The organism is Proteiniclasticum sp. C24MP, assembly GCF_043951855.1.
GTDB lineage: Bacteria > Bacillota > Clostridia > Clostridiales > Clostridiaceae > Proteiniclasticum.
This window is the reverse complement of the sequence record NZ_JBINJW010000004.1, coordinates 1-115,343: the sequence shown is the minus strand read 5'-3', so window position 1 is coordinate 115,343 and position 115,343 is coordinate 1. Positions and strand designations below refer to the sequence as shown.

Sequence of the window (115,343 nt, the reverse complement as noted above, 5' to 3'; positions counted from 1 at the left end):
TCTTATGGCCTGCATTCTTCAAGCTGATGGTTTGTGCACGCACTTTCCAGACATCTGAACTTTACAGGCCTAAAACATTGCATCTCGCATCCGTTTTAGGTCATGCTTCCTCAGTTCATCAGAAGGTTCGGAAGCGTCATGACCACACTTGGGAAATAGGTGATGACCATAAGCGTAGCCACCATGACGATGTACATGGGAATCATGCTCTTGGCCAGGGTTTCGATCTTCAGACCCGATATGGCTGAGCCGATGAAGAGGGTATTGCCCACCGGAGGCGTCAGTACACCGATTCCCAGGTTCAGTACCATCATGGCACCATAATGCACCGGATCCATGCCCACCTGCATGGCGATGGGAAGAAGAATCGGAGTCGTGATGGTGATGATGGCAGCCATGTCCATGAACATACCGAACACGAAAAGAATGGCGTTGATGATGAGCAGCACCAGAATCTTGTTTGTCGTCAGAGTCAGGATTCCTCCTGCAACCATTTCCGGCACCTTCAGGAAAGCCAGAAGCCATCCGAAGGCTGCTGATGTTCCGATGATGATCATGACCATGGAAATGGTTCGTAAGGAGGATCCCAGGATATCCCAGAATCTGCTCAGCGGAATTTCCTTATAGATGAAGAAGGTCACAATGAACGCCCATACAACGGAAAGTCCAGCCGCTTCCGTGGCTGTGAAGAATCCGCCGATGACACCCACAACAACGATCAGCACAGTGATGAGGCCGAAGATGGAATCCTTCAGCGCCACCAGCACATTCTTGAAGTTGAAGGGATCGCCCTTGGGATAGTTCTTCTTCTTGGACATATAGAGACTGTAGATCAGAAGAAATATTCCAAGAAGAAGCCCAGGCACAAGACCAGCAAGGAACAGTGCTCCTACGGATACAGACCCTGCCACCATGGCGTAGATGACCATGTTGTGGCTGGGTGGAATCAGCATGCCCTGCACGGAACTGGCACAGGTGATGCCTGTGGAGAACTCGTTGTCGTACCCTTGCTTGTTCATCATAGGAATCAGGATGGGTCCAAGAGATGCAGTATCTGCAGCAGAGGATCCGGAGATACCGCCGAAGAACATGGAAGCCACGATGTTCACCACCGCAAGACCCCCACGCATCCAGCCCACCATGGCGTTGGCCAGATTCACGAGACGGTTGGCGATGCCTCCCTGACTCATGAGCTCACCGGAGATGATGAAGAACGGTACTGCCATAAGAGAGAATGCGTTGATTCCTCTTACGGTATTCTGCGCGACCATTTCCACGGGCATCTTGAGATACATGACTGTGACCACAGAGGCGATTCCCAGTGAATAGGCAATGGGGAAACGCAGCGCAATGAAAAGTATGAAACTACCGATCAGGATGATGGTAGCAATGGTTAAATTCGGCATGAATGATTTCCTCCTTAATAATTTTCTCAGCTGCCGTTTTTACAGCTTATAGTCTTTTCCCTTCAGGAGAAGATAGATCTTCTCGGAAAGAATCACCAGCATGGCCACCGCCATGACAGGCATTGCGCCGTAGAGCCAGCTGGACTTGATCTTAAGGGCAGGCATCATGTTAAGCCCTGTAAGTTCCACAAGCTTGATTCCGTAGATGACCATGATCACCGCATAGAATCCGAGGAACAGATAGGACAGAAGATCAAGGGCTTTGATCGCCTTGTCCGGCAGATAACGGTCCAGTGCCGTCACGGCAATATGACCGTCATTCTTAAGAAGTACTGTGGCGCCTAAAAGAGATGCCCAAACCATTGAAAACAAGGTCAGTTCCTCTCCCCAGACCGGTGTTCTTCCAAACACCTGCCTTCCGATCACGACGATGGTTACAGAAATGATTTGGACGATTAAAAGAATCTTGCAGAGACTTTCAATATAATGAAAGGTACGGTCGATAATCTTCTTCATTTAATTCATTCTCCCTTCTAAGCTTTATAGAAGTCCGAGTGTCATCGGGTAGGATGTCATCGGACTTCTAAATGTTTCATTCTATTTCATTACATACCATGATGGGGACAAAATATGTATCGTTATGGATTTATTACTTTACAGCCTTCACTGCTTCGATGAGTTCCAGGAAGTTCGCTCCGTGAGTCTCGTATACGGAATCCATGGCAGCAGACCATTTTTCAGGATCTTCCAGTGTTGTGATTTCAACGCCTGCAGCTTCCAGATCTTCATAAGCCTTCTGGTCAGCAGCTTCGATGGCATCCTTGTTGTAGGCTTCTGTAAGCTTTCCAGCTTCAGTGATGGCCTTCTGATGCTCTGGGCTCAGTCTGTTCCATGTGATTTCACTGGCAAGTACTACAGATGGTGCATAGGTGTGTCCATCCAGCACATAGTAAGGTGCAACTTCATAGAACTTATTGGAGTAGTAACTTGCTGGTGGGTTCTCTGCGCCATCTACAACTCCTGTCTGAAGAGATGTGTAAAGCTCAGCATAGTCGATAGGTGTTGGGTTTGCGCCCAGTGCGGAGATGGTATCCAGCATCAGTGCGGAGTTCTGAACTCTGATCTTCAGGTTCTTCAGGTCATCGATCTTTGTTACAGGTGCTTCTGTGGTGAAGAAGTTTCTTGCCCCTTCATCCATATAGAAAAGCCCCTTCATTCTTGAACCGGTTGCCTGAATGTTGTCCAGAATGCTCTGTCCAAGATCGCCGCTTGCTACAGCCCAGAAATGTTCTCTGTCTCTGAAGATGTAAGGTAGTGCTAAAGCCGTCACTTCCATGCTTCCGAAATCTGTAAGAGATGCGGAGTTTCCTCTGTAAAGGTCCACAGCTCCCATCTGAAGCGCCTGATACACTTCATTGTCGTCTCCCAGCTGACCGGAAGGATAGATTTCAATCCTCACTTCACCATTGGTGAGTTCAGCCACTTTTTCTGCGAAGAATTCAGCTGAATCAAGCAGCACGTGTCCGTTTGGATTTACGTCACCATATCGTAAAACCACTTCTGCTTCCCCGGCAGGTTCTTCTGTTTCTTCTTCCTCTTCTCCTTCTGCTGGTGTTTCAGCTGGCGTCTCAGCAGGTGTTTCTGCTGGTGTTTCTGATCCTGCGCATCCTGCAAGGATACCTAAAGCCAGAACGGAACTAAGGGCTAATGCCATAATTTTTCTTCTTTTCATTTTTTTCCTCCCGAATTTTCGTTTTTATAACGATTACTGTCCTTATTATAGGGTGCAGGTTCCAGTAAAAGAATGGAATATACTATCAATACTAGTAAAAATTAGTCATGAAATCTTCTTCTCTGTCATAAAACAGGCAAAGTCCTGACAGTTTTTTCAGTTTCGAGGCTGAGGTAATCTCATCCTCTCCACCTCTCCATCTGTTATGGAGCATTGAAGGATTGATCTCTTCCCTATCCTTCCTGAGTACTTGAGCTGTCTCCTTCTTCTTCATGGAGAATACTTTTATCTCCAGCTGAAAAAGAAAAAGACAAGGAAGCTTATCAAAACAGTCTCCTTGTCTTTTCAGTATTTCCGATTTTCTCATCGCATGGTTTTTCTCATTCACGCCAGTTTTCCTGTGCCGCTGAAATGGACTAGACATCTCCAGTGATGGTCATAGTCACATACTCCTTGGGCGAGAGCCCCGTCTGCTTCTTGAAGCACTTGCTGAAATAGTTGGGATCTCCGATGCCTACTTCATAGGCGATCTCGCTGATGGGCAGGTTCTCTTCTCTCATAAGTCTTTTGGCTTCCTCGATCCTCACTTCCATGAGATAGCTGTTGAAGGAATTCCCCTCCACCTGCTTGAAGCACTTGGAAAGATGACCATAGCTTATGCCCACGGCTTCCGCCACGTCGGACAGCGTGAGCTTTTCTCTGAAGTGCCCATGGATATAGCTTTTGGCATCCTTCACCAGCGTGACGTTGTTGTAGACGGAAAGGCCGCCTAAGGTATCGATGAGTTCCGTCATGAGAGCTTTCACCTCTTCTGTCTTCTCCTGGAGATTTCCATCTTGAATCTCTTTCTTCTCCAGAAAAGCCAGAAACTTCTCTCTTCCTTCCTCTTCCCTGCCCAGCACATCATAGACGCTTCTGATGAGGCCATAGGAAAGGTAGAGGAGTCTTCTTTCCCTGTAGACTTCCGGTCTTCTGGAAAGAACTTCCTCCAGAAGAAAATCAAGACCTTCCAGCGCATCTTCTTCACTCTTGTTGAGCACATGAAGCTTGATGCTGCTCTCGGAGTTTGTCAGAGCCAGGTCGTATTTCCTGTTCTCTTCATAGGAAGTCTTCACCGTGGACGTACCAAACTCCGTGATGAAGGAAACCGCATCATTATAGGCACGGGTCAGGTCTCCCAGCTCCTCATGGAAACCGGAAACACCCACATAGACTTCTTCCCCGAATCCGTCCTTGAAGAATTTCCTGGTTCTTCTGATGCTATTTTCCAGTTCATTGAAGTCCAGGGTCTTTTCCCCGAAGAGAAAAAGCACCTTCTCCTTTCCTTCCAGATCCGCCAGGATCGTGAGATTCTTCTTCTGGAAGAAACCTCTCACCACATCCATGGTCTCCACTTCCTCTGTGGTGAGGTTCTCCTCATAGAGCACCACGCATTTATAGCGCAGCTCGTGGGAGAAAAGACCCATGAGATGCTTCTCGAAGAATCTGGAATCCACGTTCTTCAGAAGGATCTTGCTGATGATGGACTTTTCCTGGAAATCACCCACATTATAGTTTCTCCGTCCTCTACCCTCTTTCAGGACTTCCTTTCTTCCCGTATCAAGAGACAGCATCACCTGATTAAGAACCTCCTTCAGCTCATGGTCCGTATAGGGCTTCAGGAGATAATCCGATACACCAAGCTTGATGGCCTCCTTCGCATAGGAGAACTCCGCAAAGGCTGTGATCAGCACCACCTTCACATGGGGATGGGTACGGCTCACCTGAGCCGCCACTTCCAGCCCGTCGATTTTAGGCATCTGGATATCCAGAAGCAGAAGATCCGGCTCTTCTTCCTTCATGAGGGAAAGCACTTCTTCGCCATCATGAGCAACCTTCATGATCGTAAGATCCCATTTGTAGTTTTCTTCTATAAAGGTTCTTAAATACTCTCTTTCCTGCATTTTGTCATCTGCAATGATGATCTTATACATCCTTTTGCCTCCTCTTGTAGAGATAGAGCTTCACATGGGTTCCCTTTCCTTCTTCGCTTCTCAGTTCAAAGACGTCTTCTCTCTCATAAAGAAGCTGCAGTCTTCTGATGACGTTGAGAAGACCGATATGCCCCTCGTAGGTTCCGCTCTTCACCTTCTCAATGATCTCCTGCGGAATGCCTTTTCCGTTGTCTTCCACTTCCACCTCAACCCGGTCCGCTCTCTCCATGATCCGGATGTCGATGCTTCCACCGGACGTCACGGCGCTCATGCCGTGCATCACCGCATTCTCTACCAGAGGCTGGATCACAAGGGGCGGCACTTCCAGAACCTCATTGCCATAAGCCTTGCGCACATCCAGACTGATTTCCACCCGGTCTTTCAGGTGCAGCTGCTGGATAAAGATATAGGAATTCAGAAGATCGATCTCATCATCCAGGGGAATCATCCCCTTCTTCTTGCCAAGGCTGCTTCTCAGAATCTTCGAAGTCTCCTTGATGAGCTGAATGGACGTGTCATATTCCTTGAACTGGATGTGCCGGATGACGATACTTAAGGTGTTGAAGAGAAAATGAGGATTGATCTGAAGCTGCAGCTCCTTCATTCTGCTCTCTGCAAGCATTCTCTTCTGCTGTTCATACTGGATCTGGCTTCTGGCATAAGCTTCGGTCTGAGCGATGAGCGCCAGAATCTCCTCCTTCATATCATTCATGGTATCGATGTAGACATTGACATCCTTATAGTGCGTCCGTTCCAGGTTCTTCACCTGAAAGTTTCTGTTTCCGATTTCGGAAACCACCTGTGCCGCTTCCAGAAGCTTCTTCTTCATGGCTCTTCCAATGAATAGCGTCAGAACGATGAGCGAAAGAAGGATGAGAAAGGTTAAGGCGTTGGACAGGTTCTGCCTGTTCTGGTACCAGATGAGATTCTTCTCGTTCATGTCGTTCATCTGATTCAGGTAAGACGATGCGAGGCTGTTCAGCTGCGTGGAGACACGCTCACTCAGAATAATGATGTACTCCAGATCTTTAGATAGCGTCCTGTCCTGAATCTCCAGATTCTCGTAGGCCCGGATCATCTCACTGCGATGCTCCAGCATCTGAGAGACGATCCGATAGTTCATACTGGACCTTTCATCCTCTCTGAATACGGAAGAAAGCTCCTCCAGAGATGCGGTGACCTTATCCGTCGCCCTCTGATATTCCGCGAAGTCATTGGCATTTCTGTCCCTGTTATAGAGACGGAAATAAAGCCTGGACTGGTCATAGTCCATGACGGTTTCATTGATTTCTTCATAATCCTCAAGCATCTTCCGGTTCCGGTCGAAAATCTCCATATCGAGCCTGATGTCCACGATGGCGGAAAACAGAAAAACCAGTATGACGGCCACGATGATGGCGATGATGTCCTTCTTGAAATATCTCATTCACTTCTCCTATATATGCAAGCATGTTCTTCTTCAGAACAGTGTTTGCTCTTTCTTCTCTTTCACTACCTTTCATTTTACCATAGTTCCAATGCCTGTCGAATTCATAATCTTATCTGCAGACTCCGCCACTACTAGTAGCGTCCTCTCATGAACCTTGAAATATCTTTTCTCCTTCATTTCCGTCATGATTCTCTCTCTTCTTTCATCACAGCAAAGAGAAGGATGTGTTTTCTGTTCGAATACTGGATATGACTTTTTATCACGATAAAAGGAAAAGCACTCCGGGAGGCGAACGCCTCTTGAAGTGCTTTTAAGAAGAAATAAGAATGTATCAGGAATGACTTGTTCCATCATGGATCTGTTAGGTGAATAGCTTACGGACCAGTTCCTTGTTGCAGTTGGAAATGGCAGTAGAGCACAGCACATCTCCCATGGGCACAAATTTCTCATGAACGGCTGAAATGGCTCTTTTCACCGCTGTGATCTCCCCTGTGAAAATGGTGAACCCTTTCCCACCGAGGCCTCTTGCGATTCTCACTTCAATAAGGCGTACATTGGCTGCCTTCCTTGCGATATCCGCTGTTATGATGGAGTTTAAGGCCGACATGGTCTCAATGACACCGACGCTTGTGATGCCCTCGATTTCCGCCGTTCCCGATAGGGCAGGAAGAATCTCAGGATGGACATTGGCGATCATTTCCGCCTCGATCTTGAAGATGCCACCCAGGGTCTTACCGAGCTCTATGGCATTTTTCACCTGAGCCAGTTCTCCTGTGATGATGGTGACATATTTCCCCGGACAGATGGCATTGGACATGACAAGCTCAACATTGAAGGACTTCATGACTTCATCTGTGACCTCGATTCCTTTGGCGATGCTCTTAAATTCTAAAAGTCCGATTGAATTCTTCATGGTCTAGCTCTCCTCCTTCTTGCTTGTGATGACGATTCTGTTTCCGTTTATTCTGACCACTCCGTCCATGGTGGCATGCATGTTCACCGCCATGGTGTTTCCATCCTGACCGTAGATGAGGTCTCCTTTCCGGACATAGTCACCATCAGAAACTACAGCTTTTGCCGGCGCTCCGATGTTCTGTCTGCAGAGAATACTGACCTCCTCCGGTCTGTAGTCCACATCTATATAAGGCGATTCCACATCGTATTTATAGAGGTCCAGCCGATACACCAGTTTCTTCACCGGAAAGCCTCTTACATCCAGATACGGATTCGCTGTCAGATCGGTTCTGTGATTGGAGTTTCCTATGCCTTTCTCCTTCAGCTTCTGCTTCAGCCAGATGTTCACTTTCCAGGGCTGAAGATTCATGATGCAGGCCGATTCGCAGAGTCCGCATTCACAGCAGAGATAGGCTTCATCCAGTGTGGCACTGGAATCCCCCATGGAACCGTAGCTTGCCATCCTCATGATCTTGCTGGGATGCAGCTTATGTCCCAGAAGATATCTGGGGCATACATCTGTACAGAGATCACAGTGGCAGCATGCGGTCTTGGTTTCCTTCAGCTCCGTTGTGATATCCTTTTCCTTGCTTGTTATGAGTCCATGGTCCTTGGGCAGTACGATATATCCCTTGGAGGTCTTCTTCACCGGCGTATCTATGCTGTTTAGAATCTTTCCCATCATAGGCCCTCCATCGATGACCTTGAACTCCTTAAGGTCTGTTCCTCCGGCAAGGTCTATGGCTTCACGGACACTGATGCCCAGAGGCACTTTCACCGTCATGGGACGCCTCACTTCTCCGGTGATGGTCATATACTTCTCCGTGAGCGGAATGCCGTGGACCGCATTGTAGATATTGAGAAGCGTTTCCACATTGACCACCACACATCCCACATTCAGCGGAATGCCACCTTCAGGAACGATTCTTCCAGTGACATCATGAACGATGTAATGCTCGTCTCCCGCAGGATAGATGTTCTTCAGAAGGTGGATTCTGAGATTGTCATATTTTCCTGTCTTTTCACGCAGCCTCTTTATGGCTTCCTTATACTTTTCCTTCAGTGCCAGGACTCCTTCTCTGGCACCCACCTCTTTCACCGTGAGGGAAAGCGCTTCCAGGATCTTATCCGTCTCTTCTGCGAGGAGAATCTGATCCACTCTCAGAAGAGGCTCACATTCCGCTCCATTGACCAGAACATATTCCGCTTTGGCATTGAGCTTCACATGGGTGGGGAATCCGGCGCCCCCGGCACCGACGATTCCCGCTTCCTCAATCTGTTTCAGAAATTCACTCAAAATGTTCCACCTCCATACACAATTTTCTCTCCATTATCTGATGGTAAATCCGCCGATGAGCGCACATCTTCTCTTTCTTGTGAAAGTGGAAGCGGATGTGAGTCCCTCTCCTGTTGGTCCTGCGATGGTGAAGGTGGTATAGCCTTCTCCACCTACGCCGATACCTGCATAGGAAGGACCGTTCTTCACGAAGATGGTGGTCTGAATGCGATGCCCCATTTCCGTCAGCACATCAATGTCCTTGCTGTGGCAGATGGCAGTATGTCTGAAACCATGCTCCACCTTCACCGCCAGCTCGATGCCTTCTTTCACATCCTTCACCCGCACCATGGGAAGTACAGGCATCATGAGTTCTTCTATGACGAAAGGATGATCCTTTTCCACTTCCATGATGATGAGCTTAATATGATCTTCCGCATCAATGCCGATGGCCTTCAGAATTTCTCGGGCGTCTTTTCCGATGAACTTCTTGTTGGGCTTCCATTTTTCAGGAACCAGAAGCGCAACCAGCTTGTCGATGGTTTCGCGGTCCTTGATTTCGTAGGCGCCATGACTCTTCATGTTGAACACCAGATAATCAAATACGCTGTCCACCACAATGGCTTCCTTCTCCGCAATGCAAGGAAGATTGTTGTCAAAGCTCGCTCCATCCACGATATCCTTGGCCGCTTTCTCGATGTTGGCTGTGGCATCCACCAGCACCGGAGGATTCCCTGCTCCTGCACCGATGGCCTTCTTGCCGGAAGACAGCACCGCTTTCACAAGGGCTGGTCCTCCTGTGGCACAGAGAAGATTGATCTTCTTGTGCTTCATGACCACTTCGGATTTGGCAAGACTCGGATTGTCCACGGTGACCACAAGATTCTTGGGCCCCTTAGCCATGCTGATGGCTTCATTGATGAGCTCCACGCATCGATTGGTGGCCTTGTAGGCACCAGGATGGGGAGAAAACACTACGGAATTACCCGCTGCCACCATGCCTATGGTGTTGCAGATGACGGTCTCCGTGGGATTGGTCGATGGCGTGATGGCCCCGATGACCCCGAAAGGGGACAGTTCCAGAAGCGTCAGTCCGTCATCACCTGTAAATACGCCCGCCCGAAGATCTTCCGTGGAAGGGGTCTTCTCGATGGCCAGTGTGTTCTTTATAATCTTGTCCTTCACATTGCCCATACCCGTTTCCTGCACCACCATCTCGGAAAGTTCCCGAACATACTTCAGAAGATGGGTCTTGATGGAATCCGTGATCCTCTTCCTGTCGGAAAGAGTCATTTCAAAAAGCTCTTTCTGTGCCAGATAAGCTTTTTCGATGGCCTCCTCCGGATCCTCATAGATGCCCTTGCTCTTTGATTCCAGCTGCTCTTCATTGGATGAAGAAGCGGCGAGTGGTTTCAGTTTTTCCATGACTTCCAGTACAATTTGATCGATATTTAAGTTTTCCATGCTCATGCTTCACCTCTATCTTCTAATACTTCGATGCCGGCAAGGCATACTGCCTTGTCTTCCTCTATGCTTCCGCCGCTTATGCCCAGGCCTCCGACGATCTGACCGTCTATGACTATAGGAATGCCTCCAGGGAAGGTCACCACCTGCCCTCTGTTGGAGATTTCAATGCCATAGAGATCCTTCCCCGGTCCGCTGAGCTTTCCAAGCTCCTCTGTGGCCGTATGGAAAAACGCGGCTGTATAAGCTTTGTTCCTGGAAAGATCTATGCTGCCTTTCAGGGCTCCATCCATGCGCATCATGGACTTCAGGTTGCCGCCGTCATCCACAATGCTGACCACCATGGGCTTGCCGATTTCATAGGCTTTTGTGATGCAGGCTTTCATGATGGCATGGGCTACCTGTTCTGTGAGCTTTCCTTCCTTCAGCATTTCCCCGGCATTATAGTTCACTTTCCTTTCCTCTCCCAGCACTTCATCCTCATACCTGCCCATGGCATAAAGCGTATCGCTCAATCTGTTGATGTATCTCAGGATATCTTCACTGACTTCTTCCTCTTCCAGAAGAGAGATGATTTCCCTTTCCGCAAATCTCACCTGCGTTCTTGCTACATGAAGAAAGGCTCCTCCTTTTGTCTTTCCTGGAATCACGAAGTAGTTTTTGTCATTGAGGGATTTTGTGATCTCATCGATGACCTTTTCCAGAAATTCGATATCTTTCTTTCCAACTCTTATTTTCAGTTTTTCGATGCCTTTCTGATCGGATGCCAGTTCGCCTCCCACCACAAAAAGCTTATCCTGTACTACGCGCAGTACATCCATGAGGGATTTTTCCCTCATGAAATTCACCGCAGCGCCTATGGCTGCGTTGGACTGGTCCACTGCACCATAGGCATGGACTCTCCTGGAGGACTTCTTGATCCTGGAACCTCCATAAAGTCCAGTTTCACCCTTGTCTCCGGTTTTCGTATAAATTTTGCTCATAATGTGTACCTCTAATACATTTCAAGAGAATCGATGATGGCCACGATGGCCGCATCCACAGGGGTATTCTCACTGATTGCGACTCTTGCGGAACCCCCGCTTGCCACAATGACCCTGTCTCTGAATCCTGCACCCACGGTATCCACTGCAATGACAGGATTCCCGTAGGGCTCAAAGCCTGGACTCATGGGCTGAACGATGAGAAGCTTTGAGCCGATCAGCCTCTTATCCTTTGTTGTTGCCACAACGTTTCCTTTGACTTCCGCTAAATACATATCTTCACCCTGCTCTCTTTCATTTATTTCAGTCTGCTTATCTCAGTCTGATTTTCTTCGCCTTCTGATGCTGATTCCGTGTCTTCTTACATAATCTGACGCTTCCATGGTAAGCTTCGCCTGCTCCGAGACGAGAATCTCCTTCTCTCCGATGGTGTTCACATCGGAAAGAGTGATGAATCTGTGCGGCAGGAGAATCCCCTTGCCTGAGCACTGCCCTTCATCCGTATCCCCTCTGTCTTTTTCACCCATCTCGGGTTTTTCCTTCAGTGAACCTTTCCCTGCACTGTCTGAGATCCACCCTTCGGTGAGAAGATGAATTCTCATTTCCCTTAGTTCTTCCTTCATGGGTTCCATTCTGCTTCTCAGATACTCATTCTTCACGCCTGTCATCTCTCTTGAAAAAGCATAGACCGGCTTGTTCTCTTTCACTGTCTCGAACACGATTTTCCCCAGCGCGTCTCTGAATCTCATGTTCAGAAGTTCTCTGCATTCCTCAAAATGAAGATCGGAGATCACCACGCCGTGAAATCTTTTCAGAAAATCCTCATAACGCATTTCTCTGAAGATGCCTGTCCGAATGTTCTCCCTGTTTCCAAAAACAGGATCCTCCAGGACTTTCACATCCTTCACAAGAAGAGAACAGACCACCATGGTGTATCCGACATTTTCAAGAAGTTCCGTCATCTGTTTCACTTTTCCGAAATCCGAATCATCCCTCAGAATGAGAAGCACCCTCTTTTCTGCCCTATACCGCTTCAGACGTCTTAAGACTTCCTCCACGATCTCATCCAGTCTTTCCATCATGGCATCCTCTCCTTCAGTGCACACAGTGCGATGCCCATGGGCGTCACCAGCATGGGGTTGTAGGGCTTCAGGGTCCTCACCCCAAGGCTGGATTCAAAATGACTCTCGAAACCTTTCAGCGCCGATCCGCCTCCCACGAGATAGACCTTGCCCACTTCCTGTCCGTCGATGAACTGCTTCACAATGTGCGCCATCTTGTCGATGACCGGAAGAACCACTCTATAGATCTCCTCTTCCTTCTCCTTCATGCGCTTCATTTCTTCCGCATCCTCATAGCTCACGCGATAGCTTCCGGCAATGACGAGATTCATATGATGGCCGCCGGTGGCTTCGTCATAGGTGGAAATCACTTCCCCCTCTTTCAGGATGGAAATGCCGGTGGTGCCCCCACCGATGTCCACCACAGCGCCTTCCGTGACCTGAAGCACCTCTGCCGCTGCCGTGGGTTCATCCACGATGGCAGTGACTGTGAATCCTGCTGCTTCCAGCACATTTCTCACAATCTTTGCGGATCCGTCTGTGACCCCAGGAGGGATGGCCCCTGAAGCTTTCTCAAGAGACACTCCGAGGATTCCTTCCACCTGTTTCTTCAGTCTTCTGACGATTTCACAGGCTCCGACAAAATCCACCACGATTCCGTCACGGACCACACCGCAACGCTCAAATGCGCCGCTTACTAGATTTCCCTTCTCATCCACCACGCAGAGCACGATGGATGCTGTACCCAGGTCCACCCCTGTATAAAGTTCTCCCTCATAGGTCCTCTTCTCTTTTTTCAGGATGATTTCCTCGAAGGCTCTGATCTTATCATTGACTTTCCCCATGTCCATAGTACTCTCCTCATGTTCCGACGATTTTCAGAAGGTCTCCTGATCTGATGTTCCCCGCATTGGCCTCGTCCACATCAATGTGCATCTCGAGGGCATATTTCGGAGAGACTCTCAGCATCACATCGTGAAAGATCAGGCCTCTTTTTCCTTCCTTCTCCACAGAAACGATGTCTCCGTTTCTCAGTCCGTATTTCTCTGCCATGTCCGGTGGCATATGAATATGTCTGTAGGCGGCGATGACGCCTTCCGTAAGCTTCACTTCTCCTTTCGGACCCACAAGGGTCACGCCTTCAGAGCCTTTGATGCTTCCGGATTCTCTTATGGGAATCGCAAGACCCAGCATATAGCTGTCTGATAAAGACAGCTCCACCTGCGTTGCCCCTCGAACAGGTCCAAGGATTCTCACCTTCTTAAAGACCCCTTTTTCAGTCTTCACTTCCAGTGTCTCATTGGCTGCATATTCCCCTGGCTGTTTCAGATCTTTCAGTTTCGTAAGCGCATATCCTTCTCCATAAAGAATATCCAGGTCTTCTCTCCTGACGTGGATGTGTCGGTTTGACACACCCACGGGTACATAGAGAGAATCTGTGTATTTCAGGATGGTATCATGAATGAGCTTCTTCAGTTCCTCTCTTTCCATGATCTTAATCTAGCTTTGGCAGAAATACTTCCACGTCCTGATGTGGTCTTGGGATCACATGGGTGGATACAACTTCGCCCACAGCTCTTGCAGCTGCAACACCCGCATCAACTGCCGCCTTCACAGCACCTACATCTCCTCTCACCATGACGGTGATCAGACCCGAACCGATCTTCTCATATCCGATGAGCTCCACATTTGCCGACTTTGTCATGGCATCCGCTGCCTCGATGGCACCTACCAGTCCTTTTGTTTCAATTAATCCTAAAGCGTTGTTCATATACTTCTACTCCTTTTCTTTGTAATGTATGCATTTCACTCTGGGTTCACCTTTGACTCTAAGACATTCCGGGTCCCCGCAGAGATTGCATGTCACGACGTTCTTTCTTTTCTTTTTCATTCCATCCTGCTCCGGAGCTTTCGTCTCCCCTTCTTCCATGGGTGCCTGAACAGAATCAGCAGCACCGGGTCCGGGCATAATCGGCGCAGATTCTTCCTCTTCCGATTGTTCTTCCTGCTCCGCTTTCTGCTCAATAGAAGACTCCGCTTCGGAAGTGTCTTCCTCTTCGGAATCCTCCTTCCCTGATGCACCCTCTGATGTCTCTCTGGAAGGTTCTTCCCTCTCAGGTTGCGGGGATTGCTCCGCGGTTTCTTTATTTGTGTTCTCTTTTCTCTTCAGGTCGTCCATCCCGTGGATCATCAGCTCCAGGCCATCAGAAGGCCTGGCGATGACTGTGTGGGAATAGACTTTGCCTTGAAGCTCGCTGCTGCCGAGAATGGAACTGACTGCCGCATGCACTGCACCGACTTCACCGTTGATTTTCAGTGTATGCATCCCCTGCCCCTTTGCAGGTTCCAGTCCTTCGATTTCCACATTGGCGGCTTTTAAAGCAGTATCCACTGCAACCACCGCGCTAGCCAGCCCCTTCATTTCAATAAATCCATATGCTTTTTTCATCCTATGCTCCTCCCATATTGAAGGGGATTCCCTTAACCAGCCTTGCTGCATTGATCCCTAGATTTCTGCACTTCATGGTTTCTTTCAGAAGATTCCCCCGAAAAAGAAGGTAATCCTCTGGAAGCTTGTCATAATAGATGGCTCCCGAGAGCGATTCATCCACACCGATGCCTACATCCAGCTGAGAATCCATACTTGCGATTCTTGCCAGCTCTTCCAGTCTTTTTTCCTCACTGATTCTTATGATGTAAGGAATGCCTTCTTCCTCGATGCCATAGGTGATTTCTCTGATTTCCGCTCGGCCCTTCACGTCCTCATTGACGCAGAGCACCACGCAGATATTTCCGGTTTCATCCATAATCAGTACCTCCTATAACACAAGTCCGGTAGCCACGGCATTTCTTGGTCCCATACATCCTCGTATGTTCCCTCTTCCTGCCACAACTCCATACTGAGAAAGCGCATCGGTGACCATCTGAGGAATTTCAAAATCCAGTGCTGAGCCGCCTACCAGAACCACGTGTTCGATTCCTCTGATGTCTCCGGTGAGGCTTACCTGGGACAAAGCCCGCAGCGCATTTGTCACAAACACCTTTTCCTTGGCTTTTCGCCTTACGAATTTCACTTTCTCCATTGAAAGGTCCGCATGCAGTGGAACCATACCCTCTTCTTTGAGGATGATGATTCTTGCGAAAAGCTTCGGATCCAGCGGTTTGTCAAAGAACTCCACAGAACCGTCTTCATGTCTGATATGAAACAGCGATTCTGCCTTGGCAAGAGAATACTTCTTGATGTCCTCTGCCAGTTCCAGACTGTCCAGCCCAAGTTCCGTTTTGATGAGCAGCGTCACCATGTTCCCGGCACCTGCCAGATGCACCAGATGGACATTTCCATCCCTTGTCATCAGCGAGGAGTCCGTGGACCCTGCCCCCATATCAAGAATGGCCACGGGGATATCCGTTCCAGGTGTGGTCAGTGCTCCTTTTATGGCCATCTGGGCTTCCACACCGCCCACTTCCACTGGGACGCCCAGTTTCTGCTGCATTTCCTTCGCAATGACTTCCATCTGGAGCCTGTCGGCTTTCACCATGGCAGCCACGCCTACGGCGCTTTCCATGGAGAATTCTCCAGCAAGGCCTCCCGTCACTTTCTGCGGAGAAATGGTATCCACCGCCAGAAGGTCCTGAATCTTGATGTCTCCATGATGCTGACCGGTGAGCTCTGCCATGACGTGCCGGATCTTTTCCAGCATGCCACCTGCATTGGTCCCCGCCTCACCGACGATATCAGTAACAGGATGACACTTGTTCATGGCATTCATGAGCACTTTGGCCCCATCATCCACATTGACCTTCAGCCTGTTCTTCTCTCCGATGATATGGATTTCTCCGGCAGGAATGCTCCTTAGTTTCACATCCCCCTTGGGGGTCTTGATGACCACCGCGGAGCGGTTTCCGATGAGGGCTCTTGCAATGGGCACCACAAACTTCGTTTCCTCGCTTGTGAGCGAAAAGAGTGTGGCAATGCCATAGGGATTGGACAGTGTCTCCACCACAGAGCCCACATGGGCAACTTCTATGGCTGTGAGCATACCCACAGGTATTTTTTCAAACAGCGTCACTTCATCCACGATGGGAATGTTCGCCTTCAGTCTGTTGACGATGAGTACGCCGTCATCATTGGCAGCAATGGCTCCTTTGATGGAAACTCCGTCTGCAAGCGCTCTGTTGATTCTTTCCGAAGATTCATTGAATCCCATGTCTTGAGGGATGAGCACGATGACATCCTGCCCTTTTTCCACTTCATGAAGAGCTTCGATCCTTGTGCCGATACCGACACCGATGCCGATGCCACCAGGTGTCCTGGGGTTGTGACCAATCATGGTGGATTCCGTGATGATGGTCTCCGTGATGGTTTCCATGGCCACATCCCCGATCACAGGTGCCGCTTCGTTGATTCTTATGAGCGTCAGGTCTTTGAAATCAAGATCCGCCTTTTCCATGGCCTTGTTCAGGGAATGGAAGATGCCTGGGATGTTGTCCCTGGTCCCTTTGATTCCCGTGGTGGAGACGATGGCGTCCGATATGAAATCAATCCTCCCGTTTTCCATCACTCTGCCGATCGCCGTTTCGGTGGTGGCGTTACCAATATCTATACCTGCTACGATTTTCATTTAGAAGCCTCCAGTCTACTCTTTAAGCCTTCCTCTCTTCTCATATAGGGCTGCCGCTTCACGGACCAGTTTACCGTTGATTACGGCAGAATATCTGTTTTCCAGCTCTTCCGCAATTTCGATGAGTTCAGCTTTCGTGGAGCGATAAGGTCTCAGAGCATTGTATATTTCAAGAATTCTTTCATCCGGCACTGCAATGAGTTCGGATGCCCTTCTCAGGTTCTTTGCAAAAGCATCTCTTCCTACGGATTCCGCAACCTGTGCCTGCATCTCCAGGGTTTCAGGTGCAATCTTCACGTCATTGGCTGTGATGCTGCCGTTCATGACGCCACCGATGGTGATTTCTTCCAGCGTCTTTCCTGTAGGTGCTTTGATGACGTCTGCCATCTTTTCACTCAGGGGATAATCCGCCTCTGTGACTCTCCTGCCGCCACCTGTCTTCTTGGGTTCTGTATAGCTTGTGTCTTTCATTCCGGCCATGACCTCTTTGATCATCTGCTCAAGTACACTGTTATCAATCATTTTATTCCCTCCTTAGAATGTGATTTCAAGTTCATCAGACAGCTTCTTTGGCACAACATGCTCGGTTTCCTTGATATGCAGAAGTGCTGAAATCGCCTGATACTTGGGTCTGGCCATCTGATCATTCATTGTAGGTACCGGATTGGGAGATTCTCCCTTGGCGTATTTGGCTGCGTTTCTTCCGATGGCTCTGTATACCTTAAGATCCAGAAGCGGTGCCTGAGGGAAGAGTTCCAGGTTGGAAAGAGGGGCCAGGTCCTTGGAATGAATGACGGTTGTGCCCTTGCTCTGAATGCCGATACCGATACCGGAACCGGAATGCTTTGCCGCATGATGGGCAATAAAGGCCACATCCGAAGTATGGTACACCTTGATCACACGAGCCGTGACGCCTTCTTCTTCAATTCCGGCCATGACTTCTCTGATCACATCCTCATGGGGAACTTTTGTGATGGTCCTGGTCTGATACACACCAAACGCAGGACCTACACCGATGACCACTTCATCTTTTCTTCTGCCCTTTTCCACTGTGCCTTTCACCTTCATGTTAAGCGGTCCTTCTGGAACGGACTTTTTAGGCTTGTCTGCATTCTGGAGATTCTGCAGTACTTCTTCTATGATGCTTTTTAGTACTTTTTCGTTGATATCCATTAATTCATCCTCCTATTCAAAGTCTTCAGCAGACAGAGCACTTTCGATGTCCTTGACTTCCTGCCATCTTTCTTCGCTCATGGAATACCCTGTGCAAGGTCCCATGTAGTCGTTCTTGTCATTGACCGCACTTCTGACCTTGAAGTTGTTGTCCACATAAGCTGATGTATGAAGATGGTCGCCAGAGACTCTCAGTTTCATCATGCCAAGAAGCGTATCTGCCACATCATCATATCCTGCCTTCTTAAGGGCTTTGATGATTTCCACTCCTGTGGTCTTGGTTTTCAGAAGCTCTTCACAGGCTTTGATGTCTTCCACCATATTTCTGTCCGGCATATCCTTGGATCCGTGAGCATAAGTTGCAGCTTCCACTTCTTCATCGGTGATGAGCGGGAAGTTCATTTCTTTGAATAAAGCCTGCAGTACCTTGGCTGCCTTGTTTCTTGTCTTGATGACTTCTTCTTCCTTCACCGGTCTCAGACCGCCGTCCACCTTAAGGTCTCTCTGAAGGACGTTATAGTCGTCATAATCTTCCGCATCGAAGTTTGAACCGGCAAACATATTATCGTAGTTTGGTGTTGCGGAATATCCGGAGAAGATAAAGTCTGTTCCAGGGATCATCTGCATCAGCGTTCTTGCCGTTCTTCTGATGTCGGAATGGGAGAAGGTCTGGTCATTACCAGAAGCCACTTCCAGATCCATCATGCAGGTGAGGACATTCTCAGCCAGCACGGCACGGATTCCGGATGGAACTGCACCTGGAACACCGATACAGGAAATGGATCCGTTCTGAAGACCCTGTACACCTGCACCCTTGGTGATGAATACGCATCTGGCTTCCAGATACAGCATGGATTTCTTTTCCGCATTCCCCATGAGCACTTCTGAACCTGTACCGGAGGTGAATCTCATTTTGAGTCCTCTGGATGCATAGGCAGATGCCAGGAAAGCCTTGGACCATGGTGTATCATCACCGTCGATGAATACCTGCTCTGTTCCATATACCGATACGGTTTCTGCGTAGGCAGTGAATCCCTTCATGCCAAGATTCAGCTCCGTTGCTTCTTCCACCGCACACTGGGTAAGGATTCCGGGTCTTCCCACATTGGCTCCCACAAGAAGGGAGATGGCGTTGAAGGGTGCATATCTCACAACGGCAACGGTGGTTTCCTGCTCATCGAATCCTCGAAGAGCCGCCTCTGCAGCTTCCGCTGCGATGAGAACCGGATTGTCCTTGACGTTTGTCACGTGACACTGGTTGGAAGGCGTCTTTCTTGCTCTCATCTTGGTCAGTGCCATCATCAGTTCCAGAACATTCATCTTGTTAAGCACTTCAACCGCTTTCGCAGGTGTCATGGATTTTGTGATTTCGATGAGCTTGCTTCTTGGAACATTGATGTCCACCAGCATATGTGCGATTTCTCTGGAGTCCATGTTCACGACCTTCTCCGCATTGGTCAGGTCAATGGTGTGGTCTGCGATGAACGTATCGATGAGATCGAAATCTTCTCTTTTCTTTCCATCCAGTTCCACTACTTTTCCGTTTTCAATCTTGATGCCGGGTTTGGGGTCCAGCGGAGAATTCATTGCAATGAGCCCTACTTCAGGCCATTCTTTCAAGAATCCATCCTGGTTGACTGGACGTGCTCTGAGAACTTCAAATCGTTTGGATTTCATATTATTTCCCCCCTGTCTAAATGTATGGTGTGGTGCTGGATGGAGCAGGTTCCTGTCCCAGTGCTTCCAGAAGTTTTATGCCCAGCTCCCTTGCTGCCACCACAGCCTGTCTTACAGCTCCTGAATCACCACTTATGAATAAAATGGATTCATTTGTGAAAGAGGTTGTTGATGGGGAGGCATACAGCACGATATCCACATTGGCTGCCTTCACCGCTGTATCTGCAATGACAACACCGATGGCTGCTGGTGCTCCGACGATGAGCCCGAAGGCTTTCCCGATGGGTGCGCCCCATGCCTTGTTGCATGCATAGCTTGCTCTGGCAGTGTACTGAAGTTCAATATGTCCTGCGTTGTTTCCATAAACATCTCCGAAGGTTCTGTCCAGTTCTTTCAGCGTTACTTCCACTGCACGACGTGCATCAGAAACATCTTCTGCTCCGAAAAGAATCAGACATCCATGTCCTGCACCGCCCTTGGTGTCTCTTGGCAGTTCGATGGAGATGATTTCCGTATTGGTGGCCTTCACGGCTTCGTCAGCTGCCATGATATGAGGGCCAGCTCCTGTTCTTGCACCGATGATTCCGATGGACTTGTATTTCGGATCGATCTTCATGAAGTTATGAAGATTGTGGTCCACATTGGCAATGACAAGTCCTATGGTATCCCCGATGGCCGTTCCGACGAATTCAGTGATACCAGGATTGAAGCTGTTTTTAGGTGCTTCTTTTTTGGCTTCCTTGGTATCACCCATTTTCTTCATGACCTCTTCCATTACTTTTTCCATTAAGTTATCATCCATTTTCTAATCCTCCTCGCTTATTCTTCAATGGCTTTTGGCAGAATTTTTTCAACATCTGTGTGTGGTCTTGGAATCACGTGTACGGATACGACTTCTCCCACCTTGCCTGCTGCTGCTGAGCCTGCATCCGTGGCAGCCTTCACTGCACCCACATCTCCTCTGACCATTACTGTCACAAGACCTGAACCGATTTTGGTGTAGCCGATGAGTTCCACATTAGCGGATTTCACCATGGAATCCGCAGCTTCGATGGCACCAACCAGACCTTTCGTTTCGATCATTCCCAGTGCTTCTTTTTGCATGATTACTCCTCCTTAAGGATAATTTTGGCTTTTGGATACGTTTACTTACCACCTACATCATAAAAAATAATGGCATGGAAGCCATTACAATAATCATTGATATTGGGGTAATTTTTTATGAAGCTCTTCGGTTAATGAGACTTTTTTGTGATGATATGATAAAAATCCATGGTGGGTCTTTCGATGCATCACAATGAAAAAGAAGCGGTAAAATGGTTTCATCCATCTTACCGCTTCTGTTCCACTGCTTCTGTTTTCTTCATTTCTTCGAACCAGTCTATATGATCCATTTGCCATTTACGGCATAATTGCCTTTTCTGAAGAGATTCTTTTCTTCAGCGGCCTTTTCTTCCACTTCTTTACGATACTGACTTGGCGTCACGCCTGTCTTCTTCTTGAAGACCTTGCTGAAATAGTTGGCTTCATTGAATCCCAGTTCGAAGGCCAGAACATTTAAAGGCAGGTCTGTATCCATGATCAGCTCCTTTGCTCTCTCCACCTTCTTCGCCGTCACATAGTCGATGAAATTCTCTCCCACTTCACTCTTGAATAGTTTGGAAAAATAATGGGTGGAGATATTCATATAACTTGCTGCAGACTCCAGGGTAAGGCTGTTCGTCAGATGCTTCTCTATAAAGTGCAGCGCATAGGTCATTTCTTCCTTGTGCACCACTCTCTTTTCACTGATGATTACATCAAAAAGTTCTTCGAAAATGAGCTCCAGAATCTGAAAGTACTGCTCTCTCGTCTTACTGGTCGTAAGCTTTTCCTTGACCTTGATCTGCAGGTTCTTCTCCACATCGATGCCGAAGTATTCCGCAGCGGTCAGAAGACTTTCCAGAAGAATTCTGGTGACTTCCTTTTCCTTTTCATAGCTGTCAAGCTGCAGATTTTTCATCTTTCTCAGATACTTTTTTGCACGGATGTAGTCTCCGTTCCTGCAGAACGTGAGAAATACAGTTTTTATGTCGTCCTTATGGTTTTTTGCAGGCTCATTATACTGATGCATTTTCCGCACTGTTCTTTCCAGCGCTTCAAATATGTGTTCCGGTCTCGAGGGCTTCAGAAGATAATCATCCAGGCTGTATTGAATCGCATGCTGTGCAAACTCAAAATCATTGTAAGCGCTCACGATGATGATGCCCATCCTCGGATTGTATTCTCTAATAAGTCTTGATGCTTCAAGTCCCGTCATTTTAGGCATCTTGATGTCCATGATTACGATATCCACATCATGTTCCTTCACAAACTTCACGGCTTCCAGCCCATTTTCCGCTTCCCCGACCACTTGAAACTGATTGCTTCTGCTGCCAAGGATCATTCTCAGAACATCTCTTTCGAGGTATTCGTCATCTACAAGTAGTATCTTTTTCACTCTTTACACCTGCCTTGGAATCTTAATGCTGATTCTGGTTCCCTCATTGACTTTAGATTCTATTTTCAGTCTGTACCCACTGCCAAACTGGTGAATGAGCCTCTTATCGGAATTCAGAAGTCCGATTCCATTGGAACTGGGTTTCCCTGTGGAGTCGTACTTACCACTGAGAATCTCTTCGACTCTGGATTCCTCCATACCGACTCCGTTGTCTTCAATGGTCAGCATGATGTCCTTCCCTAGATCCTCAGAATAAATCCGGATCAGTCCATTGTCCACAGAATAGATCCCATGATCAATGGAATTGTTCACAATAGGCTGCAGAATCATGAAAGGCATCCGGATCTGTAGAAACGCAGGATCCACATCGATGGCAAAATCCAGTTTATGCCCCATTCTGATCTGCTGGATTCTCAGGTATTTTTTCACATAGTCCAGTTCCTGCTCGATGGTCACCAGATTCTCTATTTCATTTTTAATGGTATATCTCAGCATATCGGAAAGGAAATAGATCACTTCCGTGGTTTTATCCGCCTTTTCGATGATGGAAAGATTACTGATGGTATTGAGCGCATTGAAGAGAAAATGCGGGTTCACCTGGGATTTCAGCACTTTCAGCTCTGCATCGCTCAAACTCTTTTCCAGAGACATGCGTACCTTCATCTCATTGATGAGTTTCTGATTCTTCTCGTTGAGCTCATTCTGAATGTATTCGGCAAAGCCGTTCTTCACCACATAATTGCCCATGATGGACAGAAGATTGGCTGAGTTTATCATATGTTCATCCGTGGTGATGTGGATCTCCTCAAGAAGATTCTTTGCTTCCTCAGTGGCCAGGAATGCTTCCGCTTCCTTACTGAGCGTGCTGTCATTTCCTGGATAGTTTACACTATCCTCCTCCATATGGACCTGTCCGGCCAGAATGGAGCCTAGAAACTGACCTTCAAAAATGATAGGAACCGCCATATCATATAGACCTGCATGACATCTGTATATAGCGGGCTTTCCGCTTCTCGCCGCTTTGATCCCACCGAAGGCATCCGACTGGTAACAGTGTTCCTTACATGCGCCGACTTCCCGGAATCGCGTACAGAAGTTCGTGAAGTTGCTGTATTTTGTGATAGGCTCTCCTTTGAAATCAACAGTCACCGCTGCAAGTTTCGTAACAGCCGAAAAGTTGTCCTGTATTTTCTGCAGTGTTTCAACATCAATGATATCTTTCAGACTGATTCCTTTCATTTCTTTCCCTCCAAAATATCACCCTCGGGATGAATACATTTTCATTGTACAATATTTTCTCATCCATACTATATTTCCACTAAAATTTTACCATTTATTATCGGATGATGACAAAATATTGCCATGTTCATAAAATGCTATTGGAAAGAAGTTACTGGCATTCTATAATGTTTTGGTATTCCATTTCTTTTTCCATCAGGAATCCTATAATGATAGTATTAGTATTGTCTCACTGTTGATATGAGGAAGTGCAGAATGAAAGATTTCAATGTAAAACCGGTCATTGTCTACGGAGAAAACGCTCTGGACAGACTTGATGAATATAGATACCGAAAAGCCTGCATCGTCACGGATGGACAGATCATAAAGCTTGGTCTGCTGAAACTTCTGACGGATAAACTGGAACGGAATCAGATTGCCTACGAAGTATTTGATGAGGTCGTCCCGGATACCACATCAAATGTGGTGGAAAAGGGTCTCATGCACATCATACGGTCTAAACCTGATGTGGTCTTCGCCATGGGAGGCGGATCCAGTATCGATACAGCGAAAGCTGTTATATTCTATTTTCAGAAATTAAAGGAGACCTTTATGAGTGATGATGTGATTGTTAAGCCCATTCTGATAGCCATTCCCACCACAGCAGGAACAGGCTCTGAAGTTACGGAGTATGCTGTAGTGACCGATTCGGTTTCTGGAGCAAAAATTCCGATCACCAGTAAAGTCATGCTTCCGGATTTTGCGATACTTGATCCGCGCATCACGAAAACCGCACCTGACTTCATCACCGCAGATACAGGTATCGATACGCTGACCCATGCCATTGAAGCTTACGTGTCAAAAGGCGCCAACGAGTTTTCAGATTCCTATGCCCTGCAGGCCATCAATCTGATTTTCGATCATCTTATTCCGGCTTACCAGGACGGAAACAATCTCATGCGTCGAGAAAAGCTCCAGATTGCTTCCAGCATGGCAGGCATCGCCTTCAACAACGCTTCCCTTGGAATCAACCATAGCATTGCCCATGCCCTGGGCGCAAAATTTCACCTTTCCCACGGAAAATGCAATGGTATCCTGCTGCCTTATGTCATCGAATATAATGCGAAGAATCCCGATGCCATGAAGCGTTATGCGGAAATCGCAAAGAACATGGGATTCAGCTTCACAGAGGATCAGATATCGGCTTTTGCTCTCATTGAGAGCGTGGTGCTGCTCAAAAAGGCATTGAACATTCCCGAAAATCTCATCGAAGCCGGCATCGACCGCAATGATGTGATCAATGCCCTTGATGAACTTACCGCCATGGCACTGAAAGACATGTGCACCAGCGGTAATCCCATAGTGCCCACGGAGCAGGACCTAAGAGGAATACTCCTGAAAATGATCTGAAAAAATAGTTTCTTCGCCCAAGGCTGAGCAACTTCATTGTGCAGTGCCTTGGGTCGTTTCATGTTATGGCCTGGAATGCAGGGATGAAAAAGGGAAGTGTCCAGCAGACTCGGTGAAATCTCATCCCTTTATGGTAAAATGGAGGAAAGAAGCATTTTATCACTAGCACTGTTTCAAGGAGGAATTGCAATATGGAGATCATTATTTCACGGGAGAAGAACATCGATTCTGATAAGCTCATGAAGCTCTATCAGAATGTAGGATGGTCCGCTTACACAGAAGATCTGGATCTTCTCAAGGGAGCCATCATGAAATCCCTTGATGTGATCACAGCCTGGGAAGGCGAAGAACTTGTCGGCCTCATCAGAACCATTGGCGATGGGCTTACCATTCTCTACATACAGGATATCCTGGTACAGACGGACTATCAGAACAAAGGCATAGGCTCCCGGCTTCTGCAGGAAATCCTCGACAAATACAGCCTGGTCCGCCAGAAAGTTCTCCTCACGGAGGAGGCCAAAGACGTGAGGGCCTTCTATGAGAAGAACGGTTTTCACTCCTGTGACCGCGGAACTCTAGTAGCCTTCGCGAAATTTCAGTAGCCTTTGAAAAGCACCTGGAGAGTAAGATGAATTCTTACGTCCAGGTGCTTCATTTTCGCTTTTTCACTTCTTCCATCTTCTCTGCTTACTGCTCTTTTTCAGGTACCAGCACGTCAAGATGGGATTTCAGCACTTCCACCGTTACCGGCAGCTCCGGTCCTTCTTCCCCATCCACATCACTGACATAGGTTTTACCGTCAAGCGCCTCCAGTGTCACTTGATCCGTAGTGATGTAGGTCATGTTCTCGGACTCGGTGATTCTTCTGCTGAGGATCTCCGGAAGCATTTTTGTGGTCTCCGCCAGGTCCAGTTCATGGACCAGCAGAATGTGGATTTTCCCGTCCTGAAGCTTTGCCTCAGGAAAGACATCCTTGATGCCTCCCAGCTGACCTGTGAGACTCATGACGACAGCAGAGAGTTCTCCCTCAAATTCTTTTTCTCTGGATGTGACTTTCACGCCGATCTTCTCATTCTCGAAAAGCTTCTTCGCTCCAGCCCAGAGGTAAGCCAGCGGTCCCAGTTTCGATTTCTCCTCTGCAGACACTTCATGAATGCTTTCCGGAATCCTGCCCACAGCCATGGCATTGGTGAAATACCGGTCATTGGCTCTGGCCAGGTCTATGGTTTCCAGATGCTCCTCACTGAGCATCTCCACAGCCTCTTTCGCATCCAGAGGAATCTGAAGCACTCTGGCAAGATCGTTGACGGTACCCATGGGTACGATGGCAAACTTCGGCCGCTTCTCATGGGGTGCGATTCCATTGACCGCCTCATTGACTGTACCATCTCCACCCACTGCCACAATAAGCTCCACACCTTCTCTGGTGCCTTCATCCGCAAAGCGTCTGGCATCTCCTGCGCCCTGCGTCTTCTTCACTTCCACGCGCTCATATCGTCTCTTAAGAATCTCCTTGATCTGGTCTGTATACTCCTCCGCTTTCTCTTTTCCAGAGGAAGGATTGATAATGACTAAAGCTTTATTCATCCGCTTTGGCGCCTCCTTACATCTCTTCACCTGATGTCCGATTCAGTATTGCCCTGATTCTTCTGGTTCATCAGATTTCTCTTCCCATCCTGTTACTGATTATTATACTGGGTTCTTATTAATGCGCCGTGAATAATTTTGAAATTTTACCTTCAGAAGGACTGCCAGGATCTGGTGCTACCATGGTTTCAGCGAAACATGAAAAGCCTGATTCTTTCGAATCAGGCTCCTGTTTCATTGGTTGACAGTTCTACTGAATATACTTCTGCTTTCTCTTGGAAAGGAGAACTGCTCCACCTGCCAGCATCAGAATACCCATGACCATTGGTGCCATAGGATCCGCTTCGCCTGTTGCAGGATATTTACCTTCTTTGCTTGCCAGAACGAATACGGAGAAATCCTTAGTCTGGGTTTCCACATACTTTCCGGACAGCTTGTAGCTGAGCTTTTCAAGTCTCTTGTCTTCTTTTTCATGGAACAGTAGAAGTCCCTTGGTAGGAAGCTTGCCCACTGGAAGATGAAGCGTTACGGCTACCTTCGGCAGCACTTCGATTCCATCCACAGTAAAGTGCACTTCATACGCATTGGTGGTGTAGCCAGACAGTTTATAGTCCACTGGTTTCACAACGAGAACAGTTTTTTCGTCAAATGCTCCCACAGGAACTGTGACCATGACACCGGTCTTATTGTCTTTCAGCACATAGGCTGTCTCGCCTGTACCAGGTTCTTCCGCAGGTTCCAGAGCTTCTATGGCTGCAAGCAGCATTTCAGAAGCTTCGTCCACTTCTTCCTGGGTCGCAAATTCATCTTCTAGAACCGCCTTTGCAGCTGCAATGGCGTCCTTTAGTGCTTCTGCGCTCTCTTCTGTCATGTTTTCCACTGAAATCACTTCAGCCGCATCCAGAATTTCTTCCAGTTCAGCCTTGTCAGCAGCTTTCGCTGCCAGTGTGACTTCACTTCTGTCTCTGACACGGATTCTTGGTCCGAGAGGATCTATGGAAGAAAGTCCTATGGCATTGACGATGTCGCCTACTTCTATGTCAGGCATGACAACGTCTGTGCCGATATAACCGTCTATGAACACTCTTACCGGAACACCGCTTTCGTCCTCCACGTAAATGGCTTCAATGACACCTTCCACCATTTCTATGTCTCTTACAATACCTTCCACCTGAACCAGAAGTCCCAGGTTGTAGGATACTTCAGCGGTCTGCATCATCTTCGGCTGAACCTTTAGAACAGGTTCATCAATGACTTTCATGCTGCTGATGTTCAGCTGGTGTTCTCCCTGATAGGAAGAAGTGATGCCAGTGATTTCCAGCATGGTTCCCGCTTCGTAGTTTCCATCAATCGGGAAGATGTTGATTCCGCCAGTTTCGTCCTGAATATAAGCACTGTCAAAGAATGCCGTGCTCTTGTCAAAACCGCTGACGTTGCTTGTGAGTCTGCCTCTTATGGTGAACTGCAGGCCTTCTTCGGCTTCCTGCACTTCAGCGATCGGCGTGATCACAGGTTCAGGTTTGATCTCATCGATGACATTGTTGAGAATCATGAAGTTCGCGTTTCTCACGGATTCTTCGATGAGCATTTCCACTGTCACTTCAAAGTTGGAGAAGAATGTCACACCAGCTGTTACAAGAAAGCCTCCTCCTGGAAGCATTTCTTCTGCAACGAGTGTCACATCGCCTTTTTCCACTACTACTAGATCTTCGTCATAGTTCGGCACATAGGCTGAACCCGTGAAGTTCTCTGTATAGTTTGCGCCCCAGGTGGTCTCATAACCAGAGACGATCGGTGTTGCACCATTTAGAATCACCGGTGCGGAGTTGTATGCGTTGAAAGTCTTTGTGGTCTGTGTCAGGATTCCCTTACCGAACATGCTGTCTTCATTGAAGTTCGCATCTTCAGTGAACTGGATCCTATAGGCTTCGTTGGACTTTCTTTCGTTATCCACTACAATACCATCTGCAATTCTGGCTTTCGCGCCGATTGCTTCCAGGATACTGTTGGAGATCACTGCCGCATCGAATTCGCCGCCTGGATTCCCTCTGTCTGACTTGGAAGTCAGAATGATGTTTCCGCCGTTTTCCGCATAGTTTCTGATTGCCGTGATTTCAGCATCTGTATAGCTCTTTGGAATCTGTCCGAATCCCTTGTATGGAACGGTGAGCATAAGAAGCTCGATCCCTTCCAGAGATTCTTCCGTGATGACATCATTGACACGTTTCACTCTTGCACCCTTCTGTCCGGCTACAGCGGTAAAGTACGTATCGTTGTCCGCATAGTCTCCGGAGATATAGAAGTTGTCATGAGCCGCATCTACAAGGATGTCCACGACGCTGTCGTTGTTATAGACATTCAGACTGATGGACTTGGTGAATGCCATGGAAATTCCATTAAGGTTTCCTTCCACATTGACCGTGATGGTCTGTTTGCCCACTTTTTCCGGTACATAATCAAATGTGAGATCCGCTTCTGTTCCCTTCAGGATAACCGGAAGGTTCTCTGTAACGGATGCAAGAAGTTCTCCATCAAGAAGATATTCCACGCTTGTAATGGTGAAATCTTCTGCTTCTCCATTATACATATGAGTCGTGATCTTTGTGGTTTCACCCATGACGTCCATGGATGTGTCTTTAGTCATGTCGTTGATGCCCACCTGAGTGACTTCACCTGTCCACACTGGTGCAGTGACGGCGATGTCTCCATCCGCCTGCTCTGCCATGATGTAGTAGTAGGAATAGTCATTGGGAAGTGAGACTTCAAGTTTTCCTGAGTTGGAGTTGATCTGCTCTGAATGCGCCACAATACCACCATTTACGATGACACTTACTTTTCCGATGACGTCCAGGGCATCCGGATCATTGAAATCCACCAGAATGTCCAGTCTGTCAGGAGAATCTGTAAGCACTGTACCCATTGGCTGATTGTTTGCTGTATAGAAGACTTCAAAGTTGTTGTCTTCTGTGGAGTATACTGTCATGTCGCTGATGGCGCCATAAATGGAGGATTTGTCAAGACGGTCTGCAACGACAACTGTTCTAGCTGTGTTGGAGTCCCCCCATTTACCTTTATGATTGTCCTGACCATTACTAGGTGCAAGATGCCATCCCTTATCCAGTGCCTGAGTGTAATACTGGTAACTTGGCCAGTATCCGGAACCGCCCACAGGGCCTTCACCGTTTCCGACTTCAATCAGATTGATCTTTTCGTCTATGAGTTTATCATAGCGTCCGAAGTCTTCGAAAGTACCGAAAGTGGACCCTGGATGATTGAACTGGGAGAAGGTCCCTTCCTGCTCTTTCAGCAGATCATAGTAAGCCTGAAGCCCTGATCCGCCTTTGGCGTTGAGAACAGGATCGTTTCTGGAAACAAATCCGTTGGAGTTGAATGTATTGATATGTCCGTAGGATCCGCTCCATGTCATTTCGAATCCGTAGACAGCCAGGAAGTCTTCCGTGGTGTAACGATCGAAATAGGATTTGTAGTATGCCCATTTGCTCATGGCTGCATTTTCACTGGAAACAAGTCCTGAGTTTTCATTATCGAATGTTCCAAGATTTGCAGTGGAATCAAAATAGTTGCTGTGGTCCGTCAGTGCAAGGAAATCGATCTGCTCTGCATTACTTGCGTAAGTCAGCGCCTGATCCGGTGTACCGGAACCATCAGAATAATTGGTATGGGAATGAAGCTGTCCGAAATAGAAATTGTACAGTGGTTCTCCTATGTAGAAGCTCCATTCATACGCATCGGAAGTCACTTCGTCTGCTCTTGTAATGAGGACGCTGGCATTGACTTTTCCATCTTCCATGGCTTCTGCCATGGTGTAGGTTGCCGTGCTGCCTTCAACGGTCATTTCCACCGGTTCATCCTCATTGAGTGTCAGCATCACTACGGGGTCTGTTCCCGCATTTTCAAATTCCACTGTGATTACCGGTTTCTTGTCTTCTCCAGTAGCCGCATTGGCCGATGGAGTAACGGAGAGAATCTGTGGTTTGTCTTCCACTGCGATCTCTGCTGTTTCGACTGTCTTGTTCTCGTTGACATCCACAGCTGTAAAGGTCACCTTCACTAGAGCTGTGTCTATCAGATCTGTTCCAGGAATCACCGCCTGGTATTTTCCTGTTGTGTCGTTCTTAACCATTGTGATTGGATCTGATGATGTCCCGTTGATTTCATAAACCATTTCCACGGTTTTTACGCCTACGTTGTCTATGACATCAATGGCTACGTTGTAGTCTTTCAGCGCCTTGGCTGGAAGGAACGAAGGAAGGGAGATCACAGGTCCGTCTGTATCGTTGGAAACCACGTAGTCAGCGCTTGCGCCTACACGTAGCTGTCTGGTGGTAGTGTATTTGGATGCGGCTGCGTATACATGAACGGTATCGCCTTCCACCACACCCACTGGGAATGCTGCACCACGGTAAATACCGATGGTTCCAGTGGCATCTGTAATCATTGTAGAGCCACTTTCACTGTAAGCACCTAGAACCGCATCTCTGACAACGACGAATTCAGATAGATACTGATCGCCTCCGTCCAGAATATCCTTTGCTGTCAGTTCCTGTGCTTTGAAAGGTTCTTCTGCGCCCAGTACTACGATATCTTCCGCAGCAATGGATCCAAGCTGCATGACACCGCCGTAAAGACTGGTCTTACCGGTGACTTTCACGATATCACCGATGACATATTTATCTACGTTGGGATAATCATAAATCTGAAGTCCTACGATTTCTCCATCGATGACATCCTGAAGGAGGATACTGTTTCCACCGTAGATATAGGCTACCTGACCTACAGTTGTGACAACATCTCCTGCTGTGGCTGCATAGACTTCCTTCAGTGAAGTAAGTCCTGTAAGCATCTCGTCTGTCACTGGATCCAGTACTTCTTCATGAAGAACCACATGGTCTGCAGCTGCGACGCGTAGCTGATAGGTTGTTTTGTACTGTGCCATGATGGCAGTCACATCCACCACATCTCCTGTTGACACTTCTGTCAGAGCAGGCATTCTGTATACGTTGATGGAAAGTCCGTCTTTGGATAATGGTGTGTTGTCACCAGATACAGGATCCAGTGTCACCCCTTTGACCAGCAGTCTCAGGGATTCCAGTGCTTCAGCCTGTAATGGGTCTGTAAGCTCTTCCATGGTGACTACTTTTGGTGCCGGCATTGCTTTTACAGCACCTTTTTCATATGCGGTAACTGAAATCTGTTCCCAGTTGTTATAGCTTCCACGGTTACCCGTCACGGTCAGTTCCATACCCAGTACGATTTCCGCATCGGATGCTGGAAGGTAGTTGTTGATACCACCGGTAGCGTCCTGGATGGTGACATTTCTGCCATCAATGAAGGTGACGATACCTCTGGTTGTCACTTCTCCCGTTGCGGCTCTTGCTTCTGCCACGGTGATTCTGTCGATGCCACTGGAAAGAGTGACATCAGAAGCTTCCGCAACGCGAAGCTGATAAGCGTTATACTGACTTAAGACTGCGACTACATCCACCACATCTCCAGCTGCGATGCCGGTGAGGGTTGGTAATCTGTAGATATTGAAAGACAGTTCGTCTTTACTGATCTGCGTATTTGAACCGATTGCACCAAGCGTCACTTCTTCAATGAGGATTCTCTGGGATTCCAGAGCTTCGGCTTTCGCTGAATCATTAAGATCCGCCATGGTAACCAGCTTTGGTGCAGGAAGTGTCTTGATTTCACCCTTGATGACATCTTCTGCAGAACTTACATTGATCTGTTCCAGGCCATTGTAGGCTCCTCTGGTACCCGTGACCGTAAGTTCCATGCCCAGACTGATTTCCGCATCTGCCACGGAAAGATAATTATGAATGGCAGCAGTTGCATCCTGAATCACTACATTTCTGCCATCTATGAATGTTACAATTCCTTTTGTCTTCACAACACCAGTTGCAGCTCTTGCTGCTTCAATGGTGACAAGTGTTGGTTCAGGATCTGTTGTCCCTCCATCTCCTGGATCTGTTGTTCCATCTAGATAGGTAAGATCCGGTGTATGAACTTCAAAATCCGCACTGTTGTCACCCGTATATGGATTTGCGATATCCTTTCTGATGACAGAAGTGGAATTTGAGCTTTCTGGAGCTGTTCCAACTCCGAGATACGCTGTAGCAGTCCCTACTCCAAGATAGTCTACAATATTCGGATAGTTGCTGAAAGTTGTCTCATTCAGACTTGAATCCGCTATTGGTGTAGTATCGCTAGTCAGGGCAAGTTTGAATGACTTTGCACCCATAGCGATTCCGGTTGTCATATCTGGAGTCGGCACTGCGGGAAGTTCCTGATTTGTGCCAGTTCCGGCTTCAATTACAAAATAGCTTTCTGGTGCAAGTGTACCCTCAAGATCCAGTTTGCTGTTGAAAGTACCTGTTGCGGATGCATATTGGATGGCCCATCCAGCAAGGTCCACATCCTGATCTGATATGTTCTTCAAAACAATGAAATCGGATTTGTAGACAGCACCGCTGTTTCCTCCACCACCATAAGCCTCGTAGATGACTACGGGACCCGTACCTACGGGTTCTGGCGCTGCCATGATCTTCTGACCTGGTATCAGTGTCAGAACGAACATCCATGCCAGAAGCCAGACTGCGATTTTTCTGGTTCGAATTTTTTTCATTTTTCGCCTCCTGAAAATAATTAGATGCGTTTTCAGAAAATCAGTGCATAATTTTTAGGGTGAAAAAAACTTCAACCGGACGAATCAAGTTGAAGTCCTCAAGTATTCTTCTGTAAACGTTATCCATTTCTATCTTACTATCTACCTTTCACAATATCAATCAATTTCGATAATTAATAAACAGAATATTCAATAAGATATTTTGATTACCAAAGCATATGAGCCTCAATGTTTAATATAATTTACAGAATTATTTCATTTTTCATTATATCCTCATTCAACTCGCATAAATGATATCACCTGACCGTATATTTTCTGAATCGGACACGAATTAGAATAAACTTATTTTATATAAAAAAATTCACTTTTCAATCCGATGTTTTTCAGAAAAAAAGGTGAGACTTTACTCACCCTTTTATATATTCTATTCTACTTCACACTATGATTTACACCCTGAACATAAATATCCTTTAGGGTAAAATTCTCTTCCACTACAAGAATGTTGGCATATAGATACTTCTATCATCAATCCACTCATTTGTGAAGGTAACTCTATCTATCATTTCTCATCCTTTCATCATCGCCAGCAGCGATACCTACTGTTTCTTGAATATATTCTCTTATTTTGTTTTTTATACCTCTATTCCGTGCATATCTGTATAATGTAGAATAGTTTATCTCATATTCGGCAAGTGCTCGTGTAAAAATATTCTTCATTTCATTACCTCTATAAGATACCAGTAATAGTTTATCGAAATATAAATCTACCAGTATTTTCTCTAATTTCGACACATGAATACCAGATCTCTCCACCAACGGAGCTTCCTTAATGATTGGTCTTACAATAATGGCATCTTCCCCGAGTATATAGTTTTCAACCTCTTTCTCATTGGGATTCATAAAGACATTCTCTTTCTTGTCCTTAAGCATATTAAATACAGGACTTACTACTTCTTTATCAACCTCTACGATCACATACGTGGTGTAAATTTGATGATTCATCAAACTGTTTAACCAGTATGTATCCCAAATACTGATAGTCGCATATGGAAAAGCGCGCGCAATCATATTATAAGTAATCTTTACACTACGAGACACTTTCGGTTCAAATTTCTTCTTGTCATCAATAATATATACCCCTCTTTTTACAGTAGTGATCACTCCCTCTTTTTTCAGCTCGTATACTCTCCATCTAAAGGTGCCTTCCTTCAAATCATTTTCCTTTATCTTGTAGAATTTATACAGATCTTCTTATGAAAAAGCATTGCCATAGCCGAATCTTCTTATGATCTCTTCTTTTGTTGTTTTATTTCTCATAATCATCCTCCAATTCCAAACAAAGCGGAAAATATTAAATAATTTCCGCTTTGTTTGTTTTCATTAAACATATCATAATCCTTGATTAACAACAATAATTATAAATTATCAAATCAAATTAATAACTATTAGTATCTTTTAACTAGAATCAAACATTCCGGAAATATATGTTTTTTCCGATTTGCTGATAATGGTTTTTCCTTATCTATCCTACTCAAACTCATAAACCTTTAATCTATCATAATATAACTGAAGTGGAACAATAGAACAGCAATGGTAACTATAAAATAACACCAAATCGATACGCACCTCATATCTCGGCTCAAAAAGAACCGCAGCAGAACTGATGATTCTAGTTCTGCTGCGGTTTCGTTTATCTTATTCTCTTAATTCACTTCCACTTTATTGATCTTATCCCCCAGCACAAGAACCATGATGCTCTTTCCTCTTGTGGCACGGTTCTGAAGCTTGATGTCTTCGATCTTCATGGTCTCATCTTCATTGGCTTTGGAGCCTACCATAAGCTCCTTCTCCTCTGTGATGACCTTGGCGAAGAAGACCCGGTCTTCATCCTTCAGGTTCATGCCCACAACACCGGACGCGTTTCTTGAAAGAAGCGAGATGCTTGAGGTTTCAAACCGGATGGCCATGCCCTTCTCGGAAATCAGAAGAATATCCTCATCCAGATCCCCACTGAAGGCTTCCGCATAGACCAGTCTGTCCGTGGCCTTCTTGAACTTGATCACATGAGAAGTGGTCACTTCTCCTCTGAAGTCTTCCACGGAGGTTCTCTTGACGATCCCCTCTTCTGTGACGAAGTATACTTCCTGGTTGTCGTTCGCATCCTCTTCCAGAGTGAATACACCCACAACCCGTTCGTTCTTATCGATGTCATCGTAGAGATCCGATAAAATGACACTGCCTTCCAGATTCTCAAACATGTACATGGGCAGCTTGTAGTATGCACCAAGACTTGTGACGATCACAAGGCTCAGATAGGATTCCCCGCTGACTTTATAGAGGTTCTTGGCTCTGCTGGCTCTCTGCACCACCTTGATCTCTCCCCGGTCGGAAATGGTGAGATTGAATGCCTTGGCCTCATAATCCATCTCATAATGGACTCTGTAGACCTCATCCTTATCCGGCAGACTCAGGAAGCTGTCCGGAATGGACATTCTTTCCTTCACTTCCACATCAGCTTCCGGCACAGTGAAGTCCAGTCCGTTCTTTGTAAGGATTCTTACAAAGAGCGGCACCTGAGGCAGTTCCACCATGTGCAGCTGATCTCTGTTCTCATAGATGTAGTCCTTGTATACTCTTGGGAGCAGTTCTCCTAGGGTGTTTTCATACAGTACTCTGTACTTGTCCAGAATCACTGAAACAAGCTTCTCATCCTTTCTCAGTTTCAGGGCGATGATCTTGGAGTAATTGGTCTTGAAGCTCTCCAGGTCCGTTCTCTTCAGAGATCCTCTGGAAGTGATGAACTTGAAGCTTCCTTCCTCGTCCTGTCCGTTCATGGAGAAGGCCGCTATGATGGACTCTTCGTTGAAGTCGATGCCCTTGATGTAGTTGTCCATGCGGACGCCCTTATCCTTCCATTTGTGCTCCGGCACATCCATGGTCTTCAGCTGATAGAGCATGCCCGAATCCGAGAAGATGTAGAGCACATCCTTGGTGTTGCTCTCCAGAAGCACCGCCAGCTCATCCCCTTCACGATACTCGATGGAGGACTCGTCCGTTGTGACTCTCTGATAGTTTTTCAGCGGCATGCGCTTGATGAAGCCTTCTCTTGAGATGGTCACCACCACATCTTCCTGAACGATGATGTCCATGGCGTCGATGACCGCTTCCTCCTCGTCCTTGATGATCAGCGTTCTTCTGTCGTCGCCGAAGTCTTCCGCCACTTCCAGAAGCTCCTTCTTCACCAGCTTATCCAGCGCCTCACGGCTGTTTATGATCTTTTCAAGAGACTTGATGAGCCTTGACAGCTCGTTGTGTTCCTTGACATAGGCTTTCAGCTCAAGCCCCGTAAGTCTGTAGAGCATGAGCTCCAGAATCGCAGTGGCCTGCTCCTCGCTGAAGCCGTACTCCTTCACCAGGTTCTCTCTTGCGTTGGCTTTGGAACTGGATTCTCTGATGGTCCTGATGACCTGATCCATGATGTCGATGGCCTTCATGAAGCCTTCCACGATATGGAATCTTTTCAGTGCGCTGTCCAGCTCCTTCTTGGTTCTTCGCAGGACCACTTCTCTCTGGTGTTCCACATAATAGCGGATGATGTCTTTCAGACCCATGGTCTCGGGTTTCCCCTTATAAAGCGCCACCATATTGAAGTTGATGTTGATCTGAAGATCGCATCTCTTGTAGAGGTAGAGAAGAATCTTCTCCGCCGTTTCCAGATCGATCTGCTTCTTGAACTCGATGACCGCCCGGACACCGTCTCTGTCGGACTCATCTCTGATGTCCATGATGCCATCCAGGGCCTTCTGATGCTTCTTGTCTGCCGTCATGGCAGAGATCTGCTGCAGAAGCTTTGCCTTGTTCTTTCGGTACGGGAACTCCGTCACCACGATGGCGTATCTTCCCGTGGTGAGCTTCTCCACCTTGGCATTGGCACGAAGGACCACTTTTCCTTCACCCTTTTCATAGGCTTCCTTCAGGGAGTCTCCTCCGATAAGTACACCTCCTGTGGGAAAGTCCGGTCCCTTCACATGCTCCATGAGACCCGAAACGTCCATATCCGGATCGTCGATGTAGGCGCAGACCGCACTGATGCTTTCTCTCATGTTGTGGGGAGGGATGTTGGTGGCAAGACCTACGGCAATACCGAAGGCGCCGTTGACCAGAAGGTTCGGATAGCGGGACGGCAGCACCTTGGGCTCCAGCTCCGTATCCGAATAGTTGTAGACGAACTCCACTGTATCTTTGTCGATGTCACGAAGCATCTCTTCCGCCCCGCGGGAGAGCCTTGCTTCTGTGTATCTCATGGCCGCCGCACTGTCTCCATCGATGGACCCCCAGTTTCCGTGGCCGTCGATGAGGGGCATTCTGGTGCTGAAGTCCTGGGCCAGAATCACCATGGCATCGTAGACCGATGAATCTCCGTGAGGATGGTACTTACCCAGAATGTCTCCGACGATTCTCGCGGATTTATAGTAGGGCTTATCGTGAAAGGCCTTCAGCTGATAAGCGCCGTATAGAATTCTTCTATGAACGGGTTTCAGTCCGTCTCTGACATCCGGAAGGGCTCTGTCCTTGGCCACTTCCACCGCATAGGGCAGAAAGTTGTCCGGCATGGCCTCTTCCAGAGGGACATTCAGGATGTTGTTGTCTGTTGGAATCTGATTTTTACTCGCCAAAATGCCACCTCCTAAAATTCTGCATGCTTATAGATGTATTTTTTTCTGGGTTCCACCACGTCGCCCATGAGCAGCGATACCATTCTTTCGGCTCTGGCCGCATCGTCGATGGTGACACGTAGAAGGGTTCTGGTCTCAGGGTTTAAGGTTGTTTCCCACAGCTGGTCCGGATTCATTTCTCCAAGACCTTTGAATCTCTGGATATTGAATCCGGAGCCGATCTCCTTCTTGGCCGCATCCAGTTCCTCATCGGAATAGGCATATTTCTGCACAGTGCCCTTCTTACCGGTCTTGTAGACCTTGTAAAGCGGGGGCTGGGCAAGATAGAGCATGCCGTTTGTGATGAGGGGTCTCATGTATCTGTAGATGTAGGTGAGCCACAGGGTTCTGATATGGTAGCCATCCACGTCCGCATCGGACATGATGATGATCTTTCCGTATTTCACATCTTCCAGCTTGAAGCTTGTCAAGGTTCCTGTTCCGATGGCGGTGTTGAAGAGTCTCAGCTCTTCTGAGCCCAGAACGTTCTCCAGCTTCTGCTTTTCCGTGTTCATGATCTTTCCCTTGGAAGGCATGATGGCCTGGAACCTTCTGTCTCTTGCCTGCTTGGCGGAGCCTCCGGCGGAGTCTCCCTCCACCACGATGAATTCCAGGACATCCTTGTCTCTGGAAGTGGCCACCGCCACCTTACCTGCCAGTGGAGACGTTCCTTTTCCGACCTTCTTGCGCTCGGCGTCACTGATCTTCTTGATCTTTTCTCTGCGCTTCGCCGCTTCCAGGGCATTGTTGATGAGATTGGTGGCGATATCCTTATGGTCTTCGATCCACTCGTAGAACTTGGTGTAGCTGAGGTCATTCATCAGCGTATAGGCTTCCGAGTTTCCAAGCTTGTTCTTGGTCTGACCTTCGAAGATCGGATTGGTGAGCCGGATCTTCACAATGGCGGTCATGCCTTCACGTAGATCGTCTCCTTCAAAGTTCTTGTCCTTTGCCAGGTTCAGCTTCTTCGCCCATTCCTTGAAGGCTCTGGTCATACCGGTCTTGAAGCCCGTCTCATGGGTGCCCGCCTCACTGGTGGGAATGTTGTTGACGTAGCTTGCGATGTTTTCCAGAGAAGAGTCTGTGAACTGCACGCAGACTTCCCCTTCCAGGGAAATATTGCCGATGCTTCGCTCTCCTTCAAAAAGGATCGGTTCCTGATGGATGACGGTCTTGCTTTCATTCAGGTATTCGATGAAGTCCAGAAGTCCTCTTTCACTGTGATAGGTCTTCTCTACTTCCTCTTCTCCTCTTCTGTCTCTCAGAATCAGCGTGATGCCCTTGTTCTGGAAGGAAAGCTCCATCATTCTCATGTCGATGATCTCAAAACGGAAATCGATGGTGCTGAACACTTCCGGGTCCAGCATGAAGGTGACCTTGGTGCCCTGTCTGTTGGTTTTGGCCAGGGTCTCCAGCTTCGTCACCGGCGTACCCGGCATGATTCTTCCGTATTTCTCGTCATAGGCGTGTTCGAATCTCTGTCTGTAGATTCTTCCGTCCTTATGCACTTCCACCTCCAGCCATTTGCTCAAGGCATTGACCACGGACGCCCCTACACCGTGGAGCCCTCCTGAAGTCTTGTAGTTTTCATGATTGAATTTACCGCCTGTGTGCAGCTCCGTATAGACCATCTCCACACCGGAGATCTTCTTGGTGGGATGGATACCCACCGGAATGCCTCTTCCGTTGTCGATGACCGTGACGCTTTTGTCCTTGTTGAGGATCACATAAGCCGTATCTCCATATCCGTTGGTGATTTCATCTATGGCATTGTCCAGAATCTCCCACACGCAGTGGTGCACTCCCTTCGGTCCTGTACTCCCTATGTACATACCGGGACGAACCCGTACGGGTTCCAGTTTCTCAAGGGATGTTAAATCCGTGACACTGTAATTCCCTTTCTTCTCTTCCATACTACCCTCCAAGTATTTGTTTCCGCCTAGAATCCGAAGGTGAAAAGCTCAGCTTCAATGGTGATATCCGTGAGCTTCGCTCCGGGATCCAGAATCTCCCTGTCCCATAACATCGGTGTCATGAGCAGAAGATCATCCGCATAGGCTTCCACATTTTCTATAGCCCTTATCTTTCTCTCTTTCAGGACCCTGGCATTTTCTCTGAGATGCGATACGATCTCCTGGTTCTTGTATTCCGGCAGCCCGTAAAGCTTTCTAAGCTCCTTGAGATACCCGGAATCCGGAATGACCTTGTAGCAGAGTCCGTCTTCTTTCAGTACTCTTCTGAAATCCTTATAGTTCACCGGGGACAGGATGTTCACAATGACATCGAAGGAGTTCTCCTTGAACGGCAGATGAGAAAGATCCGCCACAAAGTAGAGCACCTCATTGTCCTTTCTGCCTGCAATGCTGATGCCGTCCTTACTGATATCCACACCGATGAGCTCTGTATCGATTCCCTTTTCGGTGAAGTATCTTCCGATCATGTCGATATGGCTGCCATCCCCGCATCCTGCATCCAGGATCCTTATGGGCTCCTCTTCTCTGCCAGAGGCCAGAAAGTACGCGTAGATCTCTTCGCAGACGCTTCTGACGATTTCATTGAAGAATCCCTGTTCTATGACTCTTTCTCTGGCTTCCAGCATGGACATGTTGTAGTTTTCTTCTCCATACCCCAGTACAAAGTTGACCGTTCCTTTTTTCGAGATGTCGTAGGTATGACCGGAAGGGCACTTCAGGCTCTTTCCTTCCACTGTGAATGCACTGCCGCATTTGGGACAGCTGAGCAGATCATACTTCTTCATCTGGATGATTTTCTTGTCGATTTTTTTCACGTTGCTCTCTCCTATCGTAAGGTGAAACAGATTCTTCCCCTTATATCTTGAGCATATTTCTTTTTTTCATTCTCTTTCTGGAACAGAATCCCTGTCTCTTCTCAATGCCTGAATTGAAGGCATCACAAAGGACGAGGAATCTGACTCCAACATTAAAATTATAGCAGAAAAACGTCCATTCTAAAAATGTTCTCTCATATTCTCCATATAAGATGAAATCGGAAGTCGCCATTCGCCTTCTGGTTCTTCGAAAATGGAAAGGAAGAAGCACATCATATGGAAACATGATGTACTCCTTCCTGCCAGGGTTTATGAATTATGATTTCCGTTTACCGAGTCTGCCTTTCAAGCTCTTCTCCATGCTGGTTGAATACCTTTATGGCGTTTACTGCCACATCCTTGTTGATCATCTGCAGAAACAGATCATAGGGAATGGTTGCGGTATGAGCACCGGCAGTGAGCGCGCCGACGATCTGATTGGTGTTCTTGAAGCTGGCCGCCACAATGGTGCAGGCGAGGCCACGATCATCAAAGAACATTCTCATCTTCTGGATGGCTTCAAAAGGGTTGACCCCGTTGTTCTCCATGCGGTTCACATAGGGTGCCACACTGTCGCATCCGGCCAGGGCGCCTAGAATCGCCTGATCCGCCGAATAGATTGCAGTACCCAGGATCTCCGCATCCGGGTCTTCTTCCTTGATTCTCTTCACCGCTTCCAGGCCATGGACATCCATGGACACCTTATAGGCGATTCTTCCTTCCTCATTGAGGGACCTGACACGTCTGTAATCCTCTATCAGCGCCTCCGCGGAGTCTCCCAGAACCTGCACATAGAGTCTGGAGATGCCCAGAGCAAGGATGTCTCGGATCTGCTTCATCCGGTCCGTCTTTTCCTTCAGAAGGATGGTCGGATTGGTGGTGACCCCCTGAAACACTCCGGTCTTAAACGCTTCGCTGATTTCCGCAAGGTTTGCTGTATCTAAATACATGTTTCTATCCACTTCCTTCTTATTTCTTCTTGATGATGATCTGTGTACCTACAGAAACCTCCACAGGCTCCTTCTTCTCCAGGTACAGGGTTCCGGCCATGGCAGGATCCGTTTCGCCTTTGAAGTTCAAAGTCACATGTCCAAGATCCTTGAGATTCTTTATGGCCTGTTCTCCAATGGCTGTGATCTCATAGGAGGTTTCCCCGAGATACACCTGATCGCCCACTTCCATTTCACCTGTCAGTGCGTTCTGATCGATGAGGAAGCAGTAGGGTCTCAGTTCCGCTGGAGCATCTTCCCCAAACGTCACCATCATTTCTTCTTCCAGAAAGTCCTTCGCATTTGGACCGATTTCTTTGACAACTGTAGCATATATTATCATCATTTTCTCCTTTGTTTTACGTTAGTAGCCCTATTTATAGAGCCCGAAGCTTGCAATCCAAGCTACAAATACACGAGGTACACCATTCAGGAATCTTGAGTAGAGAACCGATGGCACACCGACTTCAACTGTTTCAGGTTCCGCTTCTTCCAGCCCCAGTCCTACCGGAATGAAGTCTGCCGCGTTCTGTGTGTTGATGGCAAACAGTGCTGGCAGCGCCAGAGAAGGCTCAATGTTTCCTTTACCGATTTCCACACCGATGAGTGTTCCGATGACCTGCGCGATGACCGCTCCAGGTCCCAGAAGTGGTGAAAGAAACGGCAGAGAACAGATGAATCCGATGAGCATAAGGCCCCATACGTTTCCGGCCAGCGGTGCCATGACATTGGCGAACACATTACCGATACCGCTTCCCTGAATGATTCCGATGAGCATGGCAACAAAGGCCATGAAGGGAAGGATGGTATTGATGACCGTCTGAACCGCTTCTCTGGAAGACTGCAGCATGACCGCAATGGCCTTACCGGCACCCATGCCGAATCTTGCGACGATGCTTCCTCTTTCCGCATTCTGCTGGGTCAGCTTCTTGTCTGTGGAATATGCGGCTGCCTTCTCTTCCTTCTTCGGCTGCTGCGCTTCTATGCTTGCTTCCAGATCCTCTGAAGCCAGTGAGATCTGTTTCTCGCCCACGTTGGATACATAGATGTCCTCATGGATGTACTTTGCCAGAGGGCCGGATTTTCCGGTCGGAATGATGTTCACGGTGGGAATGTTCTTCTGAGGATAGATTCCGCAGCGAAGCGTTCCACCGCAGTCGATGATGGCCAGGGCAATCTCGCTGTCTGGAATGGAGGTCTTGAATCCGTTCACGGGTTCCATACCTGTAAGCTCTGCTATTTTATCCACGATGGCAGGTTTTTCTCCGCCACCTACTACATAGATGAATTTATGTTTTTCTTCGGTTGGTGTGATGACCAGTGGTCCACCCCATCCTCCTTGGCCTTTATCGATCTTGATGCTTCTATATTTTGACATTAATTATATCCCCCTTCTTACATCGTCGCAACTTTTGAAAGCTCTACACCGGTCTTCTTGGATACATAGGCTGTGGTGAAATCTGTGACATAAGCACCTACTGCGTTCATCACGAGACCTACCAGCAGGTATCTGATAGCCAGCGGTGTCATGGACAGTCCCAGTGTATCTACACCGGAAGCGATGCCCAGCCATACGAAAAGCTCTCCTGGATTGATGTGCGGGAAGATTCCGTTACTGGTGTGACAGTACTGGGCAGTTGCCGCATAGTAGCTTGGCTTGTAGAATTCCGGAAGGAATTTACCCATGGTGAAGGATGCGGGATTTCCCAGCATGAAGGTGGCTAGAAATGGAAGAACCATGTTTCTCATGATGGCATACTTGGATGCCCACTGGGCAAATCTGTTCACCTTGTCCTGTCCGATGAGGTTGATCAAGGTGTTCATGAAGACCAGAAGGATCAGAACCAGAGGCACGATGCCCACGATCCAGCTCATGAATACATCTGCACCGGTTCTGAAAAGGCCGATGAAGCCTTCCGCTATATTAATTAAAAAATCCATAAATACACACTCCTTGTATGTTCATTTTTATTATCCGTTCTGTTGTCTGTTTCTCTTTTTTTCCGCGTCTTACGCGAACTTTTCCGTGGTGAAGGCCTTCCATGGAATATCCACACGCTGCCCCTCATTGATGATTTCATCCACATGCATGAGCAGCGGGAAATCCGCAAGGTCCGCTTTTCCGGCTTCGGCCAGTCTTCTTACCGCTCTGGCCGTTCTTGTGGCGATGACGATGGATTCCAGGGTGACCCCTTCCAGCTTCGCCATGGCATCCTTGAAGGAATAGCCCTGGCCCAGCAGGGTCCCGATTCTTCTGGTTCTGCCGCCGAAAATGGTGACATAGAGGTCTCCTGCACCGTAGATGAGGTTTTCTTCTCCTCCACCGACCAGCTCCAGAAGCTTCTTCATTTCCTTCACGCTCTGTCCGAAGAGCGCCGCCTGGGAATTGTACTTCAGTCTTCCTTCTCCGTCTTCTCCCATGGCCAGTCCCACCGCCAGGGATACACCCAGTGCATAGGCGTTTTTCAGTGCCACTGCGCACTCCACACCGATGACGTCTGTGGAAAGACTGATGTGATAATAAGGCGCTTCGAAGATCTCCTTGAAGAATTTCAGGGTCTTTTCCTCTTCTCCGCAGAAAGCCACTGAGGAGTGGTCTCCGTCCGCCAGCTCGTAGCTGGTGCAGGGGCCTCCTATCGCATTGATCGCGAGGCTTCTTTCCTTGGGCATCTTCATCTTCCAGTAGTCCGGATAGGGAATCAGGCTTCCGTCTTCCATGTCCACCATGCCCTTTGTCACGGACAGTACAGGCATGTGGTCCGGAATATGTGGAATCACCTGTTCCAGGAACCAGTCCACACCGAAGCTGGATACGCCGCACAGCACCGCATCTGCACCTTTCAGTGCTTCCTTCAGATCTTCAATATGGTAATACTCCATGTTGTTTTCAGGAAGATCCCGCTTCAGTGTAGGATGATAGCCCTTTTCCTTCAGGCTCTCGATGATGTCTCTGTCAAGATGTGTCCCAACCAGTCTAACAGTATGTCCATTCTCGGTTACAGGAAAGCTCAAGGCTGACGCCATCTGTCCTGCACCTACATATGCAATTACACTCATTTCTTTCTCCTTTTCTTGTGCTTGTCAAGTTACGCCTTCGCCTTGCTGAATGCTCCTGTGATGGTGCCAAAAGGAGTCTTCTTGTCCGGAATGACTTTTCCGGCTTTCACCATCAGGTAATTGTCCACCGCGTTCAGCACAGCAAGTCTTGTGATCCGGATCTCCTTCTTCATTTCAGGGTCTGTCTTTCTGATTTGCGCAATCATCTTCCCGTCAAAGGTGTTGAAGTCTCTGAACTTCGCAAAGACTGTGGATCCCTGAAGCTTTCTGCCGTATCTGATCCGGTCTTCCTGATCCAGTGAAAAGAGCACTAAAGTACCGGAGGTCACCTTGCCGGGTCTTCGTCCGATGGCCACTTTCCCTTCTTTTCTGATTCTCGAGTACTCCTCCCCGAAATGGGTGATCTGTTTAAACCCGAGATAGTATTGAAGGCCGAAGGCCGCCATGACGAATACGCCGATGATGATCATATATTTCAGTTCCATACCTTGTCTCCTTTCATTCTGATTTCAGTCAGATCCATGGCACTTTCTATTTCCTGCAGATTCCTGACCAGTGCCTTGTCCGTGATGATTCTGAAGATCTGGTCATAGATCTTCATGAGGGTTTCTTCTTCCTTCTCACTCATGGTTTCCGGAATGAGCAGGAAAAAGATGATCTTCAGTCTGTCGCTGGTGGGATTGACCACTCCGAGGGTCAGACTGATCTTCTTTGCGTCGGGGTCTGTCAGGTGAGGAAAAGCCACTCCATTTTCGTAGATCATGGAACTGGTCGTCTCCTTGTTAAGGAATCTGTCATAGACATCTGACGATGCCTGATGGTTTTTTCTAAGATCTTCTGTGATAAGCTCCACATTCTTCTCATAGGTCAGCCTTTCACTCAGAACCTTCACGGATATATCCGTCATCTGACTGAGCTCCTCCAGCGGACCGAGTCTTCTTGTACCCAGCTCGCTGATCTTTCTGGAGAGGGAATCCTGATCCAGGATTCCTTCGATGAGAATCACCGGCAGTCCGCTTTCCGCCTTGATGTTTTCCGTACTGAAGAGAATCTGGTAACCTGAAAGATCCTTGTGGATCATTTCGCCCACCGTCAGCATATCGATTTTCGCCTGGTCTCCCAGGATTTCCATGAGCTGACGCCGGATCAGTTCAAAGGTCCCTCTGCCCCGGTTTGTGATGACCGCAATGCGTCTTCTCTCATGCTCTTCCCTCAGAATTTTTCTTTCATCCAGAATCAGCGCATAATACACGGCCAGATAGCTGGTATCCACCTTGCTGCCCATGAGGCTGTGCTTTTCCATCAGCACCTTCATGGAGGTCTTTGCCAGTTCGAAGGCCAGAGGGAATCTGATTTTGATCTGATCCGAGAAGATGTCTCTTACAGGGATTCTGAAAAGGAGTCTGTTCACAAGAAACAGCAGGTGAAGCCTCACCTTGCTGTAGAAATCTTCCTCATCAATATGGATTCTGTATCTTGTCTCCACCTTATTGATCATTTCATGGACGATTTCCTTCAGAAGCCTCTCGTTTTCCTCATTGTTCATCTGATCTGTATAGGCTGAGTTCCTGGTGTTGATGGGAAAGGAGATGAAGTCGATCTCTTCGTCTTCCAGAGAAATCTGGTAGATTTTCTCCAGCTCCTCCTTGAACCATCTGAGCTCCGCACTGTCTTTTTCAAAGTTCTTGTACATGGGAAGCGCTCTTTCGATGAGCTGCTTCTGCCCGATTCTGTAGATGCTGATCATGACGGTCTTGAAAAGGAGGATCTTGTTTGAAAAACTCAGTCCGTATTTCAGAGAAAGATCCTGTATGATCTCCACCACTTTCTTGTCCATGGTGGAACCCATGGGGAAGTAATCAAACACCTCATAGATGAGGACCATCCTTCTGCTGAACTCATCTCCCAGGAAGCGGATTCCCTTATTGGGTATCCCTTTGATCCTGGCATTGTATTTCAGAAGCAGTTCCTTGGCTTTTCTGAGATCGTTGTTCACTGTACTTCTTGATACCATCATCACTTCCGCCAGGTCGTCGATGTTGAGGTACGTATCTTTTGTGATCAGTTCATCCAGGAGGTATGCGATCCGGCATCTCATGTCATTGAAGTCATAAGATTTGTCATGCTGAAGCTGCTGATAGAGCGCCTTTTCATCCAGCATCTTCATGCTGATGTCTTCCACTTCACCGGTGATCTCAAGAACCACGGTATCGCTGTAGTCTCTTCGGATCATATCGATGGCTTCCATCACATATTCCCTGGTGCCGAAATCTGCGATCATTTCCTGCATGGGTACGCTGTGACTTAAAAGCAGTGATGTAAGCAGTCTGTTTCTGTATGCTGCAGTCGACATTTCGCTCTTCCCTCCTTCCTTGATAAACTTCATGTTCCTATCCTCTGGATTTTCCGCCAGAGATATTGATGGTTGTTCCTGAAATATAGGCAGATTTCTCTGAAGCCAGAAAAGCCACCAGATAAGCGATTTCATCCAGCTTTCCTACTCTGCCCAGTGGAATGCTCTTTTCATACCCTGTGTCCAGCTGGTCCACACTGATGTTTCTTGTGTATGCCAGCGCCGCATTGTATTCAGGAGTCGTCAGGCCTGTCTTTTCATTGATGCCAGGCGCCACGCCCACCACTTTGATGCCGAGCTTTCCAAGCTCCTTGGCCCAGGATCTTGTGTAGGAATTGGTCGCTCCCTTGGTTGCAGAGTACAGACTCTGACCCACGGAACCTTCCATGCCGGATTCGGATGAGATGTTGATGATGACACCTTCTGTCTTGTTCTTCACCATGTCTCTTACCACTGCCTGTGTCGTAAAGACGATGCCTTTCTGATTTACGGCAGTCATCTTGTCAAAGGCCGCTTCATCCACTTCATACTGTCTTTCGTCACTGTAGACATCCACCAGCAGTCTTGGGATATTGATGCCTGCGTTGTTCACCAGCACATCCACTTTACCGAACTTCTTCACGGCTTCTTCCACCATGTCGTTGATGCTCTTCACACTGGTCACGTCGGTCCTGATGTTATAGACCCCGTCTCCTTCTCCCGTTTCCACACTGAGATCCGCTACCACAACATTCGCTCCGTTTTCTGAGAGTTCCTGCGAAATGTGTTTTCCGATGCCAGAGTTTCCACCGGTGACAATAATCGTCCTGCCGGTCAAATTCAGCCAATTTTCATTCATAGGGTTGCCTCCTTCTCTTGATTTCCTGTTCATTGTATCCTTAGGCAACCGAATAATTAATACAGGAATTCGATTACAGAATTCCGTTCTTCGTTGCACTAATTATACATGATTTCATTTCATCCTTGAATTCCGGAATAGGAAAAGAGGCGTAAAATAAGACGCTCAACCATTCTTAAGCGTTATTGCGCCTAGATGGTTGAGCGTATTTTTATGGAGCTTCCTCACTGGAATAGTAAGCTTTCAGCACGATTTTTCCTTCAGGGATGCCCAGTGCCTCTTCAATGAGCGTTCTATGGATGTTCGGGTCCGTGATCCCTTCCATATACAGGTCCGCGATGCCGGAAATAAGAATCTTCAGCATGTATCCCGGATACTTGTTCTCGATGAAGCCTTCCCTCTTTCCTTCTTCTATGAGGGCACTGGCATGGGTGATGGCGATCTCTGAAAGCCTGGTCTTGATGTATTCGAACATCCCGGGATTTCCCGGCGTGATGTTCATGAGGGTCGGATGCTCCCTGATGGAGGAGAAGAAAAGATTCAGTATGGCTCCAAGCTTTCCGTAGAAGTCCAGCGCATCGTTTTTCATGATCTTTCTGATTTCCTCATCCACCACCGTGGAGAAGGACTCAATGACAAAGGCGATGAGTTCATCCTTTGACCTGAAATAGTAGTAGATGAGCCCCTTGGCCACATCGAGCTTTTTCGCGATGTCGCTCATGGAGGTCTTCTGTATCCCTCTCTCCTCGAAAAGAACCATGGCTGCTTTTATGATCTCCTGTTTTCTTTCTTCCGGATCCTTTGATATTCTCATCTTGTCCTCCTATTCCACAGATTTCAGTGAAGATGCCATATCCACATTCTGAAGTTTCCTGAACATGAACAGATTCACAAATACGGCAAAGAGCATGGTGAGCAGCATGGAGACCACATAGGAAAACACCTTGATGATTCTTCCGAACATCATGTTGTCCAGCTCCATGGTGTCGATGACGAACCTGTGCAGCACGAATCCCAGTAGTAGTCCCATAAGTGTACCGATGATGGTCAGAAAGATGTTTTCACGATACACATAGGCCGATACTTCCTTGTCCCGGAATCCCAGCACTTTGATGGTGGCGATCTCCCGGATTCTTTCCGTGATGTTGATGTTGGTCAGGTTATACAGCACCACAAACGCCAGTGCTCCAGCAGCCAGAATCAGAATCAGCACCACGAAATCCAGCATCTCCAGGGTCTTCCCGAATTCATCCCGGATGCTTCTCACCAGCATGGACCCTAGAACCCCTTCATTGTCCATGAGCTTCTCGCTGAAGGCGGATTCCTCGATGCCTTCCGCTTCTTCCAGGTTGAAAAGACCTGCATTGATCTCAGGCTCTCTTATGGTGATCTGACTGAAATAGTCCTTATGCATATAGACGTAGTGCGACAGATAATTCTCCGCTATGCCGGAAACGGTGAACTCATAGGTTCTCGTATCCGTGTCTCTGTAGATCAGCGTGTCTCCCACGGAAACATCCAGAAGCTTCGCGATCTTTTCCGTGATCACCGCACCGTCTTCAGAAAGCTCCAGCGGTTCCTGTCCCACGCGCTGTCTGAGATCGATGAAGTCCCCAAGTCCTCTTGTCTCCTCGGGCACCATGAGGTTCACTTCATACTCTCTGCTGGAACCGTTCCTGTAGAGCGAAACACTTTCGTTATGGACGGCAAGATAGCTTTCCACATCCTCGTTCTCCCCCAGGATCACATCCAGGTCCCGTAAGGATTCCTCCTTGTCGGTGTTCAGGAAGACCATCCCGTCATAGAGAGAGATGTCATCAAACTGACTGCCCATGATGGCATTGACGGAATCTCTGATTCCGAATCCCGTGACCAGAAGGGCTGTACACCCGGAGATGCCCAAAACCGTCATGAGGAATCTCTTCTTGTAGCGGAAGATGTTTCTGAAGGTGACCTTGTAGGAGAAGCTCATCCTCTTCCAGAGAGGCGTGAACCGCTCCAGAAGGATTCTCTTGCCTGGCTTGGGCGCCTTGGGCTGCATGAGGATCGCCGGGGTCTCCTTCAGTTCACTGAGCGTGGCAAAGAGGCTGGCAGATACGGTGGTGACCACCGAAATGGCCGTGGACAGAAGTGCCAGGTCCCAGTGAAACGGTGAAAGAATGTAAGGTGTGGAATACATGTTTCCATAGATCCCGATGACCACTCTTGGAAACAGCTGGAATCCCACAAGGAAACCGATGATGCTTCCGATGAGGCTTGCCAGAAGCGCATAGATGATGTACTTCATGGCGATGGTAGGCGTCTTGTATCCTAAAGCCTTCAGCGTACCGATCTGGATTCTTTCCTCTTCCACCATTCTCGTCATGGTGGTCAGGCACACCAGTGCCGCCACCAGGAAGAAGAACAGCGGGAAGATGGTGGCAAGGGATCCTAATCTGCGGGCGTCATCTCCGAGATTGGCATAGCCCGGGAACCCGTCCCGGTCATAGACAAACCATTCATCCGGAATCTCGACAATCTTTCTTTCCGCATCTCTGATTTCCTCTTCGGCTTCCGCAATCTTCTCCAGCGCGTCGGCCTTCTCCGTTTCAAAGGTTCTTTTTCCCTCCGCGAGCTCAACCCTCGCGTCCTTCAGTTCTCTTCGCCCGTCGATGAGAGACTGCTCAAATTCCGCCTCTGCTTCATCCAGCTGTCTTTCCCCGTCGTCGAGCTTCTCTTCGTTCTCATCCAGCGCAGCTTTGGCAGCGTCCAGTTCTCTTTTCCCTGCATCGATCTCTTCCTTGGCTGCCCTTATTTCCGCTGCACCTTCTTCATAGGCGGCAAGGCCCTCTTCGTACTGCGCTCTGCTTTCGGCAATCTGCACAAGACCTTCTTCATAATCGATGACGCCCTGTTCATACTGATCCTTGCTTGAGGTCAGCGTTTCTTCCAGCTGCACCAGGGTGGAATCCAGTGCATTTCTCAGGGAGTTCAGAAGGTTCGGATCGTTGTAGGGCACATTCTGCACGAGAAATTCGGCCAGATCCGGTGCATAGATTCTGATGTCGTCTATTAGCGCCGTATATTCTTCTTCGGTCAGGTCAGATCCTTCCGGCAGATTCGCTCGGATCTCCCTTAGGCCTGCAAGCGTTTCTTCCAGCAGAGCGATCTGCTCCTTTGCACTGTCCAGCTGGGTCTTGGCGGAGACCAGCTCTCTTTCTCCCTGCTCGATCTGATTTCTCGCATCATCCAGCGTCGCCTTGGAGGAAGCAAGCTCTGCGGCTCCGTCCTGGTAGTCGTTGTATCCTTCCAGCCAGGCGGTATATCCTGCAAAGTATTCTTCTCTTCCTTCTTCCAGAGCTTCCCTGCCCGCTTCTATTTCCTTTCGACGGTCCATGAACTCCTGCGTGTACTTCTCTTCGTTGTCCTTCAGTTCCTGTTCTCCGTCGATGATCTTCTCTTCCGCTTCCTGCAGCTCTTTTTCAGCCTCCGCGATCTTTTCTTCCGCTTCCGCTTTTTCTCTCTGAAGGGTTGCCTTTCCTTCATTGAGCTCATCCCGAAGCTCTTTCGTATCTCTTTCCATGGCATACATGCCATAGGTTTCAATCTCTTCCTTCATGGGTGCATGGTAGTTTTTATACTCCTCCGAGTACGCCATGAAGCTGTGAGACTCTTTCGTTTCTATGAACAGGTCAGTGACCTTATCCAGTTTGAAGTCCGTGTCGCTGACATATCCGTAGAAGTCGATGGACCCGTCTCCGATGTTGGTCTGTCCTCTCTCGATGCTGATGTAGAGAGGAGAAATGACGAAACCCACGACCTTAAAAGACCCTCTTTTCAGCGTGTCTCTGATTTCACTGTCTTCCGGAAGAGAAAGGGTCACTTCATCCCCTATGGCTACCCCCAGGGTGTCCTTTGCTCTTTCCTCCAGTATGATCTCCGCCTGATTTTCCGGCAGTCTGCCTTCCTTGACCATAGGCCTGTTCAGGGGTTTTTCTTCTCCCAGAGGATAACTGTACACCTTGATGATGGAAGTCTGATCATTGGATGTGATGAAGGCATCCATGCTGTAGCTTTCCTTGACGATGTAGGCTTCTTCCAGAGCATTCACCTTTTCCAGGTCTTCTTCGGTGAAACCCAGAGGAGACATGATCCGGAAATCCGCCAGGTCATAATCCTTGTAGTAGGTATCTGCAGAGAGGATCATATCCGGCTCCGCGGCCTTGATGCCTGCAAAGAATCCTACCCCCAGGATGATCATGGCCATGATGGAGAGGAATCTTGATTTGCTGTTGTATATGGCTCGTTTGAGGTCCTTGAAAAATGATTTCTGCTTCATTACCACTCAATCCTTTCCACTGGAACAGGATTTTCGTTGATGTAGAGCTCACGGACCTTTCCGTTCTTCATGCGGATCACCTTATCCGCCATGGCAGTGAGGGCCGCATTATGGGTGATGACCACAACGGTGACGCCTCGCTGGCGGGATGTGTCATGAAGAAGCTTCAGGATATTCTTTCCTGTCTGGTAATCCAGTGCTCCTGTGGGTTCGTCACAGAGAAGCAGCTTCGGATTCTTCGCGATGGCTCTGGCGATGGCCACCCTCTGCTGCTCTCCACCGGAGAGCTGGGATGGAAAATTGTTGGCGCGCTCTGACAGCCCCACCATTTCCAGGACCTCATAGGCATCCAGCGGATTCCTTGAGATCTGGGAAGCCAGCTCCACGTTTTCCACAGCGGTGAGATTCTGCACCAGGTTGTAGAACTGGAACACGAATCCGATGTCGAATCTTCTGTATTCCGTGAGCATCTTCCGGTTGTACTTGCTGATGTCTTTTCCGTCCACCATGATGTGGCCCCCATCGGAGGAGTCCATTCCTCCGAGAAGATTCAGCACCGTGGTCTTTCCTGCACCGGAGGCACCGACCACCACGGCGAAATCCCCCTGCTCTATACTGAAATCCACGCCGTCCACGGCGGTGATGGTCACTTCTCCCATCTGATATCTTTTCTGCACATTTTTAAGTTCTATAAATGACATTCTACTCACCTGCACCTTATAAACTGATTTTCATAGTCCTGACTGACTGACCGTAAGTCAGTTGATTCTTTGACCCTACTATACGCCCCTGACCTTAAAAAAACAATATGGATAGGAAAATTTTCACAGATATTTTCCTCCACTGACACAAGTGGTGGAAGGTCCTTGATGTTCACCTACTCTGTATTGTAAAGTGCTGATTTTACAGTTATAATTTAGATATATATTGAAATATCAGAATTCTTTACTGAAATTTGAAGATGCAGTAGAAATGCATGCCTTATCGCAAGGAGGATGTCAATTATGGATGGAAAAGTGAAACTCGGTCTCATCGGACTCGGATCGATCGCAAGAAAAGCCTATATGCCTGTTCTCGCCAGAGAACGTGACTGGGAACTGGCCGGATGCTACAGCAGAACACCGGAGAAAAGAAAGGCTTTTGCTGAGGAATACCGCATAAAGGAATATGAAAGTCTGGAAGCACTGTCTGAAAATGTGGATGCGGTGATCATCAACTCCTCCACGGAAAGCCACTTCGAACTGGCGAAGTTCTTCCTGGAAAAAGGGATTCATGTGCTTATAGACAAACCACTGGCTTCCAGTGTGGATGAATGCGAGAAACTCGTATTCGCTTCCGTGCACAACAAAGCGAAACTCATGGTGACCTTCAATAGGAGGTTTGCACCACTCTATAAGATGCTGAAGGACAACATCACTTCCACCTCTCTCATCAGAATCGTGAAGAACCGTTCCAATCGCATCGGACCTCAGTCTTCCGAATTCACCATCAATGACGACTATATCCACCTGGTGGACACCGCAAGATGGTTCTTCGACGGAAAGCTCATCATGGTGGACGGCACTGTTGCAGTGAACTCGGATGATCATCTCATCTATGCCAACCACTACTACAGCAGTCCGGAAGGATGCAAGATCGAGACGCTTCTGCATAGAGATGCCGGAAAGACTGTGGAAATCATCGAGGTCATCACAGAAGGTAAGACCCTTCGCGTCACGGACCTGGCTACTCTGGAAATCGAAGAGAACAACGAAAAGACCATCATTTCGCCTTCCCAGTGGGATACGGTGGAAAAAACCAAAGGATTCGAAGACGCCATCCTGCACTTTGTCTCCTCCGTCATCACGGACCAGGAACCGGAATCCTCAGGCATGGACGCCCTGGCCACCCAGAGAGTCATCGAGTCCATCGTCAGAAGCAATTAGGATGAATCAAATCTGAAATGAAATATGCCGGCCGCATGTCTACAAAAGACCTGCTGCCGGCATTTTCCTCTTGTCTCATTCTATTTTCATTTCGTGTATTATTGATCGTTCCAGCTTACTCATAAACCTTTTTGCCGGTCTAGTTGTCATAGAAGATCTGGAATCCGTTTCCGCCGACCCCTTCCAGTGCAGAGCCATCCTTACTGACGCTATAGATTTCATCGGAGATCATGGTGATGCCGTAATTCTTCAGGACGGCCTTCACATGGAAATAGTCCATGTCATATAGCTCCTCCGGAAGTATCACTTCAAAAGCACTGTACTTGTATCCGAAATCCTCTTCTCTCAGTGAATTGTTGGGGTCGATTTCTTCTAGAGGGATTTCCATGATTTCCTTGCCGATACGGTCATAAACTCTGACCTTTGCCTCATCCAGCGATTCCAGAAAGGGGCTGGACTCTTCCATGGCTGCAGACAGCTCCAGCTGAAGTGTTCTGTCCTCATGGATGCTGGTGCTCCAAAGATCCACGCTGAGAAACTGTTCCAGATAGACTTCAGGCAGTTTTTCCTGTAGGGTGCCTTCCTGGGTTTCAGTGACAACGTAGAGCTCCATGGGATTTTTCGTGTTCATGGCCAGATTTGCCAAAAAAGTGACTTCATCGATCTTTCTGGCTTCCACTTTCTCATATCCGGACACCACATAGAAGGTGTCCCCTTCATTTAGCACCTTAGGCACCAGAGAAACCTTCACCTGCAGCTCGTTGTTTCGAAATGCCAGAGCCGTTTCACTGGATTCCAGAATACTGGCTTCCTTTCTGATCTCCTCCATGATTCTTTGCTCCATCCCATAGGTGTCATTGCCGAAGGAGATGCCTGAAATGCTGCTCCTGACATGAAAAAGTTCATTCTCCAGATGGTCCATCTTGCTCCAGAGAATGACCGTATTCCCCAGAAGTAGAAGGATGATGCCTATGGCGATGAGCACTGAGGGTTTCTTTCCATTTTCCACGATACTATTCCTCCCGATCTATCTATTCTTTCTATATAATACATTCATGATACCATAGTATCACTTCTTTCCGGGCGTCAAATGACAAATTTGTATCAGAATGAGTGAAGCTCTATGGAAAAGACATGAGAACGTCCAAGCAATGCTTCTGTTCTCATGTCTTTCATTCTTCTTATGCTGCTTTATCTGATCGGTTCCAGCTTCGCTGTGAAGTGTCTCAGAATCTTCGGTTCCCAGGTGATTCTGTATCCCTTCAGTGTATCCTTGCGCTTCTTGATCTCCTTCAGTGCCTCCACAATCACATCCAGATGGGACTGGGTATAGACTCTTCTTGGTACAGCCAGTCTTGTGAATTCAAACTCGGACTGGAGCTGCTCTCCTGTATCCGGATCGTTTCCGAGCATATAGGAACCGATGTCGCAGCTTCTGATGCCCGCTTCGATATACAGCTCTATGGCCAGCGCCTGAGCCGGGAATTCATTGTAAGGAATATGCGGCAGAAGCTTCTTTGCATCCAGGAACACCGCGTGACCGCCCACAGGACTCTGGTATGGAATTCCTGCTTCTTCCAGCTTTCCAGCCAGATATTCCATCTGACCGATTCGATATCTCAGGAAGTCTTCGTCCACGCCCTCCTGAAGACCCACCGCTAAAGCTTCCAGGTCTCTTCCTGCCAGTCCGCCGTAGGAGATGAATCCCTCCATGGGGATGGTGTTGGCCTTGACCTTCTCAAAAAGCTCCGCATCATTTTTCACGCCCACAAGGCCACCGATGTTCACGATGGCATCCTTTTTGGAACTCATGGTGAAGATGTCCCCATAACTGAAGATCTCTCTGGCGATTTCTCTGATGCTTTTCTTCTCATAGCCTTCTTCTCTGTTTTTGATGAAGTGGCAGTTTTCCGCATAGCGGGCCGCATCGATGATGACTGTGATGCCATTCTCTTTGGCGATTCTTGAAGTCTCTCTGATGTTCGCGATGGAAACGGGCTGTCCGCCGGCACTGTTGTTTGTCACCGTAATGATGATGGCGCCCACATTTTCCTTTCCATATTCATCGATGAGCTTCACCAGTCGCTCATTGTCCATGTTGCCCTTGAAGGGTGCATAGGATTCTGTATCCAGCGCTTCCGGAACCACGCAGTCCACGGCTCTTGCTCCGGCAATTTCCACGTGGGCTCTTGTGGTATCGAAGTGCATATTGGAAATGGACACTTTTCCTTCCCCCAGAAGTATCGGCATCACCACTTTCTCTGCTGCTCTTCCCTGATGCACAGGCTGAATGAACTCATATCCGAAGATGTCTTTTGCAGACTTCTGCAGCTTATAGAAGCTCTTGGATCCTGAGTAGGATTCATCCCCCAGCATAATCCCAGCCCACTGGTCTGCGCTCATGGCACCTGTTCCGCTATCTGTCAGAAGATCGATATAGCAGTCCTCAGCCGCCAGGCTGAACACATTATAATTCGCTTCTCTGATCTTCTCAATTCTCTCTTCCCTTGTCAGAATCTTGATCGGTTCCACCATCTTGATTTTGAAAGGCTCCGCAAAGTACTTCACGCTCATTAATTAATCCCCCATCTAAAATATATTAGCCCCTACCATGCTCTCTGTGCTGCCGCCTGTAAACAGTCTGTCTCTACACGATTGCTACTACTTCAATTTCCACCAGGGCATCCTTAGGTAGTCTTGCCACCTGGAATGCGCTTCTTGCAGGATAGTCTCCAGAGAAGAATTCCTTGTAGACTTCATTCATCTTTCCGAAGTTTGCCATATCACTGAGATAAACCGTAGTCTTCACGATCTTATCCATGCCAGAACCCGCTTCCTCCAGAATCGCCTTGACGTTCTTCAGCGACATTCTAGTCTGCAGTACGATGTCGTTTTCCACCATTTCACCGGTTTCCGCATCCATTGGCAGCTGACCTGATGTGTAGATGAGATTCCCTGCCATGATCGCCTGGGAATAAGGTCCGATGGCACCTGGTGCTTTGCTTGTTGCTATTACTTTTTTCAATCTGATCCCTCCATGTTCTGTAAATGTTTACAGAATTATTATAGTACATATCCATCTTATCACACAAGGACCTGCTTCTGTGAAATATGAAGAATTCAATGAAAAAACCCATCCGTAAAGGATGGGCTGATTGTATACCGATCAGTCTATGCTTCTTCCGAAAAGAAGCGTGGAATAGAACATTCCATTGAGGCACACATCACGTGCCAGACTTCCTTCTTCATAGAATCCAAGAGATTTATAGATATCCTGGATCTTGAAGAGATCTTCTCTTACTCTTAAGTTCACTTTTCTGATGACCCCTTTTCCTTTGCAGGTAAGTATCATTCTGGAGATCAGTTCCTTCCCCATGGTCCCGATCATGTCATCTGCCAGTAGACTCAGGGTCAGGTTTCCTACATGTCTGAACTTCTCGGAATTTTTCTGAGTGAGCACAACGATGCCCGATAAAACACCATCCATGAATCCCAGAAGAATATTGCCGGCCCCGAATCGCTCCATCATTTCCTCGTAGGTTCCGTCTTCAAGTGGTGTTTCGTTCCAGTCATGCTCCCCGTAAGTGTTTCTGGTATTTTCACAGGTCTTCCGTACAAATTCCTTGATTTCTGAAAAGTCATCAGCACTCGGACGTCTGATGACAATACTCGAGTTTACTTCAATCGCAGTCATATTTTACCCCACACACATATACTATATCTACTTCTGAAAGTGATATTAATAGTAATTATACTTTTTTGTCACTAAATTGTAAACCATTTCCACCATATAGTGTTACAAGTTCACAGAAACTGTAGCTATTTCGACAATACCGCAAAGTGGAAAAGAGCGGTTTCCCCCGCTCTTTCGCATCCTGTTCAATTATCCGTTCGAAGGAGTTCCCGGATCGACGGGTTCTTCCGGCTCTGATGGCTCCTCAGGTTCTTCCGGCTCCGGTTCTTTCCCTCTGCTTATGGTGATGTTCACTGTGCTGCCCGGTTCCACGAGAATCGCTCCGGGATTCTGAGAAATGACCATGCCCTCCTGAACCACATCCGAGTAAGCCTGCGTCGTGCTGACATGCAGTCCGGCATTTCTCAGCAGCGTTTCCGCTTCTGACAAAGAACGTCCTGTCACATCGGGGACCATGACCTGCTGTGAAGGTTCCTTGCCGATACTCACCGTGATGGTCACCGTGCTGCCTTCCTTCACTTCTCTTCCAGCCGCGGTATCCGAGGAAATGACATTCCCTTTCATCACCTCATTGGAATAGCTTTCCCTGACCTTCACCAGAAGACCTGCATCTTTTATGGCCTTTTCAGCCTGGGCCTGGGTCTTTCCGATGACCGAAGGTACAATGGACTTCGCTTCCGTATCGGAGCTTCCATAGGGGCCTCGGCTCACACTGAAGCTTACAACGGTTCCTTCAGGAACCTCCTGGTTTCTGGGTGGTCTCTGATAGAACACATACTCTTTCTCGACACCATCCACATATTCCAGATGGATTTCAGGCACAAGGTTTCTTTCCTCCAGCGCTTTCACCGCATCTTCTTCATGGAGTCCGATGATGTAGGGAATGACCACAAGCTCCAAAGCCTCTTCCGGCTCTTCCTGAGGCTCTTCCTCTTCCGGCATCTCCGTATCCGATCCGCTTTCCTCCGGGGTTTCCGTCACCACTTCACCGGGCTTCTCAGGCTGCTCCGGCATCACTACAGCTTGAGGGTTGATCTCTTTATCGAGCATATCGCTTAATCTCTTGTTATAGGTGATAAACCCATAAAGAAATCCTATAGTAACTACTATAAATAATATGACTGCAATGGACTTCTTTACCATAACACTGCCCCCTTAGTATATACCTGTTTATTATGTCTCATTATATCATAGGACACCCTTGAAACACACGAAAAAAGGCGCAGATTGTTACACCTGACACCTTTTTCCATGGATTTATTCATTTCCTGTACTGATTCTGATTTTCACGGTGGTACCCAGATCCACCAGGGCTCCTACTTTGTAGTTCTGGCTATAGACGTAGCCCTCTTCATAATGCTCAGAAGGGTTGTACTCATGATCCACGCTGAATCCCAGTTCCTTAAGCTCCGCCTCCGCCGCTTCTTTGGTGTATCCGATGAGATTCGGAACCATGATCTGCTCGGTAATGCTTTCTTCCGCTTCGCTTCCCAGACTCACGGTGAACCTCACGATGCTTCCAGGTGCAGCAGAAGTCTCCGGCTCGGGATTCTGCGAAACGATTCTTCCTTCGGCAGCATCCTCGTCGTATGCTTCCTCTTTATCCGCTGTGAATCCAAGCTCTATGAGCTTTAAAAGCGCCTCTTCTTCCCGAAGACCAAGAAGTGAAGGAACGAGGATCTCTTCTGACTGGTTTTGGGGTTCTTCTCCATATTCCTTCTCGGATAGGGGTTCAGGCTCCTTGTTTTTCAACGGAAATTCGAAATCCGCTGCTGTGGCCTGAATAATCTCTTTCCCAAGGGTATCGTCCAGTTTCCTGTTGTAACTTACTAGTCCAGAAATAAATCCGAAAGTAACCACAGCGAATAAGACTATGGTCAGTCCTTTATATTTCATCCGTATCCTCCTGCTGTCTTTCCGTTTCTGTTAGAAGACGTTCTGTTTCCTGTTATTTCCTCCTGGCAGCATCACACTGCAAGGGTATTTATCTATATAAGTATACCATAGTTTAGAACAGATTCTACATGGAATTTATTACAGAAAAAAATACCGGCAGTTTCGGCTGCCGATATCTCTCATAGTGTTGCACTAGTATTATTTCCAGTTGTATGTGATTCCATCCCAGATCATCTTCCCTGATTTGGCCAGGGATACCAGACCGTATACACTGTTGGGAATATCCGCACTCATGATGGTGAAGATGAAATCCCCTTTCTGAAGCTCGATGAGCGTTGTATCATTCTCCACACCCTGCATGTCTCCTGCCTTGCTGGCAATCTTATGCTTCAGGGACTCATCCAGATAGAATCCGGTCTTCTTCTTCTTGTTCTCGCTCTTCAGAAGCTCAATGATGTATCTGGAATGCTCTTTGGAAAGATAGCGCTCTTCCTTCAGCAGCTTCCAGCACAAGGACAGATCAAAGCTTGTTGTAAGATTGATCGGTGAACCAGGCATATCATTCATGGTGGTATCATTCAGTCCCATTTCCTCGAATTTCGCCTTCAGCTCCTCGAATCCAATGAGGCTCACCAGTTTCTGCGTTGCGGTGTTGTCGCTTTCCACCAGCATCACAATGACAAGTTCATTCACGGTATATTCTCTGGAATTAAGATGCTTCAGGATTCCTGAACCTTCCACGCGGTCTCTGCTCTCCAGAAGCACAAGATCATCCAGCGAAAGCTTTCCTTCTTCCACATCCTTAATGACAGCCATGGCCACAGGAAGCTTCATGCACCCTGCAGAAGTCATTTTGATGTGTTCATTGTATCCGTAGATGAATCCGGATTTCAGATCTTCAAAATAAAAACTGTATTTTCCAAGACGGTCTTCAAGATATCTTCTAACTTCTTTCATTTACAATCACTCCAATTTGTTACTAAGCTAATTTTACCATAAAAGGAAAAATAAAGGAAAACCTTTAGAGACTAATTGTCTGAGTCAGAAGAAGTACGGCAAAGATGGCTGAAATGGCAATTCTGTAATAGGCGAAAATCTTCATGGGCTTTCTCTGGATGTAGCTGATGAACGCCTTCACGCAGAGAAGGGCCACGATGAACGCCACCACGAAGCCAAGTCCGAAGGACACCCATTCGGTGCTTCCTAAGGAGGAGAATCCTACATCAGACTGGAACTTCACCATCTTAAGCAGGGATGCCCCGATCATCACCGGAATGGCCAGAAAGAAAGAGTACTCTGATGCGATCTTGGAATCCAGACCACTGATCCAGCCACCCATGATGGTGGAGGAGGATCTGGACATCCCTGGCCACATGGCCAGGCACTGGAAGAATCCGATCTTCAGCGCAGACATTTTAGAAATATCCTCCACTTCATGAACATGGGCTTTTCCACGATACCTGTTCTCCACGAAAATGAGCAGCACAGCACCGACAAACAGTCCGATGATCACGGGCAGCGGCTTGAAAAGGTAAGCATCAATGAAGTCCTCGAAAAGAAATCCCAGAACCGCTGCAGGAAGCACACCGATGATCAGTGCGATGCCGAAGTTCAGACCCTTCTTCTCACCTTTGAAGAAAGACTTCGCCATGGTGAAGAGCTTCTCCCAGTATAAAACGACGATGGCAAGGATTGCACCCAGCTGAATCACCACATTGAACATTCTGGTGAATTCATTCTCCGGAAAACCGATGAGGTCTCCAGCCAGAATCATATGCCCTGTGGATGACACAGGCACAAATTCCGTGAGTCCTTCCACGATGGCTACCACGATGGCCTTAAATATAAAATAAATATCCAAAAATAATTTCCTCCGTATTTCTCATTTAATCATTCCTTATCTATTTTACACAAATTCCAAAGAGAATACTTGAAATTAGTCTTAAAAATTCAATAACAATGCACATTTATCTCTATGAGTTGTCATAACTGTTTATATGTCTTATAAAAGAGAAAGAAAGATCCAGAGCTACCCGCTTCCTCCCTGAAACTTCTCCTGGTAACTCTGAATCTTTACAGCAATATGAAGTTCTTCTAGCGCGGTCCTGCCTGAGTGATGGTTTCGGATACATTCTCGAAGCGGTGGAAATTCTCCTTGAACTTTCCTGAAAGCTCCGTTGCCACCTTCTCATATTCCGCAGCGTCTTTCCACAGCTTCTTCGGAATCAGGATTTCATCAGGAACGCCAGGAACCTTCACCGGAATATCCAGATTGAAGATCTCATCATGGACAAACTCCACATCATTGAATTCGCCGCTGAGCGCCGCATCCACCATGAGCCTTGTATACTTCAGTGGTGTTCTCTCCCCGACTCCGTATACTCCGCCGCTCCATCCTGTATTGATCAGGTACACCTCTGTATCATGCTCATCGATCATGGTTCCCAGAAGCTGAGCATACTCTTGGATTTCCCTTGGCATGAAGGGTTCTCCGAAAAGCGCACTGAAAGTGGTTTCAGGATTCACGATGCCTCTTTCCGTTCCAGCAAGCTTTGAGGTGTAACCGGACATGAAGTGGTACATGGCACCTTCTCTAGTAAGTTTCGATACTGGGGGAATGACGCCGAAGGCATCTGCTGTGAGAAACAGAATGGTACTAGGGTGTCCACCCTTCTTCTCATCCACTCTATGTTCGATGTATTCCAGAGGATACGTGCATCGGGTGTTTTCCGTCAGGACATTGTCGCAGTAGTCTGCTTCTCCCTTGTCGTTGACCACGACATTTTCCAGCACCGATCCGAACCGGATGGCCTCGTAGATTTCCTTTTCCTTCTCTGCATCCAGATTGATGCACTTGGCATAGCAGCCGCCTTCGAAATTGAAGACACCTTCGTCTGACCAGCCATGTTCATCATCTCCAATGAGCAGTCTCTTGGGATCTGCCGATAAGGTGGTCTTGCCTGTTCCTGAAAGTCCGAAGAAAAGAGCAGTTTTTCCATCTTTGCCCATATTGGCGGAGCAGTGCATAGGAAGAACCCCTTCTTCCGGCAGCAGATAATTCATCACGGAGAACACGGATTTCTTGATTTCACCGGAGTACTTGGTTCCCCCTATGAGTACCAGTCTGTCCCTGAAACTGATGATGATGAAGGCTTCCGAATGGATGCCGTCCTTTTCTCCTTCCGCCTTCAGGTTCGGCAACGCCACGACGGTGAAGTCCGCATCCACGCCTTCTCTCTCATTATCCTTGATGAAAATCTGACTGGAGAAGGCTGCCTGTGCGGCATCCTCGCATAAGACGTTGATCTTCAGTGCGTACTTGTCGGAAGAGCCGGCCAGTGCCTTCACCAGATACAGTTCCTTATCTCTCATATATTCCTTCGTCTTCTGAAGAAGATTCTGATAGACCTCTTCATCCATGGGCAAATTGGTTTTGCCGTAAGCCACAGTCTCTTTCGTGACTTCATCTCTCACAATAAAACGGTCCTTGGGCGAACGCCCTGTATACTGTCCGGTTTCAATGAGCAGGGCTCCTTCTCTGGTCAGTCTGCCTTCCCCTCTTGCCACGGCCTCATTGATCAGCCTGCATACAGAATACCCTTCCTTTAACTGTTCTCTTCTGAGCCCCAGTAAATCCATAGTTGACATTGAATTCCTCCTTAGACATCTTCTTTTTTTATTCAAACAACCTATTCGATCCGTCCTGGATTCATCATAAATCTCTTTCGCTGACAAACCTAGACCTATGGATGAAGAAGTACATCTAAAGTGCAGAATTAACAGATTTTCGTACTTCTCGGCAAAATTATAACATAATAAATCACGAAACTTTCTTTTCCGATTTTTTATATGACTTCTTCAGTTTTTCGAAAAATTATTGATTTTAAGAAGAAAAATCTTCAGGAATGTAAACGGTTTTACGTTATTCCTGTGTTTCCTTTAAGAAAATGATTCATTATCAAAATTTTAACATTTCATATTGCATGTTTTTCGTTGTACTTGTACTCCAAGGCATATGCATTTGTCCGCCACCGGAAAATTGACGCAAAAAAGACTGAAGCTTTTCTTTTTTCTGCTCCAGTCTTTCCAGATTCTTCTTTACTTTCTTTCCGTTTCCGCTAAGGCCTCTCTGACCAGCTGCACCACTTTCTTCCTGTCTTCTTCTGAGTCTCTGATGTCGTATTCCTTTGCTTCAATGATGAGAAGCTTGGATAGATTGTAGGCGGAGAAGTACGCCTCATATTCTCTGTTCAGTCTTTCCCAGTAGTCTCTTTCCACAATCTGCTCGTAGTCTCGTCCTCTCTTCTCGATTCTGTCGATGGCCGTATCCACATCCGCTCTCAGATAGATCATGAGCTTCGGTGCTTCGATATGGTCCAGCATGTTGGTCAGAAGGTCCTGATAGAGATTAAACTCGTCTTTCTCCATATCTCCTCCATCATGAAGAAGCTTGGCAAAGATCACATCGCCATAGATGCTTCTGTCCATGACGCTGGATACCTTCTTCGCCTGGGCCTCCTTCAGCATACGGAATCTTCTGTTCAGGAAAAAGATCTGAAGCGGAAAAGCATACCGCTTACGATCATGGTAGAATTTTCCCAGAATGGGATTATCCGTCACCGGTTCTTCAAATCCCGATACCCCCAGTTCCTCTTTCAGTATATTCATCAGGGTGGTCTTGCCTGAGCCCACCACGCCATCCACCACGATCATTTCATTGGGCGCATTTTTCTTTACCATTTCAAAAAACTCCTTATACATCCGTCATCACTTTCCTTTATTTCTTACTTCTGGTCTCAAGATTTCATTTCGGATTCTTCAATCGACTCCTAATTTCTTCTCCTTATCGTATCAGGATTTTCACTTCATTGCTTCACTATCTTCAAAAATTATCTGCTTGACATTTTCAGAATCCTCTCCCGCCACTGAAAATGAAAAGAAAGAGAAATCACCTTTTTCTTCAGGGATTTCTCCTTCTCCTGAATGGACTTTCATCCATCCTTTATAATCGAGTTATTGTCTTCCATTTTCTTATATGGAACGGATTGCCTACAGAGCCAGCTTCAGAATCTCGTAGACATCCTCTTCATGAAGCTTCTTCAGTCCGCCGATGGGTCCTCTAAGCATGGCATTCTGGGCCATGACACGAAGATTCTCATCGCCTATGTTTCTCTCGGATAAGGATACCGGTGCCCCGATTTCCTTGAGGAAATGCTTGTAGGCTTCAATGGCCATGACGGCCGCCTTATCCTTGTCTTCTTCGGTGATGCCGAAAATCTTCTCTCCGAATCGGGCGAATTTGTCCACATCCATCTTATACACATGCTTCATCCAGGCCGGCATGACCATGGCAAGCCCTTCTGCATGGGCAATGTCGTAATAGGCGGAAACAGAGTGCTCGATGCCATGAGATGACCAGTCTCCGACGCGTCCCAGCCTATTCAGTCCATTGAGCGCCAGAGTGGCTGCCCAGGCAAGATTGGCACGTGCTTCATAATCACCAGGATCTTCTATGAGCTTTTTCACCGAAACCATGGTGGTTCGGATGATTCCTTCGGAGAATTCGTCCTGCATGAGGGTGCCTTTGGTTCCGTCGAAGTATTCTTCCAGCACGTGTGTGATGGTATCCACCGCACCGTTCACGGTCTGGTTTCTTGGCAGTGTTTTCTGGACAGAAGGATCCACAATGGATAGTCTCGGGTAGGTATACTTGGATCCCCATCCCCATTTCTTTTTCTCTTCCTCATTGGTGATGACGCCTCCTGAATTCATTTCCGATCCTGTGGCGGAAATGGTCAGTACGCCATAGATGGGAAGCGCTCTTTCCGGTTTCACCTTCTTCTCGTAGAAATCCCATGGATCTCCATCATAATAGTAGGCTGCCGCCGAAATCTTGGATGTGTCCAGGACCGATCCTCCACCAACTGCAACGATGGCATCCACTTTCTCCTTCTTCATGAGATCCACGGTCTCTCTGACCTTGGATAAAACGGGATTGGGCTTTACACCACTCATTTCCACGTATTCGATGTCATTTTCCTTCAGAGACTTCACCACGGCGTCATAGACACCGTTCTTTTTGATGGACCCTTTTCCGTAGAGAAGCAGCACCTTCCTGTCTCCGTATTCTTTCACATACTTACCGATGTTTTCAATGGTACCCTGACCGAAGACCAGTCTTGTGGGGTTGTGAAAATCAAAGTTCTTCATGTTTTTCCTCCTCTTTCAATAAATCTATAAAGCTTTTCACGATCTGGGCTGTAAAGCCCCATATGACGATATCACCGTACTTGTAGAAGTACTGCTTGTTGGTAGCCTTTCGGAAAGGATAGTCCTTTCCATTCTCAATGAGATGATAGGGAAAGTCCTCCCCCATCTTCGCGGTCATATCGATCTCGTAAATCAGCGGACTCTTCTTTTCGAAAAACGACAGCGGCACAAAAATCAGTCTGTCCACCTCGTCGGGGTTCGGCTGAAAGTCCGAATGGTGCACCCTGGCTACGAAAGGATACATGGTCTGTCCGTAAGGACTGATGAAGTAATCCATGGGACCGATGAGCTCGATTTCCTCCTTGTTGACCCCAAGCTCCTCCATGGTTTCTCTCAGAGAAGCTTCCATGGGTGACTCGCCCGGATCGATGGATCCTCCTGGAAGGCAGATGTCTCCAGGCTGACTTTTCAGCGTGCTGGCTCTCTTCTCCAGAACCAGATGCTCTACTCCCTCTATTTCCGTGATAAGAAGCATCACAGAATACTCTCTTCTCTTACCGAGGACCTTGGGTTTGCGGTTTTTAAACATGTCTATGGATTTCAAATTTCTCACCTGTTCTTTAATTTACTCGTATCTTCATTATAACAGATATAATGTTACGATTTTGATGAAAAATCTGTCACTTTTAGGTTATAATATTCATAGTGTATTCAAATATCACCGTAAAAAGATGGATAATTATCCCATTGACATAGAAAGACCTGAAAACAAGAGGAGGATCCCATGAGAAAAACACTGACAAAAATACCAGCACTGCTCATCATCATCATTTTTCTTCTTCCCGCCACCACAGTAAAGGCGGAAATACCGGAGATCAGCGGATCAGCAGCCATTGCATTCGATCTGGAAACAGATGAACTGATCTTCACCAAGGATATCGACAAGAAAGTCTATCCTGCATCCATCACAAAACTCCTGACAGCTCTGGTGTTTTCGGATCATTACTCCTCCAAGAAAACAGAGTATATGCTCTATCCTCAGGAAGGTAAACTCGTCATACCCTATGCCATCTACTGGAACCTGAAGAACATTGCTGTGGGCACGGAAATCTCGGCAGATGACATCATGCATGCTCTGCTTCTTGCATCACTCAATGATGCTTCCACCGTCATTGCCCTGAATATTTCAGAAACCGAGGAAGACTTTGTGAAGCTCATGAATGAAAAAGCCAGAGAACTGGGTATGATGAACTCGAACTTCGTCACCACCAGCGGTCTGCATGATGACAATCATTACACCACCGCCTTTGATCTCATGCTTCTCCTGAAAGCGGCCTACAATGACCCCTGGATTCGAGAGGTTTCCATGAAGCAGAGCTATGAGATGAAGAGCAAGAATGAAACCCTGGGACTTCTGGAAAACAGAAACAAGCACATCGGTCTTCTTGGAAACATCATGGGCAAGACCGGGTATACAGGAGAAGCAGGACGATGCTTCGCCGGTGTCTATGAAAGAGACGGAAAGACCATCGGAAACATCATTCTGAACAGCACCAACGACGGCGTCAATGTTCTGGTATTTGAGGAAACGGAAAAAATGGTCAATGCGGCCTTTGAAGAAGAGAAAGTCATCAGGCTTTCCAAATCAGAAGAGGTAGGCGTCATCACCGTTTCCTACAGACCCTACAAGATCGTAGGTCCTACAAAGGAAATCGAAGTGCCCGTGAAATCCGCAGACACCATTTCCTACTATGGCAATGATGTGAATCTCAGCGAAACGGAAATGGATATTTCCTACCTTGACCTCTCCTCTGATGAGATCAAGGAAAACTCCGTGGTTGGCGTGGCGAGTGTACAGGAAAGACTGGTCACAAAGAAAGTGGACCTGGTGTCCACCCTGGATGTGGAGGCCAAAATCCTGAAGACCCATCTCTTCAGTTACATCCTTATCGTCTTCTTCACTGTAACCTTTGTGGTGCTGATCCTCATTGCCACCATCAGCAAGAGAAGAAAGAAAGCCGCCAGAAGAAGACGGATTGAATCCGCCAGAAGATCCAACAAGTATGTGGACGATTCAAAGAGAAATCGCTTCAAATAGGAAAGAGGATTCCGGGAAAGGGACTGATTGGGATCGGTCCCTTTCTTTTCACTGAAATGTAACTCTTCCTTAAGAAAAATGTGCCATAATGGCCACAATCCATGTAACAAGCGGCCTTTTCATCTGAAAAGGCGGAACTTTCGATTTCGTGAGGTGACAAACAGATGAAGGAAAACAGCAGCAATCAGAAAGAATCAAAAGAGGAAATACTGGTCTACCCCAGCGATGTGAGCATCCCGAAAAGAAAGAAGAGCAATACTTTATTAGGCGCTCTTTTTCTCCTTGCGATCAGCCTGGTCCTGTTATGGGCCTGCGGCATTTTCGGAAGTGGAGAGGATTCTCCTGCGCCCATTGCGGAAGAAGGCATCGAAACCCCACAGAATCAACCGGAAGAAAAGCCCGCACCAGAAGTCGTCTATCTGGAACATGAAAAAGACGCTGAAGGAAGAAAATATGAATTCAGAGCAGCATGGCTGCCTTCTGTGAGAAATCTGGATTTCCCGGAAAAGCCCGGGATGTCTTCCATCGAGCTCAAGGAATCCTTCCGGAAAATCCTGGATGTCTATGAGCTCTATAACCTCAATGCTGTCATCATGCAGGTGAGGCCATCAGCAGATGCGCTCTATCTGTCCGAGATCAACCCTCCTTCCCTGTATGTCACAGGGGATCTTACAAAAGATCTTCCTTTCAATCTGCTGCAGTTTGCCATTGAAGAAACCCATAAAAGGGGCATGGAATTTCATGCATGGTTCAATCCCTTCCGGGTCACTGTGGAAAAGAGCGAAGAGGAAACCAGTGAAATCCTCGCCGCGCTCCATGAATCAAATTATGCGAGAATGTATCCTTCCCAGGTATTGCGGTTTGATGACCGGCTGTTTCTGGATCCCGGTAATCCGGCCACCCGAGAATATGTCATCAACAGCATCATGGAAGTGGTGAGAAACTACGACATCGATGCGGTGCATCTGGACGATTACTTCTATCCGTACCGCAGCACGAAGCTTGACGAGAACGGTGAAACCGTCCCCTATCTCTTCGGTGACGAAGAAGAAGATGCCATGACCTTTCTTTCCTATAAGGAAGACTTCACCGACATCAGAGAGTGGAGAAGAAACAACACCTACACCTTCATAAAAGAGCTGAGCAGAAACATCCATGACCTGAAACCCTATGTGAAGCTGGGCGTAAGCCCATTCGGGATATGGGGGCATGCGGAAGAGACAGAAGGAACAGGTTCCGACACACCGGTGTCAAGCTCTGAAACCTATCATCATCAGGTCTTCACGGACACCAGAAAATGGATTCAGGAGGGACTGGTGGACTATGTCATTCCCCAGATCTACTGGAACTTCGGCGAAGATGCCGCACCCTACTCCGTTCTGGCCAAGTGGTGGAACGATCAGGTGGAAGGCACAAAGGTGGATCTCTATATCGGACACGCGAACTACAAGGTCTATGAACAGATCGAAAATCCATACTGGCAGGGTGACACCCTCATCAGCGATCAGATTTCCTATAACCATTCCCTGGATCACATCCGAGGCAGCAGCTTCTTCCGATTCAGATATCTTACACCAAGCCACGGTGATTTCACCGGGGAAGGAAAAGAAGCACTGGTGAAAAACAACGAAGCGCTCCGCGCACTCTATGAGGACATCGCCATAATCCCGAAAAACGAGAACCTCATGGATGCCATGGCAGCCGCACCCAGGGACGTCATCATCAGAAACCAGATCCTGAGTTTCAGCGATGGTTATGAAGGATTCGATGAAAGCGAGAAAACAAGATACTTCCTCGTCTACCAGTTCCCGAAAACGGATCTTGACCCGGAAAATCCCAGATACATCCACAGGAAGATTCCTGCGGACAGGAGCGTCAGCAGATATGACCTGAACCATCTGGATACGGAAAACTACACCTATGCGGTTTCAGCCTTCAACAGGCTCCATGAAGAGAGCCAGATCGTTCTGCCAAGAGAAGAATAAAAAGGATGGATGAAAACATCCATCACATCTGAAATGAAAAATGCAGGAAGAAATCACCCGTACAAGGTGAATCTTCCTGCATTTTTCATCTGCTTCCCTATGGATGAGCCGCTTTCTGCTATAGACCGTTTCCGATCTTCTGGTTTTTCAGCCGCTTACTAATCTTTCGCTATGGATCTTCAGCTTCTCTCTTCATTGAGCTTATGCACCAGGTCCACAAGTTCTCTCAGATCATCCACCATGTAGTGCGGCTGTGCCCTTTTTATGGTGTCTGGATGAATCATGCTGTAGGAAACCGCAACGGAGGTGGCTCCTGCTCTGTTGCCGCAGAGAATGTCATAGGAGGCATCCCCTACCATGATGGTGTTCTTCGGATCGATTCCCCCTAAAAGTTCACAGGCCTTATAGAGGGGTTCCGGCTCCGGTTTGTGCTTATCGGTTGATTCCGGCGTGATCAGCACTTCAAAATAGTCCGTCAGACCCAAAGCTTCCAGACTTCTCCTGGCCATGCCTGCTCTTTTGCTGGTGACAATGCCAAGCTTCAGTCCCTTTTCCTTCAGCATAATCAGTGCTTCCTCCACGCCCTCGAAGGATCGGATCATCCTGTCGTGATTGGATTCATTGAATTCCCTGAAAAAAGGCAGCAGCTCCTGGGGGCTTTTCGTGTACTTCTTCAGGCTGTTCTCCAGCGGTTCGCCGAAAAGACTGTAGATCTCCTCATCGGGCACCTCCAACTTCATCTTGTCATAGAAAAGTCTTCTGAACGACTCATAGATCAGTTCGTTGGTATTGGCAACGGTGCCGTCCAGGTCGAATAATACCGCTTCTATCATATTTCATCACCTTATCCTTTGTTTTTTCGATGCTTCCATTATAGCAGAGAATGAAGCGAAGCAAGGGCACCTTTCAGAAATCCGAACCGCCTGCTCCGCTTCCTCCTGCTCTTTATCCCTTCAGATTCTCCTCCAGGATTTCCTTCAGTATCGGCACATGGCTTTCTGTGAGGTCCTTCACTGCGGAGAGAAGGACCACGTCCTTTTCCTGGAGCGCTTCCTCCACATAGGATAGAAATGAATCCAGGTTTTCCCCTGACAGAATCTCCTGCCTGTATTTTTCCCTGAATTCCTCTTTCTCCAGAGCGCCTTCGTGGTAAGCCTTTCTCAGCGCGTCACTGGGCGTCATCTCCTTCGCCCAGTATTCAAGACCCGCCTTCTCTTTGGAGACCCCCCTCGGCCAGAGCCTGTCCACCAGTATTCTGGTCTCATGCTCCTTCTTCTCCTCGTAGATTCTTCTCATATGAATGCGATGCATATCCCGTGACTCCTTCCACTTACTTGTGTTCCAAATGCTTCTCCAGAAGAAACATATTATCCCTGCCTACCGCGTTGAAGTGCCTTGCGCTGTGCTGCTTCTCCACACCTTTTCTCAGATTGTCCATCCGAAGGTCCAGATCCGCACTGATTCTCGCGCACTCACTGAGTTCATGCGCCATTTCTTCGGTGAACAGCACTTCCTTCTTGTAGCGAAGCTGATGCTCAAGGCTCGCCCAGAAATCCATGGCGATGGTCCGAAGCTGGATCTCCACTTTCATGATCTTCTTCTCATGGGCCAGATAGATGGGAATGCTCATGATGAGATGCAGACTTCTGTAGCCGTTTTGCTTCGGGTTTTTCACATAGTCTTTTTCCTCCAGAAGCGTCAGATCGTCCTGGGTCAGCAGCGCATCTCTTATGGCATAGACATCCTCCGGAAAGGAGCAGATGACTCTTACCCCTGCCACGTCATTGAGATTCTCTTCTATGGAGGAAATGGATACCGGAAATTCTCTTCGGTCGAGTTTTTCCCTGATGGAAGTCAAAGACTTCAGTCTTTTCCGTATACTGGAGATGGGATTATGGTCCTTCTCCCAGGAAAACTCCTCATTGAGCACATTCAGTTTCGTTTCAATTTCCATCATGGCGCATCGGTAATAGGACATGAGCCTTGATAATTCTCTGGACTTTTTCTGCGCCCATTCCATGGTTTCTCCGTCCATGATATTCATCATCTTATTCTTGTTGCGTTCATCTTCTCTGGTCCATACTGTCATTCTTCTGCTCCTTCATTTCACCTTATACGCTAAGCATACCCTGTGTTCCTGAAATTAACTTAAAATCATCCTTTCCTTTACGAAAAAGAACGGAGCAATAATGAATTCTTAAGCAAGGACTGGTATCATGGGATGGTACCCTGTCATGATACCTAAAAACATTCAAATATTTCAGGTTTCATGGTATGATTTTAAAAGATAAAAAGACACAGGAAGTTGAGGAAAAAAGAATGAAACTGAAGAATTTACCGATTTATGATCTCATCGCCATAGCAGGCATCTTTATCCTGATTTATGCGGGATTTTCCACCATCGCCAATATCCTGATCGGTGCCTATCTGATCTTCACAGTATACCGTAACTACCCCACCATTCAGGCCACCAAAGGCAGCAGAGCCTACAATGCGGGAAACACGGACATCGCCATGACCTATTTTGAAAAAGCGGTGAAGCATCCCTTTGCAAAGCCCTACATCAAATCCAGTTTCGGCTATGTGCTGCTGAGAGAAGGAAGACTGGACGAAGCAGAACCCTATCTTCTGGAAGCTGCGGAAATGAAGACAAAGGATGAGCGATTCAAATACAACAACATCCTGAATCTGGCCATCCTGAACTGGAAAAAGGGCGATATCGATAAAGCCATCGACATCGTGGAGAACATTAGAGAAGACTATCAGAACTCCATCATGTATGAAATTCTGGGATACCTCTATATCGCCAAAGGCGACTATGAGAAGGCGCTGGAATTCAACCAGGAGGCCTATGACTACAACAAGGACGACAATGTCATCACAGACAATCTGGCCCAGTCTTATTACTTCCTGGGAGAATACGACAAAGCCGAAGCGCTCTATGAAGACACCATCGACTACATCAAGTTCCCGGAAGCCCACTACTACTACGGCATTATCAAATGGAAGAAGGGAGACTATCTTTCCGCCTACAAGGCACTGGAAACTTCCGTAAGACTGAAAGTATCCTTCCTTTCCATCGTGGACAAGGACATGCTCACCGGAAAATTCGAAGAGCTGAAGAAGGAAATGGCGGAAAAAGGCCTGGATGTGGAAACACTGAAAGAAGAGCAGAAGCAAGAAGAAGAAGAGAAAGAAGCTCAGGAAAAGCTGAAAAGAGAGCAGGAAGAGGAATCCTACATCGATGACAAGAAGAACGAGTACAAGGTGGATTAGATTCTCTGTTGGTCCTTTCCACCTGGACTTGAAGATAAAGTCCATCTCATAAGAAGACACGATACGAAAGGCCATGAATGCTGCAGAGAACATTGCAGTTTTCATGGCCTTTCTTCTGTATTTCAGGAAAGCTTCAGAAGGAAAATGAGTGTTTCCCTTCATCTTCCTTTGTCTTTTGACTTCCTCGAAAAAAGAAGCGTCAGAAACTAAACCTCATATGTTTTCAGAATCTCTGAAATCTCCGTATCTTCATGGACCGCTCTTGCCTCTTGAAGAAGCCCATCCAGATTCTCCTCCGGCAGATGCGTAAGCAGAAGCTTTTTCACGCCGCATTTCTCCGCGATTTCCCCCGCCTCTGCTCCATGAAGATGATGCTTCATCCTGTAGGGTTCATAGGAGCCGTAGCTGGCCTCACAGAGGAAGAGGTCCGCTTCCCTGGCAGCCTCATAAATCCCGTCGCAGACGCCTGTATCCGCTGAATAGGTGAAGATCTTTCCATCATGGGTGAATCTCAGAGCGTAGGTTTCAAGCAGGTGAAGCACCTCTATGAACGCCACGGTCAGATCGCCCATGGATACCTTTGTATCTCCCTTTATGACATGAAGCCTGAAAAGATCATTCTTCATGAGATTCTCCTGAAGCCACTGAGGCATCTCCGGTGTATAGAGATCGATGGGAGATACCTCTTCTCCCATGTATTTATGCCCTTCTCTTTCATAGCGGAAGAGAAACAGATCCGACAGGTGGTCAAAGTGATGATGCGTGAGTATGATGGCATCAATCTCATGAAGCTTCACCCGTTTCTTGAGATTGAATATGCTTCCATTGCCCATGTCAAGGAGAATCCTTCTTCCCTCCACCTCCAGAAGATACGAGGAGCAGGCTCCTCCCTGGGTCACTGTGGTGGAATTGTTGCCCAGTACGGTGATTTTCATCTGATCCACTTCCTTTTCCATTCTTTAGTTTCATCATAACGGGAATTTCTTTCAGAGGCAAAAGAATCTTTCCGATAAAAAGTCCCAGGACTGCGTATCACTTGAACGCTTCCCGGGACTTTTCCTTTCACTTTCTGATCTTCTTCTCTTTACGGAAAAGATCTCTTTCTTCTGTTTTTCTTCTGTTTCCTCTTCCGATTCTGAAAATGATGGTTCTAGTTCCCTTTGAAGAGACCTTTATTCCACCACGTTCAGTTCCGTATCGATGTTGGAAGTGTAATCATCACCCAGCCATTTCACAGATAGATCCTTCAGGGTTCCATCTTCTCTTAAGGCATCCAGTGCACCGTTCAGGGTGTCTCTCAGCTCTGTATCATCTTTTCGGATGGTGATGGCGATGGGTTCATTGGTCAGCATGACTTCCGTGAGCTGATAGGAATCCGGATCCTTGGCCGCATAATCAATGGCAACCGCATAGTCTGCGACGATGACATCCACATGTCCCGCTTTCATGGCGGAGAAGGTCTGAATGACTTCGTCGAATCGGAGCATTTCAAAGTCCACTGTCTCGTTGTACTTGCTTGCGGCAATATCCGCTGTGGTTTCAAGCTGAACACCTACCTTGAGCCCTGCCAGCTCTTCCGGGTTTGTGATGGAGCCTTCTCCTGCTCTTGTAACGATGACCTGTCCGTTGGTCATGTGCGGATCCGTGAAGATATAGGATTCCAGTCTTTTCGGTGTGATGCTTGTGGCGGACATGATCACATCATAGTTCTTTGAGTTCAGTCCGTTGAAGATTCCAGCCCAGCTGGTGGAGATGAACTCCACTTCCATGCCCAGTTCCTCTCCGATCTCTCTTGCCAGATCCACTTCGAATCCCACCAGTTTGTTGGCTTCATCTCTGAACTCGAAAGGCGGATAGGTGTCATCCGTTCCGATCTTCAGGACCTTGGCACTTTCCTCTTCCTTGGCGCATCCTGAAAGTACGGCTGCACCTGCCAGCGCTACTGTAAATAAAATCCCCCATGTTTTCTTCATCATATATGATCTCCCCTTTTGATTTTCTTTTTCATTGTTTCTGACCGACTTTGATTATTATAGCACGATTCTTCTTTCTGTTAAGTATATTTAATCATAATTATGTATATTTATTTAAATTGCGTTTCTGAAGAATAATCTCTGATTTCTCAATCGTTTTCATTTTCATACTGTCAACACCCTCATGCCGCTTCACTATCCTGCATCGGTTATGATGCTCATGCACATCTGCACCCAGCAGGACACTGCTGTGCATACGCAGCAGTTTTATGCATGAATCTGAATAATCACTGTGCATACAGCAGCAGCCGGATGACTGCCCATCCGGCTGCTTATCCTTTTTCTGTCTATTTCAGTATTTTATTGAGGAACACATTGGTACGCTCCATCTTCGGTGCGTCAAAGATCTCCTCAGGCGCTCCCTCTTCCACGATCTGGCCTTCATCCATGAAGATCACTCTCGTGCCCACTTCTCTGGCAAAGCCCATTTCATGGGTCACCACAACCATGGTCATGCCATCTTCTGCAAGTTTCTTCATAACCTCCAGCACTTCCCCCACCAGTTCGGGGTCCAGAGCCGATGTGGGTTCGTCAAAGAGCATGATGGAAGGATTCATGGCAAGGGCTCTTGCAATGGCCACTCTCTGCTGCTGTCCTCCGGAAAGCTTGGAAGGATACTCATCCTTCTTGTCCAGAAGACCAACGCTCTTTAAAAGGCTCATGGCTCTGTCTCTGATGTTCTCCTTCTTTTCTCCTTTGACAAGTTCCGGAGCGATGGTGAGGTTTTCCAGCACCGTCAGGTGCGGGAAGAGATTGAATCGCTGAAACACCATGCCAAGGGAAGTTCTCAGTTTGGAAGCTTCCTTCTCATGAAGATTCAGAAGATCCTTGCCCTCTTCGATGTGACTGACCAGGTTTCCGTCCACCAGTATTTTTCCTGAAGTGATGGTCTCCAGCTGATTCATGCAGCGAAGCATGGTGCTTTTTCCTGAACCGGAGGGTCCGATGATGCAGACCACTTCCCCTTCCTCCACTTCCAGGTTGATTCCTTTCAGGACCTCCAGGTCTCCAAAAGACTTATATACGTTTTCCAGTTTAATCATCTATCAACACTCCTTTACTCATATACAGAATACTTCTTCTCCAGCTTGTCAAAGGCAATCTGGATGATGGAAGTAAACAGAAGGTAAAGAGCGCCGGCATAGAGGAAATAGATCCATTCTCCTGAAGAGTTGTTCATGACCTGTACGGTCCTTAAAAGATCAAACAGGGAGATGGATGCCACAAGAGAGGTATCCTTCACCAGCGTGATCAGTTCATTACCCAGGGGCGGAATCAGTCTTCTGTAGCTCTGGGGGATGATGATCTTGAACATGGCCTGATAATAGCTCATGCCAAGGGCCTTGGCCGCTTCCATCTGTCCCTTGTCGATACTCTGGATGGCTCCTCTGAAGATTTCAGAGAGATAAGCCGCAGAGTTCAAGGAAAAGGCGATGAACGCCGCAGTCAGGGCCGGAATTCTAAGGGTGACCCCCAGAACATCTGCTGTGAAGAGCGGCATTGCATAATAGAACACAAACAGCTGCATCAGCATCGGAGTCCCTCTGAACACCCAGACATAGAACCAGGCCAGACCATTGAGCAACTTGCTTCTTGAAATCTTCATAAGGGCTATGATGACGCCAAGCATGATGCCGAAAACGATGGAAACTCCTGCAATGAGAAGCGTCCTCTGGGTTCCCTCCAGAATTGCGAATAATTGTTCTTGTGTGATCACTGAGCTAACTCCTTCCTGCTGCTTTTTATTCCACTACATTCAGTTCTGTATCGATGTCGGATGTATAGTCTCCTCCAAGCCATTCTTCTGAAATGCTCTTCAGGGTACCATCCGCTCTGATTTCTTCCATTGCATTATTGATCTTCTCCTGAAGATCCACATTGTCTTGCTTGATGGCGATGGCGATGGGTTCGTTGGTGAGCATCACATCAGAAATCTGGTAGCTTTCAGGGTCCAGCTGCACATATTCGATGGCCACGGCATAGTCCACCGCAATGGCGTCCACATGTCCTGCCTTCATGGCGGAGAAGGTCTGAAGAATCTCATCATACTTGCTCACTTCAAATCCGTATTCATCCGCATACTTCTCAGCTGCAGTATCCGCTGTGGTGCCCAGCTGAACGCCGACCTTCATTCCGGTAAGCTCTTCCTGTGAAGTGATGTTTGCATCTCCACTGTTTGTCACGATGACCTGTCCATTGGATAGGTATGGCTCACTGAACAGCATGGTTTCCAGTCTCTTCGGTGTCATGCTGATGGCTGCGATGATCACATCGTAGTTTCCGGCATTGAGTCCGGTAAAGATTCCATCAAAGGATGTGGTGACGATCTCCACTTCCATGTCCATCTTTTCCGCCAGCGCATTGGCCAGGTCAATATCGAATCCTATGATTTCATTGGCATCATTGGTGAATTCGAAAGGCGGATAAGTGGGCTCTGTTCCTACTTTAAGAATGACCTTTCCTGATTCGGAGACTTCTTCTCCTCCATCTGCACATCCGGCTAAAACACCCATGACCAGAACCAGGGACAGGATCAGGGCGGTGAATTTCATTTTCTTCATTTACATTACTTCCTTTCATCTTTGGTTTCACTTCGTTTTCCATACATCTGATTTTTTGAACATGTTTGATTATAGCATGAAGTTTTAAATAAATATACATTCTCATGAATTTTAATTCATTTCGAACAATTTACACTATTCGCTTCACATTTCCTGTTTTTGAAGCGTTTACACTTAATATATTAGCAACAATCCTGCAGTTTTTATGAACAAGACAGTTTTATTTTCTGATTTCCTTCATTCTATAAATGAATATACATCACTTTATGCAGCTTTCATGCACTGATACGCCGAGGCAGCCCTGCAGAATCTGGCAGAATCCTAAAAAAATAAAGCCTCAGAACAATCTGACACTAGATTGTTTTGAGACTTTATTTGAATGAGGAAGATAGATTCTGAAGCATATGCTTCACCGTTGAAAATCTTAACAAAGCTGGTGCTACTGACTCAAGGACGTGCGAAATAGTAACTGTCCGTATGGACCTTGAAACAGGTCTCTTCCAGTAAAGATACTCCAGTCAGATGCAGGACCATAGGGTTCACACCATACATTGTTAATTTTTTATCCATAACCGATATTACACGAGGTCCCACCTGAAGTCAAGTTGTCTTGCCATTTTTTTAACATTTTTTAATGATTCCTTTCAGCTTTCTTAAAAAGAAAAAAGGACATCCGGTTTTTCCGAATATCCTTCAGCTGTTCTCTTTACAGACCAAGCAGTCTGTTTATTCCATACTGATCAAAGCCGATGATGACGCTTCCGTTGATGTCCAGCACCGGTACACCCATCTGATTGGTCTTATTGATCATTTCCGTAGCAGCCGCACGGTCTCTTGAAACATCCTTTTCCACAAAGGAAATGTTGTTTTCTCTCAGATAGGACTTTGCACGATTGCACCATACGCAAGTGGGTGTAGTATAGATTGTTACCTGATTCATTCTTCTATTCACTTTCCAGATTATAAATTGAATATAGAGTTATACCCTATAGGGGTATATTATCAGATTCAGCGTGCTCTGCCAACATCCCTTGAGTCAACCTTGTTTTCATATCAGGTTGACTCAGGATGTCAAAATCCTTATACTGAAGAAAGTGAAAACTTTTCCTCAATGCAGGAATAAGACTGTATAAGAAGCCATAGGAAACCGACAGGAGTGATCGAAATTTGAGCAAAGATAAAATACTGACTCTGCTGGAAGAACATAAGGGAAAGATTCTCTCAGGGAATGATCTGTCCTCGAAGCTTGGCATATCGCGAAACGCCATATGGAAATCCGTCAACGCCCTGCGAAAAGAGGGCCACCAAATCACTTCCATCCGAAACAGAGGGTATGTTCTGGAGCTCGGAAGCGATCATCTTTCAGAAAGCGAAATCAGAATGCATCTGGGAGAATCCTCTTCCACACACAATATACTGATCCTTACTGAGACCCCTTCCACCAATACCTATATCAAAGAACACAAGGATCTTCCGGACAATACCGTGGTCCTCTCAAATACTCAGACCAGCGGGCGAGGACGTTTGGGTAAAACATTCCATTCCCAGGACCAGGGGGGCATCTATCTCTCCCTTTTGAAGGTGAAAGAGCTGACGAAATATGATACGGATCTGGCAACCCTGGCCGCTGCCGTAGCCACCGCGGAAACACTGGACAAGGTCTGCGGAACAGAAACCGCCATCAAATGGGTCAATGATCTGTATCTGAACGGACTGAAGGTATCGGGAATCCTTACGGAGGGAACCATCGAATTCGAGTCCGGGACCTTAAGCAGCCTCATCATAGGCATCGGCATCAATGTCAATACAGAGCGCTTTCCCGAAGAACTGGAGGATATCGCCACTTCTCTTTATCAGGTCACCGGAAAGAAATCCGTACGCAGCGAAATAATCGGCCACCTGCTGAGAAGCCTTGAAGAGCATCTGCGCATGACGAAGGACAATCCGGAGGAACTTCTTCGGAAGTATAAGAAAAGAATGCTGTATCTGGGAGAAGAGATCACCATCCATCGCGGAAATGAGATCGCCTACGGAAAACTTATGGATCTCAGCCGTAAAGGACATCTGATCATCGAATCCGAAGGAAAGACCCTGACCTTAAATTCAGGAGAAATCAGCATAAGAAAGAGAGAGATAAGAAATGAATGAAACAGCGCTGAGAAAAATCAGCACCAGAGACCTGGCCATAATTCCGATTTTTTCCGTACTCACTGCCGTAGGGGCATTCATAAGAATCCCCATAGGCGTAGTCCCTGTTTCCCTGCAGACCGTCTTTGTGGTGATCTCTGCACTGATTCTAGGCAGAAAGGCATTCTATGCGCAGCTGATCTACGTCCTTCTGGGACTCATGGGATTACCGGTCTTTACAGGCGGTGGCGGCATCGGATACATCTTCACCCCCACCTTCGGCTATCTCCTGGGCTTCATGGCCGCAGCCAGCATCATGGGTGCGCTCAGAGAAAGACTTGAAAGAATCGGATTCTTCAGACTGGCCCTCATCGCTCTTCTGGGACTTGTGGTGATCTACGGATTCGGCGTCTCCTATCTGTATCTCCTGAAGAATCTGATCCTCACAGGAACACCCATGGCTCTTTATGACGCCATCCGCTATGGTGCACTTCTTTTCCTGCCCATGGATACCCTGTGGTGTCTCTTCGGCGCACTGCTATCAGAAAGACTGCTGAGGCATCCGTATTTCTCCAGGCGCTGATACAGCGAAACATGGAGGATGCCAAAAAAAACGAAAACCAGAAGGTCCCTTATGCTGAACTGCTTCCGCATAAGGGACCTTTCTCAACATGCTCGTTTTTCTTCAGAGCGGACTCTCTCACCGGATCTGCTTTATGATGGAACCGAAGAAGTACTGCACAGTTTCCAGGCATGAAAAAAAGAACACTCGCTTCAAGTGTTCCCCCTGTCTTCTTTGCATATGAAGTTCAACTATTCTTATCTTCCACTGTAGATAACCGCTTCTTCATCATGGCCGTTCTCTTCCAGTATGTCTATGACCGCATAATGAATATCTTCTCCATAGAGCTCGTTCCCTATGGTCTGAAGCTTTTTCATCACTTCTTCTGTCAGCATTTCGATCTGGGAAACGGATATTTCCTTTCCGGAAGCCGAAAAAACTTCCTTTACTGAATCCTCAAGGATTCTCTGATCAAACGCTTCAATGGTCTTGTCTTTCTTCATCACTATTACCTGCTCCATCTGCATTTCGATCTCATCTCCATCCACTATATATTGTGCTATCACACACCTAATAATACTACATATAGGTGAAATTGTAAACAACATATCACTCCCTGTGGTGCAGGAAAAGAGAAATGAATTCATCGCTTCGAAGCGATTGCTGCTGACCCTCATTTCCTGTGCAAAGGGAAGAAACCTGGATCGTCCTTACACAGTAGCGTTCCAGGTTTCCGCATGATATTCTCTCTATAAGGCTTTTGCTATGGCGATATTGGCGATGGTTGTGATGTTGGAACGGATGTCCATCTCAAAGATCTCATGGGCATTTTCCACGTAGGATTTGGAGATGTTCAGTGTACCCGCTGTGATGAATTTCTTCTGCACTGGAGATGCCTTGGTCACAAGATCGCCTACTTCTTCAAGGGATTCCTTGTATTTCAGATCGGAAATCTTGCTCACAAGATCCACCTTGATGTCTCTTGTCTTGCCCTTGATGAGATTTTTCTTCTCCGCCAGGTCATAAGCGACGCGCAGGAGCATGTAGTTTCTTTCTGTGATGAGCTTCTCATCCTCTTTCAGTGTGTTCATGACATATCTCAGCGCTTTTGATACATTGTTCAGATAGATGGCTGTGGTTTCCGTACCCACCAGGAATGCCAGAAGACTTCTTAACGTCGTCTCCAGGATCTCCTCCTCCGTCTCTTCACCCAGATCCAGGAAGGATCCGTCCGCCTGCTGGTTCTTCGCCAGTACTCTCAGGAGATTGTCACGATCATACTTGATGGCCATTTTCGCTTCTTTATGGGTCATTCCCGATGTTGCCATCTTCTCTCTGATGTTCACATCAAAGCTGTAGGCCGCTTCATCAAGGAAGTATCCTCTGGCCAGATTCTTCATGGTGGATTCCGTCATATCCATAGGCACAATCCTGTTGAGACCGATACCCATGACAGGGTCTTCCATGGTCTCCAGCATCATGAAGCTGGTTTCGGACGAGATGATGGAATTTTCCTTGGACAGTTCAAGAATCTCCTCCTTGATCTGTTCCTGTTCCACGCCGCGTGCGAATCTTTCCTTCTCCACCAGAGACTCAATTCTCTTTCTTGCCCACACCTTCTGAATCAGCTTGGAGTTCTCTTCGATTTCAAGCTTATCCAGGTCGATGTGCATGGTATAGTCCACATCATCCACCACACCCTTGATATCGATGCTGCCGCTGATGCTTCCATCCACCAGGGCGAAGATGGTGAACGGTTCTCTGTCATAGAGGTAGGTGATGGTTCCCGGATAGGTCTTTTCAATGATCATGTCTCCGAAATCGATCTCCGTCACATCCAGCTGCGGATTATGAATTCTGTTGAACTGTCTCAGTATGATGTCATCGATTCTTTCCCCTTCATCGATGAATTCAGGTCTTCCGTTGCCCACTTCAGCAAGCTTGTTGATGAAGAAGCTGTTCACTTCCGTATCCATGCCGATGGGGAAGATTCTGTTGTTTTCGATGTTGGTCCGCACATATTCCAGCACTTCATCCTCATCCACGACATTGTCATCTGTGAAGAGGAAAATGGTGCACTCTGCATCTTCTTCATCTGCTTCTCTTATGGCATCCTTCACCGCTTCGAAGGTGCAGTCCCCTTCTCTTGTGGTGAGTCCTTCGATCCACTCTGTGGCTGCAGCCAGGTTTTCCTTGGTGAACTTCACTTTGCCGCCGCTGGAGAACTTGTACACTTCCTCGTTGTAGGCGATGAGATTAAACGTATCGCCCTCATCCAGGCTTCTCAGCGCGATGAGCACGGCATTTTTCGCCTCTTCCAGCTTGAACCCCTCCATGGATACGGAAGTATCCAGAATGAAGGAATAGTTGGTGGTATATTCCACAGGAATGTCTGGAAGAACAGGCGCCAGTTTCAGCATGAGAATGGACTTCTCCATCTCATCTTCATAATAGCTGTAGCCCATGCCTGCAGCAATCTGAGGATGCACTTCCTTCATGGTCAGAATGAAGTCATGGTCCAGTGTCTGGGCTTTTGTCACCGTGATCTTGGATAAGGTGTCATCTTCTCTTTCCACCTTGATCTTGTGACTTGGCGATTTGAATTCCATTTCCGAATAGGACTCCACCAGAAGGGACAGATAGAAATCCACTTCTTCCGCTTCTTCCTCCTCCTCATCTTCCGTGTAGTAGATGGGATCCACCACCGACGGAATATACAGAGAAAGCGTGTCATCTTCATAGGTCAGCTGATCCATGTAGCTGATGCGAAGATTCACTTTCTCGTTGGGGAGAATATTGCCGATGGTCACGGTAAAGTATTCATCATCCTTCTGTTCCAGCGTGAGCGTATTGATTCCTTCCTCTCTGCTTTCCTCCAGCGTCCGGAGAACCGCTTCGCGTTCCTCCACCATGGCTTTCAGATTTCTTCCACCCAGATTCACTTCTATCCCTGTTATGAGGGAAGTGGTGGGCACGGGAAAGCTGTAGACCCCTTCGATGTTGTCTCCTGTCGTGTTCTTGTAATCCTGGGAAATGGTGTATTCTATATACTCTCCACAGATATTCCCGGTGACTTCAAGACGGTTCAGTTTCACCTTCTTGTTGTCTCTTGTAGAAAGGCCGTATTTTTTCAGCATTTTTTGTACCTCCTTGAAAGGCAATCTATTATTTCTATTATAAGCTATTGAGGTATCAGGTTTAAAGGGAAAACGCAATTAATTCTGGGAGAAATCCCGACCATCCCACTGGACCCTCTTCCTTTTCTTCTGAGCTTCGTGCAGAAGAGGCCATTCCAAAAGGAATCAGCCTCTAGCATTCAGATATATTCTGTCCTGTATCAGAAGAGTGCGGATACGCAAACACGCGCTATTTCCATAGACTGGTCCACATGGATTTCCCCTGCCGCTTGGACTGATACATGGCCCGGTCCGCTCTTTTCACCGCATCGGTATAGGCGCTATCTTCTTCGATGAATCGAGTCGTACCTATGGAGATGGAAGCGCCGATAGTCCCTTTCTCCGCTTCTATGGATATTTCATCGACCTTTTCCTGAATCCGTTTCACGCAAGTTCTGATTCCTGCCTCTGAAACCTGATGTAATAGACAGATGAATTCATCGCCACCCCAGCGGATGATGACGTCACGCTCAGCCAGTGCAGACTTCACCTTGCCTGTCACCTCCACAAGTACGCGATCACCGATTTCATGACCATGCTCATCGTTGACACGTTTGAAATTATCGATGTCAAACATCAGAATCACCGGTGCAGTGCCACTGACATGATATTTATCAAAGTAAAGCGACATCATATTCTCACCGGAACGGCGACTGCCGGCACCGGTAAGAATATCAACGTTCAGTTCACTCTCCAGTTTCTCCATGGATTTTCTGAAGTATTTCTCATTGACCACGTAGAGAACCAGAAAACCTATGGCGATGGCCATCACGGAATAAATGAGAAATAGTGCGATATTATCCGACAGACTCGCATCACTTTCCGCACTTACATGGGCCACTCTGTCTTCAATGTCATCCAGATGAACGCCCATGGCGACGATCCAGTCATAGGGCTCATACGCCTTTGCATAGGTGATCTTTTCCGAAATGATGTCCGAATTCAGCTTTTTGAAATGATAACTGAAAAAGATCTCTCCGGATGCTCTGATTCCCTCCAGCTCCGTAAGATACGGGAAATTCCCCTGGGCATCCTCCATACTGGTGGACAGATAGCTCCCTTCCGTATCCTTGAGATTCGGATGAATCCTTCTGATGGCATAGTTCTCGCCACCCTCATACTGAAGCACTTCGTTCACCCACATATAGGAATCATTGGAGAATTCCTGCTTATGGATCACTTCACGAATCTCCTCCTTGACCACCGCATCGATGTAATCCTCATGGACGCCGAACACGCCTACGAGATTCCCATGTTCCACTCTTTCAGATGCAGCGAGGCAGGACCCGATTTTCTCCAGGACAGGTCTGTTCTCTTCCTCCTCTGGCAGATTCTCATAAAGAATCTCCTCTGTATCCTTGTAGTAAAGAACAGCCGTCCACAACCCTGCATCATTCTCATCCTGAAATCTGCTGATATAAAATGCCATGAACTCCTCCTCGGATAGATTCTTCTCATCCTGAAGCCTTCGCAGTCGCTGCTCTGTATTGAACTGATACAGCTTTGTTTTCGTTTCCTTCAGGGTATCCAGTTCCAGAATCAGATTGTTCACCGTATCCTTCAGATAGTCCTTTTTCAGATTGATGGCCATCTCTTCCATCTGCTTCGTATATATTTCCTGGGTTTTTTCATGGGATGCTTTATGAATGAAAATCATGGCCAGTGTCATGATGCCCGAAATCACAACTACCATCAGACGATATCTGTTTCTCAATTTAACCTTGTTCCCCCTTGTTCCTGTCCATGCCTTTCCTGTGATTCATGAAAACCTGATCCTCAGAAATAGATGACCCTATCATTTTCCATGAATCATATCATTCTGTATTCTCCATATCGGTGTTTTCCTAAAAAAAATAAGCGCATCTGCGCTTATTTTACGGCCTGGCATAAGGCCAGGCTCGTAATTTGAGACTACTTTGGCAATGGAACAGATTGCAGGGAATACCCCCTCGTCAACGGCTCCATCCCGCTTCATCTCATGGATACCGTTTCCGATATCACATATTTATTTTATAAAAATATGGTAATAAAATCAATAATTATCAAGAAAATTAGCATATTATCAATATACTCTTAACCTGAAAATTACATTGATAGTATGTGTAGTTCCAGTAACTACTAAACTTTATCTTCTGTCTTCCATATTGATGATTTTCGTCTTGTGCTCATGATTCCTGATATGCTTTTCGCAATACTCATAGTTTCCTTCACACTTGGAACAGAATCTGAATTCCATATTCGGATCGTCCTTCTCCGTGATGCCACAGACGGTGCACTTATGTATGGTGCTCACTCGGGTGGTCAGCTTGGCTGATTCGATGTTTCTTCTCATCTGCTGGGTCTTGCTTTTTCTTTTTCTGTCCTTCATGAACCCCGGACCGAAGAAGATGAAGAAGTTCAGAAGTGAAATGATGATAATGATTCTTACGACCCAGTTTGATGTGATGAACTGGAAAAGCACCGTGGCCGCATAGATGTACCCCAGATACTTCACCTTCACAGGAAGAATGAAGTAGATGTTCACCAGAGAGTCAGGGAATGTGCTGGCGTAAGCCAGAAACAGCGTCATATTCAGATACATGGTTGTGGTAAACCCTATGGCAAAGCCCACCAGGATGGTGAAGAACAGTCCCATGAAGTAGTAGGTGTTGAATCTTGTGGTTCCCCAGGCCATTTCCAGTATTCTCCCGATATAGTAGTAGAAGAACAGGCTGATGAGTACAAAGAAGCTGCTGGAGCCCGGTATAAAGATGAACGTGATGACCCTCCAGATCTGACCTTGCAGAATCAGTTCTCTGTTGAAAAAGAGCATCTGAGAAAGCAGTCCGTTGGAAGCCATATCCACAATGAAAACCAGAAACGATCCCATCATGATATACTTCATCAAGTCTCTGATGGCGAATCTGGCCACGAATCTATCCAGTTTGTCTAAAAATCTCATGTCATACATTCCCTTCATTTGGCATTTAGCCATTGTTATAGTTTATCTTATATAAATTACTTTAAATTCCTCTTAAGACATAGTCATTTTAACATAATATTGAGGTTTACATGAATAATTCACCTGAAAATTTTAAAATTCCCGGATTCTATACTATAATGAAAGAAAAGAATACTCTTGAAAGCGGTGAAAAACATGAAAGCTGTAAAAGTAATTGTGGATATTGTATTTGTCTCCCTGTTTCTTCTGATCACTTTCTTCGGCATCGGCCCGATACTTATTGCAGACGGAAGCGACCGTGAGCGGCTGATCGCATTTCTTGTGGTACTTCTCATCTACGCCATCTGGTTCATTCTCCTCACATTGTGGCGCAGAAAGAGCAAAGAGATGTTATCCAGATAATCTCGTATACCCAGGGCAGTTCCACGGAAGCTGCCCTTTTTTCATGGAATTAAGGATATTTTCAAGAAATAATCATGGTAAAACCATAAAGTTTAGTCTATAATCTTCTAGAATATGAGTATCCGGACGGATCGGGCACGCAGTCAGGCATATAATCACATTCCCTGGCCCCCACATCTTTAATCCGGCTTTTTCTCGTGATATAATGAATGATAGACATGAATTTTTGGAGGAAAATAATGAAATATATTTGGAAAACAATCTGGTTTATCCAGGCATTTCTGGCAAGGCTGATTCCCACGGTCCTGTTCTTCATCGTCCATGCAGTGGGAGAAGTCTACACCTATAACTGGGACCCTCTGCGCCTTCTGGATTTCAAGCAGATACCAGGTCTCTTTGACAGCTATCTGTTCCTGTATGGAGCACTGGGACTCATCATCGTGATTCTGTTCTTCATGAATCTTCCCATCATCGCAAGGGTCATGACTCTCGGAATCATCGGATCGCAGATTCTCTTTTTCTTTCAGAAATGGGATATATACATCTATGACCTGACAGATGTGGACCCCTACTACGATTTCTATATGAGAATTCTGCTGTCCATCATAGCCGGTTTTGTACTGCAGGTCATGTGGAGAGTCATCAAGTCCTCCACCAGAAAGCTCATCTACTACGTAACTGTGAAAACCTCAACCAGAAAGAGAGGCGTGAAGAAATCAAAAGCGCCAGTCAGAAAATCACAGAATTAACAAGACAGTACGTTCAAAAGCCTCTATCGGAAACGATAGAGGCTTTTTCATTTACACTGAACTGTCTGAATCCGGTGGTATTTCCAAGGAGTCGTTCTTTTCTCCGTTTTTCGGAAAAGTGGCAGTCATGGTGGTGCCTTCTCCCAGTCTGCTTTTCGCTTCCAGCGTTCCCCCATGGGTTTCCACGATCCACTTGGCAATGGAAAGACCCAGTCCCGAACCCGCCTTGTTCTTGGTTCTTGCTTTATCCGCCACATAGAAGCGTTCGAAAACCTGATGGAGATCCTCCTCAGCGATTCCTTCTCCGTCATCTATGACATGCAGCCTGTAGAAGTCCTCATGGTCTTCCGCCTTCAGGGTGATCTTCGCATCAGGCCCCGTGAACTTCACACTGTTCTCGATGAAGATCCGCAGAAGCTGCTTGATCATCCTTCGGTCCTGTGAAACGGTGAACTCATCCGACAGCACTTCAAAATCCCGATCAGGAACACTGAGCTCCGAGTCCTTGGCCGTCTCCTTAAGGAGCGCTTTCAGACTGAAGGTAGTGCGATCCAGCTTCATCTTCTTGTTCTCCCCTTTTGCGATGAAGAGAAGATTTTCCACCAGCATGCTCATATTGTCCGTCTCCGCACGAATCGCCTGGATGGCTTCATCCAGTATTTCCGCATCATCTCTTCCCCATCTCATGAGAAGATCATTGTAGCCTTTGATCACCGTCAGAGGCGTTCTCAGTTCATGGGATGCATCCGACACAAACTTCGCCTGCTTGGAATAAGCATCATCCAGACGGTCCAGCAGTCCGTTGAAAGTATGGGAAAGCTCCTTCAGCTCATCCCTGACATCCGGCTCCTCAATACGGTCATGGATGTTTCCAGGTCCGATGGCTGCTGCAGACTTCGTCATGCTGATGATAGGGGTGAAACTCTGCCTGGAGATGAAATACCCCACCACATAGCTCACGAAGATACCCAGAATGGAGGCGATCACAAGCGTCACAAGGGTCACCGAGTTCATGAAGGAAAACACGGACAGGTCTTTCAGAACCAGAAGATCCACAACGCCGGAAGGCCCTGCCACTCTCTTTCTGGACACAATGAGCTTATCCGACTCTTCGCGTCCTTTATCGAAATCCTTCAGAAGGACATAGCTGTCCCCTCTTTCCACGATGCTGAACTGTGTCGTGGAAGTTGTGATTTCATCCCCTTCTTCCATACGAACGAAAAAGGGAGAAACCGCACCAAGACTTCTCAGCTTCTCCCCAGTCACTTCCGTTCCCTCCATGATTTCATTCTCTATGGATGTAAGAAGCACTTCCACTTCATTTCCAGCACTGAGCCTGTTGTAGAACTGCGTGCTTAAAAAGACGGCCAGGTTGATGATCAGAAGAATACTGGTGAAGATGATGGCATAGTTCCAGGTGATCTTCGTTGATAATTTCAGTCTCTTCATTTCTCTCTCCTACCGAATGATATATCCTGCACCTCTGACGGTATGGATCAGCTTATCCTCATATCCGTCATCCAGCTTGCTACGAAGAAACCTGATATAGACATCCACCACATTGGTCTCCCCTTCGAAATCAAATCCCCATACATTATTGAGAATCTTCTCTCGGGTGAGCACAATCCCCTGGTTCTCCAGAAGGTAGGCAAGAAGATCGAACTCTTTCTTCGTGAGCTCTTTCTTGACTCCGTCCCGATGAACCTCATAGGTGTCTCTGTTTAAGCTCAGGCCTTTGAACTGGAGGACTTTCGTTTCCTCCGGCTTCTTTTCGCTCTTGCGGAAGAGTGCGCGAAGGCGCGCAAGAAGCTCTTCCATTTCAAAAGGTTTGGTCATGTATTCATCTGCTCCGATGTCAAACCCCTTCACCTTGTCTTCCAGACCGTCTCTTGCGGTGAGCATGATGATGGGGATATCCGTAAAGGTTCTGGCACGCTTTGTGACTTCGATTCCATCTACGATGGGAATCATCAGATCCAGCAGCATCACATCATAGTCCTTGTTCATGAGATTCATCAGCGCAGTCTGTCCATCGGATACAATGTCCACATTGTACCCTTCATGGGTCAGTTCCAGCTCCATGAACCTGGCGAGTCTTCTCTCATCTTCCACAATGAGTATGTTCCTCATTCTTTCCACCTCACTTTATGTCTGTCTATTTCAGGAAACGTCATAGTCCTCTATTTTTCCTTGTCTTCAAAAAGACTGAGGTATTCTTCATATCCTTCTTCCTTCAGCTTCTCTTTGGGAATGAAATGCATGGCAGCGGAATTGATGCAGTATCGCAGTCCGCCTTTGTCTTTGGGTCCATCTGTGAAAACATGACCCAGATGCGCATCCGATGCTTTAGAGCGCACTTCGATCCGATGCATGCCGAATTCGAAATCCGCTTTTTCCTTGATGATGCGCTTCTCGATGGGCTTCGTGAAGCTTGGCCATCCGCATCCCGCATCGTACTTGTCAAGACTGGAGAAAAGCGGCTCTCCCGTATACAGATCCACATAGATGCCATCTTCGAAATTCTGATCATATTCGTTTCTGAAAGGCATTTCTGTCCCATTCTCTCTGGTCACTTTTTTCTGAAGGTCCGAAAGCTCCTTCATGATCTCACTTTCGTCCCGGGTAATATACTCCCTTCTTTTCACGTTTCGGTACAACTCCCATCAGCTCTAGTATGAGCCTTATATTTTTATCGTTCTTTCCCCAGTCGTGTACAGTCTTTTCCACTTTGGATCTGGACACCATGGAAATTCTGGTCTTTTCCTCTTCCGTCTTTTCGAGGGTCACATCCAGATACTCTCCGTTGGACAATACACTTCTCTTGAACAGAATTCTGAAAGTTCCTGTATCATCCAGAAGTTCCCTTTCTTCCATAACGGTTTCCGTCTTCTTTCTGAACTCATTCTCGATGACTGAAAACACCTCTTTTATGTCTTTATCCACTACAATCTCTTTTTCCCTGCTTACCGCCATAGATTCCTCCACCCTATCCTATTCGTCGGTCCTAAACCGCTTTCATCACGTTACTCTTATTTTACCACATTATATATATCTGCTGCATTCTCTCACACTGAGAGAAGAAAGCCTGTATTGGCCGATGAATGCTCTCACAAACTCCGGATTCGTCTTGGAGTATTCTCTCAGAGCCCAGCCTATGGCTTTGTCCACAAAGAATTCCCTTGTATCCGCATTCATCACGATGGCCTCCGTCAGAAGCGTTTCATCCGTTTTCTCCTTGTATTTCAGCTGAAAAAGAATGGAAATTCTTTTCAGCCAGATGTTTTCTTCATAGATGAGGCTCTGCAGGGCTTTCTTCACCTTGTCATCCTCAAGGGCCATGGGCCCAAGGACCGAAGGTCCGATGCTGTCTATGGTGTCCCACCAGGGCTCCGTCAGGGCCAGACTTAGAATCCTCTCCGTATCTTCATGTCTCAGCTCCCCGACATACTTTGTCATGAGCTGAATGGCGCAGTACTTGAACTCTCTTTCCTTTTCCAAGTAGAGCCTCTCCGCATCTTCCAGATGAAATCCATCATAGGTCTTCAGAAACCCCTTCATGACGTCCTTTCTTTCCGGGGTCTTGACCCCCAGAAAGGAAAACTGATTCCGCATATACTTTTCCATATGGAAGCGATTCTCCTCACTGCTTTTCTCTTCAAGCTTTTCCCTCAGCTCTTCTATTGTCATTTCAGGTACCCCCTCTAAGCGAGAAACGGAAGATTAATGATGCCGAACATCTGAAGCCCGATGGTGTTGATGGCGAAGTTCGCGAACATGTGCACCATGTAGCTGTTCCAGATATTCTCGTTCTTTTCGTTGATGAAGTTGAAGAACATGCCGCTGGCAAAAAGCCCTGCAAGACCAAGTACCGTCAGCAGCGGACTGACCCATCCGTCAATGATGGAAAAGTGATAGATGGAAAAGGCTATGGAGCTGATGCCATAGGCAGCAAGTCTTCCCGTCTTCTTCTTCAGTTTCAGAAATGCGAAGCCTCTGAAGAAGAACTCTTCCAGAAAGGAATTGATGAAGGAAATATACAGTGCCACCGCAATGAAATTATCTCTTGTGATCATCATGTTCTCTGCCATGGACGCTTCAATGGTGCCCAGATGAATCAGGTCTTTCAGCAGTATGTAAAGCACCAGGAGCCCGAAATAGACCATGACACCCAGCAGGATGGATTTTCTGAAGCCCCCGCTTTTCTCTCTCTGCCTGAAGATGGAAAAAAGATCCGTTCTCGGCATGAACCATACATAGACCAGGGGAATCACAAGAAAGAGAATGATCTTCACGCCCGCTCTCTCCCAGTAACTGAAATCATACTGCACATCCATGAAATAGATCACAATGCACCCAAATCCTATAATCAGCAGATGAATCCATTTGAACCTTCTGCTTTCGTCCGCGATAAAAATTTCTCTCATAGTTCCCTCCAGCCCGTTGCGCTTTACTTCAGCAATACTTCTCTATATTCTTTATTCCTTGCAGGCTGCTCAAACCCTTTATTTCCAGACTATATTTGTGTGAGATTTTTTTATATACATCTATATTTCCAGTCTTTCCTCCGTTTTCTTCCATGATACCAGACCCACCCCATCTCGATCCGGAATTTCATCTCATCTTTTTTCTTTTCCTGAGAAGCGATCCGTCCTATAATAGGGTTAACCAGAAGGAAATTGCCCTGCACATCCGCACATAAAGGAGAAAATCATGCCGATGCTCACATTTACCCCGGAAGAATATGAAGGCCTTAAAGCCAAGGACAGGATTCTCGGCCAAGCCATGGAGCGGGTCCCTCTCTATGAGAGAGAAGTGGATGACGATCTTTTCAGAAGCCTCATGAATAACATCGTCGGTCAGCAGATTTCCATGAAGGCAGCGGATACGGTCTGGAAAAGATTCCTTGCCCACTTCGGTGAGATCACCCCTCTGAAACTCCATGAAGCCACTCTTGAAGAAATTCAGGCCCTTGGCATCAGCATGCGAAAAGCCACCTACATCAGGAAAACCGCCGAAAAGATTTATCAAAACATCGTGGATCTTGATGCCCTCTGGGACATGGAAGATCAGGAAGTGGCAGATACTCTCGTCACCTTGAACGGCATCGGCCCCTGGACAGCAGAAATGATCATGATCTTCTCCATGGGAAGAAAAGACATCCTGAGTTTTGGCGATCTTGCCATCCGTCGTGGTCTCATGATTCTTTACGGTCATGAGGAAATCTCAAAGGATCTCTTCCGTGAATACCAGAAGAGATTCTCCCCTTACGGCACTCTGGCTTCCCTTTATCTGTGGGAGATCTCCACCGGCAGATATGACCTGTCCGGTCTCTGATTGAAGGTTTCCCTGAAAAACTCTTTGCAATGAAAAGCTCCGAAGGCCTGTCTGTAGGAAGACAGGTCTTCGGAGCTTTTATGCCTCTTCAAGTTATGGTTGCCTCCGAGCCTCCCCCGGTACTACAGCGTAAGATCTTCTCCTGTGACAAGATAGTCCACCTGGGCACCCATGGTCTCCTGGAGCTTTCTATACATCTTCTGACCCGTGCAGTGACAGGTGTGATACTGTATTCCTGTCTCTTTCAGCTTTTCGCCCAGTCTCGGCACAAAGGTCTCATCGGGATGAATCTTGCTGGGCTTCTTGATATGAAAACCGCCGATGACATGGTCAGGATATCTTCCTTTGATCTTTTTTACCGTTTCCACCAGATTCACCACCCCTCTGTGTCCGCATCCGATGATGAGAAAGAGCTTTCCCTCCTCTTCCAGAAGAAGGTTGTGCTCATGCCTGAAATCATCACGAAGGTACTCTTCTCCTTCCCGCATATAGAGGGTTTCATTGCCGGGCGGCATCATCTCTTCACCTGTGATCTGTGAAATCAGAGTGAGATGCGCATCAAGTCTCGTTATCCCCTCCACCAGAATGAAGCGGCTGCTTCCAGAAACCTCTTCCGGTGTAATGATGTCCTTCATGATTCCGTTCTCCTGTCGGGAATAATGCTTATCCATGGCTTTGGGATGGGCATAGATGGGCGCCTTGCTGTTCACCTTGAGAAATGCGGGGATGCCTCCTGCATGGTCCTGATGGCCATGGGATAGAAATGCCAGGTCCACCTCTTCCAGAGGAATGTTCATCATTCTGGCATTCTCAAGAAAACGCGCATCAGGTCCGAAATCAAAAATCATCTTTCTGCCCATGCTTTCAATATAGAAGCTCACTCCATGGGCAGAGAGAAGTTCATCGCGATCCTTCACTTTATCATTTTCTAGCAGTACTGCAATACGCATGGCTCTTCCTCCTCTTTTTCTTCTTTGATCTTTCTTCACATTGAACTCTTTTCGGTTCTTCATATAAAAACATTGTACCCCAGTTTTATCCAATAATAAAACCGGGGTACAGATTCTTTATTCTATTTGCAATCAGGTTCTTACCTGCATTTTCCTGTTGAAGCATTTCATGCTCCATTAGCCTGTGTTTGGATCTATTCTGATTCTATCGGAATGCATCCTTTATTTCACTTACTGCCACAAAGGATCCCATTCTCGTTCCTTCTGATTTCAGTGTCATCAGCTTGCATTCTTCTTTTTCTTCAGTACATCCATACCCACTTCTTCCATGAACTGGTTGGTATAGAGTTCATAGTAATGTCCTCTTCTCTTGAGAAGCTCTTCATGGGTACCTGCTTCCAGAATTTCTCCCTTGTCTATGACAAGGATTCTGTCGGCACTTCTGATGGTGGACAGTCTGTGGGCCACGATGAAGCTGGTTCTGTTCTGCAGCACTTCTTCAATGGCTTTCTGGATCTTCACTTCGGATTCCGTGTCGATGGATGAGGTCGCCTCATCCAGGAAGAACAGCCTTGGTTTTCCGATGATGGCTCTGGCAAATGAGACCAGCTGCTTTTCACCGGTGGAAAGCATGCCTCCCCCTTCTCCGACTTCCGTGTCATATCCGTGTTCCAGCTTCATGATGAAGTCATGGGCACGAACCACCTTGGCCGCTTCCATGATTTCCTCGTCCGTGGCATCCAGTTTACCGTAGCGGATATTCTCCTTGATGCTGCCGCTGAATAGATGCGGTGCCTGGAGCACATATCCGATGTTGGAATGAAGCCATTTCTGAGGCTTTTTCTTGTAATCTTCCCCATCGATGAGGATTCTTCCACCTGTAGGTTCATAGAATCTGCAGGCCAGGTTCACGATGGTGCTTTTTCCGGATCCCGTCTCTCCCACAAGAGCGATGGTCTCTCCGGCTTTCACGCTGAGGTTGAAGTCCTTCAGAATATATTCTCCTTCCTTATAGTAGAAGTTCACATTCTCGAAGGTCACATCCCCTTTGATGGTTCCATAGTCTTCTTTTTCTTCCACCATGTCGTCCACAATCTCTTCCTTCTCATTGAGAAGTCCCATGACTCTTTCCGCTGCCGCCTGTGCACTGATCATTTCAGTGTAGATTCGGGCAAGTTCAAGAACCGGGTCAAAGAACTGTCTGGCATAGGTGATGAAAAGGACCAGGGTACCATAGGTCAGCGCCCCACCCATAAGCATGTTGCTTCCGAAGAACAGTGTCAGAACCGTTCCTACCGCTGAAATGAACAGCGTCATGGGCAGATATCCAGCGGACAGCGTTGCCGCCCGGATGGAGGTTCTCTTCATGTTGTGGGTTTCTTCGCTGAATTCTTCGATGTTCAGCTCTTCTCTCACGAGCGTCTTGGTGGTCTTCGCCCCCACGATGCCGTCATTGAAAAGCCCAGTGATTCTGGAGTTTATTTTTCTCACATTTCTGTAGGATACCAGCATCTTCTTCTCGAAGAAGACACTGATGAACGCCAGTATCGGAATGGTGAGAAGTGTCACCAGAGCCAGTTTCCAGTTGATCACAAGCATGACCACGGAAACGCCCAGCATCATGGTTCCTCCCCATACCAGATCCACAACACCCCAGGCTACGGTTTCCGCAATCTTCTGGGCGTCGGACGTGGTTCTGGCAATCATCCATCCTACCGCATTCTTGTCGTAATAGCTGAAGGACAGACGCTGCAGTTTTCTGAAGGCGTCTTTTCTCAGTTTGTACTGGATCTCCACTTCCAGCTTACCCGCACGGCGGATAAACAGAAGCACGATGAGTGCCAGTGCGATGGCAAGCCCCACATAGAGGAAAGCCACTCTGGTCAGACCTGCATAATCCCCATCCGCAACAAAATTGTCAATGGCATATCTTGTCAGCAGCGGAAAGGTGATGTCAGTTGCCGCCAGGGCAACCATGAAACTGACCAGGATGATAAAATCTTTTTTAAATACCTTAAAGTAGTGGAACATCTCTTTCCAGATCTTCTTATCCACTTTAAGCTTCATTTCTTTTTGTTCTTCCATTTCGGATCCCCTCCTATAGGTGCCGACTGATCCTTATACAGCCATCTGCTGAAGGTCCCAGATTCTCTTGTAGAGTCCGTCCTCGCGGATGAGCTCTTCGTGTGTGCCCATCTGTACAATTCTTCCCTCGTCCAGAACGATGATGTTGTCCGCTTCCGCAAGGGTTGCGATTCTATGGCTGATGATCAGCGTCGTGATGTCTTTGCTTCTTGATTTCAGCGCATTTCTGATGCGCATATCCGTTTCCGTATCCACCGCACTCAGGCTGTCATCGAAGATCAGGATTCTCTTGTCCGAATCAATGATGGTTCTGGCGATGGCGATACGCTGCTTCTGTCCACCGGACAGGGAAACTCCCTTCTCTCCGATGATGGTGTCATATCCTTCCTTGAAGGTCAGGATATTGCTGTGGATCGATGCCGCCTTGGCTGCATCGAAAATCTCTTTTTCTTTGTAGCTTCTCTTGGTGATGCCGATGTTTTCCTTCACGGTCTTGGCATAGAGATGCGGTTCCTGCAGAACCAGACCGATCTTTTTGCGGATCCAGCCTCTCTTTATGTCCTTCAGTTCATGTCCGTCGATCCTGATGCTTCCTTCATAGTCGTAAAGTCTCTGAAGAAGATGTACCAGCGTGGATTTACCGGACCCTGTTGAACCCAGGATACCAAGGGTGGCGCCCACCGGAAGATCAAAGCTCACATTCGAAAGCACCTTCTGATGCTCATCGTAACCGAAGGATACGTTTCTGAAAGCGATGTTCCCGTAGATTTCAGGTTCTCCCTCATTGGGCTGGTCCACTTCGATCTCTTCACTGAGTATTTCCTCGATACGTCCGATGGACACGGTGGTCTTACCAAACTCGGAGAGGAGTCTTCCCAGCTGCTTCACCGGCCAGAGGAGCATGGATACATAGGTGATGAAGGCGGTGAGCGTACCGATGGTAAGCTCTCCTCGAATGACCATTCCTGCACCTACAACCAGAACGATTCCGTTCTGGAGAAGCGTCAGAAAATCTGAGGATGCCCAGAAAACCGCCAGGGTTTCGATGAGCTTATAGGTGATGTTCTTGTGACTTGCGTTCACTTCCTCAAAACGGTCGATTTCATGTTCTTCCCGTCCGAAGGCTCTCACCACACGAACACCGGAAAGATTTTCCTGAAGTACGGTGGTCAGTCTTCCTTCCGCTTCATCGGACTTCTTGAAGGTCTTCTGGATCTTCGTGAAGAAGATGTAGCTGAAGAGAAAGAGTACTGGAATCATGATCATGGAGTAGAGCGTCAGCTCCGCATTCAGCGTGGACATGATGACCAGTGTGAACCCCAGCATGAAGATGATTCTTCCAAGGTCCACCACCTGAACACCCAGGAATCTTCGGATGGTTTCCACATCCGAGGTGCATCTCTGCACCATGTCTCCTGTCTCTTTTCTTGTATGTCTTTCAAAAGTCATATACTGGATCTGGGTGTAGAGCTTCTCTCTGATGTCCTTGGCGATGTTTTCAGCCGCAAAGCTGGAAAGATAACCTTTCAGGAACATGAACACTCCTCTTAGAAGGCTCATGACCACGATGATGAGTACCACCCCACCAAGGTTTTTCCCGAATGCATCCATGAGAAACTGCAGTCTTCCAGGCTCCACATCTCCGATGATGGAGTCGATGGCATACTTGATGAGTATAGGCACAGACAGCTGCATCACCGTTGCCAGTATGATTGCAATGATGGCCAGGGAGAATGGTCCTCCGTAGCCCTTTAAATATCCGAATAATTTCTTCATGTGTATCAACACCTCACTTTTTTTCTGTCGATTCTTACGAGTGATGGAAGTTTCATAAAATAGAAAAACACGCAGTACCTGCGTGTTCTGTTTAAAGACAAGGGATCCACTTGTCCTTCATTTCATTTTCAGAAATGCATGAAACCATAAGAAATTATAATTTCATACAACAAAACCACAGGTCGCAACCTGTGGTTTCTCAGATTCTATACGCTTTTGTCATGCAAAGGCTATAGGGTGAGACTCCTATTCAGGTCACAAACTTTTTCTATTATCATATCCTTAAAATTAGGCGCAGCGATAGCGTCTACGAGATAAAGTGCATTCATTTTTACAAATACTGTACTGTTCATCATTTTCGTGACCTCCTTTGCTAAATTAAATTACACACAAATCGTCTGTAACCTATTTCATAATATACGAACTCTTTTCGGATTACAACCCCCTGAAAAGAATTTTCTAACTTTTCTTGCAATATTTTCGGTTTTTCTTTTTTTTCTTAAGCCGGTTAACTGTTTCTATCTATCCAACATGCTGTATATATTAATATATTAAAGTTCAGCCAGATTCCTATATTCATTCACGAAGTGCTCAATGAGCTGCCCATAGGTTTCATGGTCCGGATGCACTCCATTCAAGCTGTACTTCCCATGGTCCACTTTGATGAACCAGTCGTAGTAATTCCTGGAAAGCAGCGTATGATTGATGCCAAGCTCTTTCAGCTCCTTCGGCGAAACCACTCCCTTCAACCGGATCAGCGCCACAGCTCGTAAGGAATCCTCCCTGTAGGCAGTGAGAAGCTTCTTTCCTCTGGACCCGCCCTTATTCCCATCGACGCTTCGCTTCTTCATTTCCTTCAGAATGCGCAGCTTCTCCTTCATCTTGGCCCGACGCCCACGATCCAGATCGTAGAACGCAGGTTCCTGGACTTCCAGAATCTCCACTTTTTCCACATCCACATAGAGAAGCCCCAGCTCCATCCTCTTGAGAAGATACAGCATGTTGTTCATGTTCCTGTTCTTCACGATGCGCTTTGGTTTCGGTACTGCCATGTATACCAGATCGCAGGTCTTCTGCCGAAGCGCGGCCTGGGTCAGAAGCTCTATGGTGAGCCCCTTCTTCATCTCGATGCCCACAAGAAGATCTTTCTTCTCTGCCACCACATCGATGTCTCTCACTTCACTTCTCACCTTGAATCCCTGCTCTTCAAAATATTTCTTTATGGCTCCATACATATCTGTTTCCTTCATCATGACACCTCGTCTTCATTATAAACGAAAATAAGATAATTTTTCTTCCTCTTCATGAAGTTGTGCACAGAAAAACAGGCATAGTTCAGCTACTTGCTGAACTATGCCTTGATTTTCTAGAAGGTTCGTCTTTCTTCTGTTCTATTTCTTTCTTTTATTTCTTTCCGAAGAGTCCGCCCATGAGATCATCAATGAAGCTGCCGTCTTTGTCCTTATCCAGCATGTTCTTGGCGATATCCATGATGCCGCCGCCCCCCAGAAGTCCTCCAAGAGAACCGGTGAGATCGCTGATGTTTCCGCTGGAGACATTCTCTTCCTTCTTCTTGTTTCCCAGCATACCCATGAGAATCGGTGCCAGCATGGACATAAGCCCGGAAACCTGTCCAATGCCGAGTCCTGAATTGCTCGCGATGTTGTCTTCCACTTTCACTTTCTTCTCTCCGAGGATATGATCCAGCATTCTATTTCCTTCATTGGCATCCACACGATTCAGGAACCCTTCCAGATCCTCCACATCGTCATTTTTGTGATCTTCCAGGGCCTTTGCCAGGGATTCTCTGCTCTGGGGTTCTCTGGCATTTCGGTCCAGTGCTTCCACCAGGGTCGGAACACCAAGGCTTGCAGCCTTTCTTACCTCATCAGGGCTCGCCTGCACTTTTCTGCTCAGTTCTTCCAAAATCTTCTCGTTTCCCATGACGGAATTCAGTAGACTTGATAAATCCATAAAAATTCACACTCCTTTCTACTAAGTATAGCATCTGAAGATTCTGATAACTACTGGTTCCAAAAGTCTTTAAAGAAATGTTAGACTTGGTTCACATCTGAAAACCTTTGATATTTGACACTTTTCGGAATCCATGGTATTCTTAGATGAAAATGACTGACAGTCATTCATTTTATAAGGAAAGGAGATCTGATGACCATTGAATAAGAGAGAAGCCATACTATGGGCTGCCGTGGACCTCATGGGTGAAAACGGATTTTCAAAAACCTCCGTTTCCCAGATCGTGAAAAAAGCAGGTGTCGCCCAAGGAACCTTCTATCTCTATTTCCAGTCCAAAAGTGAACTGGTACTGGGCATCGCTTCTCATATCATAGAGGACATTCTGAAGGAAGCCCAAGCACTTCCCCTCCACGAGGAGACTCCATTAAAGGAATTCATTTCTCTGCTCACGGATCTCATGTATGAGATGACGCTGAAGCACAAGAAGCTCATCGGATTCATCTATTCAGGTACAGCGTACTATTCCTCCTTCAAGGAGTGGGAAAACCTGTATATCCCTTTCTATGCGTGGCTCACAGAGAAACTGTCCTTCTACAGGGAAAAGAACCTGATCCTGAAATCCTTTGATCTCTCCTACCTCTCAAACTTCATCATCGGTTTACTCGAACATGGTGCAGAGCAGGTCTATCTCATGGAGACGGAGAACTTTCAGGAAACCCGATCGAAAGAGCAGCTGAAAACATTTATCTATGAAGCCATCACTTCCTGAATAAAACAGAAATCATAGATTCCATATAAAACCAACAATCTCATCACATTATGAAAGGAGTGCTGACCGCGGATTTCCAAGGGGTGCGGAACCTCACAAGAAATCAGTTTGGAAACCGCAAAAAGTATCATGTCGACGCTAAAAATCGAAAAGAAATTATTGATTCATTCTGTTATACTCTCCATCGCTTTCTCTGTTGTAGGGGTGAGCGCAGGGCTTCTGGCGAAATCCCAGATGATCATGTTTGACGGACTCTATTCCCTCGTCAGTGTGATTCTGTCCTACCTGTCTCTGGCGTCCGCCAGGTTCATGGCAAAAAGCGACTGGAAGAAATTCCCCTTTGGCAAGTCCATTGTGGAACCCCTTGTGGTCATTGTAAAATACTCTGCCATCCTGCTCATACTTTCCGTATCCGTCATCAACGCCACTTATACCATTTCGCAAGGCGGCATAGCAGTTGATACAGACACGGCGCTTCTGTATTCACTTTTCTCATCCATTGCATGTCTTTTCATGTATCTGCATCTGAAGAGAAAATCAAAGAAGCACAGCTCCATGCTCCTCACTGCAGAATCCTCACAGTGGCTGTTTGACACCTATGCAAGTTTCGGTGTGCTCCTCACCTTCGCTCTGGTATTTCTTATGCAGCGCTATCAGGTGTTTACAGGGCTTCTTCCCTACATCGACCCGATGATTGTGATCCTCATGGCCGCAAGCTTTGCCAAGGTGCCTTTCGTCTCCATCAAGATGGCTTTAAGAGATGTTCTGGGCATGTCTCCCGAAGGAGAACTTGCAAATAAGCTAAGTGAGCTGATTGCAGAAATCGAAGAAAAGTATAAGATGAAGGAATCCTTCCTCCGTGTGACAAAGAGAAGAAAGCTGCTTCGAATGGAAATAGACTTTATCGTGGATGAACACTCTCTGGTCCAGACCATCAAGGAGCAGGATAAGATCCGGGAAGAACTGGAGAGAAGGCTGACTCCCATCAAGACAGACAAATGGATCACCGTTTCTTTCACCTCCAACAGAAAATGGGCTGTATAGCCTATCTTATATAACCAGAAGTTGAAAAAGGATAGAGAGGCATCGTGGATGATGCTTCTCTATCCTTTTAAGTTTCTGGTTATGCTTCTGGCTCGCGAAAAAAATCATCCTAAAAAACAAAAAAACCCATTGCTTTCACAAAGAGTTTCTTTCCATTGGTGCAGATGAAGGGAGTCGAACCCCCACGCCTCTCGGCGCTAGATCCTAAGTCTAGTGCGTCTGCCAATTTCGCCACATCTGCATATTCAGTTTAAAATGATTAAATGGTGCAGATGATGGGACTTGAACCCATACGAGCTGTTGCCCGCTACCCCCTCAAGATAGTGCGTCTGCCATTCCGCCACATCTGCCTGCTTTTAATCACATGTATTATTCTAACTTCAGATAAGATAATAGTCAAGGAAAATATTCTAAAATGTGTCCGCAGGATTTCAATGACGAAAGCGTACTCCTGCTCTTCACCCTGCAGCTTTTTTCAGTTTTCGCTCCATTTGCCTGAACCCCAATACCCCATGGGATTCTCCCTCTAATCTGTCAATGAATGTACTTCTCCATTGCGAAACTTTAGTTGTACATATCTCAGAGAAGAAAATTCATAATTTATTTATTTTTATAGGGATTCCCCTTGTATCGAAAAACTGAATCAGTTATCATGAACCTAGAATTTGGATTGTGATATTTTGACAATTAATAAACAGACTTAATAGGAAGCTTTTCAGATTCAATGATTGATAAAGGAACGATTAAATAGATGGAAAACAATACGCAGAATGAACTGGACGTTCTCCAGCGAGAACAGATCCAGATTCCCCAGATCCTGCCGGATTTCAGAAAACTTACGGAGTTCTACGACTCCGATTATTTTATGGCGAACCTGATCTACGATGGTGATGATCTGGGTCTTACTTATGGTGTGGAAGGAATCAGACTGAAATTCTGGGCACCTGTTGCAAGCAAGGTGAATCTTCTTCTTTATCAGAATGCGGAAGATTTGACCCCTCTCTTCATCTACCCCATGGAAAAGGATGTCAAAGGAACCTACAGTCTCTCCATTTCGGCTCTTGCCGATGGTCTTTACTATCTGCTTGAAGTGGACCACCAGGGTGAGAAGACTTATACACCCGGTCCCTACGTCACCTCCGTCAGCCTCAATGGAGAAAAAGGATGTATTCTGGATCTTCGAACCACCGATCCGGAAGGATTCCGTTACCACGAAGCACCAGAACTGGAAAACCCTGTGGACGCTGTGGTCTATGAAGTCCATGTACGTGATATGACCATCCACCATGATTCAGGCGCAGCTGCAAAAGGAAAGTATCTGGGCTTTGTGGAAGAGGGCACGAAAAACGAGAAGGGCCATGCCACAGGCATCGATCATCTGAAAGAACTGGGCATCACCCATGTGCAGCTTCTGCCGGTCTTCGATTACAACTGCCTGGATGAATCCAAGGATGAAGGCCAGTACAACTGGGGATATGACCCTCTGAACTACAATGTACCGGAAGGCTCCTACTCCAGTGATGCCGCAAATCCCAAAGCAAGAATCACAGAGCTCAAGAGTCTCATCATGGGACTTCATAAAAACGGCATGGGCGTCATCATGGACGTGGTCTACAATCACACCTCCGACAGCCTTCTGTCCAATTTTCACAAATCCGTACCGCTCTACTATCACAGAAGTGCAGATGGAAGCTTCACCGATGCCTCCGCCTGCGGAAATGAGACGGCATCGGAAAGACCCATGATGAGAAAGTTCATGATCGACTCTCTTACCCATTGGGTCAAGGAATATAAGATCGACGGATTCAGATTCGATCTCATGGGCATTCATGATACACAGACCATGCTGGAAATCGAAAAAGCGCTAAGGAAAATCAAACCGGACATCATTCTCTACGGAGAAGGCTGGACCGGTGGAGAAAGTCCACTGGCAGAAGAAAAGAGACTGGTGAAGAAAAACATCAGCCAGACGCCCGGCATCGGTGCATTCAACGATGATTTCAGAGATGGCGTCAAGGGACATGTCTTCTTTAATCACCGGGGCGGATTCGTCAGTGGAGCCGGTCAGGAAGAATCCGTGAAGTTCGGTATCGCAGGTGCTGTGAAGCATAAGGATATCAACTACGATGACATCATGTACACTGATTTTCCCTGGGCGGAGAATCCAGGCCAGAGCATCAATTACGTTTCAGCCCATGACAACCTGACGCTTCATGACAAGCTCGTGGAAGTGAATAAAGGAAAAAGCGCTGAAACCATCAAAGACATGGCGAAACTTGCCAATGCCATCGTGCTGACAAGTCAGGGCGTTCCCTTCATCCATGCAGGTGCAGAGTTTCTGAGAACCAAGTACGGTGACCATAACTCCTACCGTTCTCCTGATTCCATCAATGCGCTGCACTGGGATCTGAAGAGCAGAAACATCGACATGGTGAACTACTATAAGGGCCTCATTTCATTAAGAAAGAAATACAAAGCTTTCAGAATGAGAACCCAGGAAGAGATTGAAGAGAATATCCTATTTTATACAAGAGAAAGAAAAGCGCCACTGAAACTGAAAAGTGCCAATGTGGTCAGCTATATCCTGAAAGACCCCTATGACAATCAGACCTTCCTTGTTGCCTTCAATGGAAGTGATTCCGATCAGGAAATCACACTTCCCAAAGCCAGCTGGGATGTCCTGGTGGACAAGTTCCAGGCAGGAACAGCGTGTCTCTGGCGTACTGAACAGAAGAAAGTGTCTCTCAAGGCCCATTCAGCCCTTGTCATGATGACAGAAGGACTTCTCCCTCTCTCCTCTGACTGATCTAAAATTGAACCACAACATCCCTTCAAGGAGAAAGCTCAGCTTCTCCTCGAAGGGATGTTTTCTTTTCCTCTTATTATCGTGCTATGAAATCCACCCTTATATTACTCCCACTGAATTTGAATATTCATAACAAAATTTATTTTGATAATGAAAACGTATAACAATAAATTGTTGCAATTAAAGGGGTTGACTTCCTCATCGAAGCCTATTATTATGAATAAATAGTGCATTTATTGCATAAATATTTATTCATAGGAGGACACGGAGAATGACCAGTTATTTCTCCTTCTGCAGAAGGCTTTTAAAAAATCATCGAAAACAAGAATAAAAATATGGAGGAAATGAATTATGACAGATTATGGTTTTTTATCCGTTATTCCAGTAATCCTGGCTGTAACAATTGCAATCAAATACAAAAATGTGGTCCTTGCTCTTTTTGCCAGTGTGCTCACAGGGGTAATGATCCTTGTGAACTACAACCCGATCACTGCATTGACCGAAACCATTCAGACCTATCTCTTCGGACAGCTGCAGGATTCCTATAACGCTGGTGTACTGGTGCTTCTGGTCTTCATCGGCGGGTTCATCGCCCTGATGGAAAAATCCGGTGGCGCTCTTGCTTTTGCCAGCCGTGCATCCAAGGTCATCAAATCCAGAGCCAAAGTGCAGATGGCGGCATGGATCGGCGGAATCATTGTATTTTTTTCAGACCTTGGTACCCCGCTTATCGTAGGACCTATCTTCGAGCCTCTCTTTGACAAGCTGAAGGTGTCCAAGGAAAAGCTGGCCTACATCATCGATTCCACAGCTTCTCCTGTGGCAGTCCTTGTTCCTTTCATCGGATGGGGCGTCTACATCATGGGTCTCATCCAGAAGGAGTATGAACTCCTCGGCATCACTGAATCCGACTGGACCGCATTCATAAAGTCCATTCCGTTCAACATCTATTCCATTCTGGCAGTACTATTTGTTCCACTCATAGCCTTCACCGGATATGAATTCAGTGCCATGGCCAAAGCGGAAAAGAGAGTACAGGAGACCGGCGAAAAATACTGGAAGACATCCAAGCCCATGAGAAAGACAGATACTGCGGATGCGAAGGAAAGCAAGTCTTCCCTGATTTTCGTTCCTTTATTCGTACTGTTCGTCACTCTCTTCGGGATTCTTGCACCACTTGGCTTCCCTTTCACTCAGGTGCCCGGAAGCGCATTCAGAGGTGCCTTAAGCACCGGATACCTTCTGGCAGCTGCAGTGCTTATTGCCATGATGGTCTATTACAAGGTGAAGTCCTTTGAAGAAACCTTCAGCATCTACCTGGGCGGTATGGCCAAGATGATGAATGTGGCAATCATACTGGTTCTGGCATGGTCCTTAAGTGCCGTCAGTAAAGAACTTGGCACCTCATCCTATATCATCGGCATCACAGACGGCAACCTGCCCGCATTCCTGATTCCAGCCGTGACCTTCCTGATCGGCGCAGTATTGTCCTTCGCCACAGGAAGCTCCTGGGGAACCTATGCGATCCTGATGCCCCTTGTCATTCCCATGTCCGTGGCTTTAGGTGCACCCATCTATGCATCCATCGGTGCAGTCCTGGCAGGCGGAATGTTCGGAGACCACTGCTCCCCGATATCGGATACGACGATTCTCGCCTCATCCGGTGCAGGCTGCGATCATGTGGACCATGTGAAGACACAGCTGCCTTATGCGCTCATGAACGGAACAGCTTCCTTCATCGGCTATCTCCTGGCTGGCATCACCGGAAGTGCACTGTCTGTTGTGGTCTCCTTTGCCCTCTTGGTGACCCTGTATCTCATCACATCCAAATACAAAGGCATCAAGGTCAGTGATGTGAACTACAGCGAAGCGGCCTAAGCACAAGAAATTCTAGGAGGAAAATATTTTGAAAAATCTATGGGGTTCAAGATTCCAGAAGCAGATGGATCAGATGGTGGAAGAATTCAACGCTTCCATCACCTTTGATATCGCACTGTATAAGCAGGACATCAGAGGAAGCATCGCGCATGCGAAGATGCTTTCTAAAATGGGACATCTGAAGGAAGAAGAACTGGAACAGATCATGAATGGTCTCAAGAAAATCGAAAAGAAGATCGAAGAAGGGAATCTTACCTTCACCTACGAAGATGAAGACATCCACATGGCCATCGAAAGCCAGCTGATCAGAGAAATCGGAGATGTGGGCAGAAAGCTTCACACCGCCAGAAGCCGTAACGATCAGGTGATACTGGATGTAAGACTCTACCTGAAAGAGGAGATGGAAGAGCTCTTTGAAATCATTCAGGTGCTGCTGAAGACCCTGATGGAAAAGGCGGAAAGCCACAAAGAGATGCTCATGCCCGGCTTCACCCATCTTCAGCACGCACAGCCTGTAACTGTGGGATTTCATCTCATGGCCTACTTCCAGCAGTTTAAAAGAGACCTGGAAAGACTGAAGGACTGCTACAAAAGAACAGACTATAATCCACTAGGCGCCTGCGCTCTGGCGGGCACCACCATTCCCATTGACCGTGTCTATACAGCGGATCTTCTGGGCTTTCAGGCGGTGACGGAAAATGCCATGGATACAGTGGCCGATCGTGATTTCATCGTGGAATTCATGAGTGTCTCTTCCCTATTCATGGCCCACCTGAGCAGACTCTCAGAAGAATTCATTCTCTGGAATGCGCAGGAATTCAGCTTCATTGAAATCGATGACGGATTCTGCACAGGCAGCAGCATCATGCCGCAGAAGAAGAATCCGGATATTCCTGAACTCATTCGTGGTAAAACCGGCCGAGTCTATGGACATCTCATGGGCCTGCTCACGGTTCTGAAGGGTCTGCCCATGGCCTTCAACAAGGATTTCCAGGAAGACAAGGAAGCACTCTTTGATACGGTGAAGACCGTAAAGACCAGTGCCGTGATTTTTACCCAGATGCTGGAGAATACCACATTCAAAGAAGAAAGCATCAAGAAACATATGGACAAAGGCTTCCTGGCTGCCACGGATCTTGCAGAATATCTGGTGACCCAGGGTGTTCCCTTCCGCACTTCCCATGAACTGGTCGGTGCCATTGTCAAGTATTGTGAAAAGACCGGTGAAACGCTGATGACGCTGAAAGATGAGGTCCTTCCGGATATCGATGATCGGCTAGATGGCATTATGCTCCCGGATCTTAGTAGCAGTGCCTGCATCCTGAGAAGAAGCTCCTTCGGAGGAACTTCTCCCGCTGACGTCATGAGGCAGATTGAAAAAGGGAAAGAAGTGCTTGCATGGTCCATTAAGAATGAAGACGATCTGGATAGCAAATAATCACTTATGAAAGAAGAGGTTCTGTCTCTTCTTTTCTTTTGCAGAAAAGATTCATCTGAAGACATGGTTCTTCTGCACCACCCCTTCCCATACACACTTCTTCCCTTTTACAGTGTACTGAAGCTGCCTGACTGCAACGCAGAGGAGAAACAGTTGACAATCCTATAGCAGTAAGATATATTGTTACGTAAGTAACAAGGTAGAATCAGTTCTAAACAAGGAGAATACTATGAAACTTGAAGTGAAAAACATACACAAGAGTTTTTCCGACGTGAAGATCCTGAAAGACATCTCTTTTGAGGTGGAAAGCGGAAAAGCCATGGGTTTTCTCGGGAGAAACGGTGCCGGTAAGACCACTACTCTGCGTGCGCTCATGGGTGTTTTCAGACAGGACCAGGGGGAATTCATCCTGGACGGAAAAATCTTCAGACCGGAAGACTACAAAGTAGGCTATCTGCCCGAGGAAAGAGGCATGTATCCCAAAGAGGAGATCGCCCACCAGCTGGAATATTTCGGCAAGCTTCGAGGCGGAGACAAGAACGAGCTTCGGAGAAACATCGACTACTGGCTGGATCGCGTGGACCTCTCCGCCTACAAGAAGAAAAAACTGGAAACCCTATCCAAGGGAAATCAGCAGAAGATCCAGATCGTGCAGTCTCTTGTGACCAACCCCGACATTGTCATTCTGGATGAACCCTTCAGCGGACTGGACCCGGTGAATTCCATGGTTCTCAAGGACATCATTGTGGAACTCATCAGCGAAAACAAGCTGGTGATCTTCTCCAGTCATCAGATGTCTTATGTGGAAGAGTTCTGTGATGAAATCACCCTCATCAATCAGGGTGAAATCGTTCTGACGGGAAACCTCAGCAGAATCAAAGTGGAAAGAGGCAAGAACCGCATACGCATGTCCGCAGACAAGGCGGATGAACCCATGCTGATGAAAGCACTTTCTCCTTTCGGAGAAACCCACATCAGAGAAGACAAAACCTCCTACATCGTTCATATACCCGGAGAAGACAATCCTTCGGTGATCATGAGGAAACTCCTGGAGGCAGGCGTGGAAGTCACAAGCTTCTCCCCTTATCTTCCTTCCCTCACCGAAATATTCGTGGAAACGGCAGGTGATAAATCATGAGAAACCTGAAAACAGTCTATCTCTTTGAGCTTGGGAGTCTTCTGAAAAAGAAGGCCTATATCGTCACAACCGTAATCATCTGCGCACTGATCCTTGTGGTTACGACCATTCCCACCATCCAGTCCATGATGGGTGGAGCGGACACGGGTGAAGAAGGCATCATGGAAGACGGCACCTTCGGCATCTATAATGAAGCCGAAGAATTCAACCTGTCCCTTCTGGAGGAAAAGCTGCCAGGAGTGACGCTTCTCCCTTATGACAGTGAAGAGGAACTGAAGGAAGCGGTACTGGATGAAACTGTAAGCACAGGATATATCCTGAAATCCGCCACGGAATATGTCAGCGTGGTGAACAATGTGGCCATGTATTCCGGCGGTGACTTCCTCATGGATTCAGCCCTTCGCCTCGTAAATGAGGACCTGGCTCTTCAGGAAGGCGGACACGATGTGGAAGCCATACGAAACATCATGAGCGGCATCACCATCAGCCAGGAGGAACCCATCGTGCTCGGAAAAGATGTGAAGAACAACTACTGGGTGGTCTACATCCTCATCATGCTTACTTTCATGATGATCATGTTCTACGGAAACAATGTGGCCACCTACGTGGCCAGAGAAAAGAGCGACCGCACCATGGAAATTCTCATCACAAGCTCCGATTCCAACAGCCTGATCATCGGAAAGGTGCTGGCTTCCGGCACAGCCGGGATCATCCAGGCACTTTTCATGGGCGTGACCCTCTTTGTAGGCTACAGGCTGAACTACAGGAGCTACGATGAGGAGATCCTTGATTTTCTCAATATGAATGTGGATCCGAAGCTCCTTCTGGTCTACTTCATCTTCGCTTTCACAGGCTACTTCCTCTTCCTCTTCGTCTATGCGGGCATCGGAGCCCTCATGACCAAGGTGGAGGACGTACCGTCCGCTACCACCCTTGTGACCATGTTCGTCATGGCCGCCTACTTCATCGCCATGTTCAGTCTGGGACTTTCCAATGAGAGCATCATACTGAAGATCGCCTCCTACTTCCCGTTCACTTCCTTCATGGTCATGTTCGTGAGATACGCCATCACCAGTGTATCCATGTTCACCGTGGTGCTGTCCTACGGGATCCTTCTTCTCACAGCTGTTTTCACAGCCTTTGCCTCTGTGAAGATCTACCGTTTCGGTACACTGAACTACGGAAATGCGGGCAGCGTGCTGAAACTCATCAAAACAGCCCTGAAAGACGACAACGGAAGATAGAACGTGACTATGTGACCCGAAACATCAATAGAAGAAACAAGAAAAAATGAAACAGGCATCTGTGCAGGAAGATGAACTCTTCCCGGCAGATGCCTGTCTTTTATTGCTGTTCATGTAATCCATGGTTTTCAGTTCGGTGGTCATTTGTAGAAATAGAGAATCCTGTAGATCTTCTCTCTCTGCAGGACACGCTCCACATAGTTTCTGGTTTCCTCGAAAGGAATATTCGTAAGGATTTCCCCATCGGAGATGCCCTCATCCTGAAGCCATGCCGCCACGCGGTTCGGTCCCGCATTATACGCTGCAAGCTGCGTCTCCACCCGAGGAAAGTTCTCCTTGAGATAGCTGAGATAGTACGTGCCCATTCTGATGTTGGTATCGGGGTCCTTCAGCATCTCTTCGGTAAAGGAAGGCATCTTCAGCCTGTCTGCTATGAAGGCTCCGGTATCCGGCGTCACCTGCATAAGCCCGATGGCCCCTGCCGGAGAAACCGCATCTTCTATGAATCTTGACTCCGTGTGAATCACTGCGTACACAAGAAACGGATCCACTCCATACTCCTCTGCATAGGCTGTGACCTTCTCCTCATGATCCATGGGAAAAAGTCGTCCATAGAGCACATAGGCTCCTGCCGACAAGAGCAGAAGAAGGCTGAGGAGGACGCTGAGCCTCCGAATTCCTCTATTTCTTTTCTTTATCTTTCTTTTCATCTTTAAATCCTATCTTATCAAGAATCGCATGAAGGTCCAGTATGGTATCCTCGATACGTCCACTGTTGTTCAGCACATAGGTGGAACGATCCATCTTGTCTTTGAGATCCATCTGGGCACTGATCCGTCTTCTTGCCTCTTCTTCCGTAAAACCGTCGCGCTTCTTCAGTCTCTCAAGCTGCACCTTCTTCTGTGCATACACGGTGATGGTCAGGTCCACATCCTTCTGGAACCCTTCTTCAAAAAGCAGCGGTGCGTCTAAAATAATAAACTCTTCCTCCGATTTTTCCAGCCTCTTTTCGATTTCCTGCCGGATTCTCGGCATGATCACCTGAAGATACCTGGAAAGCGCTTCCTTGTTCTGAAAAACGATTCTGCCCAGCGCCTTTCTATCCAGTTTCCCATCAGAAAAGACACGGTCCCCGTAAGTTCTTCTCAGGTACGACAGAATCTCGGGATATAGATCGAGCACTTCCCTTGCGATGAGATCCGCATCAATGACCTTTATGCCTAAAGAAGCAAGATATTTCGAGATGGTGGTCTTCCCGGTGGCAATGCCTCCTGTGAGTCCGATCTTCACCATGGCATCACCTACGCTTCAAACCAGGTTTCTCCCACAGACTCTTCCGCCTGGAGTTTCACCTTCAGCTTCACCGCATTTTCCATTTCTTCCTTCACCAGTTTCTTCACAATCTCCAGTTCATCCTTTCTGGTGTTCAGGATCAGTTCATCGTGGACCTGAAGGATGAGACTGGATCTGAGCTTCTTCTCTTTCAGTGCCTCATAGACCTTCACCATGGCCATCTTCATGATATCCGCAGCACTGCCCTGGATGGGGCTGTTCATGGCAAGACGGACACCGGCGGCCTGAACGATCTTGTTTCTCTGACTGATTTCAGGAATGTATCTTCTTCTGTTCATGATGGTTCTCACAAAGCCCTTTTCCTTGGCTTCCAGAACGATGTTGTCCAGATACTCTTTGACCTTGGGATATCTGGAGAAGTAGATTTCCATGTATTCCTTGGCTTCTTTTCTGGAAATGCCCAGGTCCTGAGACAGGCTGAAATCAGACATGCCGTAGATGATGCCGAAATTGACGGCCTTGGCACTGCTTCGAAGCGCATAGCTCACCTCTTCAAATGGTACGCCGAAGACTTCCGATGCGGTCTTTGTGTGGATGTCGATGTCTCCATTGTAGGCTTCAATCATCTTCTCGTCTCCAGAGATATGAGCCAGCACCCTGAGCTCGATCTGGCTGTAGTCACAGGAAAGAAGTATGGAGTCCTCATCATGTGGAATGAAGACTTTTCTCACCGCTCTGCCCATTTCATGCCTGATGGGAATATTCTGCAGGTTCGGGTCCGTGCTGGAAAGCCTTCCTGTGGTGGCCAGGGTCTGATTGAAGGTGGAATGGATTCTTCCATCACCGTCAATGGCAGACTTCAGCCCTACGATATAGGTGCTGTAGATCTTGGTGACGGTTCTAAACTGCATCACCTTTTCGATGATGGGGTGCTTGTCTTTCAGTGCTTCCAGCACATCTATATTGGTGGAATAGCCTGTCTTGGTCTTCTTGATCACAGGCAGGTCCAGTCTTTCAAATAATATGGTGCCCAGCTGCTTCGGAGAATTGATGTTGAACGCTTCCCCTGCCAGGTCATAGATCTCCTTCTCCAACTGATCGATGTCTTCCTTGAAGGTCACGGTCATTTCATCCAGAAGATCCTCATTGACATTGAATCCCTCGATTTCCATATCCGAGAGAATCCTTGTGAGCGGAAGCTCCACTTCGTAATACAGCTCATTGAGCTCTGTCTCTTCCATTTCCCTTGCGAATTTCTCATAGAGCTCAAAGAGTTTTGAGGCAAGATAGACCTCTCCGTCTTTTCCTTCGGGAACCGCCGCTTCCGGAAGATTCTTCAATGTCAGATCCTTCAGCGTCAGCTTTCCGTCTGTGGGTTCCAGAAGATAGGCAGCCAGGTTCACATCAAAGCTGATGTTCTTCGGTTCCATGCCCAGTCTCTTGAAAATGGTCAGTCCGTCTTTGATGTCATAGGAGATCTTTGGAAGATGCTCATCCTCCAGGAAGCGCTTCAGAACATCCAGCGCTTTCTCGGAAGCGAATATGTTTCTGGTATGGATATAGAGATGCTTTTCCTTTGAAGAAAGAACCATCCAGTTCATTTCTCTTTCCGAAAGCTTCGGTGCATGATGCACATCGAAATAGATGGCCACAGGCTGATCCAATCCGACCTCTTTCTTCAGTGTAAGCAGTGCTTCTTCCAGGTCTTCCGGATGCTCCACTTCCGTGAAGTCCACTTTTTCCGCTTCTTTCTTCGGCGCATCTTCTGCAGGCGCATCAGAAAGCTTCGCCAGAAGCGTCCGGAATTCGAGCTCGGAAAACAGCCTTCTCAGCTCATTGACATCATAGGCGTCAGAGCTTCGAAGCCTGTCCATGTCCATCTCCACCTGCACATCACGGATGATGGTGGCCAGCTTCTTAGAGAAGATGGCATCCTCGGCATGGGCGATGAGATTTTCTCTCACCTTCTTCATGGTGATGTTTTCCGCATTCTCGATGGTGTTTTCTATGGAGCCGTATTCCTTGATCAGTTTGAATGCGGTCTTTTCTCCGATGCCGGGAACCCCCTTGATGTTGTCCGAGGCATCGCCCATGAGGCCCTTCACATCAATGAACTGCGTGGGGGTGATGCCGTATTCCTCTATGAACTTTTCTCTGTCATAGACATCCACCACACTGACACCTTTCTTGGTGATGACGACCTTTGTCTTGTCCGATGCCAGCTGCAGGGTATCCTTGTCTCCGGAGAGGACATAGACTTCATCCCCCTCTTTCTCCGCTTTGAGAGAAAGCGTACCGATGACATCATCCGCCTCGAATCCGTCGATTTCCAGAATGTCCACAGCCATGTGCTGCAGCACTTCCTTCATGACAGGAAACTGCATAGCCAGCTCTTCCGGCATTTTCTTTCTTCCTGCCTTGTAGTCATCATATTCCAGATGTCTGAAGGTAGGTGCCTTTCTGTCAAAGGCGCAGACGATGTAGTCCGGGGAAAGATCCCCTTTGATCTTCATCATCATATTGATGAAGCCATAGATGGCTCCTGTATGCATCCCCTTGGACGTGATGAACTTGGGGTTTGCATAAAAGGCTCTGTTCATGATACTGTTTCCGTCAATTATCAATAATCTGCTCATTGTATTCTCCTAAACGTTTTTCTCGTATTCTGATGGCTGCCACAAGCTCTTCCTTATTGTCTCTGGAGAAGGTCTCCAGTATCTCCCTCAGCAGCTCAAAGGCCAGCACATTCTCAAGGACAATGGAAAGTGGAACCACTGCCGTCACATCGCTTCTCTCGTATCTGGAATCCGTGTTCTTCTTTTCCTTGAGATCCACCGAAGGAAGCTTTAGAAGGATGCTGGGTATGGGCTTCATATAACAGTACACATCGATGTTTTCACCGTTACTGATACCCCCTTCAATGCCACCGGCGTGGTTGGAGGCTCTTCTCAGCGCCCCGTCCTCATAAAGTATACCGTCATGATATGTATATCCTGTGAAGTTCAGGAAGGGATTGCCGATGGAAACCTCTTTCACTCCTTGAATGGACATGACTGCACCCGCAAGGGATGCATCCAGTCTTCTGTCATAGTGCATGAAGGATCCCAGGCCTCGCATGACCCCTTCCACCGATGCATAGACCCATCCGCCCAAAGTGTCTCCCTGGCGCTTTGCGCTGTCCACCAACGTCATGAAGGCTTCTTCATTGCGCAGTACTCTCATGGGGCTCTTCTGGATCTTCTCATAAAGGCCGTCATCAAAGAGGTCGCAGAAGGAATCGTTGATTCCATAGAGCGTCTGGACCTTGGAGCGGATCCTTACACCCAGCTCCTCCAGAATCTGTCTGCATATCGCCCCCACGGCAGTCCGAATGGCCGTCTCCCTGGCGGAGCTTCTTTCTATGCTGTTTCGAAGGTTTCCCGTTCCGTATTTGAACTCTCCGGTGAGGTCCGCATGTCCGGGTCTTGGCACGGAGACGAAGGTTTCCTTTGGATCTTTATCTTTCCAGTTGTCATGGTCTCTGTTTCGAATGAGTATGGTCACAGGCGCACCTGTGGTCTTTCCCTCAGCCATTCCGGAAATGATTTCCACCTGATCTTTTTCAAGCTTCATTCTATCGCCGCGACCGTAGCCCTTCTGTCTTCTTGCTAGTTCCTCATTGATCTTTTCTTTAGAAATGGTGAAATTGGCAGGAAGTCCTTCCAGAACTGCGCACAGTCCAGGACCATGTGATTCTCCCGCATCTAAAAACCTGAGCATGGCATCACCCCTAAATTATATTATTACTAC

The 115,343-nt window shown here is 47.2% G+C and carries 103 protein-coding genes and 2 tRNA genes; 18 read left to right on the top strand and 87 right to left on the bottom strand.

Annotated features, from left to right (window positions below):
* Positions 1-110: 110 nt before the first annotated feature.
* The 25 genes from ACHAL6_RS05445 to ACHAL6_RS05325 form a co-directional block, all read right to left on the bottom strand.
* Entirely contained in the window at positions 111-1,406 is a 1,296-nt protein-coding gene (locus tag ACHAL6_RS05445) for a TRAP transporter large permease (protein WP_395269231.1), read from the bottom strand.
* A 39-nt stretch (positions 1,407-1,445) separates the two neighbouring features.
* Entirely contained in the window at positions 1,446-1,922 is a 477-nt protein-coding gene (locus ACHAL6_RS05440; RefSeq protein WP_395269230.1) for a TRAP transporter small permease, read from the bottom strand.
* 133 nt (positions 1,923-2,055) lie between these two features.
* Positions 2,056-3,138 (bottom strand): TRAP transporter substrate-binding protein, encoded by a 1,083-nt coding sequence (locus ACHAL6_RS05435; RefSeq protein ID WP_395269229.1) that lies wholly within the window; start codon positions 3,136-3,138, stop codon positions 2,056-2,058.
* Positions 3,139-3,229: 91 nt separating this feature from the next.
* Positions 3,230-3,526, bottom strand: a complete 297-nt coding sequence (locus ACHAL6_RS05430; RefSeq protein WP_395269228.1) for a hypothetical protein — start codon at positions 3,524-3,526, stop codon at positions 3,230-3,232.
* 28 nt (positions 3,527-3,554) lie between these two features.
* Positions 3,555-5,111, bottom strand: coding sequence for a response regulator (locus ACHAL6_RS05425; protein WP_395269227.1), 1,557 nt, complete (start codon positions 5,109-5,111; stop codon positions 3,555-3,557).
* Positions 5,104-6,537, bottom strand: a complete 1,434-nt coding sequence (locus ACHAL6_RS05420) for a sensor histidine kinase (protein WP_395269226.1) — start codon at positions 6,535-6,537, stop codon at positions 5,104-5,106. Before ACHAL6_RS05420 ends, ACHAL6_RS05425 begins: the two co-directional genes overlap by 8 nt.
* A 364-nt stretch (positions 6,538-6,901) precedes the next feature.
* Positions 6,902-7,453: a BMC domain-containing protein gene (locus ACHAL6_RS05415; protein ID WP_395269225.1), complete on the bottom strand. Its 552-nt coding sequence runs from the start codon at positions 7,451-7,453 to the stop codon at positions 6,902-6,904.
* A 3-nt stretch (positions 7,454-7,456) separates the two neighbouring features.
* Positions 7,457-8,791, bottom strand: a complete 1,335-nt coding sequence (locus tag ACHAL6_RS05410; protein ID WP_395269224.1) for a 4Fe-4S dicluster domain-containing protein — start codon at positions 8,789-8,791, stop codon at positions 7,457-7,459.
* A 33-nt stretch (positions 8,792-8,824) separates the two neighbouring features.
* Positions 8,825-10,234, bottom strand: coding sequence for an aldehyde dehydrogenase family protein (locus ACHAL6_RS05405; RefSeq protein ID WP_395269223.1), 1,410 nt, complete (start codon positions 10,232-10,234; stop codon positions 8,825-8,827).
* A gap of 2 nt (positions 10,235-10,236) precedes the next feature.
* Positions 10,237-11,217, bottom strand: coding sequence for a cob(I)yrinic acid a,c-diamide adenosyltransferase (locus tag ACHAL6_RS05400; RefSeq protein ID WP_395269222.1), 981 nt, complete (start codon positions 11,215-11,217; stop codon positions 10,237-10,239).
* Between the two features lie 11 nt (positions 11,218-11,228).
* Entirely contained in the window at positions 11,229-11,492 is a 264-nt protein-coding gene (locus ACHAL6_RS05395) for a EutN/CcmL family microcompartment protein (RefSeq protein ID WP_395269221.1), read from the bottom strand.
* A gap of 42 nt (positions 11,493-11,534) precedes the next feature.
* Entirely contained in the window at positions 11,535-12,299 is a 765-nt protein-coding gene (locus ACHAL6_RS05390) for a hypothetical protein (protein WP_395269220.1), read from the bottom strand.
* A complete protein-coding gene (gene eutJ / locus ACHAL6_RS05385; RefSeq protein WP_395269219.1) occupies positions 12,296-13,129 on the bottom strand; it encodes an ethanolamine utilization protein EutJ in 834 nt (277 codons plus the stop codon). Before eutJ ends, ACHAL6_RS05390 begins: the two co-directional genes overlap by 4 nt.
* Before the next feature lie 10 nt (positions 13,130-13,139).
* Complete coding sequence (pduL, locus tag ACHAL6_RS05380) at positions 13,140-13,769, bottom strand: phosphate propanoyltransferase (protein ID WP_395269218.1); 630 nt, start codon at positions 13,767-13,769, stop codon at positions 13,140-13,142.
* Between the two features lie 4 nt (positions 13,770-13,773).
* Entirely contained in the window at positions 13,774-14,049 is a 276-nt protein-coding gene (locus ACHAL6_RS05375) for a BMC domain-containing protein (RefSeq protein WP_395269217.1), read from the bottom strand.
* A gap of 6 nt (positions 14,050-14,055) precedes the next feature.
* On the bottom strand, positions 14,056-14,727 hold the full coding sequence (locus ACHAL6_RS05370; RefSeq protein ID WP_395269216.1) for a BMC domain-containing protein: 672 nt from the start codon (positions 14,725-14,727) through the stop codon (positions 14,056-14,058).
* Position 14,728: 1 nt separating this feature from the next.
* Positions 14,729-15,085, bottom strand: coding sequence for a glycerol dehydratase reactivase beta/small subunit family protein (locus ACHAL6_RS05365; protein WP_395269215.1), 357 nt, complete (start codon positions 15,083-15,085; stop codon positions 14,729-14,731).
* A gap of 12 nt (positions 15,086-15,097) precedes the next feature.
* Positions 15,098-16,900, bottom strand: coding sequence for a diol dehydratase reactivase subunit alpha (locus ACHAL6_RS05360; RefSeq protein WP_395269214.1), 1,803 nt, complete (start codon positions 16,898-16,900; stop codon positions 15,098-15,100).
* Positions 16,901-16,915: 15 nt separating this feature from the next.
* Positions 16,916-17,422 (bottom strand): diol dehydratase small subunit, encoded by a 507-nt coding sequence (locus ACHAL6_RS05355; protein WP_395269213.1) that lies wholly within the window; start codon positions 17,420-17,422, stop codon positions 16,916-16,918.
* Positions 17,423-17,434: 12 nt separating this feature from the next.
* Positions 17,435-18,073, bottom strand: coding sequence for a propanediol/glycerol family dehydratase medium subunit (locus ACHAL6_RS05350; RefSeq protein WP_395269212.1), 639 nt, complete (start codon positions 18,071-18,073; stop codon positions 17,435-17,437).
* 12 nt (positions 18,074-18,085) lie between these two features.
* Positions 18,086-19,750 (bottom strand): propanediol/glycerol family dehydratase large subunit, encoded by a 1,665-nt coding sequence (locus ACHAL6_RS05345; protein ID WP_395269211.1) that lies wholly within the window; start codon positions 19,748-19,750, stop codon positions 18,086-18,088.
* A gap of 16 nt (positions 19,751-19,766) precedes the next feature.
* Positions 19,767-20,552, bottom strand: a complete 786-nt coding sequence (gene pduB, locus ACHAL6_RS05340) for a propanediol utilization microcompartment protein PduB (RefSeq protein ID WP_395269210.1) — start codon at positions 20,550-20,552, stop codon at positions 19,767-19,769.
* Between the two features lie 17 nt (positions 20,553-20,569).
* On the bottom strand, positions 20,570-20,854 hold the full coding sequence (gene pduA, locus ACHAL6_RS05335; RefSeq protein WP_395269209.1) for a propanediol utilization microcompartment protein PduA: 285 nt from the start codon (positions 20,852-20,854) through the stop codon (positions 20,570-20,572).
* Positions 20,855-21,131: 277 nt separating this feature from the next.
* Positions 21,132-22,229, bottom strand: a complete 1,098-nt coding sequence (locus tag ACHAL6_RS05330; RefSeq protein ID WP_395269208.1) for a response regulator — start codon at positions 22,227-22,229, stop codon at positions 21,132-21,134.
* A gap of 3 nt (positions 22,230-22,232) precedes the next feature.
* The gene (locus ACHAL6_RS05325; RefSeq protein WP_395269207.1) at positions 22,233-23,468 is read right to left on the bottom strand and encodes a PocR ligand-binding domain-containing protein; all 1,236 of its coding nucleotides are present in this window, start codon (positions 23,466-23,468) and stop codon (positions 22,233-22,235) included.
* Positions 23,469-23,723: 255 nt separating this feature from the next.
* On the opposite strand from ACHAL6_RS05325, the gene ACHAL6_RS05320 reads away from it, so the two are divergent.
* Both ACHAL6_RS05320 and ACHAL6_RS05315 read left to right on the top strand, forming a co-directional pair.
* Positions 23,724-24,857: a 1-propanol dehydrogenase PduQ gene (locus tag ACHAL6_RS05320; RefSeq protein WP_395269206.1), complete on the top strand. Its 1,134-nt coding sequence runs from the start codon at positions 23,724-23,726 to the stop codon at positions 24,855-24,857.
* 191 nt (positions 24,858-25,048) lie between these two features.
* Positions 25,049-25,459 carry a GNAT family N-acetyltransferase gene (locus tag ACHAL6_RS05315; protein WP_395269205.1) on the top strand — a complete coding sequence of 137 codons (411 nt, stop codon included), beginning with the start codon at positions 25,049-25,051 and terminating at the stop codon, positions 25,457-25,459.
* 85 nt (positions 25,460-25,544) lie between these two features.
* On the opposite strand, the gene ACHAL6_RS05310 is transcribed toward ACHAL6_RS05315, so the two are convergent.
* The 17 genes from ACHAL6_RS05310 to ACHAL6_RS05230 all read right to left on the bottom strand — a co-directional run bounded on the left by ACHAL6_RS05310 (position 25,545) and on the right by ACHAL6_RS05230 (position 52,891).
* Complete coding sequence (locus ACHAL6_RS05310; RefSeq protein WP_395269204.1) at positions 25,545-26,444, bottom strand: diacylglycerol/lipid kinase family protein; 900 nt, start codon at positions 26,442-26,444, stop codon at positions 25,545-25,547.
* 250 nt (positions 26,445-26,694) lie between these two features.
* On the bottom strand, positions 26,695-33,093 hold the full coding sequence (locus ACHAL6_RS05305) for a CehA/McbA family metallohydrolase (protein ID WP_395269203.1): 6,399 nt from the start codon (positions 33,091-33,093) through the stop codon (positions 26,695-26,697).
* Positions 33,094-33,645: 552 nt separating this feature from the next.
* Positions 33,646-34,305 (bottom strand): DUF6577 family protein, encoded by a 660-nt coding sequence (locus ACHAL6_RS05300; RefSeq protein ID WP_395269202.1) that lies wholly within the window; start codon positions 34,303-34,305, stop codon positions 33,646-33,648.
* A gap of 491 nt (positions 34,306-34,796) precedes the next feature.
* A complete protein-coding gene (locus ACHAL6_RS05295) occupies positions 34,797-37,769 on the bottom strand; it encodes a DNA topoisomerase (ATP-hydrolyzing) (RefSeq protein ID WP_395269201.1) in 2,973 nt (990 codons plus the stop codon).
* An 11-nt stretch (positions 37,770-37,780) separates the two neighbouring features.
* Positions 37,781-39,721, bottom strand: a complete 1,941-nt coding sequence (locus ACHAL6_RS05290) for a type IIA DNA topoisomerase subunit B (protein ID WP_395269200.1) — start codon at positions 39,719-39,721, stop codon at positions 37,781-37,783.
* A 26-nt stretch (positions 39,722-39,747) separates the two neighbouring features.
* A complete protein-coding gene (locus ACHAL6_RS05285) occupies positions 39,748-40,596 on the bottom strand; it encodes a methyltransferase domain-containing protein (protein ID WP_395269199.1) in 849 nt (282 codons plus the stop codon).
* A gap of 329 nt (positions 40,597-40,925) precedes the next feature.
* Positions 40,926-41,585, bottom strand: coding sequence for a transaldolase family protein (locus tag ACHAL6_RS05280; RefSeq protein WP_395269198.1), 660 nt, complete (start codon positions 41,583-41,585; stop codon positions 40,926-40,928).
* Between the two features lie 19 nt (positions 41,586-41,604).
* Complete coding sequence (locus tag ACHAL6_RS05275; RefSeq protein ID WP_395269197.1) at positions 41,605-41,970, bottom strand: PTS glucitol/sorbitol transporter subunit IIA; 366 nt, start codon at positions 41,968-41,970, stop codon at positions 41,605-41,607.
* A 27-nt stretch (positions 41,971-41,997) separates the two neighbouring features.
* Positions 41,998-43,002, bottom strand: coding sequence for a PTS glucitol/sorbitol transporter subunit IIB (locus ACHAL6_RS05270; protein WP_395269196.1), 1,005 nt, complete (start codon positions 43,000-43,002; stop codon positions 41,998-42,000).
* Between the two features lie 17 nt (positions 43,003-43,019).
* Positions 43,020-43,565 (bottom strand): PTS glucitol/sorbitol transporter subunit IIC, encoded by a 546-nt coding sequence (locus ACHAL6_RS05265; RefSeq protein ID WP_395269195.1) that lies wholly within the window; start codon positions 43,563-43,565, stop codon positions 43,020-43,022.
* A gap of 69 nt (positions 43,566-43,634) precedes the next feature.
* Positions 43,635-44,681, bottom strand: a complete 1,047-nt coding sequence (locus ACHAL6_RS05260; protein ID WP_395269194.1) for a glycerol-3-phosphate dehydrogenase — start codon at positions 44,679-44,681, stop codon at positions 43,635-43,637.
* Positions 44,682-44,710: 29 nt separating this feature from the next.
* The gene (locus ACHAL6_RS05255; protein ID WP_395269193.1) at positions 44,711-45,166 is read right to left on the bottom strand and encodes a transcriptional regulator GutM; all 456 of its coding nucleotides are present in this window, start codon (positions 45,164-45,166) and stop codon (positions 44,711-44,713) included.
* Positions 45,157-47,034, bottom strand: a complete 1,878-nt coding sequence (locus ACHAL6_RS05250) for a BglG family transcription antiterminator (RefSeq protein WP_395269192.1) — start codon at positions 47,032-47,034, stop codon at positions 45,157-45,159. Before ACHAL6_RS05250 ends, ACHAL6_RS05255 begins: the two co-directional genes overlap by 10 nt.
* 37 nt (positions 47,035-47,071) lie before the next feature.
* Positions 47,072-47,872, bottom strand: a complete 801-nt coding sequence (locus ACHAL6_RS05245; protein WP_395269191.1) for a sorbitol-6-phosphate dehydrogenase subunit — start codon at positions 47,870-47,872, stop codon at positions 47,072-47,074.
* Between the two features lie 211 nt (positions 47,873-48,083).
* Complete coding sequence (locus tag ACHAL6_RS05240; protein WP_395269190.1) at positions 48,084-48,686, bottom strand: TetR/AcrR family transcriptional regulator; 603 nt, start codon at positions 48,684-48,686, stop codon at positions 48,084-48,086.
* 9 nt (positions 48,687-48,695) lie between these two features.
* Entirely contained in the window at positions 48,696-52,190 is a 3,495-nt protein-coding gene (locus tag ACHAL6_RS05235) for an FtsX-like permease family protein (RefSeq protein WP_395269189.1), read from the bottom strand.
* A complete protein-coding gene (locus tag ACHAL6_RS05230; protein ID WP_395269188.1) occupies positions 52,190-52,891 on the bottom strand; it encodes an ABC transporter ATP-binding protein in 702 nt (233 codons plus the stop codon). The genes ACHAL6_RS05235 and ACHAL6_RS05230 overlap by 1 nt, the downstream gene beginning before the upstream one ends.
* Before the next feature lie 303 nt (positions 52,892-53,194).
* Between ACHAL6_RS05230 and ACHAL6_RS05225 the strand changes: the two genes are divergently transcribed.
* Positions 53,195-54,115, top strand: coding sequence for a Gfo/Idh/MocA family protein (locus ACHAL6_RS05225; RefSeq protein ID WP_395269187.1), 921 nt, complete (start codon positions 53,195-53,197; stop codon positions 54,113-54,115).
* Positions 54,116-54,254: 139 nt separating this feature from the next.
* Here ACHAL6_RS05225 and ACHAL6_RS05220 read toward each other — a convergent pair whose 3' ends face one another.
* From ACHAL6_RS05220 to ACHAL6_RS05160, 13 genes are all read right to left on the bottom strand, one after another.
* The gene (locus ACHAL6_RS05220) at positions 54,255-55,124 is read right to left on the bottom strand and encodes a hypothetical protein (protein WP_395269186.1); all 870 of its coding nucleotides are present in this window, start codon (positions 55,122-55,124) and stop codon (positions 54,255-54,257) included.
* A gap of 182 nt (positions 55,125-55,306) precedes the next feature.
* Positions 55,307-56,689: a tryptophanase gene (locus tag ACHAL6_RS05215; protein ID WP_395269185.1), complete on the bottom strand. Its 1,383-nt coding sequence runs from the start codon at positions 56,687-56,689 to the stop codon at positions 55,307-55,309.
* A 73-nt stretch (positions 56,690-56,762) separates the two neighbouring features.
* Complete coding sequence (locus tag ACHAL6_RS05210; protein ID WP_395269184.1) at positions 56,763-57,140, bottom strand: RidA family protein; 378 nt, start codon at positions 57,138-57,140, stop codon at positions 56,763-56,765.
* Between the two features lie 141 nt (positions 57,141-57,281).
* A complete protein-coding gene (locus ACHAL6_RS05205) occupies positions 57,282-57,809 on the bottom strand; it encodes a GNAT family N-acetyltransferase (protein WP_395269183.1) in 528 nt (175 codons plus the stop codon).
* A gap of 189 nt (positions 57,810-57,998) precedes the next feature.
* Positions 57,999-58,952, bottom strand: a complete 954-nt coding sequence (locus tag ACHAL6_RS05200; RefSeq protein ID WP_395269182.1) for a PASTA domain-containing protein — start codon at positions 58,950-58,952, stop codon at positions 57,999-58,001.
* A 114-nt stretch (positions 58,953-59,066) separates the two neighbouring features.
* The gene (locus ACHAL6_RS05195; RefSeq protein WP_395269181.1) at positions 59,067-59,705 is read right to left on the bottom strand and encodes a PASTA domain-containing protein; all 639 of its coding nucleotides are present in this window, start codon (positions 59,703-59,705) and stop codon (positions 59,067-59,069) included.
* Positions 59,706-59,903: 198 nt separating this feature from the next.
* Positions 59,904-60,662 carry a serine hydrolase gene (locus ACHAL6_RS05190; RefSeq protein WP_395269180.1) on the bottom strand — a complete coding sequence of 253 codons (759 nt, stop codon included), beginning with the start codon at positions 60,660-60,662 and terminating at the stop codon, positions 59,904-59,906.
* A 64-nt stretch (positions 60,663-60,726) separates the two neighbouring features.
* Entirely contained in the window at positions 60,727-61,560 is an 834-nt protein-coding gene (locus ACHAL6_RS05185) for an undecaprenyl-diphosphate phosphatase (protein ID WP_395269264.1), read from the bottom strand.
* Positions 61,561-61,799: 239 nt separating this feature from the next.
* Entirely contained in the window at positions 61,800-63,353 is a 1,554-nt protein-coding gene (pckA, locus tag ACHAL6_RS05180) for a phosphoenolpyruvate carboxykinase (ATP) (protein ID WP_395269179.1), read from the bottom strand.
* A gap of 450 nt (positions 63,354-63,803) precedes the next feature.
* Positions 63,804-64,445: a deoxynucleoside kinase gene (locus ACHAL6_RS05175; protein WP_395269178.1), complete on the bottom strand. Its 642-nt coding sequence runs from the start codon at positions 64,443-64,445 to the stop codon at positions 63,804-63,806.
* Between the two features lie 120 nt (positions 64,446-64,565).
* Positions 64,566-64,700 (bottom strand): hypothetical protein, encoded by a 135-nt coding sequence (locus ACHAL6_RS05170; RefSeq protein ID WP_395269177.1) that lies wholly within the window; start codon positions 64,698-64,700, stop codon positions 64,566-64,568.
* A 54-nt stretch (positions 64,701-64,754) separates the two neighbouring features.
* The gene (locus ACHAL6_RS05165) at positions 64,755-65,915 is read right to left on the bottom strand and encodes an iron-containing alcohol dehydrogenase (RefSeq protein WP_395269176.1); all 1,161 of its coding nucleotides are present in this window, start codon (positions 65,913-65,915) and stop codon (positions 64,755-64,757) included.
* The gene (locus ACHAL6_RS05160; RefSeq protein WP_395269175.1) at positions 65,902-66,519 is read right to left on the bottom strand and encodes an NUDIX hydrolase; all 618 of its coding nucleotides are present in this window, start codon (positions 66,517-66,519) and stop codon (positions 65,902-65,904) included. Before ACHAL6_RS05160 ends, ACHAL6_RS05165 begins: the two co-directional genes overlap by 14 nt.
* Before the next feature lie 180 nt (positions 66,520-66,699).
* Here ACHAL6_RS05160 and ACHAL6_RS05155 point away from each other — a divergent pair, with 180 nt between their 5' ends.
* Positions 66,700-68,013, top strand: a complete 1,314-nt coding sequence (locus ACHAL6_RS05155) for a D-alanyl-D-alanine carboxypeptidase family protein (protein ID WP_395269174.1) — start codon at positions 66,700-66,702, stop codon at positions 68,011-68,013.
* Between the two features lie 164 nt (positions 68,014-68,177).
* Positions 68,178-69,998 (top strand): glycoside hydrolase family 10 protein, encoded by a 1,821-nt coding sequence (locus tag ACHAL6_RS05150; protein WP_395269173.1) that lies wholly within the window; start codon positions 68,178-68,180, stop codon positions 69,996-69,998.
* A 179-nt stretch (positions 69,999-70,177) separates the two neighbouring features.
* On the opposite strand, the gene ppaX is transcribed toward ACHAL6_RS05150, so the two are convergent.
* The 3 genes from ppaX to ACHAL6_RS05135 all read right to left on the bottom strand — a co-directional run bounded on the left by ppaX (position 70,178) and on the right by ACHAL6_RS05135 (position 72,087).
* Positions 70,178-70,831 carry a pyrophosphatase PpaX gene (gene ppaX / locus ACHAL6_RS05145; RefSeq protein WP_395269172.1) on the bottom strand — a complete coding sequence of 218 codons (654 nt, stop codon included), beginning with the start codon at positions 70,829-70,831 and terminating at the stop codon, positions 70,178-70,180.
* Positions 70,832-70,943: 112 nt separating this feature from the next.
* Positions 70,944-71,309, bottom strand: a complete 366-nt coding sequence (locus tag ACHAL6_RS05140; protein WP_395269171.1) for a DUF488 domain-containing protein — start codon at positions 71,307-71,309, stop codon at positions 70,944-70,946.
* A gap of 19 nt (positions 71,310-71,328) precedes the next feature.
* Positions 71,329-72,087: a GTP pyrophosphokinase family protein gene (locus tag ACHAL6_RS05135; RefSeq protein WP_395269170.1), complete on the bottom strand. Its 759-nt coding sequence runs from the start codon at positions 72,085-72,087 to the stop codon at positions 71,329-71,331.
* A 230-nt stretch (positions 72,088-72,317) separates the two neighbouring features.
* On the opposite strand from ACHAL6_RS05135, the gene ACHAL6_RS05130 reads away from it, so the two are divergent.
* Complete coding sequence (locus tag ACHAL6_RS05130) at positions 72,318-73,274, top strand: tetratricopeptide repeat protein (RefSeq protein ID WP_395269169.1); 957 nt, start codon at positions 72,318-72,320, stop codon at positions 73,272-73,274.
* 206 nt (positions 73,275-73,480) lie between these two features.
* Here the strand turns inward: ACHAL6_RS05130 and ACHAL6_RS05125 are convergent, their stop codons facing one another.
* The 6 genes from ACHAL6_RS05125 to ACHAL6_RS05100 all read right to left on the bottom strand — a co-directional run bounded on the left by ACHAL6_RS05125 (position 73,481) and on the right by ACHAL6_RS05100 (position 78,808).
* The gene (locus tag ACHAL6_RS05125) at positions 73,481-74,209 is read right to left on the bottom strand and encodes an MBL fold metallo-hydrolase (RefSeq protein WP_395269168.1); all 729 of its coding nucleotides are present in this window, start codon (positions 74,207-74,209) and stop codon (positions 73,481-73,483) included.
* 237 nt (positions 74,210-74,446) lie between these two features.
* Positions 74,447-75,250: an ABC transporter substrate-binding protein gene (locus tag ACHAL6_RS05120; RefSeq protein WP_395269167.1), complete on the bottom strand. Its 804-nt coding sequence runs from the start codon at positions 75,248-75,250 to the stop codon at positions 74,447-74,449.
* A gap of 344 nt (positions 75,251-75,594) precedes the next feature.
* Positions 75,595-76,350 carry an amino acid ABC transporter ATP-binding protein gene (locus ACHAL6_RS05115; RefSeq protein ID WP_395269166.1) on the bottom strand — a complete coding sequence of 252 codons (756 nt, stop codon included), beginning with the start codon at positions 76,348-76,350 and terminating at the stop codon, positions 75,595-75,597.
* A 14-nt stretch (positions 76,351-76,364) separates the two neighbouring features.
* Positions 76,365-77,024, bottom strand: a complete 660-nt coding sequence (locus ACHAL6_RS05110; protein ID WP_395269165.1) for an amino acid ABC transporter permease — start codon at positions 77,022-77,024, stop codon at positions 76,365-76,367.
* 25 nt (positions 77,025-77,049) lie between these two features.
* Positions 77,050-77,868 carry an ABC transporter substrate-binding protein gene (locus ACHAL6_RS05105; protein ID WP_395269164.1) on the bottom strand — a complete coding sequence of 273 codons (819 nt, stop codon included), beginning with the start codon at positions 77,866-77,868 and terminating at the stop codon, positions 77,050-77,052.
* A gap of 706 nt (positions 77,869-78,574) precedes the next feature.
* Positions 78,575-78,808: a glutaredoxin domain-containing protein gene (locus ACHAL6_RS05100; protein ID WP_395269163.1), complete on the bottom strand. Its 234-nt coding sequence runs from the start codon at positions 78,806-78,808 to the stop codon at positions 78,575-78,577.
* Between the two features lie 227 nt (positions 78,809-79,035).
* On the opposite strand from ACHAL6_RS05100, the gene ACHAL6_RS05095 reads away from it, so the two are divergent.
* Together ACHAL6_RS05095 and ACHAL6_RS05090 are read left to right on the top strand one after the other, a co-directional pair.
* Positions 79,036-80,016, top strand: a complete 981-nt coding sequence (locus ACHAL6_RS05095; protein ID WP_395269162.1) for a biotin--[acetyl-CoA-carboxylase] ligase — start codon at positions 79,036-79,038, stop codon at positions 80,014-80,016.
* Positions 80,009-80,578: a biotin transporter BioY gene (locus ACHAL6_RS05090; RefSeq protein ID WP_395269161.1), complete on the top strand. Its 570-nt coding sequence runs from the start codon at positions 80,009-80,011 to the stop codon at positions 80,576-80,578. The genes ACHAL6_RS05095 and ACHAL6_RS05090 overlap by 8 nt, the downstream gene beginning before the upstream one ends.
* Positions 80,579-80,814: 236 nt before the next feature.
* Here ACHAL6_RS05090 and ACHAL6_RS05085 read toward each other — a convergent pair whose 3' ends face one another.
* The 4 genes from ACHAL6_RS05085 to ACHAL6_RS05070 all read right to left on the bottom strand — a co-directional run bounded on the left by ACHAL6_RS05085 (position 80,815) and on the right by ACHAL6_RS05070 (position 86,674).
* A complete protein-coding gene (locus tag ACHAL6_RS05085; RefSeq protein WP_395269160.1) occupies positions 80,815-81,123 on the bottom strand; it encodes an ATP cone domain-containing protein in 309 nt (102 codons plus the stop codon).
* Positions 81,124-81,306: 183 nt separating this feature from the next.
* Positions 81,307-83,694, bottom strand: coding sequence for a VIT and VWA domain-containing protein (locus tag ACHAL6_RS05080; RefSeq protein ID WP_395269159.1), 2,388 nt, complete (start codon positions 83,692-83,694; stop codon positions 81,307-81,309).
* 229 nt (positions 83,695-83,923) lie between these two features.
* Positions 83,924-85,447, bottom strand: a complete 1,524-nt coding sequence (locus ACHAL6_RS05075; protein WP_395269158.1) for a diguanylate cyclase — start codon at positions 85,445-85,447, stop codon at positions 83,924-83,926.
* 411 nt (positions 85,448-85,858) lie between these two features.
* Positions 85,859-86,674: a hypothetical protein gene (locus ACHAL6_RS05070; RefSeq protein ID WP_395269157.1), complete on the bottom strand. Its 816-nt coding sequence runs from the start codon at positions 86,672-86,674 to the stop codon at positions 85,859-85,861.
* A gap of 195 nt (positions 86,675-86,869) precedes the next feature.
* On the opposite strand from ACHAL6_RS05070, the gene ACHAL6_RS05065 reads away from it, so the two are divergent.
* Both ACHAL6_RS05065 and ACHAL6_RS05060 read left to right on the top strand, forming a co-directional pair.
* Positions 86,870-87,076, top strand: coding sequence for a DUF6954 family protein (locus ACHAL6_RS05065; RefSeq protein WP_395269156.1), 207 nt, complete (start codon positions 86,870-86,872; stop codon positions 87,074-87,076).
* A gap of 239 nt (positions 87,077-87,315) precedes the next feature.
* Positions 87,316-87,825 (top strand): hypothetical protein, encoded by a 510-nt coding sequence (locus ACHAL6_RS05060; RefSeq protein ID WP_395269155.1) that lies wholly within the window; start codon positions 87,316-87,318, stop codon positions 87,823-87,825.
* Positions 87,826-87,876: 51 nt separating this feature from the next.
* Here the strand turns inward: ACHAL6_RS05060 and ACHAL6_RS05055 are convergent, their stop codons facing one another.
* From ACHAL6_RS05055 to ACHAL6_RS05025, 7 genes are all read right to left on the bottom strand, one after another.
* Complete coding sequence (locus tag ACHAL6_RS05055; RefSeq protein ID WP_395269154.1) at positions 87,877-89,274, bottom strand: ATP-binding protein; 1,398 nt, start codon at positions 89,272-89,274, stop codon at positions 87,877-87,879.
* Between the two features lie 9 nt (positions 89,275-89,283).
* Positions 89,284-89,955 carry a response regulator transcription factor gene (locus ACHAL6_RS05050; RefSeq protein ID WP_395269153.1) on the bottom strand — a complete coding sequence of 224 codons (672 nt, stop codon included), beginning with the start codon at positions 89,953-89,955 and terminating at the stop codon, positions 89,284-89,286.
* Between the two features lie 50 nt (positions 89,956-90,005).
* Positions 90,006-90,428, bottom strand: a complete 423-nt coding sequence (gene msrB, locus ACHAL6_RS05045; RefSeq protein ID WP_395269263.1) for a peptide-methionine (R)-S-oxide reductase MsrB — start codon at positions 90,426-90,428, stop codon at positions 90,006-90,008.
* A 4-nt stretch (positions 90,429-90,432) separates the two neighbouring features.
* Entirely contained in the window at positions 90,433-90,798 is a 366-nt protein-coding gene (locus tag ACHAL6_RS05040) for a hypothetical protein (RefSeq protein WP_395269152.1), read from the bottom strand.
* Between the two features lie 69 nt (positions 90,799-90,867).
* Positions 90,868-91,512 (bottom strand): DNA alkylation repair protein, encoded by a 645-nt coding sequence (locus tag ACHAL6_RS05035; RefSeq protein WP_395269151.1) that lies wholly within the window; start codon positions 91,510-91,512, stop codon positions 90,868-90,870.
* 14 nt (positions 91,513-91,526) lie between these two features.
* A complete protein-coding gene (locus ACHAL6_RS05030) occupies positions 91,527-92,249 on the bottom strand; it encodes a CPBP family intramembrane glutamic endopeptidase (RefSeq protein WP_395269150.1) in 723 nt (240 codons plus the stop codon).
* A 28-nt stretch (positions 92,250-92,277) separates the two neighbouring features.
* Positions 92,278-92,403, bottom strand: a complete 126-nt coding sequence (locus tag ACHAL6_RS05025) for a hypothetical protein (protein ID WP_395269149.1) — start codon at positions 92,401-92,403, stop codon at positions 92,278-92,280.
* Between the two features lie 132 nt (positions 92,404-92,535).
* Here ACHAL6_RS05025 and ACHAL6_RS05020 point away from each other — a divergent pair, with 132 nt between their 5' ends.
* Positions 92,536-93,159: a DNA-3-methyladenine glycosylase family protein gene (locus tag ACHAL6_RS05020; RefSeq protein ID WP_395269148.1), complete on the top strand. Its 624-nt coding sequence runs from the start codon at positions 92,536-92,538 to the stop codon at positions 93,157-93,159.
* A gap of 122 nt (positions 93,160-93,281) precedes the next feature.
* Here ACHAL6_RS05020 and ACHAL6_RS05015 read toward each other — a convergent pair whose 3' ends face one another.
* The 6 genes from ACHAL6_RS05015 to ACHAL6_RS04990 form a co-directional block, all read right to left on the bottom strand.
* A complete protein-coding gene (locus tag ACHAL6_RS05015; RefSeq protein ID WP_395269147.1) occupies positions 93,282-94,109 on the bottom strand; it encodes an MBL fold metallo-hydrolase in 828 nt (275 codons plus the stop codon).
* Between the two features lie 279 nt (positions 94,110-94,388).
* On the bottom strand, positions 94,389-96,194 hold the full coding sequence (locus tag ACHAL6_RS05010; protein ID WP_395269146.1) for an ABC transporter ATP-binding protein: 1,806 nt from the start codon (positions 96,192-96,194) through the stop codon (positions 94,389-94,391).
* Between the two features lie 33 nt (positions 96,195-96,227).
* Positions 96,228-97,970 carry an ABC transporter ATP-binding protein gene (locus ACHAL6_RS05005; protein WP_395269145.1) on the bottom strand — a complete coding sequence of 581 codons (1,743 nt, stop codon included), beginning with the start codon at positions 97,968-97,970 and terminating at the stop codon, positions 96,228-96,230.
* A 230-nt stretch (positions 97,971-98,200) separates the two neighbouring features.
* Positions 98,201-98,326, bottom strand: coding sequence for a hypothetical protein (locus ACHAL6_RS05000; protein WP_395269144.1), 126 nt, complete (start codon positions 98,324-98,326; stop codon positions 98,201-98,203).
* Between the two features lie 195 nt (positions 98,327-98,521).
* Positions 98,522-99,223, bottom strand: a complete 702-nt coding sequence (locus ACHAL6_RS04995) for a DUF2161 family putative PD-(D/E)XK-type phosphodiesterase (RefSeq protein ID WP_395269143.1) — start codon at positions 99,221-99,223, stop codon at positions 98,522-98,524.
* A gap of 151 nt (positions 99,224-99,374) precedes the next feature.
* The gene (locus ACHAL6_RS04990; protein WP_395269142.1) at positions 99,375-99,944 is read right to left on the bottom strand and encodes a DUF937 domain-containing protein; all 570 of its coding nucleotides are present in this window, start codon (positions 99,942-99,944) and stop codon (positions 99,375-99,377) included.
* A 199-nt stretch (positions 99,945-100,143) separates the two neighbouring features.
* Here ACHAL6_RS04990 and ACHAL6_RS04985 point away from each other — a divergent pair, with 199 nt between their 5' ends.
* Positions 100,144-100,713 (top strand): TetR family transcriptional regulator, encoded by a 570-nt coding sequence (locus tag ACHAL6_RS04985; protein WP_395269141.1) that lies wholly within the window; start codon positions 100,144-100,146, stop codon positions 100,711-100,713.
* A 129-nt stretch (positions 100,714-100,842) separates the two neighbouring features.
* Positions 100,843-101,757, top strand: a complete 915-nt coding sequence (locus ACHAL6_RS04980; RefSeq protein ID WP_395269140.1) for a cation diffusion facilitator family transporter — start codon at positions 100,843-100,845, stop codon at positions 101,755-101,757.
* 156 nt (positions 101,758-101,913) lie between these two features.
* On the opposite strand, the gene ACHAL6_RS04975 is transcribed toward ACHAL6_RS04980, so the two are convergent.
* Positions 101,914-101,998, bottom strand: a tRNA-Leu gene (locus ACHAL6_RS04975).
* Positions 101,999-102,021: 23 nt separating this feature from the next.
* A tRNA-Leu gene (locus tag ACHAL6_RS04970) sits at positions 102,022-102,107 on the bottom strand.
* A 401-nt stretch (positions 102,108-102,508) separates the two neighbouring features.
* Between ACHAL6_RS04970 and pulA the strand changes: the two genes are divergently transcribed.
* The 5 genes from pulA (at position 102,509) to ACHAL6_RS04945 (ending at position 110,261) form a co-directional block, all read left to right on the top strand.
* Entirely contained in the window at positions 102,509-104,563 is a 2,055-nt protein-coding gene (gene pulA / locus ACHAL6_RS04965; RefSeq protein WP_395269139.1) for a type I pullulanase, read from the top strand.
* 351 nt (positions 104,564-104,914) lie between these two features.
* Positions 104,915-106,441 (top strand): Na+/H+ antiporter NhaC family protein, encoded by a 1,527-nt coding sequence (locus tag ACHAL6_RS04960; RefSeq protein WP_395269138.1) that lies wholly within the window; start codon positions 104,915-104,917, stop codon positions 106,439-106,441.
* Positions 106,442-106,469: 28 nt separating this feature from the next.
* Complete coding sequence (gene argH, locus ACHAL6_RS04955; protein WP_395269137.1) at positions 106,470-107,879, top strand: argininosuccinate lyase; 1,410 nt, start codon at positions 106,470-106,472, stop codon at positions 107,877-107,879.
* Positions 107,880-108,108: 229 nt separating this feature from the next.
* Positions 108,109-109,017, top strand: coding sequence for an ABC transporter ATP-binding protein (locus tag ACHAL6_RS04950; RefSeq protein WP_395269136.1), 909 nt, complete (start codon positions 108,109-108,111; stop codon positions 109,015-109,017).
* Complete coding sequence (locus ACHAL6_RS04945) at positions 109,014-110,261, top strand: ABC transporter permease (protein WP_395269135.1); 1,248 nt, start codon at positions 109,014-109,016, stop codon at positions 110,259-110,261. The genes ACHAL6_RS04950 and ACHAL6_RS04945 overlap by 4 nt, the downstream gene beginning before the upstream one ends.
* A gap of 140 nt (positions 110,262-110,401) precedes the next feature.
* Here ACHAL6_RS04945 and ACHAL6_RS04940 read toward each other — a convergent pair whose 3' ends face one another.
* Genes ACHAL6_RS04940 through aroC form a run of 4 tightly spaced genes read right to left on the bottom strand, consistent with a single transcriptional unit; the run spans position 110,402 to position 115,313 of the window.
* Positions 110,402-110,971 carry a lytic transglycosylase domain-containing protein gene (locus tag ACHAL6_RS04940; RefSeq protein WP_395269134.1) on the bottom strand — a complete coding sequence of 190 codons (570 nt, stop codon included), beginning with the start codon at positions 110,969-110,971 and terminating at the stop codon, positions 110,402-110,404.
* Positions 110,943-111,554: a dephospho-CoA kinase gene (coaE, locus tag ACHAL6_RS04935; protein ID WP_395269133.1), complete on the bottom strand. Its 612-nt coding sequence runs from the start codon at positions 111,552-111,554 to the stop codon at positions 110,943-110,945. Before coaE ends, ACHAL6_RS04940 begins: the two co-directional genes overlap by 29 nt.
* A gap of 8 nt (positions 111,555-111,562) precedes the next feature.
* Positions 111,563-114,190, bottom strand: coding sequence for a DNA polymerase I (gene polA, locus ACHAL6_RS04930; protein ID WP_395269132.1), 2,628 nt, complete (start codon positions 114,188-114,190; stop codon positions 111,563-111,565).
* On the bottom strand, positions 114,168-115,313 hold the full coding sequence (aroC, locus tag ACHAL6_RS04925; protein WP_395269131.1) for a chorismate synthase: 1,146 nt from the start codon (positions 115,311-115,313) through the stop codon (positions 114,168-114,170). The genes polA and aroC overlap by 23 nt, the downstream gene beginning before the upstream one ends.
* Positions 115,314-115,343: the final 30 nt, after the last annotated feature.

Excerpts from the sequence above, each read along its gene's own strand:
- ACHAL6_RS05445 (WP_395269231.1), bottom strand. The coding sequence starts at position 1,406 with ATGCCGAATTTAACCATTGCTACCATCATCCTGATCGGTAGTTTCATA.
- ACHAL6_RS05440 (WP_395269230.1), bottom strand. The coding sequence starts at position 1,922 with ATGAAGAAGATTATCGACCGTACCTTTCATTATATTGAAAGTCTCTGC.
- ACHAL6_RS05435 (WP_395269229.1), bottom strand. The coding sequence starts at position 3,138 with ATGAAAAGAAGAAAAATTATGGCATTAGCCCTTAGTTCCGTTCTGGCT.
- ACHAL6_RS05425 (WP_395269227.1), bottom strand. The coding sequence starts at position 5,111 with ATGTATAAGATCATCATTGCAGATGACAAAATGCAGGAAAGAGAGTAT.
- ACHAL6_RS05420 (WP_395269226.1), bottom strand. The coding sequence starts at position 6,537 with ATGAGATATTTCAAGAAGGACATCATCGCCATCATCGTGGCCGTCATA.
- ACHAL6_RS05415 (WP_395269225.1), bottom strand. The coding sequence starts at position 7,453 with ATGAAGAATTCAATCGGACTTTTAGAATTTAAGAGCATCGCCAAAGGA.
- ACHAL6_RS05405 (WP_395269223.1), bottom strand. The coding sequence starts at position 10,234 with ATGGAAAACTTAAATATCGATCAAATTGTACTGGAAGTCATGGAAAAA.
- ACHAL6_RS05400 (WP_395269222.1), bottom strand. The coding sequence starts at position 11,217 with ATGAGCAAAATTTATACGAAAACCGGAGACAAGGGTGAAACTGGACTT.
- ACHAL6_RS05395 (WP_395269221.1), bottom strand. The coding sequence starts at position 11,492 with ATGTATTTAGCGGAAGTCAAAGGAAACGTTGTGGCAACAACAAAGGAT.
- ACHAL6_RS05390 (WP_395269220.1), bottom strand. The coding sequence starts at position 12,299 with ATGATGGAAAGACTGGATGAGATCGTGGAGGAAGTCTTAAGACGTCTG.
- eutJ (WP_395269219.1), bottom strand. The coding sequence starts at position 13,129 with ATGGACATGGGGAAAGTCAATGATAAGATCAGAGCCTTCGAGGAAATC.
- pduL (WP_395269218.1), bottom strand. The coding sequence starts at position 13,769 with ATGGAAAGAGAGGAACTGAAGAAGCTCATTCATGATACCATCCTGAAA.
- ACHAL6_RS05375 (WP_395269217.1), bottom strand. The coding sequence starts at position 14,049 with ATGAACAACGCTTTAGGATTAATTGAAACAAAAGGACTGGTAGGTGCC.
- ACHAL6_RS05370 (WP_395269216.1), bottom strand. The coding sequence starts at position 14,727 with ATGAAAAAAGCATATGGATTTATTGAAATGAAGGGGCTGGCTAGCGCG.
- ACHAL6_RS05365 (WP_395269215.1), bottom strand. The coding sequence starts at position 15,085 with ATGGATGAAACCGGAAATATCTGCGTGGTGCTCTGCGTCAATGAGGAC.
- ACHAL6_RS05360 (WP_395269214.1), bottom strand. The coding sequence starts at position 16,900 with ATGAAAATCGTAGCAGGTATAGATATTGGTAACGCCACCACCGAAACG.
- ACHAL6_RS05355 (WP_395269213.1), bottom strand. The coding sequence starts at position 17,422 with ATGATTGATAACAGTGTACTTGAGCAGATGATCAAAGAGGTCATGGCC.
- ACHAL6_RS05350 (WP_395269212.1), bottom strand. The coding sequence starts at position 18,073 with ATGGATATCAACGAAAAAGTACTAAAAAGCATCATAGAAGAAGTACTG.
- ACHAL6_RS05345 (WP_395269211.1), bottom strand. The coding sequence starts at position 19,750 with ATGAAATCCAAACGATTTGAAGTTCTCAGAGCACGTCCAGTCAACCAG.
- pduB (WP_395269210.1), bottom strand. The coding sequence starts at position 20,552 with ATGGATGATAACTTAATGGAAAAAGTAATGGAAGAGGTCATGAAGAAA.
- pduA (WP_395269209.1), bottom strand. The coding sequence starts at position 20,854 with ATGCAAAAAGAAGCACTGGGAATGATCGAAACGAAAGGTCTGGTTGGT.
- ACHAL6_RS05325 (WP_395269207.1), bottom strand. The coding sequence starts at position 23,468 with ATGAAAGGAATCAGTCTGAAAGATATCATTGATGTTGAAACACTGCAG.
- ACHAL6_RS05320 (WP_395269206.1), top strand. The coding sequence starts at position 23,724 with ATGAAAGATTTCAATGTAAAACCGGTCATTGTCTACGGAGAAAACGCT.
- ACHAL6_RS05315 (WP_395269205.1), top strand. The coding sequence starts at position 25,049 with ATGGAGATCATTATTTCACGGGAGAAGAACATCGATTCTGATAAGCTC.
- ACHAL6_RS05310 (WP_395269204.1), bottom strand. The coding sequence starts at position 26,444 with ATGAATAAAGCTTTAGTCATTATCAATCCTTCCTCTGGAAAAGAGAAA.
- ACHAL6_RS05305 (WP_395269203.1), bottom strand. The coding sequence starts at position 33,093 with ATGAAAAAAATTCGAACCAGAAAAATCGCAGTCTGGCTTCTGGCATGG.
- ACHAL6_RS05290 (WP_395269200.1), bottom strand. The coding sequence starts at position 39,721 with ATGGAAGAGAAGAAAGGGAATTACAGTGTCACGGATTTAACATCCCTT.
- ACHAL6_RS05280 (WP_395269198.1), bottom strand. The coding sequence starts at position 41,585 with ATGTATTTAGATACAGCAAACCTTGCGGAAATCAGCGAAGCGTTTAAG.
- ACHAL6_RS05275 (WP_395269197.1), bottom strand. The coding sequence starts at position 41,970 with ATGATGATAATATATGCTACAGTTGTCAAAGAAATCGGTCCAAATGCG.
- ACHAL6_RS05270 (WP_395269196.1), bottom strand. The coding sequence starts at position 43,002 with ATGTCAAAATATAGAAGCATCAAGATCGATAAAGGCCAAGGAGGATGG.
- ACHAL6_RS05265 (WP_395269195.1), bottom strand. The coding sequence starts at position 43,565 with ATGGATTTTTTAATTAATATAGCGGAAGGCTTCATCGGCCTTTTCAGA.
- ACHAL6_RS05260 (WP_395269194.1), bottom strand. The coding sequence starts at position 44,681 with ATGAGTGTAATTGCATATGTAGGTGCAGGACAGATGGCGTCAGCCTTG.
- ACHAL6_RS05255 (WP_395269193.1), bottom strand. The coding sequence starts at position 45,166 with ATGGAACTGAAATATATGATCATCATCGGCGTATTCGTCATGGCGGCC.
- ACHAL6_RS05250 (WP_395269192.1), bottom strand. The coding sequence starts at position 47,034 with ATGTCGACTGCAGCATACAGAAACAGACTGCTTACATCACTGCTTTTA.
- ACHAL6_RS05245 (WP_395269191.1), bottom strand. The coding sequence starts at position 47,872 with ATGAATGAAAATTGGCTGAATTTGACCGGCAGGACGATTATTGTCACC.
- ACHAL6_RS05240 (WP_395269190.1), bottom strand. The coding sequence starts at position 48,686 with ATGAGAATATCAAAGGATCCGGAAGAAAGAAAACAGGAGATCATAAAA.
- ACHAL6_RS05235 (WP_395269189.1), bottom strand. The coding sequence starts at position 52,190 with ATGAAGCAGAAATCATTTTTCAAGGACCTCAAACGAGCCATATACAAC.
- ACHAL6_RS05230 (WP_395269188.1), bottom strand. The coding sequence starts at position 52,891 with ATGTCATTTATAGAACTTAAAAATGTGCAGAAAAGATATCAGATGGGA.
- ACHAL6_RS05225 (WP_395269187.1), top strand. The coding sequence starts at position 53,195 with ATGGATGGAAAAGTGAAACTCGGTCTCATCGGACTCGGATCGATCGCA.
- ACHAL6_RS05215 (WP_395269185.1), bottom strand. The coding sequence starts at position 56,689 with ATGAGCGTGAAGTACTTTGCGGAGCCTTTCAAAATCAAGATGGTGGAA.
- ACHAL6_RS05205 (WP_395269183.1), bottom strand. The coding sequence starts at position 57,809 with ATGACTGCGATTGAAGTAAACTCGAGTATTGTCATCAGACGTCCGAGT.
- ACHAL6_RS05200 (WP_395269182.1), bottom strand. The coding sequence starts at position 58,952 with ATGGTAAAGAAGTCCATTGCAGTCATATTATTTATAGTAGTTACTATA.
- ACHAL6_RS05195 (WP_395269181.1), bottom strand. The coding sequence starts at position 59,705 with ATGAAATATAAAGGACTGACCATAGTCTTATTCGCTGTGGTTACTTTC.
- ACHAL6_RS05190 (WP_395269180.1), bottom strand. The coding sequence starts at position 60,662 with ATGAAAGAAGTTAGAAGATATCTTGAAGACCGTCTTGGAAAATACAGT.
- pckA (WP_395269179.1), bottom strand. The coding sequence starts at position 63,353 with ATGTCAACTATGGATTTACTGGGGCTCAGAAGAGAACAGTTAAAGGAA.
- ACHAL6_RS05175 (WP_395269178.1), bottom strand. The coding sequence starts at position 64,445 with ATGGTAAAGAAAAATGCGCCCAATGAAATGATCGTGGTGGATGGCGTG.
- ACHAL6_RS05170 (WP_395269177.1), bottom strand. The coding sequence starts at position 64,700 with ATGAAAGTCCATTCAGGAGAAGGAGAAATCCCTGAAGAAAAAGGTGAT.
- ACHAL6_RS05165 (WP_395269176.1), bottom strand. The coding sequence starts at position 65,915 with ATGAAGAACTTTGATTTTCACAACCCCACAAGACTGGTCTTCGGTCAG.
- ACHAL6_RS05155 (WP_395269174.1), top strand. The coding sequence starts at position 66,700 with ATGAGAAAAACACTGACAAAAATACCAGCACTGCTCATCATCATCATT.
- ACHAL6_RS05150 (WP_395269173.1), top strand. The coding sequence starts at position 68,178 with ATGAAGGAAAACAGCAGCAATCAGAAAGAATCAAAAGAGGAAATACTG.
- ppaX (WP_395269172.1), bottom strand. The coding sequence starts at position 70,831 with ATGATAGAAGCGGTATTATTCGACCTGGACGGCACCGTTGCCAATACC.
- ACHAL6_RS05140 (WP_395269171.1), bottom strand. The coding sequence starts at position 71,309 with ATGCATCGCATTCATATGAGAAGAATCTACGAGGAGAAGAAGGAGCAT.
- ACHAL6_RS05135 (WP_395269170.1), bottom strand. The coding sequence starts at position 72,087 with ATGACAGTATGGACCAGAGAAGATGAACGCAACAAGAATAAGATGATG.
- ACHAL6_RS05130 (WP_395269169.1), top strand. The coding sequence starts at position 72,318 with ATGAAACTGAAGAATTTACCGATTTATGATCTCATCGCCATAGCAGGC.
- ACHAL6_RS05125 (WP_395269168.1), bottom strand. The coding sequence starts at position 74,209 with ATGAAAATCACCGTACTGGGCAACAATTCCACCACAGTGACCCAGGGA.
- ACHAL6_RS05120 (WP_395269167.1), bottom strand. The coding sequence starts at position 75,250 with ATGATGAAGAAAACATGGGGGATTTTATTTACAGTAGCGCTGGCAGGT.
- ACHAL6_RS05115 (WP_395269166.1), bottom strand. The coding sequence starts at position 76,350 with ATGATTAAACTGGAAAACGTATATAAGTCTTTTGGAGACCTGGAGGTC.
- ACHAL6_RS05105 (WP_395269164.1), bottom strand. The coding sequence starts at position 77,868 with ATGAAGAAAATGAAATTCACCGCCCTGATCCTGTCCCTGGTTCTGGTC.
- ACHAL6_RS05100 (WP_395269163.1), bottom strand. The coding sequence starts at position 78,808 with ATGAATCAGGTAACAATCTATACTACACCCACTTGCGTATGGTGCAAT.
- ACHAL6_RS05090 (WP_395269161.1), top strand. The coding sequence starts at position 80,009 with ATGAATGAAACAGCGCTGAGAAAAATCAGCACCAGAGACCTGGCCATA.
- ACHAL6_RS05080 (WP_395269159.1), bottom strand. The coding sequence starts at position 83,694 with ATGCTGAAAAAATACGGCCTTTCTACAAGAGACAACAAGAAGGTGAAA.
- ACHAL6_RS05070 (WP_395269157.1), bottom strand. The coding sequence starts at position 86,674 with ATGAGATTTTTAGACAAACTGGATAGATTCGTGGCCAGATTCGCCATC.
- ACHAL6_RS05065 (WP_395269156.1), top strand. The coding sequence starts at position 86,870 with ATGAAAGCTGTAAAAGTAATTGTGGATATTGTATTTGTCTCCCTGTTT.
- ACHAL6_RS05060 (WP_395269155.1), top strand. The coding sequence starts at position 87,316 with ATGAAATATATTTGGAAAACAATCTGGTTTATCCAGGCATTTCTGGCA.
- ACHAL6_RS05055 (WP_395269154.1), bottom strand. The coding sequence starts at position 89,274 with ATGAAGAGACTGAAATTATCAACGAAGATCACCTGGAACTATGCCATC.
- ACHAL6_RS05050 (WP_395269153.1), bottom strand. The coding sequence starts at position 89,955 with ATGAGGAACATACTCATTGTGGAAGATGAGAGAAGACTCGCCAGGTTC.
- msrB (WP_395269263.1), bottom strand. The coding sequence starts at position 90,428 with ATGAAGGAGCTTTCGGACCTTCAGAAAAAAGTGACCAGAGAGAATGGG.
- ACHAL6_RS05040 (WP_395269152.1), bottom strand. The coding sequence starts at position 90,798 with ATGGCGGTAAGCAGGGAAAAAGAGATTGTAGTGGATAAAGACATAAAA.
- ACHAL6_RS05035 (WP_395269151.1), bottom strand. The coding sequence starts at position 91,512 with ATGACAATAGAAGAGCTGAGGGAAAAGCTTGAAGAGAAAAGCAGTGAG.
- ACHAL6_RS05030 (WP_395269150.1), bottom strand. The coding sequence starts at position 92,249 with ATGAGAGAAATTTTTATCGCGGACGAAAGCAGAAGGTTCAAATGGATT.
- ACHAL6_RS05025 (WP_395269149.1), bottom strand. The coding sequence starts at position 92,403 with ATGGAAGAAAACGGAGGAAAGACTGGAAATATAGATGTATATAAAAAA.
- ACHAL6_RS05020 (WP_395269148.1), top strand. The coding sequence starts at position 92,536 with ATGCCGATGCTCACATTTACCCCGGAAGAATATGAAGGCCTTAAAGCC.
- ACHAL6_RS05015 (WP_395269147.1), bottom strand. The coding sequence starts at position 94,109 with ATGCGTATTGCAGTACTGCTAGAAAATGATAAAGTGAAGGATCGCGAT.
- ACHAL6_RS05010 (WP_395269146.1), bottom strand. The coding sequence starts at position 96,194 with ATGGAAGAACAAAAAGAAATGAAGCTTAAAGTGGATAAGAAGATCTGG.
- ACHAL6_RS05005 (WP_395269145.1), bottom strand. The coding sequence starts at position 97,970 with ATGAAGAAATTATTCGGATATTTAAAGGGCTACGGAGGACCATTCTCC.
- ACHAL6_RS05000 (WP_395269144.1), bottom strand. The coding sequence starts at position 98,326 with ATGATGAACAGTACAGTATTTGTAAAAATGAATGCACTTTATCTCGTA.
- ACHAL6_RS04995 (WP_395269143.1), bottom strand. The coding sequence starts at position 99,223 with ATGATGAAGGAAACAGATATGTATGGAGCCATAAAGAAATATTTTGAA.
- ACHAL6_RS04990 (WP_395269142.1), bottom strand. The coding sequence starts at position 99,944 with ATGGATTTATCAAGTCTACTGAATTCCGTCATGGGAAACGAGAAGATT.
- ACHAL6_RS04980 (WP_395269140.1), top strand. The coding sequence starts at position 100,843 with ATGTCGACGCTAAAAATCGAAAAGAAATTATTGATTCATTCTGTTATA.
- pulA (WP_395269139.1), top strand. The coding sequence starts at position 102,509 with ATGGAAAACAATACGCAGAATGAACTGGACGTTCTCCAGCGAGAACAG.
- ACHAL6_RS04960 (WP_395269138.1), top strand. The coding sequence starts at position 104,915 with ATGACAGATTATGGTTTTTTATCCGTTATTCCAGTAATCCTGGCTGTA.
- ACHAL6_RS04950 (WP_395269136.1), top strand. The coding sequence starts at position 108,109 with ATGAAACTTGAAGTGAAAAACATACACAAGAGTTTTTCCGACGTGAAG.
- ACHAL6_RS04945 (WP_395269135.1), top strand. The coding sequence starts at position 109,014 with ATGAGAAACCTGAAAACAGTCTATCTCTTTGAGCTTGGGAGTCTTCTG.
- ACHAL6_RS04940 (WP_395269134.1), bottom strand. The coding sequence starts at position 110,971 with ATGAAAAGAAAGATAAAGAAAAGAAATAGAGGAATTCGGAGGCTCAGC.
- coaE (WP_395269133.1), bottom strand. The coding sequence starts at position 111,554 with ATGGTGAAGATCGGACTCACAGGAGGCATTGCCACCGGGAAGACCACC.
- polA (WP_395269132.1), bottom strand. The coding sequence starts at position 114,190 with ATGAGCAGATTATTGATAATTGACGGAAACAGTATCATGAACAGAGCC.
- aroC (WP_395269131.1), bottom strand. The coding sequence starts at position 115,313 with ATGCTCAGGTTTTTAGATGCGGGAGAATCACATGGTCCTGGACTGTGC.